Annotated in this window: 102 protein-coding genes and 7 pseudogenes (1 of these 109 cut by a window edge); 58 read left to right on the top strand and 51 right to left on the bottom strand. The window is 72.0% G+C overall.

The window, feature by feature from the left end; translation table 11 throughout:
* Both ACIP82_RS09645 and ACIP82_RS09640 read right to left on the bottom strand, forming a co-directional pair.
* Positions 1-1149 carry the 5' portion of a putative PEP-binding protein gene (locus tag ACIP82_RS09645; RefSeq protein ID WP_400652743.1) on the bottom strand. Its footprint begins 24 nt before the window's first position, so 1149 of the gene's 1173 nt are visible here — the first part of the coding sequence; it begins with the start codon at positions 1147-1149; its stop codon lies beyond the left edge, outside the window.
* A 51-nt stretch (positions 1150-1200) separates the two neighbouring features.
* Positions 1201-3084 (bottom strand): FAD/NAD(P)-binding protein, encoded by a 1884-nt coding sequence (locus ACIP82_RS09640; RefSeq protein WP_400652519.1) that lies wholly within the window; start codon positions 3082-3084, stop codon positions 1201-1203.
* Positions 3085-3456: 372 nt separating this feature from the next.
* Here ACIP82_RS09640 and ACIP82_RS09635 point away from each other — a divergent pair, with 372 nt between their 5' ends.
* Together ACIP82_RS09635 and ACIP82_RS09630 are read left to right on the top strand one after the other, a co-directional pair.
* Positions 3457-5256 carry an MFS transporter gene (locus tag ACIP82_RS09635; RefSeq protein ID WP_400652516.1) on the top strand — a complete coding sequence of 600 codons (1800 nt, stop codon included), beginning with the start codon at positions 3457-3459 and terminating at the stop codon, positions 5254-5256.
* Positions 5253-5777: a MarR family transcriptional regulator gene (locus ACIP82_RS09630; RefSeq protein ID WP_363609649.1), complete on the top strand. Its 525-nt coding sequence runs from the start codon at positions 5253-5255 to the stop codon at positions 5775-5777. Before ACIP82_RS09635 ends, ACIP82_RS09630 begins: the two co-directional genes overlap by 4 nt.
* 54 nt (positions 5778-5831) lie before the next feature.
* On the opposite strand, the gene ACIP82_RS09625 is transcribed toward ACIP82_RS09630, so the two are convergent.
* The 3 genes from ACIP82_RS09625 to ACIP82_RS09615 are packed head-to-tail and all read right to left on the bottom strand — an operon-like array spanning position 5832 to position 7578.
* Positions 5832-6224, bottom strand: a complete 393-nt coding sequence (locus ACIP82_RS09625; protein ID WP_363609651.1) for a roadblock/LC7 domain-containing protein — start codon at positions 6222-6224, stop codon at positions 5832-5834.
* Positions 6221-7222: a hypothetical protein gene (locus ACIP82_RS09620; RefSeq protein ID WP_400652512.1), complete on the bottom strand. Its 1002-nt coding sequence runs from the start codon at positions 7220-7222 to the stop codon at positions 6221-6223. Before ACIP82_RS09620 ends, ACIP82_RS09625 begins: the two co-directional genes overlap by 4 nt.
* Positions 7219-7578, bottom strand: coding sequence for a hypothetical protein (locus ACIP82_RS09615; RefSeq protein ID WP_363609655.1), 360 nt, complete (start codon positions 7576-7578; stop codon positions 7219-7221). The genes ACIP82_RS09620 and ACIP82_RS09615 overlap by 4 nt, the downstream gene beginning before the upstream one ends.
* Before the next feature lie 146 nt (positions 7579-7724).
* Between ACIP82_RS09615 and ACIP82_RS09610 the strand changes: the two genes are divergently transcribed.
* Positions 7725-8090, top strand: a complete 366-nt coding sequence (locus ACIP82_RS09610) for a hypothetical protein (RefSeq protein WP_363609657.1) — start codon at positions 7725-7727, stop codon at positions 8088-8090.
* 258 nt (positions 8091-8348) lie between these two features.
* Complete coding sequence (locus ACIP82_RS09605) at positions 8349-8552, top strand: hypothetical protein (RefSeq protein WP_400652509.1); 204 nt, start codon at positions 8349-8351, stop codon at positions 8550-8552.
* Between the two features lie 60 nt (positions 8553-8612).
* Here ACIP82_RS09605 and ACIP82_RS09600 read toward each other — a convergent pair whose 3' ends face one another.
* A complete protein-coding gene (locus tag ACIP82_RS09600) occupies positions 8613-9332 on the bottom strand; it encodes a DUF6193 family natural product biosynthesis protein (protein ID WP_400652506.1) in 720 nt (239 codons plus the stop codon).
* 122 nt (positions 9333-9454) lie between these two features.
* Between ACIP82_RS09600 and ACIP82_RS09595 the strand changes: the two genes are divergently transcribed.
* Positions 9455-9898, top strand: a complete 444-nt coding sequence (locus ACIP82_RS09595) for an NUDIX domain-containing protein (RefSeq protein ID WP_400652503.1) — start codon at positions 9455-9457, stop codon at positions 9896-9898.
* A 144-nt stretch (positions 9899-10042) separates the two neighbouring features.
* On the opposite strand, the gene ACIP82_RS09590 is transcribed toward ACIP82_RS09595, so the two are convergent.
* From ACIP82_RS09590 to ACIP82_RS09580, 3 genes are all read right to left on the bottom strand, one after another.
* Positions 10043-10579, bottom strand: coding sequence for a kinase (locus tag ACIP82_RS09590; protein ID WP_363609665.1), 537 nt, complete (start codon positions 10577-10579; stop codon positions 10043-10045).
* A gap of 188 nt (positions 10580-10767) precedes the next feature.
* A complete protein-coding gene (locus ACIP82_RS09585; RefSeq protein ID WP_363609667.1) occupies positions 10768-11022 on the bottom strand; it encodes a hypothetical protein in 255 nt (84 codons plus the stop codon).
* A 359-nt stretch (positions 11023-11381) separates the two neighbouring features.
* Positions 11382-12332, bottom strand: coding sequence for a MerR family transcriptional regulator (locus ACIP82_RS09580; protein ID WP_400652499.1), 951 nt, complete (start codon positions 12330-12332; stop codon positions 11382-11384).
* A 64-nt stretch (positions 12333-12396) separates the two neighbouring features.
* Here ACIP82_RS09580 and ACIP82_RS09575 point away from each other — a divergent pair, with 64 nt between their 5' ends.
* Complete coding sequence (locus ACIP82_RS09575; RefSeq protein WP_400652496.1) at positions 12397-13158, top strand: maleylpyruvate isomerase family mycothiol-dependent enzyme; 762 nt, start codon at positions 12397-12399, stop codon at positions 13156-13158.
* Positions 13159-13175: 17 nt separating this feature from the next.
* Here the strand turns inward: ACIP82_RS09575 and ACIP82_RS09570 are convergent, their stop codons facing one another.
* The gene (locus ACIP82_RS09570) at positions 13176-13814 is read right to left on the bottom strand and encodes a GntR family transcriptional regulator (protein WP_363609673.1); all 639 of its coding nucleotides are present in this window, start codon (positions 13812-13814) and stop codon (positions 13176-13178) included.
* A gap of 104 nt (positions 13815-13918) precedes the next feature.
* On the opposite strand from ACIP82_RS09570, the gene ACIP82_RS09565 reads away from it, so the two are divergent.
* The 13 genes from ACIP82_RS09565 (at position 13919) to bla (ending at position 28454) form a co-directional block, all read left to right on the top strand.
* Positions 13919-15874 carry a beta-galactosidase gene (locus ACIP82_RS09565; protein ID WP_363609675.1) on the top strand — a complete coding sequence of 652 codons (1956 nt, stop codon included), beginning with the start codon at positions 13919-13921 and terminating at the stop codon, positions 15872-15874.
* A gap of 9 nt (positions 15875-15883) precedes the next feature.
* On the top strand, positions 15884-17233 hold the full coding sequence (gcvPA, locus tag ACIP82_RS09560) for an aminomethyl-transferring glycine dehydrogenase subunit GcvPA (RefSeq protein WP_363609677.1): 1350 nt from the start codon (positions 15884-15886) through the stop codon (positions 17231-17233).
* On the top strand, positions 17230-18786 hold the full coding sequence (gcvPB, locus tag ACIP82_RS09555; protein WP_400652491.1) for an aminomethyl-transferring glycine dehydrogenase subunit GcvPB: 1557 nt from the start codon (positions 17230-17232) through the stop codon (positions 18784-18786). The genes gcvPA and gcvPB overlap by 4 nt, the downstream gene beginning before the upstream one ends.
* Entirely contained in the window at positions 18783-19889 is a 1107-nt protein-coding gene (locus tag ACIP82_RS09550) for an ATP-NAD kinase family protein (RefSeq protein WP_400652741.1), read from the top strand. Before gcvPB ends, ACIP82_RS09550 begins: the two co-directional genes overlap by 4 nt.
* Entirely contained in the window at positions 19886-20635 is a 750-nt protein-coding gene (locus tag ACIP82_RS09545; RefSeq protein ID WP_363609683.1) for an SDR family NAD(P)-dependent oxidoreductase, read from the top strand. Before ACIP82_RS09550 ends, ACIP82_RS09545 begins: the two co-directional genes overlap by 4 nt.
* A gap of 62 nt (positions 20636-20697) precedes the next feature.
* On the top strand, positions 20698-22014 hold the full coding sequence (locus ACIP82_RS09540; RefSeq protein ID WP_400652487.1) for an ABC transporter substrate-binding protein: 1317 nt from the start codon (positions 20698-20700) through the stop codon (positions 22012-22014).
* Positions 22011-22946, top strand: a complete 936-nt coding sequence (locus ACIP82_RS09535; protein ID WP_400652485.1) for a carbohydrate ABC transporter permease — start codon at positions 22011-22013, stop codon at positions 22944-22946. Before ACIP82_RS09540 ends, ACIP82_RS09535 begins: the two co-directional genes overlap by 4 nt.
* A 7-nt stretch (positions 22947-22953) precedes the next feature.
* Positions 22954-23778, top strand: a complete 825-nt coding sequence (locus ACIP82_RS09530) for a carbohydrate ABC transporter permease (protein WP_363609689.1) — start codon at positions 22954-22956, stop codon at positions 23776-23778.
* The gene (locus tag ACIP82_RS09525) at positions 23778-25361 is read left to right on the top strand and encodes an MGH1-like glycoside hydrolase domain-containing protein (protein ID WP_363609691.1); all 1584 of its coding nucleotides are present in this window, start codon (positions 23778-23780) and stop codon (positions 25359-25361) included. Before ACIP82_RS09530 ends, ACIP82_RS09525 begins: the two co-directional genes overlap by 1 nt.
* 452 nt (positions 25362-25813) lie before the next feature.
* Entirely contained in the window at positions 25814-26050 is a 237-nt protein-coding gene (locus ACIP82_RS09520; RefSeq protein ID WP_363609693.1) for a hypothetical protein, read from the top strand.
* Between the two features lie 19 nt (positions 26051-26069).
* Positions 26070-26852: a helix-turn-helix transcriptional regulator gene (locus tag ACIP82_RS09515; RefSeq protein ID WP_363609695.1), complete on the top strand. Its 783-nt coding sequence runs from the start codon at positions 26070-26072 to the stop codon at positions 26850-26852.
* An 80-nt stretch (positions 26853-26932) separates the two neighbouring features.
* The gene (locus ACIP82_RS09510) at positions 26933-27355 is read left to right on the top strand and encodes a sigma factor-like helix-turn-helix DNA-binding protein (protein WP_363609697.1); all 423 of its coding nucleotides are present in this window, start codon (positions 26933-26935) and stop codon (positions 27353-27355) included.
* A 178-nt stretch (positions 27356-27533) separates the two neighbouring features.
* On the top strand, positions 27534-28454 hold the full coding sequence (gene bla, locus ACIP82_RS09505; protein ID WP_400652739.1) for a class A beta-lactamase: 921 nt from the start codon (positions 27534-27536) through the stop codon (positions 28452-28454).
* Between the two features lie 102 nt (positions 28455-28556).
* Here bla and ACIP82_RS09500 read toward each other — a convergent pair whose 3' ends face one another.
* A complete protein-coding gene (locus ACIP82_RS09500; protein WP_400652478.1) occupies positions 28557-31277 on the bottom strand; it encodes a M4 family metallopeptidase in 2721 nt (906 codons plus the stop codon).
* A gap of 491 nt (positions 31278-31768) precedes the next feature.
* Here ACIP82_RS09500 and ACIP82_RS09495 point away from each other — a divergent pair, with 491 nt between their 5' ends.
* The 3 genes from ACIP82_RS09495 to ACIP82_RS09485 all read left to right on the top strand — a co-directional run bounded on the left by ACIP82_RS09495 (position 31769) and on the right by ACIP82_RS09485 (position 36414).
* A complete protein-coding gene (locus ACIP82_RS09495; protein WP_400652475.1) occupies positions 31769-32728 on the top strand; it encodes a LysR family transcriptional regulator in 960 nt (319 codons plus the stop codon).
* Positions 32729-32969: 241 nt separating this feature from the next.
* On the top strand, positions 32970-35543 hold the full coding sequence (locus ACIP82_RS09490; protein ID WP_400652472.1) for a collagenase: 2574 nt from the start codon (positions 32970-32972) through the stop codon (positions 35541-35543).
* Positions 35544-35796: 253 nt separating this feature from the next.
* The gene (locus ACIP82_RS09485; RefSeq protein WP_363609706.1) at positions 35797-36414 is read left to right on the top strand and encodes a TOPRIM nucleotidyl transferase/hydrolase domain-containing protein; all 618 of its coding nucleotides are present in this window, start codon (positions 35797-35799) and stop codon (positions 36412-36414) included.
* Positions 36415-36738: 324 nt separating this feature from the next.
* Here ACIP82_RS09485 and ACIP82_RS09480 read toward each other — a convergent pair whose 3' ends face one another.
* The 4 genes from ACIP82_RS09480 to ACIP82_RS09465 all read right to left on the bottom strand — a co-directional run bounded on the left by ACIP82_RS09480 (position 36739) and on the right by ACIP82_RS09465 (position 40515).
* Positions 36739-37875: a hypothetical protein gene (locus tag ACIP82_RS09480; protein WP_400652468.1), complete on the bottom strand. Its 1137-nt coding sequence runs from the start codon at positions 37873-37875 to the stop codon at positions 36739-36741.
* A 200-nt stretch (positions 37876-38075) separates the two neighbouring features.
* A complete protein-coding gene (locus ACIP82_RS09475; RefSeq protein ID WP_400652465.1) occupies positions 38076-39053 on the bottom strand; it encodes a DUF6529 family protein in 978 nt (325 codons plus the stop codon).
* Positions 39050-40003: a metallophosphoesterase gene (locus ACIP82_RS09470; RefSeq protein ID WP_363609712.1), complete on the bottom strand. Its 954-nt coding sequence runs from the start codon at positions 40001-40003 to the stop codon at positions 39050-39052. The genes ACIP82_RS09475 and ACIP82_RS09470 overlap by 4 nt, the downstream gene beginning before the upstream one ends.
* Positions 40000-40515, bottom strand: a complete 516-nt coding sequence (locus tag ACIP82_RS09465) for a cupredoxin family copper-binding protein (RefSeq protein WP_363609714.1) — start codon at positions 40513-40515, stop codon at positions 40000-40002. The genes ACIP82_RS09470 and ACIP82_RS09465 overlap by 4 nt, the downstream gene beginning before the upstream one ends.
* Positions 40516-41333: 818 nt before the next feature.
* On the opposite strand from ACIP82_RS09465, the gene ACIP82_RS09460 reads away from it, so the two are divergent.
* Positions 41334-41744 carry a hypothetical protein gene (locus ACIP82_RS09460; RefSeq protein ID WP_400652462.1) on the top strand — a complete coding sequence of 137 codons (411 nt, stop codon included), beginning with the start codon at positions 41334-41336 and terminating at the stop codon, positions 41742-41744.
* Between the two features lie 132 nt (positions 41745-41876).
* Here the strand turns inward: ACIP82_RS09460 and ACIP82_RS09455 are convergent, their stop codons facing one another.
* The 7 genes from ACIP82_RS09455 to ACIP82_RS09425 form a co-directional block, all read right to left on the bottom strand.
* A complete protein-coding gene (locus tag ACIP82_RS09455; RefSeq protein WP_400652460.1) occupies positions 41877-42614 on the bottom strand; it encodes a class I SAM-dependent methyltransferase in 738 nt (245 codons plus the stop codon).
* Positions 42611-43651, bottom strand: a complete 1041-nt coding sequence (locus ACIP82_RS09450) for a thiopeptide-type bacteriocin biosynthesis protein (protein WP_363609720.1) — start codon at positions 43649-43651, stop codon at positions 42611-42613. The genes ACIP82_RS09455 and ACIP82_RS09450 overlap by 4 nt, the downstream gene beginning before the upstream one ends.
* 20 nt (positions 43652-43671) lie before the next feature.
* The gene (locus tag ACIP82_RS09445) at positions 43672-44979 is read right to left on the bottom strand and encodes a lanthionine synthetase C family protein (RefSeq protein ID WP_400652457.1); all 1308 of its coding nucleotides are present in this window, start codon (positions 44977-44979) and stop codon (positions 43672-43674) included.
* Complete coding sequence (locus ACIP82_RS09440; RefSeq protein ID WP_400652454.1) at positions 44976-48017, bottom strand: lantibiotic dehydratase; 3042 nt, start codon at positions 48015-48017, stop codon at positions 44976-44978. The genes ACIP82_RS09445 and ACIP82_RS09440 overlap by 4 nt, the downstream gene beginning before the upstream one ends.
* A 279-nt stretch (positions 48018-48296) precedes the next feature.
* Positions 48297-48497, bottom strand: a complete 201-nt coding sequence (locus tag ACIP82_RS09435) for a hypothetical protein (RefSeq protein ID WP_363609726.1) — start codon at positions 48495-48497, stop codon at positions 48297-48299.
* A 213-nt stretch (positions 48498-48710) separates the two neighbouring features.
* Positions 48711-49136 (bottom strand): hypothetical protein, encoded by a 426-nt coding sequence (locus tag ACIP82_RS09430; RefSeq protein ID WP_400652451.1) that lies wholly within the window; start codon positions 49134-49136, stop codon positions 48711-48713.
* A gap of 180 nt (positions 49137-49316) precedes the next feature.
* Complete coding sequence (locus tag ACIP82_RS09425; RefSeq protein WP_363609730.1) at positions 49317-49772, bottom strand: hypothetical protein; 456 nt, start codon at positions 49770-49772, stop codon at positions 49317-49319.
* Between the two features lie 231 nt (positions 49773-50003).
* Between ACIP82_RS09425 and ACIP82_RS09420 the strand changes: the two genes are divergently transcribed.
* From ACIP82_RS09420 to ACIP82_RS09400, 5 genes are all read left to right on the top strand, one after another.
* On the top strand, positions 50004-50465 hold the full coding sequence (locus ACIP82_RS09420) for a hypothetical protein (RefSeq protein WP_363609732.1): 462 nt from the start codon (positions 50004-50006) through the stop codon (positions 50463-50465).
* A 109-nt stretch (positions 50466-50574) separates the two neighbouring features.
* Positions 50575-51873, top strand: a complete 1299-nt coding sequence (locus ACIP82_RS09415) for a magnesium transporter MgtE N-terminal domain-containing protein (protein ID WP_400652448.1) — start codon at positions 50575-50577, stop codon at positions 51871-51873.
* A 410-nt stretch (positions 51874-52283) separates the two neighbouring features.
* Positions 52284-53750 carry an NRAMP family divalent metal transporter gene (locus ACIP82_RS09410; RefSeq protein WP_400652446.1) on the top strand — a complete coding sequence of 489 codons (1467 nt, stop codon included), beginning with the start codon at positions 52284-52286 and terminating at the stop codon, positions 53748-53750.
* Positions 53751-53922: 172 nt separating this feature from the next.
* The gene (locus ACIP82_RS09405; protein WP_400652443.1) at positions 53923-56193 is read left to right on the top strand and encodes a hypothetical protein; all 2271 of its coding nucleotides are present in this window, start codon (positions 53923-53925) and stop codon (positions 56191-56193) included.
* A complete protein-coding gene (locus ACIP82_RS09400; protein ID WP_363609742.1) occupies positions 56183-57520 on the top strand; it encodes a hypothetical protein in 1338 nt (445 codons plus the stop codon). The genes ACIP82_RS09405 and ACIP82_RS09400 overlap by 11 nt, the downstream gene beginning before the upstream one ends.
* 321 nt (positions 57521-57841) lie before the next feature.
* Here the strand turns inward: ACIP82_RS09400 and ACIP82_RS09395 are convergent, their stop codons facing one another.
* Positions 57842-58849 (bottom strand): sulfite exporter TauE/SafE family protein, encoded by a 1008-nt coding sequence (locus ACIP82_RS09395; RefSeq protein WP_363609803.1) that lies wholly within the window; start codon positions 58847-58849, stop codon positions 57842-57844.
* A 255-nt stretch (positions 58850-59104) separates the two neighbouring features.
* A complete protein-coding gene (locus ACIP82_RS09390; protein ID WP_400652442.1) occupies positions 59105-60568 on the bottom strand; it encodes a S41 family peptidase in 1464 nt (487 codons plus the stop codon).
* A 230-nt stretch (positions 60569-60798) separates the two neighbouring features.
* On the opposite strand from ACIP82_RS09390, the gene ACIP82_RS09385 reads away from it, so the two are divergent.
* From ACIP82_RS09385 to ACIP82_RS09375, 3 genes are all read left to right on the top strand, one after another.
* Positions 60799-60972 (top strand): hypothetical protein, encoded by a 174-nt coding sequence (locus tag ACIP82_RS09385; RefSeq protein WP_363609746.1) that lies wholly within the window; start codon positions 60799-60801, stop codon positions 60970-60972.
* A 339-nt stretch (positions 60973-61311) separates the two neighbouring features.
* Positions 61312-61464: a hypothetical protein gene (locus ACIP82_RS09380; protein WP_400652440.1), complete on the top strand. Its 153-nt coding sequence runs from the start codon at positions 61312-61314 to the stop codon at positions 61462-61464.
* Positions 61465-61701: 237 nt separating this feature from the next.
* Positions 61702-62394 carry a hypothetical protein gene (locus tag ACIP82_RS09375; RefSeq protein ID WP_400652437.1) on the top strand — a complete coding sequence of 231 codons (693 nt, stop codon included), beginning with the start codon at positions 61702-61704 and terminating at the stop codon, positions 62392-62394.
* 291 nt (positions 62395-62685) lie between these two features.
* On the opposite strand, the gene ACIP82_RS09370 is transcribed toward ACIP82_RS09375, so the two are convergent.
* From ACIP82_RS09370 to ACIP82_RS09350, 5 genes are all read right to left on the bottom strand, one after another.
* A complete protein-coding gene (locus ACIP82_RS09370; RefSeq protein WP_400652434.1) occupies positions 62686-64380 on the bottom strand; it encodes a hypothetical protein in 1695 nt (564 codons plus the stop codon).
* Positions 64377-65126: an ABC transporter ATP-binding protein gene (locus tag ACIP82_RS09365; protein WP_400652431.1), complete on the bottom strand. Its 750-nt coding sequence runs from the start codon at positions 65124-65126 to the stop codon at positions 64377-64379. The genes ACIP82_RS09370 and ACIP82_RS09365 overlap by 4 nt, the downstream gene beginning before the upstream one ends.
* A 275-nt stretch (positions 65127-65401) precedes the next feature.
* Positions 65402-65677 (bottom strand): hypothetical protein, encoded by a 276-nt coding sequence (locus tag ACIP82_RS09360; protein ID WP_363609754.1) that lies wholly within the window; start codon positions 65675-65677, stop codon positions 65402-65404.
* A gap of 149 nt (positions 65678-65826) precedes the next feature.
* Complete coding sequence (locus ACIP82_RS09355; RefSeq protein ID WP_400652428.1) at positions 65827-66174, bottom strand: hypothetical protein; 348 nt, start codon at positions 66172-66174, stop codon at positions 65827-65829.
* A 165-nt stretch (positions 66175-66339) separates the two neighbouring features.
* Positions 66340-66693, bottom strand: a complete 354-nt coding sequence (locus ACIP82_RS09350) for a hypothetical protein (protein ID WP_400652425.1) — start codon at positions 66691-66693, stop codon at positions 66340-66342.
* An 84-nt stretch (positions 66694-66777) separates the two neighbouring features.
* Here ACIP82_RS09350 and ACIP82_RS09345 point away from each other — a divergent pair, with 84 nt between their 5' ends.
* The 5 genes from ACIP82_RS09345 (at position 66778) to ACIP82_RS09325 (ending at position 73210) form a co-directional block, all read left to right on the top strand.
* Positions 66778-66999 carry a hypothetical protein gene (locus tag ACIP82_RS09345; protein ID WP_400652423.1) on the top strand — a complete coding sequence of 74 codons (222 nt, stop codon included), beginning with the start codon at positions 66778-66780 and terminating at the stop codon, positions 66997-66999.
* A gap of 263 nt (positions 67000-67262) precedes the next feature.
* Positions 67263-70679: an ALF repeat-containing protein gene (locus ACIP82_RS09340; RefSeq protein WP_363609762.1), complete on the top strand. Its 3417-nt coding sequence runs from the start codon at positions 67263-67265 to the stop codon at positions 70677-70679.
* Between the two features lie 106 nt (positions 70680-70785).
* On the top strand, positions 70786-71181 hold the full coding sequence (locus ACIP82_RS09335) for a hypothetical protein (RefSeq protein WP_363609764.1): 396 nt from the start codon (positions 70786-70788) through the stop codon (positions 71179-71181).
* Between the two features lie 206 nt (positions 71182-71387).
* The gene (locus ACIP82_RS09330; RefSeq protein WP_363609765.1) at positions 71388-71939 is read left to right on the top strand and encodes a hypothetical protein; all 552 of its coding nucleotides are present in this window, start codon (positions 71388-71390) and stop codon (positions 71937-71939) included.
* Between the two features lie 92 nt (positions 71940-72031).
* Positions 72032-73210 carry a trypsin-like serine protease gene (locus tag ACIP82_RS09325; RefSeq protein WP_363609767.1) on the top strand — a complete coding sequence of 393 codons (1179 nt, stop codon included), beginning with the start codon at positions 72032-72034 and terminating at the stop codon, positions 73208-73210.
* Between the two features lie 685 nt (positions 73211-73895).
* Here ACIP82_RS09325 and ACIP82_RS09320 read toward each other — a convergent pair.
* Both ACIP82_RS09320 and ACIP82_RS09315 read right to left on the bottom strand, forming a co-directional pair.
* Positions 73896-74204 (bottom strand): annotated as a pseudogene (locus ACIP82_RS09320) (TniB family NTP-binding protein); the annotation flags it as partial.
* Positions 74205-74317: 113 nt separating this feature from the next.
* Positions 74318-75319, bottom strand: a complete 1002-nt coding sequence (locus tag ACIP82_RS09315) for a LacI family DNA-binding transcriptional regulator (protein WP_400652421.1) — start codon at positions 75317-75319, stop codon at positions 74318-74320.
* 197 nt (positions 75320-75516) lie between these two features.
* On the opposite strand from ACIP82_RS09315, the gene ACIP82_RS09310 reads away from it, so the two are divergent.
* The 6 genes from ACIP82_RS09310 to ACIP82_RS09285 all read left to right on the top strand — a co-directional run bounded on the left by ACIP82_RS09310 (position 75517) and on the right by ACIP82_RS09285 (position 82086).
* The gene (locus ACIP82_RS09310; protein ID WP_400652418.1) at positions 75517-77151 is read left to right on the top strand and encodes an ABC transporter substrate-binding protein; all 1635 of its coding nucleotides are present in this window, start codon (positions 75517-75519) and stop codon (positions 77149-77151) included.
* A 125-nt stretch (positions 77152-77276) separates the two neighbouring features.
* Positions 77277-78224, top strand: coding sequence for an ABC transporter permease (locus tag ACIP82_RS09305; RefSeq protein ID WP_363609773.1), 948 nt, complete (start codon positions 77277-77279; stop codon positions 78222-78224).
* Positions 78221-79138: an ABC transporter permease gene (locus ACIP82_RS09300; protein ID WP_400652415.1), complete on the top strand. Its 918-nt coding sequence runs from the start codon at positions 78221-78223 to the stop codon at positions 79136-79138. Before ACIP82_RS09305 ends, ACIP82_RS09300 begins: the two co-directional genes overlap by 4 nt.
* A complete protein-coding gene (locus tag ACIP82_RS09295; protein ID WP_363609777.1) occupies positions 79135-80139 on the top strand; it encodes an ABC transporter ATP-binding protein in 1005 nt (334 codons plus the stop codon). Before ACIP82_RS09300 ends, ACIP82_RS09295 begins: the two co-directional genes overlap by 4 nt.
* Positions 80132-80992: an ATP-binding cassette domain-containing protein gene (locus ACIP82_RS09290; RefSeq protein WP_400652412.1), complete on the top strand. Its 861-nt coding sequence runs from the start codon at positions 80132-80134 to the stop codon at positions 80990-80992. Before ACIP82_RS09295 ends, ACIP82_RS09290 begins: the two co-directional genes overlap by 8 nt.
* Positions 80986-82086, top strand: a complete 1101-nt coding sequence (locus ACIP82_RS09285; RefSeq protein WP_400652409.1) for a C45 family autoproteolytic acyltransferase/hydolase — start codon at positions 80986-80988, stop codon at positions 82084-82086. The genes ACIP82_RS09290 and ACIP82_RS09285 overlap by 7 nt, the downstream gene beginning before the upstream one ends.
* A 185-nt stretch (positions 82087-82271) precedes the next feature.
* On the opposite strand, the gene ACIP82_RS09280 is transcribed toward ACIP82_RS09285, so the two are convergent.
* The 3 genes from ACIP82_RS09280 to ACIP82_RS09270 are packed head-to-tail and all read right to left on the bottom strand — an operon-like array spanning position 82272 to position 84126.
* Positions 82272-83414, bottom strand: a complete 1143-nt coding sequence (locus ACIP82_RS09280) for a helicase associated domain-containing protein (protein ID WP_400652407.1) — start codon at positions 83412-83414, stop codon at positions 82272-82274.
* A 32-nt stretch (positions 83415-83446) separates the two neighbouring features.
* A complete protein-coding gene (locus ACIP82_RS09275) occupies positions 83447-83839 on the bottom strand; it encodes a hypothetical protein (RefSeq protein ID WP_400652405.1) in 393 nt (130 codons plus the stop codon).
* Positions 83836-84126: a hypothetical protein gene (locus ACIP82_RS09270; RefSeq protein WP_363609787.1), complete on the bottom strand. Its 291-nt coding sequence runs from the start codon at positions 84124-84126 to the stop codon at positions 83836-83838. The genes ACIP82_RS09275 and ACIP82_RS09270 overlap by 4 nt, the downstream gene beginning before the upstream one ends.
* Positions 84127-84480: 354 nt before the next feature.
* Between ACIP82_RS09270 and ACIP82_RS09265 the strand changes: the two genes are divergently transcribed.
* The 5 genes and pseudogenes from ACIP82_RS09265 (at position 84481) to ACIP82_RS09245 (ending at position 87303) form a co-directional block, all read left to right on the top strand.
* Positions 84481-84948: a hypothetical protein gene (locus ACIP82_RS09265; RefSeq protein WP_363609789.1), complete on the top strand. Its 468-nt coding sequence runs from the start codon at positions 84481-84483 to the stop codon at positions 84946-84948.
* A gap of 338 nt (positions 84949-85286) precedes the next feature.
* Positions 85287-85709, top strand: a pseudogene (locus tag ACIP82_RS09260) (DUF6299 family protein); the annotation flags it as partial.
* Positions 85710-85715: 6 nt separating this feature from the next.
* A complete protein-coding gene (locus ACIP82_RS09255; RefSeq protein ID WP_363609809.1) occupies positions 85716-85844 on the top strand; it encodes a hypothetical protein in 129 nt (42 codons plus the stop codon).
* Positions 85845-85995: 151 nt separating this feature from the next.
* Positions 85996-86400, top strand: coding sequence for a hypothetical protein (locus tag ACIP82_RS09250; RefSeq protein ID WP_400652402.1), 405 nt, complete (start codon positions 85996-85998; stop codon positions 86398-86400).
* Positions 86401-86898: 498 nt separating this feature from the next.
* On the top strand, positions 86899-87303 hold the full coding sequence (locus ACIP82_RS09245) for a hypothetical protein (protein ID WP_400652401.1): 405 nt from the start codon (positions 86899-86901) through the stop codon (positions 87301-87303).
* A gap of 296 nt (positions 87304-87599) precedes the next feature.
* On the opposite strand, the gene ACIP82_RS09240 is transcribed toward ACIP82_RS09245, so the two are convergent.
* The 4 genes from ACIP82_RS09240 to ACIP82_RS09225 form a co-directional block, all read right to left on the bottom strand.
* A complete protein-coding gene (locus ACIP82_RS09240) occupies positions 87600-88550 on the bottom strand; it encodes a replication-relaxation family protein (protein WP_400652395.1) in 951 nt (316 codons plus the stop codon).
* Positions 88551-89043: 493 nt separating this feature from the next.
* Positions 89044-89643 carry a DUF1707 domain-containing protein gene (locus ACIP82_RS09235; protein WP_363609797.1) on the bottom strand — a complete coding sequence of 200 codons (600 nt, stop codon included), beginning with the start codon at positions 89641-89643 and terminating at the stop codon, positions 89044-89046.
* A gap of 286 nt (positions 89644-89929) precedes the next feature.
* The gene (locus ACIP82_RS09230) at positions 89930-90226 is read right to left on the bottom strand and encodes a hypothetical protein (RefSeq protein ID WP_363609799.1); all 297 of its coding nucleotides are present in this window, start codon (positions 90224-90226) and stop codon (positions 89930-89932) included.
* A 787-nt stretch (positions 90227-91013) separates the two neighbouring features.
* A complete protein-coding gene (locus ACIP82_RS09225) occupies positions 91014-91268 on the bottom strand; it encodes a hypothetical protein (protein ID WP_363614859.1) in 255 nt (84 codons plus the stop codon).
* A 981-nt stretch (positions 91269-92249) separates the two neighbouring features.
* Here ACIP82_RS09225 and ACIP82_RS09220 point away from each other — a divergent pair.
* The gene (locus tag ACIP82_RS09220) at positions 92250-92624 is read left to right on the top strand and encodes a transglycosylase SLT domain-containing protein (RefSeq protein WP_363614857.1); all 375 of its coding nucleotides are present in this window, start codon (positions 92250-92252) and stop codon (positions 92622-92624) included.
* Positions 92625-92811: 187 nt separating this feature from the next.
* Positions 92812-93375, top strand: a complete 564-nt coding sequence (locus tag ACIP82_RS09215) for a hypothetical protein (protein ID WP_400652753.1) — start codon at positions 92812-92814, stop codon at positions 93373-93375.
* A 117-nt stretch (positions 93376-93492) separates the two neighbouring features.
* Here ACIP82_RS09215 and ACIP82_RS09210 read toward each other — a convergent pair.
* From ACIP82_RS09210 to ACIP82_RS09195, 4 genes and pseudogenes are all read right to left on the bottom strand, one after another.
* Positions 93493-93753, bottom strand: a pseudogene (locus ACIP82_RS09210) (transposase); the annotation flags it as partial.
* Positions 93754-93764: 11 nt separating this feature from the next.
* Positions 93765-95108, bottom strand: coding sequence for a hydroxymethylglutaryl-CoA reductase (locus ACIP82_RS09205; RefSeq protein WP_400652390.1), 1344 nt, complete (start codon positions 95106-95108; stop codon positions 93765-93767).
* A gap of 321 nt (positions 95109-95429) precedes the next feature.
* Positions 95430-95846, bottom strand: coding sequence for a hypothetical protein (locus tag ACIP82_RS09200; RefSeq protein WP_400652387.1), 417 nt, complete (start codon positions 95844-95846; stop codon positions 95430-95432).
* A 50-nt stretch (positions 95847-95896) separates the two neighbouring features.
* On the bottom strand, positions 95897-96667 hold the full coding sequence (locus ACIP82_RS09195; protein ID WP_400652384.1) for a tyrosine-type recombinase/integrase: 771 nt from the start codon (positions 96665-96667) through the stop codon (positions 95897-95899).
* A gap of 609 nt (positions 96668-97276) precedes the next feature.
* On the opposite strand from ACIP82_RS09195, the gene ACIP82_RS09190 reads away from it, so the two are divergent.
* Positions 97277-97846 (top strand): mucin-2, encoded by a 570-nt coding sequence (locus tag ACIP82_RS09190; RefSeq protein WP_400652382.1) that lies wholly within the window; start codon positions 97277-97279, stop codon positions 97844-97846.
* Between the two features lie 156 nt (positions 97847-98002).
* Here the strand turns inward: ACIP82_RS09190 and ACIP82_RS09185 are convergent, their stop codons facing one another.
* A complete protein-coding gene (locus ACIP82_RS09185) occupies positions 98003-98851 on the bottom strand; it encodes a polysaccharide deacetylase (protein WP_400652379.1) in 849 nt (282 codons plus the stop codon).
* A gap of 46 nt (positions 98852-98897) precedes the next feature.
* Entirely contained in the window at positions 98898-99764 is an 867-nt protein-coding gene (locus ACIP82_RS09180) for a nitrilase-related carbon-nitrogen hydrolase (RefSeq protein ID WP_400652376.1), read from the bottom strand.
* A gap of 112 nt (positions 99765-99876) precedes the next feature.
* Here ACIP82_RS09180 and ACIP82_RS09175 point away from each other — a divergent pair, with 112 nt between their 5' ends.
* Both ACIP82_RS09175 and ACIP82_RS09170 read left to right on the top strand, forming a co-directional pair.
* Complete coding sequence (locus ACIP82_RS09175; RefSeq protein ID WP_400652737.1) at positions 99877-101670, top strand: ABC transporter substrate-binding protein; 1794 nt, start codon at positions 99877-99879, stop codon at positions 101668-101670.
* Positions 101654-101956: pseudogene (locus ACIP82_RS09170) on the top strand (dienelactone hydrolase family protein); the annotation flags it as partial. The gene ACIP82_RS09175 and the pseudogene ACIP82_RS09170, both read left to right, overlap by 17 nt.
* Before the next feature lie 374 nt (positions 101957-102330).
* Here the strand turns inward: ACIP82_RS09170 and ACIP82_RS09165 are convergent.
* From ACIP82_RS09165 to ACIP82_RS09145, 5 genes and pseudogenes are all read right to left on the bottom strand, one after another.
* Positions 102331-102867, bottom strand: coding sequence for an AMP-binding protein (locus ACIP82_RS09165; protein ID WP_400652373.1), 537 nt, complete (start codon positions 102865-102867; stop codon positions 102331-102333).
* Positions 102813-103721 (bottom strand): condensation domain-containing protein, encoded by a 909-nt coding sequence (locus tag ACIP82_RS09160; RefSeq protein WP_400652371.1) that lies wholly within the window; start codon positions 103719-103721, stop codon positions 102813-102815. The genes ACIP82_RS09165 and ACIP82_RS09160 overlap by 55 nt, the downstream gene beginning before the upstream one ends.
* Positions 103722-103724: 3 nt before the next feature.
* Entirely contained in the window at positions 103725-104309 is a 585-nt protein-coding gene (locus ACIP82_RS09155) for a hypothetical protein (RefSeq protein ID WP_400652368.1), read from the bottom strand.
* A gap of 21 nt (positions 104310-104330) precedes the next feature.
* A pseudogene (locus ACIP82_RS09150) lies at positions 104331-104665 on the bottom strand (AMP-binding protein); the annotation flags it as partial.
* A gap of 73 nt (positions 104666-104738) precedes the next feature.
* Positions 104739-104960, bottom strand: a pseudogene (locus ACIP82_RS09145) (AMP-binding protein); the annotation flags it as partial.
* Positions 104961-105221: 261 nt separating this feature from the next.
* Here ACIP82_RS09145 and ACIP82_RS09140 point away from each other — a divergent pair.
* The 3 genes and pseudogenes from ACIP82_RS09140 to ACIP82_RS09130 all read left to right on the top strand — a co-directional run.
* Positions 105222-105464: pseudogene (locus ACIP82_RS09140) on the top strand (class I SAM-dependent methyltransferase); the annotation flags it as partial.
* A gap of 6 nt (positions 105465-105470) precedes the next feature.
* Positions 105471-106166, top strand: coding sequence for a hypothetical protein (locus ACIP82_RS09135; RefSeq protein WP_400652365.1), 696 nt, complete (start codon positions 105471-105473; stop codon positions 106164-106166).
* Between the two features lie 161 nt (positions 106167-106327).
* A complete protein-coding gene (locus ACIP82_RS09130) occupies positions 106328-106600 on the top strand; it encodes a hypothetical protein (RefSeq protein ID WP_400652362.1) in 273 nt (90 codons plus the stop codon).
* On the opposite strand, the gene ACIP82_RS09125 is transcribed toward ACIP82_RS09130, so the two are convergent.
* On the bottom strand, positions 106590-108068 hold the full coding sequence (locus ACIP82_RS09125) for a purine-cytosine permease family protein (protein ID WP_400652360.1): 1479 nt from the start codon (positions 108066-108068) through the stop codon (positions 106590-106592). The genes ACIP82_RS09130 and ACIP82_RS09125 overlap by 11 nt on opposite strands.
* A gap of 145 nt (positions 108069-108213) precedes the next feature.
* Entirely contained in the window at positions 108214-110253 is a 2040-nt protein-coding gene (locus tag ACIP82_RS09120; protein ID WP_400652358.1) for a tetratricopeptide repeat protein, read from the bottom strand.
* Positions 110254-110348: 95 nt separating this feature from the next.
* Here ACIP82_RS09120 and ACIP82_RS09115 point away from each other — a divergent pair, with 95 nt between their 5' ends.
* The 3 genes from ACIP82_RS09115 (at position 110349) to ACIP82_RS09105 (ending at position 113775) form a co-directional block, all read left to right on the top strand.
* Complete coding sequence (locus ACIP82_RS09115) at positions 110349-112037, top strand: hypothetical protein (protein WP_400652356.1); 1689 nt, start codon at positions 110349-110351, stop codon at positions 112035-112037.
* 302 nt (positions 112038-112339) lie between these two features.
* On the top strand, positions 112340-113548 hold the full coding sequence (locus ACIP82_RS09110) for a cytochrome P450 (RefSeq protein WP_400652353.1): 1209 nt from the start codon (positions 112340-112342) through the stop codon (positions 113546-113548).
* The gene (locus ACIP82_RS09105; protein WP_400652350.1) at positions 113545-113775 is read left to right on the top strand and encodes a ferredoxin; all 231 of its coding nucleotides are present in this window, start codon (positions 113545-113547) and stop codon (positions 113773-113775) included. The genes ACIP82_RS09110 and ACIP82_RS09105 overlap by 4 nt, the downstream gene beginning before the upstream one ends.
* Positions 113776-113866 lie beyond the last annotated feature (91 nt).

The raw sequence follows: 113866 nt of genomic DNA, 5'->3' as shown, positions 1-113866 counted from the left end.
CTGCCGGAGTTCGGCGGTGCACATCATGTAACCGTCCGGGGTCGGCAGGCGCTCCAGGTAGTGGGTGAGGTCCGCGCCCAGCGAGAACACCCTCACCGGGGTACCCGCGGCGCGCGCGGACTCCACCACCCTGCGCACCCCGTCCAGGACGGCCGGGTGCCGGGTCTGGTAGGACTCGGCCACCAGGTGGTTGGTCCGGTCCGCGGCCAGGTAGAACTGCACCAGGTCCTTGGTGCCGACGAACAGCTCGCTGGCGCCCGCGGCGCAGATCTCCGTGGTGGCGTGCACCGCCGCGGGCGTCTCGATGAACGCGGACACGGGCACGTCGGCCGGCAGTTCGAGGTGCGTCCTGAGCTGGGCGAACTCCTCCGCGTCATTGAGGAACGGAACCGAGAGGTGCACGCGGTCCGCGTCGTCGCCGAGCCGCTTGCGCAGGGACGCGAGCACGGTGTGCAGCGCGTCCCGGTAGGCGGTCGAACCCAGCAGCCAGCGCGCGCCGTGCAGGCCCAGCTCGGGGTTCGGCTCGACCGCGACCGGGGCCAGCTCGGTGACGCCGGCGGCGTGGTCGGAGCGGAGGTCGAGAAGCCTCAGGACCAGCCGCTGGCCGGGCAGGAGCGCCTCGACGAAGGTGCACAGCCGGTCCGCGACGGCCTGCCCGTAGACCGCGATGTCGGCGGGGCCGCCGTCCAGGGCGTCGAGCGGACGCAGGCCCGCCGCCAGGCAGAGGAACTCCTCCCGGATGAAGAAGGAGTCGACCCGCTTCGCGTTCGGCCCGCACGAGTTGATCGTGCGGATGTCCTGCAGGTCCGCGATGACCGCGCACGCGGAGCCGAGATGGTCCACCGACGGACTCCCGGCCCCCGGGCCCGGGGCCCCGACACCCGCGTCGGACCCGATGACGACCGACTGGCTCTCCAGGTGCAGCGTCACCTCGCCGACCAGGTCGGCGAGGTCCGCCTGGTCGACGCGGAGCACGGGTATTCCCCGGCCGCGGCAGATGGACTGCATGTGGCCGGTCAGCCCACCCGAACCGCAGACGATCGCACGCGCCGCCACGATCGCGTCGTACAGACCCGCTTCGAGGGAAGGGGCGACGAGGATGGATCCCTCGAGTGGACTTCTGGTGCGGTTACAAGTACCTCGCAACACACTCTGTGTACCACCGGTCAAAAGGAATCCCTGAATCCGCCGCCCGTTCAATTAATCCCCCAGATCTTCGGCGTTCGCTATCCCCAGTTGTCGACGCAGCTGCCGTGGTGTCACGGAGACGTCGGTGAGTCGTTCGACGGCGGCCCGGGTGACGAACGCCCTGGTCAGGCGGTTGTGCCGGGAAGCCTCCACCGGAAGGGTCGGAAGTGCGCCGATGGACCGGATACAGGCGTCCAGCCGGGAATCGAGCAGTTCCCGTTCACTTCGGGCACGGGTGGCCATCCTCCTCACCTCCATGACCACAGCCTCCTCGAATCCGGCCCCGGCCGCTTCCTCTGTATTGCCGACATGGCCACGGTATTGAGCCATGTTCCCGGCCGACCCGTCTTCGCGCAGTTCCAGTTGTTCGATCGCGTGTGCGGCGACCGCGATTGAATGGTTCTTGATGGCGGCGAGATTGAAGGTGAAGGCACCGGTCCGGCCGTTCCGCACGATCTCGTCGCCCTCTCTCAGCACGCCGACCGCGGAGACCGGGCCGGCCGGCTCCCCGCCGGGGCCCAGCAGCACCCCCTGCCCGTCGACCTCCAGGCCGCGCCCGGTGCGCTCATGGGGGACCGCGATCCCCCTGCGCAGGAGATTCCTCCAGAGCGGCTGGCCGACCCTGCTGTAGTCCGACTCCCGGCCGAAGTTGGACACCACCAGGTCGGCCTCGATGGCGTGTTTCTCCTCCGGGGCCACGACCGAGACGACCAGCCGCCCCGACCGCGCCGGCGTGATCCCCTCCACGTTGCCGACGACCAGCTTCACCGACCCGTCCGCCGGGTGCATCGCGCGCTCGATGACCTCCATCGTGTACTCCACCGCGCCGACCCGGAAAGCGGCTATCGCGGTACCGAACTCGTCCAGCAGGCGCCGCAGTTCATCGGAGGGAATCCGCTGGAGGGCCTTGGGCAGATGCGGCTCCCACGCCTTGGCCACCCGCTCCGCGACCACCACCGGGTCGACCCCGGGATGGTCCCGGACGACCGCCGAGCACGCCGCCTCCCACTCGGCCCGGACCCGGGCGAGGAACTCCTCACGATTGCGGTACGGCTCCAGCAGCGTTGCCGGGCAGGGCAGTTGCACCACTCCGTGCTCGTGTCCGCCGGGGTACGTCCGGAACATCGTCCCGGTCTTGGAGATCAGATGGATCCTCCCGGTGTGGCCCCGGCGCAGCAGAAGGCCCGCCGAGTCGTACGCGCTCAGCACGGACCCGACGATCGCGACGGTCGCCCCGGGCGGCAGCGCCGCGAGCTTTCGGACGCCGGCCGCTGAGTACGGGTTCCGCACGAAGGACTCGTGCGCGAACACCCCGGCGGCGAAGGGCGGTTCCCTGAGTTCGAGGCCGGTCGCGAGAACGACGTGATCGGCGAACAGCACGGTCTCTTCCGGGCCCGGCCCGGCCCCGGTACCGCCCGCGGACGGCCGGCGCACCGTCACCTCGACCCCTGCGGGCCGTACGTCCAGGTCGACCGCCTCGCCGTCCGCCTCGACGAGCACGACACCGGGACAGGCCTCCCGCCTGGCCTCGGCCAGCCGGTCGATCAGGTAGTCCTGGAAGATCCGCCGGGGCGCCGGGCCCTGCTCGACGAACTCGAGCCCGGCCCAGGGCTCCGGCCAATCCCGGCGGTCGGCCTCGGAGTTGGCCCAGCGGACGAAGTCATGGACGTCCTCCCGGAACACCGACATCCGACCCGCCTGGATGTTGAACACATGGTCCCAGGGGTTGCCGTCGCGGTGGTACGCGACGCCGGCGGACCGGTAGTCGCAACGCCGCTCCAGCAGGACGATCTCGAGCGGCCTGCGCGCGAAGCGGAGCAGCCGGATCGCCGTGGCGGTGCCGGCCAGGCCCGCCCCGACGACGAGAACTCTTGGACATATGCCTGTTCGACTCATGGTGGAGCCTCCCCGCTGAACGATGGGCACCCGGCTCTGCGGTCTCCCCCCGGGCGCAAGGACTGCTGACGGAGTGTTACCTCGACGGAAGGAAGTACTGTCCGGACTGAGCCGATCCGTCCTTTCCAGGGACCGATCACCGGCGACGCGGACGCGGATCGTCCGCGGACAAGGCTAAGGGCTCGCACACAAGATCACATGAACACGGACCGGACGGCCGCCGCGGATCCGCGCGGCAGCCCGGGACGCACCGGGCCTCCGTACCCGGTGCGCCTGTCCGCAGGGCGATGACCGGACTATCGTTAGCTGACGAGAGCTATCGACATGCTCTCCGCACGGCAGCCACAGCCGATCGCTCTCCAGGAGGCAGCGGTGGCGACCAGAGCAGCGAGCGGTGACAGAACCGGCCGTACGGGCCGCTCCCGCAGGACCGCCGGTCCCGGCCGTCCGCACGACAAGTGGGTCGCGCTCTCCAACACCACCCTCGGCACCCTGATCGCCACCGTCAACGCCTCGATCGTCCTCATCTCACTTCCCGCGATCTTCAACGGCATCGGCCTGGACCCGCTGCAACCCGGCAACGTCGGCTACCTGTTGTGGATGCTGATGGGCTACCTGCTGGTCACCGCGGTCCTCGTGGTCACCCTCGGCAGGCTGGGCGACATCCACGGCCGGGTGCGGATCTACAACGCCGGCTTCCTGATCTTCACCGTCACCTCGGTGGCCCTCTCGCTCGACCCGCTGCACGGCGGCCCCGGCGCGCTGTGGCTGATCGGCTGGCGGGTGGTCCAGGCGGTCGGCGGCTCGATGCTGATGGCCAACTCGGCGGCGATCATCACCGACGCGTTCCCGGCCGACCGGCGCGGCACGGCGCTCGGGGTGAACGTCGTCGCGGGCATCGCCGGCTCGTTCATCGGTCTGGTGCTGGGCGGGCTGCTGGCCGAGTGGAACTGGCGGTCGATCTTCTGGGTCAACGTGCCGATCGGCGTCCTCGGCACGGTCTGGGCCTACCGGTCGCTGCGCGACACCGGGGTACGGCGGCCCGCCCGGATCGACTGGTGGGGCAACCTCACCTTCGCCGTCGGCCTGACCGCCCTGCTGGCCGCGATCACGTACGGTATCCAGCCCTACGGCGGCCACACCATGGGCTGGACCAGCCCCTGGGTGCTGGGCGGGCTGACCGGCGGGGCGGCGCTGCTGGTCGCCTTCTGCCTGATCGAGTCCAGGGTCGCCGAGCCGATGTTCCCGCTGGCCCTCTTCCGCGACCCGGTCTTCGCCGGCGGGAACGCGGCCACCCTGCTGGGCTCGATCGCCCGCGGCGGCCTCCAGTTCATGCTGATCATCTGGTTGCAGGGCATCTGGCTGCCACTGCACGGCTACGACTACGCGGACACCCCGCTCTGGGCCGGGATCTACCTGGTCCCCCTGACCTTCGGCTTCCTCGCCGCCGGGCCGGTCTCGGGATATCTCTCGGACCGTGCCGGGGCCCGGCTGTTCGCCTCCGGCGGGCTGGTGGCGATGGCCGTCTCCTTCGCCGGACTGCTGGTGCTGCCGACCGACTTCGGGTATCCGTGGTTCGCGTGCCTGGTGTTCCTCAACGGCCTGGGCGGCGGCCTGTTCGCGGCCCCCAACACCTCGCTGATCATGTCGAGCGTGCCGGCCGAGGCCCGCGGCGCCGCCTCCGGCATGCGTGCCACCTTCCAGAACGCCGGCATGGTCCTGTCGATCGGCGTCTTCTTCTCACTGATGGTGGCCGGGCTGGCCGGGTCGCTGCCGCACACGCTCAGCTCCGGGCTGACCGCGCAGGGGGTACCCGCCGGCGACGCGCAGACCATCGCCTCGCTGCCGCCGGTCGGCACGCTCTTCGCCGCGTTCCTCGGGTACAACCCGATCCGGCAGCTGCTGGGCCCGCACGTGCTCGGACAGCTCCCGGAGGCCAACGCGCATACGCTGACCGGCCGGCAGTTCTTCCCGCAGCTGATCTCGGGGCCCTTCCACGACGGCCTGGTCGTGGTGTTCTGGCTGGCGATCGCGATGTCGCTGGTCGCCGCCGCGGCCTCGCTGGTGCGCGGGCGTACCCGGCCCGGCGGCCCGCGGCCGGGCGGGGGAGAGGCCGGTGGACGCCCCGGCGCGGGCCGGCGCGGGCCGGCCGGAGGGGCCGGCCGGTCATGACCGGGGCCGGGGCCGGCGCCGCGAGCGGGGCCGGCGGCGGTGGCCTCTCCGCGGAGGCCGTCGTCCGGCTCCGCCTGGTCATCGCCCGGCTCCACCGGCAGATGGCCCAGGCCTCCAGCGGCAAGGACCTCACCTCCGCCCAGCTCTCCGCGCTGGCCCGGGTCGAGCAGCACGGCCCGCTGCGGCTCGGCGAACTCGCCGCACGGGAACGGGTCGCCGTCCCGTCCATGGTCCGCACGATCGCCCCCCTGACCGCCGACGGGCTGATCGCCAGGACCCCCGACCCGCTGGACGGCCGGTCACAGCTGCTCGAACTCACCCCGGCCGGCCTGGCGGCGATCACCCGGATCCGCCAGGAGCGCTCCGCGCTGCTGGCCCACCGCAGCGGGCGGCTCACTCCGCAGCAGTGCCGGGAACTGGAGGCCGCCGTCCCACTGCTGGAACTGCTGCTCGACGAGCCCGAGGCCGGCCGTCCCGCCGCCGGGCGCCCCACCCCGGACCAGGGCGGCACCGGCACCTGACGACCCGCCCTCACCCCCGCCGGCCGCGTCCCCGGGCCTCACGGGCCGGTACGGCTAGAGCGCGGCGGGGGCCATCCCGAGCAGCCCGCCCAGCCGACGGACCGAGGCGGGCGACTCGCGGTGCAGGCCGGCGATGTCCAGGCCCTCGTCACCCAGGATCATCAGCAGCGCCTGCTCCCCGATCGACAGCACCACGACGTAGCCGCCGTTGCAGCGGGTGACCACGTCGCGCAGGCCGCCCAGGCCGAACTCGGCCGCGGTGCGCCGGCCGAGGCCGAGCATGGCGGCCGACAGGGCGGCGGCCGACTCGGGGTGCACGGCGGCCGTGTCGGCGGCCACCAGCAGGCCGTCGGCGGTCGAGATGACACTCTCGGAGATGCCCATGACCCGGTCACGGAGGGACTTCAGCTCGTCGACGAGTGCTGCGGGCGATGTCTGGCTGCTCATGGTGCGCTCTTCTCGGTGTTCTCGGTCGTCTCGGTCCGCTCGGCGCGGTGTCCGTTCGGTGGCTCGTCGGAAACGGCCGCCGGGCCCCCGGGCCGGGCGGGGCCGCCCAGGCTGCCCTGACCCCCCGGGCCGCTCTGGCCCCCCGGGCCGCGCACGCCGGGGGTCCGGCGCGGCAGCGGCCCGGTCCCGGCCGGCGGCGGGCCGCTGGGCGGGGTGCGCGGGGCGACGCCCGGCACTCCGGCGGCCGGGCGCGCCGGCTCCCGGTGGAGCAGGTGCCGGGCGTCCATCCGGGCCAGGTCGAGCAGCACCGCGAACAGCCCGCGCCCAAGGGCGAATCCGATGTCGCGCGCGGTGCGCCGGCCGGTGGCGGCGATCAGGATCTCCCGGTAGCGGTCCGGGATCCGCAGGGCCCTGGACTCGGCCTGCGCGGCGGGGCGGATCCGGGTACGGGCCAGCTCGCCGGGCGGGCCCCAGAGGCGGGTCAGCAGGGCCACGCGCTGGGCGGTCTCCTCGAACAGCCGCTGCGGCTCGATCCCGGGGCGCAGCGCGATCCCGGCGGGCGCGGCCGCCTCGGCCACCTGCCAGCTGCCGGGCGGACTCAGCACCAGGGCGAAGGCGCCGTCGAAGACGGCGGCCGCGCAGACGGTTTCGAGCTCGGTGGCGCCGATCGACCCCTGGGCCACCAGAGCCGCACCGAGGCCGCCGCCCCACGGCCCCGGGGCGTCGCCCGCGCGGGCGGCCGCGGCGGCCGTCTCGGCGGCCGCCCAGTCCGCCTCGCCGACGCGCCGCGACTTCAGCAGCAGGGTCTCGGCGGTGGGGGCTCCGGGGGTCTCGATCGCGGTGACCAGCCCCTGTTCCAGGTGGATCGTGCCGCCCGGCGCACTGGAGACGGTGACCGAGCCGGTGAATCCCGCCCGGCGCAGCGCCAGCAGCAGCGCCGGCACGTTGCGCGCGGCGGGCGGCACGGGCCGGGCGGAGTCATGGGAACGGATGGTCATGCCAGCAGGTCCCCGGCCCGGTCGGCCGTCTGACGCAGCGCCAGCGCCAGGTTGGTCCGCTCCCGGTCCAGCACGGTGGCCAGCAGCAGCGGGTCGCCCTGCCGGGGCACCACCCGGACGACCTGGTGATGGCGGGTGCTGGTGACCACCAGACTCTCCAACTCGCCCTCCGCCCCGGCCTCGTGCAGCCGGTCGCCGATCAGGTTCGTCAGCTCGGCGAGCTCCGCTCCGGTCCCGAGCAGCCGGTGCTCCCCGGCGGACCGGTAGCCGAGGCCCGTGACGGCGTCGACGAGGGCGGCACCGACGACTCCGGGGGAGCCGAGCACATCGGAGAGGGAAGCTTCGAGTGCGCGCACCGGTACCCCTTCACTTTTCTGAACTGCCTGCGCAGCGTACTTTATTCCACCCTTTCCGCGCGGTGACCACAGCTGACGACTTCTTGCTACTTTGTCCCCTGCACACGGGGGTTCCGCCCGGAAGTCACGCAAAGGACGAACAGCTCATGAACATTGACAACGCACTCAAGGACGCGATGGGCATCGAGGGCGCCATCGGGGTGGCCCTGGTCGACTACGAGAGCGGTATGTCACTCGGGTTTCTCGGCGGGAGCCAGCAGCTCGACCTGGAGATCGCGGCGGCCGGCAACACCGAGGTCGTCCGCGCGAAGATACGCGCCCTGGCCGCGCTGTCGGTCGACGATGTCATCGAGGACATCCTGATCACGCTCGGCACCCAGTACCACCTGATCCGCCCGCTGGCCCGCAGCCGCGGCTCGCTCTTCCTCTACCTGGCCCTGGACCGCTCGCGCGCCAACCTGGCGCTCGCCCGGCACGGCCTCAAGCGCATCGAGACCGGGCTGGACGTCTAGGCCACCGCCGGGGGGCCGCCCGCCCGGGGAAATCCCGGCGGGCCGTGCGCCGCGAGACAATGGCCGGACGGCGCGAAAGCAATGCGTGATGAACCGGCTACCGCGACCCGGCCGTGGAAATAGGGCCGGGATCCCATCCGGTGCGCACCCAATCACGGAAACGCGTGACTTTCCGATGACTGGGCGTCATATTCTTTTCACTGTTCCGGCGCTCCGGCCCAAAGCCGGAACCCCGGAACACCGGGCCCGGAACGCCGAATGGAACGCACAAGTCGGCCCCGGTACCCGCCACGGCCTGTCGCGCCCGGCCCCGGCCTGCGCTTCACCGTCCCCGGCAGCGGCGTCTTCGAGCTCACCGGCCACGCCTACCTCCCGGACGGCCCGCCGGCCGAGCGCGACGGCAACAGCTACACCCGTCTGTCGGGCCACTGGTACGCGTGGACGGACAACGGGCACTTCTGACGCCCGGCACGCGCCGGCCAACCGGGCCCGGCCGAGCGCCCCGCCGCCCGGCCGGCAGGGTCAGCGCGCCGGGCCGGCGTCCTCCGGCAGAGCGGCCACCACGAGGGCGACGGCCTCCTCGGGGGTCTCGGTGCGGGCGACGACCTCCCCCTTCTCGTTCCGTACGACGTACAGCCCGTCGTGGTGCGGGTCGACCGAGTACCCGACCGACGCGTACGGGAAGTTGACGCGGGTGGAGAACCAGAGCATGTAGTGGCTGTTGACCGGCATCAGCCGACGAAGGGCCGGCTGGGCGTGAGCCGCTTCCGTCAGCGCACGGCTGTGGGGACGGCGGTCCCACGGGGGCAGGTGGTACCGGTCGAGCTTGTGCCACCAGGCCAGCTCGACCGGGTCGAGCGGCTCGCGCTCGTGGGCGACGGCCCAGTCCCCGAACCGGATGAACGGGGCCACCGCCCGGGTCTGTTCGAGGTCCGCACCGCTCATCCAGGCCACCGTGGCCCTGACCACGGCGGCCAGGTCCGCGGTCCGCCCGGTGGCGAGCCAGGCGCCCTGCTTCCGGAAGCGCACATCGTGGCGGCGCCTCCTGTTGGGGGTGTTTATGCACACCCAGCGGCCGTCGGCGTCCTTGAACTCGGCGCTGCGCTCCCACTCCTTCTCCGGCGCGGGCAGGTCGAGGCCGAGCTCCGCGGCTGTGCGGCGCAGGCGGTCCGCGAGGCCACCGCCGACGGCCGGTCCGGGCGGCAAGGGGTCCGGGACAACGCCCGACGAGGAGGAGGTCATGGCTCGATTCTGCCGGGAAACCGGCCGTCTGTACGGTGATCCGCCGGCAGGCCCCGTTCTCCACGAAGCGGGCGGCGATGCCGTCGACCGGTGCCACCGCAGCGCCTGGGAGAATGATCCACATGACACAACACGATGGGGCGGTCGCGCCCGGGAACCATGACGAAGCCGCGCCGTTGATCGTCGTGGCTGCCGCGGTCGTCGAGCAGGGGAAGCTGCTCGTTGTCAGCAAGAAGGCGGCACCCGAGGTGTTCTATCTGCCGGGCGGGAAGCCGGATCCGGGTGAAGCGCCGGCCGAAGCACTGGTCCGGGAACTCGACGAGGAACTCGGAGTCCGTCCTCTGGAACCGCGGTTCCTGGCCGACGTCGAGGCCCTGGCCGCGCTGGAGAACGTGCCCATGCGGATGACGGTCTTCACCGCCGGGATCAGCCGGACCCCCCGGCCCGCGGCCGAACTGGCGGACATGCGGTGGATCACCGGAACCGAGCCGGACGTCCGACTCGCTCCGGCGGTCAGGGACCAGGTGCTGCCGCTCCTGAAGCGCAACGGCCTACTCGCCGCGTAGGGAAGGACAGTCACGCGGCTCGCTGTGCACGGACACCGCGGTCCGTGCGATCGGGACCGCCCGGGAGAGCCAGGGCTTCGCACCGGGCGCCCCCGAAGACCTCGCGGCGCCCCGGCACCGGCGAGGCGGGTCGCCAGCGGCGGCTCAGGGGCGGGGTGTCCAGCCGGCCGGGGTGAGGGCGGTGTCGGCGAGGATCCGCTCGACCGTGGCGTTCAGGGTGCTGTGCCGGCCGATGACGTGTTCGCGGGCGCCCGGGACGAGGTCGTGGGGCCGGTACCAGCCGGCCATGTCCTCGGGGGAGAACTCGGCGGCCTGCGGGCGGGTGGAATGCCGTCGCACGGTCTCGTCGAAGTCCACGTCGAGGTAGTACAGGAAGGTACGGCCGCGGTGGTCGGCGGCGAGCCGGGCGAGCATCGGGCCGTAGCGCTCGGCGGCGAGGATGCCTTCGACGACGACGTGGAAACCGTGGTCGAGGGCGTGCCGGGCGACCAGGTCGATCAGGGTGATGTTCGCGCCGCCGGCGACGTCGTGCTCGCGCAGGACGGTTCGGCGCAGCACGTCCTGGGCGACGACGGCGATGCCCCGTCCGTAGGCGGCGCGCAGCCGTGCGGCGATGGTGGACTTGCCCGCGCCGCTCGGCCCGCGCACCACCACCAGCACCGTGTCCGGACTGCCCGTCATGCCGGTACCGTACCCGCCGGCCGGGAGCCTCCGCCCGCGCCCTGGAAGGCGTCCAGGACGGCCTGTGCGGTCCGGTGACCGAACGCGCCGGGCCGGACCGGGCGGGTTCGTGCCGTGGTGCGGACGTGGTGCGGGCCCTGCCGTGAACCGGCCGGCAGGGCCCGCACCACATGTCCGCGCGTCAGCGGTCAGTCAACCCGGTTCCCCCGGTAGCCGACCGGCCCCTCGCCCGGGAACTGGGCGGTGCCCTGGAACGAGGCGCCGTTGTCGAAGAAGGTGACGTTGCCGTTTCCCGCGTCGCCGGACCAGGTGACACTGGTGCCGGTCGCGGGAGCACCGTCCTCGGGAACGACATTCGAGCGGTTGGCGATGGAGAGGCTGAGCGGCTGGTCCGGCTGCCAGCCTCCGCCACCCGTGTGGATCTCGGTCTCGTACGTGGGCATGCCTTCTCCTCTTGTCGACAACTGACTTGCTCAGTACGGGTACTGATACACCGTCGGCTCCCAGGGTGGTGTGCCCGCGCGCGCGTGGGGGAGGCAACCGGCATGAAATCACCCGTTCGGATGCTGTTTCGGGGCACCACCGGAGCCCTCGCCCTTTGCCCCGACGGGCGAAGGGCTTGTTCGCCCGTGTCCGCCGACCCGGCGAATCGCCGGCGAAGAAGGACGGCACCGGTTCCGTGAAACCGGTCGTCGCCGTACCGAACGGATCCCGGGAACGCGAAGCGGGCACGCTCTGAGCCGGCGCGCTCCGGCCAGGACACCGGCCAGGACACCGGGCAGCCCGCCGACCGCGCCGGGCGTCAGCCACCGGGAGCGGCACCACCGGGAACAGCCCCACCGGGACTCACGGAGCGTTCGAGGGCGTCGGTCAGCCACAGGTGGGACGCGCCGGGCGTCGCCGGGTCGCCGCCGGCCTCGGCCACGAGCCGCCAGTAGCGGCGCATCCGCGGATCGCGGTCGGCGGCCACGTGGGCCAGCAGCCGGCCCCGGAACCGCGGGGTGTCGCCGCCGCCGCGCACCGCGACGTGTGCCGCGACGAACCGGTCGAGCTCGGGGCCCGCGCGGGGCGGCTCACCCGCCCGCACCAGGGGCCGGGACAGCGCGCACGCCTCGCCGATCCCGTGCAGCAACTCGGCCTCGTCGGCGACCAGTTCGGCATTGGCCCGCGCCATGGCCAGCAGGCGGCGGGTCAGCTCCCGGTCACCTGCCAGCGCGAACAGCTCGGCGAACGCGACCACCTGCGACGGCGTCGGATCGGCGGGCGGCTCGGGCACGGCCATCGCCACGAACGCGGCGAGCATCGCCCCGGACACCGGGGCGACCAGCGCGCGCCGCCAGAAACCGGCCAGCGCGTCGCGGGCGGCACCCCCGTCCCGCACCGCCGCCAGCAGCTCCAGCCGCGCGGCCCGCTCGGCCGGTCCCGCCTCCTCGACCGCCCGCAGCGAGGCCCGCCGCCAGGCCAGGTCCGCGAGCCGCACATCGAGCGCGGCCCGCTCGGCCGCGACGACCTCGGCCACGGAACGTTCGCCGGTCAGCACCTGCCGGACGGAGGACAGCCCGAGCCCGAGCCCGCGCAACCGCCTGACCAGGCCGAGCCGCTCCACGGCCGCCCGGTCGAACCTGCGGTGCCCGCCCGTGCTGCGCACCGCGTCGACGATGCCCTCGTCACAGTAGAAGCGGATGGTCCGCACCGGCACGCCGGTCAGCCGGGCCAGCTCGCCGATCCCGAACGTCTCATCGAGCAAAGGCACTTGAACCTCCACCGGACTGGAGCTTCTACCGTACCTGCGTCACCTTGTGAGAGGAGCTTTCGTGATGACGTCGACGCTGGACACCGCACGGCTCGTGGAGGGCCTGCGGGAGCAGACCGGGGGGTTCGTCCGCGCGGTCGCCGGAAGGGACCCGGACACCCGGGTGCCCACCTGCCCGCAATGGCCGCTGCGCACCCTCGTCGGGCACGTCGGCCAGGAACACCGGTGGGCGGCCGAACTCGTGCGCGGGGGAGAGCAGTTGCCCGTCCCCGACCCGTGGCAGGCCGATCCCGGCGCCCCGGACGGGTGGGCCCGGTGGCTGCGCGAGGGCGCGGAGGAGCTGATCCGCGCGATCCGGGAGACCGGCGCGGACACCGGGACGCGCACGTTCACCGGGCCGCGGCCGGCCGCCTTCTGGCTGCGCAGGATGCTGAGCGACACCTGCGTCCACCACTACGACGCGGCGCTGGCGACGGACACCGCGTTCACGATCGCCGACGACCTCGCGGCCGACGTGATCGGCGAGAACCTGGACCTGCTGTCCACACCGGCCTTCGCGGCGGTCAGGCCGGCGGTCGCCGGGCTGCGCGGCCGGGGCGAGCGGATCGGGTTCCGGCCGGGGGCCGCGGAGGGCTGGGTGGTCACCAGGACGCCCGGGGCGCCGCGGTGGGAGCGCGGACCGGTCGAGGCCGACGTGGTGGTGTCGGGGGCGGTGGCGGACCTCATGCTGGTGTTCTCCCGCCGCGTCCCGCCGCTGGACGGCCGGGTGACGGTGACGGGCGACCGCGCGCTGCTGGACCACTGGCTGGCCCACGCGGCGTTCTAGCCTGACAAGCCCTGGCATCACGGGATGTGGGCGAGCATGCGCTCCATGCCGCCCACCCAGTTGGCCCTGAGTGCCCGGACGGCGCCGGGGAGGTCGTCCTCGAGGAGCCGGCGGGCGATCTCGCAGTGCTCCTCGGATTCGCGGGCCACCGGCTCGTCCTCGGCGACGACGAGGTTCTCGTAGCGCCGCATCCCGGCCTTGACGCCGGCGAGCAGGTCCAGCAGGCGCTGGTTGGGGCAGCCGCTGAGCAGCAGGCCGTGCCATTCGTCGTCGCGCCGGTCGACCGTGGCGTGGTCGGCCACCGGGTCGGGGAACTCCTGGGCCATTCCCAGCAGTTCCGGGGCGATCTTCCGCAGGTGCGCCGGGTCGGACGACTCCAGCGCGAGGGACTCCAGCGCGGCGACGATCGCGACCAGTTCGCGGAACTCCTTGCGGCTGACGGGCGCGAAGCGGAAGCCGCGGCCCTGGCTGCTCTCCAGCACCCCTTCGCCCGCCAGCGTGATCAGCGCCTCGCGCAGCGGGGTGCGGCTGACGCCCAGTTCGGCCGCCAGGACGGCCTCGTTGACGTCGGTGCCCGGGGCGAACTCGCCGCGGGTGAGCCGCTCCATCAGCTCGTCGCGGATCTGCTCGCGCAGCGGTCGGCGCTTGATCGCCATCGGGTCCCCAATCTCCGGTTCCGGCCTGGCCCTTGACCGGGTGCAGAGTACTGCACTATGCATTCTGAATACAAAATGCGGGCGGGGTGGACGGGAGACGGACCATGGGCCTGACACGGGTGCCGGGGCTGCTGTTCGGGGGCGACTACAACCCCGAGCAGTGGCCCGAGGAGGTGTGGGAACAGGACATGCGGCTGATGGCCGAGGCGGGTGTGAACATCGCGACCGTCGCGGTCTTCTCCTGGTCCCGGCTCGAATCCGCGCCCGGCGTCCACGACTTCGGCTGGCTGGACCGGGTCCTGGACCTGCTCCACGCGCACGGGATCGCCGCGGACCTCGCGACGGCGACGGCGACACCGCCGCCCTGGCTCGTACGGCGCCACCCGGAGGTGCGGCCCGTCGACGCGGGCGGGACCGTCCTGGAGTTCGGCTCGCGCCAGGGCTACTGCCCCTCCTCCCCGGTGTTCCGGGACGGCACCGTCCGGCTGGCGCGCGCCATGGCCGAGCGCTACCGGGACCACCCCGCGCTGGCCATGTGGCACATCGGCAACGAGTACGCCGACCATACGGTCGAGTGCTTCTGCGAGGAGTCGGCCCGGCACTTCCGCCGCTGGCTCCAGGCCCGCTACGGGACCCTGGAAGGCCTCAACTCCGCCTGGGGAACGTCCTGCTGGGGTCAGCACTACACCGGCTGGACGCAGGTCAACCCGCCCCGGAAGGCCCCCGGCCCGGTCAACCCCGCCCAGCTCCTGGACTGGCGCCGGTTCTCCAGCGACGCGCTGCTCGCCTGCTTCGGGGCCGAGCGCGAAGTGCTCAAGGAGGTCACCCCGGACATCCCGGTGACCACGAACTTCATGAGCATCCTGCACCACCTCGACTACTGGAAATGGGCCGCCGCCGAGGACCTCGTCAGCGACGACGCCTACCCCGACCCCGCCGACCCCAGGGCCCACGTGAAGGCCGCGCTCAGCTACGACCTGATGCGGTCCCTGAAGCGGCAGCCGTGGCTGCTCCTGGAATCGGCGCCGGGCGCGGTGAGCTGGCGCCGGGTGAACGTCCCGAAGGAGCCGGGCGTCATGCGCCTGCACAGCCTGCAGGCGCTGGCCCACGGCTCGGACGGCGTGATGTTCTTCCAGTGGCGCCAGGCCAGGTACGGCCCGGAGAAGTTCCACTCGGCGATGCTTCCGCACGCGGGGACGGACTCGCGCCAGTGGCGGGAGACGCTCGCGCTGGGCGCGGACGTGCGACGGCTGGCCGAGGTCGCCGGGGCCACGACAGCGGCCGACGTCGCCCTCGTACTGGACTGGGAGAGCTGGTGGGGGCTGGAGGCGCCCGAGTCCCTGCCGTCCGACCGGCTCAGGCTGCACGCACTCCTGCTCTCCTGGTACGCCCCGCTCCACGCCCGCGGCATCGCCGTCGACCTGGCGCCGCCCGGCCGCGACCTCTCCTCCTACAAGGTCGTCATCGTCGCGAACCTCTACCTGTGCACGGCGGAGCACGCCGCCAACCTCGCCTCCTTCCCGGGCCGGCTCGTCGTCGGCCCGTTCAGCGGGGTCGTGGACGCCGCCGACCAGGTCCACGAGGGCGGGGCGCCCGGGCCGCTGCGGGAACTGCTCGGCGTGCGCGCCGAGGAGTTCTGGCCGATCCCCGACGGCCGGACCCAGGACGTCGTCATGCGGGACGGCACCCGGCTGACGGCCCGGACCTGGAGCGAGTGGCTGGACGTCGACGACGCGCAGGTCGTGGCCCGCTACCGCGGCGGCCCGCTGGACGGGCGCGCGGCCGTCACCCGGCGCGGCACCGCCACCTACCTCGGCTGCCTGCCCGACGACCTGACGCCGGTCCTGGACGAGGTCCTCGCCGCCGCCGGCGTCACCGGGACGGACCTGCCGGAGGGCGTCGAGGCCTGCCGCCGCGGCGACTTCCTGTTCCTGCTCAACCACGGGGCCCAACCGGCCACCGTCCCCCTGCCCGCCCCCGGGACCGACCTGCTGACCGGCCGTCTCCTGACCGGCCGCGTGGTCATCGCGCCACGCGACGCCGTGGTCCTGAAGCACTGAGGAGCACCCGTGACCCATCCCTACATCCCCAACGCGGGGGCCGAGACCCGGGCGGCGATGCTCGCCGAGATCGGTGCCCCGGACGTCGCCGAGTTCTACGGCGACATCCCCGCCGACCTGCGGCCGGCCCGTCCCCTCGACCTGCCCGCCCCCTTCACCGACGAGCAGGGCCTGGTGCGGCACATGCGCGGCCTGCTGGCCCGCAACACCGACACGACGCAGGTGCTGAGCTTCCTCGGGCACGGCTGCTACCCGCACCACGTTCCGGCGGTCTGCGACGAGGTGAACGGGCGCGGCGAGTTCCTGACCGCCTACGCGGGCGAGCCCTACGAGGACCACGGCCGGTTCCAGGCCCTCTTCGAGTACGTCTCGATGATGGGCGAGCTGCTGGAGATGGACGTCGTCAACGTGCCCACCTACGACGGCTTCCAGGCGGCGGGGACGGCCCTGCGGATGGCCGCGCGCCGCACCGGCCGCCACCGGGTGCTCGTCAGCGGCGCGGTCGCCCCCGACAAGCTCGCCAAGATCCGCGACTACCTCGCCCCGGACATCGAGACGGTGCTCGCCCCGGTGGCCGCCTCGGGGGAGACGGGCGAGGTCCGCCCGGACGACACCTTCGCCGCCCTCTACCTGGAGACGCCCAACGTCTACGGCGTCATCGAGACCCGCGGACGCGAGCTGGCCGACCTGGCGCACGGCGCCGGCGCGCTCCTGGTGGTGGGGACGGACCCGATCTCGCTCGGCGTGCTCGCGCCGCCGGCGTCCTTCGGGGCCGACCTCGTGTGCGGGGACATCCAGTCGCTCGGCATGCACCAGCAGTACGGCGGCGGCCAGGCGGGCTTCATCGCCAGCCACGACGAGGAGCGCCTCGTCGCGGAGTTCCCCTCCCGCCTGTTCGGCATCGCCCCGACCGCGGTCGCGGGCGAGTACGGCTTCGGCGACGTCTTCTACGACCGGACCTCCTTCGCGCTGCGCGAGGAGGGCAAGGAGTGGGTCGGCACCGCGGCCGCCCTGTGGGGCATCACCGCGGGCGTCTACCTCGCGCTCATGGGCCCGCGGGGGATGCGCGAGATCGGCGAGACGATCCTCGCCCGGACCAGGTACGCCATGCGGGCCCTCGCCTCCGCCGGCGCCCGGGTCCGCCACCAGGACGCCTTCCACTTCCGCGAGTTCGCCATCGAGGTGCCGGACGCCGACGGGCTGCTCGCGGCCCTGCGGCGCGCGGACATCTTCGGCGGGGTGCGGCTGGGCCCCCGGGAGGTCCTGGTCTGCGTCACCGAGCGGCACTCGATCGCCGACATCGACACCCTCGCGGCGGCCGTCAAGGACGCCCTCTCAGCCCTCGGAGGCACCAAGTGAGCTCGCAGGGAGAACCGTTCGCGACGCTGCCGGTCGCACCCAAGCCCGTCCTGCGCCGCTTCCACCAGGCCCGCTGGGACGAAGAGATCATCTTCGAGCTCTCCCGGCCCGGGCGGCGCGGCGTGGGCGTCCCGGCCCCGGACGCGCCGCCGGTCGAGCTGCCCGAGGGCGTCGGCCGCCGCACCCCGCCCGCGCTGCCCGAACTGTCGCAGAACCAGGTGGTGCGGCACTACCTGAGGCTGTCGCAGGAGACCCTCGGCGCCGACCTGAACATCGACGTCGGCCAGGGCACCTGCACGATGAAGTACAGCCCGAAGGTCAACGACACCTTCGTGCGCGACCCGAAGATCGCCGAGCTGCACCCGCTGCAGCCCGAGGACTCCGTGCAGGGCGTGCTGGAGATCTACTGGCGGCTGGAGCAGATCCTCAACGAGCTCTCCGGCATGGCGCGGGTCTCACTGCAGCCCGGCGCGGGCTCGGCGGCGATCTACGCCAACATCGCCATGATCCGCGCCTACCACGCCTCCCGGGGCGAGGGCGGCCGGCGCGACCAGGTCATCACCACGATGTTCTCGCACCCCTCGAACGCGGCGTGCGCGAAGACCGCCGGGTACGAGGTCATCACCCTGATGCCGGACGCCGACGGCTGCCCCGACATCGAGGCGCTGCGCGCGGCCGTCGGCCCGCGCACCGCCGCACTGATGATCACCAATCCGGAGGACACCGGGATCTTCAACCCGAGGATCCGCGAGTTCGTCGAACTGGTCCACGAAGCGGGCGCGCTGGCCTGCTACGACCAGGCCAACGCCAACGGCATCCTCGGTGTCACCCGCGCCCGTGACGCCGGGTTCGACCTGTGCCACTTCAACCTGCACAAGACCTTCTCGACGCCGCACGCCTGCGGCGGCCCGGCGGCGGGCGCGTGCGGCGTCTCCGAGGCGCTGGTCCCGTTCCTGCCCGGCCCGGTCGTCGACCGCGACGGCGACTCGTACACGCTGAACTCCCCGGCCCGTTCGGTCGGGAAGATCCGCCCGTTCCTCGGGGTCACGCCCAACGTCGTCCGCGCCTACGCCTGGGTGATGGCGCTCGGCGCGGAGGGCCTGAAGGAGGTCGCGGAGACGGCGGTCCTCAACAACAACTACCTGATGCACAAGATCCTGCGGATCCCCGGCGCGTCCGTCCCGTGGGCGGACCGGCGGCGGGTGGAACAGGTCCGCTACTCCTGGCAGGAGCTCTCCGAGGAGACCGGCGTCCACTCGGAGGAGATCGGGGTGCGCGCCGCCGACTTCGGGGTGCACTACTGGACCAGCCACCACCCCTACGTGGTCGCCGAGCCCTTCACCCTCGAACCGACGGAGTCCTACTCCCGCGAGGACCTGGACGAGTACGCCGCGATCCTCGCCCAGGTGGCCTCCGAAGCCCGCGAGAACCCGGAGTTCGTCAGGAACGCGCCCTACAACCAGAGCGTCCACCGGATCGACCCGGCGTCCCTGGACGACCCGGCGCAGTGGTCGCCGACCTGGCGGGCCTACTGCCGGAAGCACCGCCGGTGATCGTCGGCCTGGTCGTGAACCCCGTGGCGGGCCTCGGCGGTCCCGTCGCCCTCAAGGGCAGCGACGGCCCGGACATCCAGGCCAGGGCGCTCGCCCTGGGCGCGGTTCCCCGCGCGGCCACCCGCGCGGCCGCCGCGCTGACGGCGCTCCACCGCCGCCGCCCGGACATCCGGGTGCGCACCGTCGCGGGCGCCATGGGCGAGGACAGCGCCGTCGCCGCCGGCGTCCCGTACGAGATCGCCCACCGCCCCCGGCCCGGGGCGGCTGCCGGCGGGCCGGCGGACACCCGGGCGGCGGTGGCGGCGCTCGCCGGGGCGGACCTGCTGCTGTTCGCGGGAGGGGACGGGACGGCGCGGGACGTGCTGGACGCCCGGCCGCGGGGGCCGGTGCTCGGCGTGCCGGCCGGGGTGAAGGTCTACTCCGGGTGCTTCGCGGTCAGCCCGTCCGCGGCCGCCACCACGGCCGCCGCCTTCGACGGGACGACGCTCGCCGCGGAGGTCGTCGACCTGGACGAGGACGCGTACCGGTCGGGGCGGGTCGGGGTGCGGCTGTACGGGACCCTGCGGGTGCCCGCGGCCAGGGCGCGGCTCAGCGGGCGCAAGAGCGGGTCGTCGGCGGCGCCGCCGGGGTCGGCGGAGTCGATCGCGCGCCAGGTGGTGGCGTCCATGGCACCCGGTGCGGCCTATGCGCTGGGGCCCGGCGCGACGACGCTCGCGGTGGGGCGCGAGCTCGGCCTGGAGCTGACGCCGCTGGGCGTGGACGTGGTCCGGGACGGCGTCCTGCTCGCCTCGGACGTCACCGAGCAGACCCTTCACACCCTTGCCATGTCACAGGTCACACATGGCGTGTTGTCCGTCATCGGAGGGCAGGGCTTCGTGATCGGCCGCGGCAACCAGCAGTTCAGCCCGCGCGTGCTCGACCGGCTCGCCGGGATCGTGCTGCTCGCCACCCAGCAGAAACTCGCCGCGCTCGGCGGCCGTCCGCTGCTCGTGGACAGCGGGGACGCCGCGGCCGACGCCGCGTTCGGCGGGCACGCCCGGGTCGTCACCGGGTACCGCGAGTCAGTGATGTACCGCATCCAGTCAGCGAGTGAGGACCTATGAACACGTTGCGGAACAAGGTCGCCATCGTCACCGGCGGCGCCTCGGGCATCGGCCGGGCCACCGCGCGGCTGTTCGCCGCCGAGGGCGCGGCCGTGGTCGTCGCCGACGTGGCGGACGCCTCCGGCGTCGTCCGCGAGATCGAGGCCGGCGGCGGCCGGGCCGTGCCGGTGCGGGCCGACGTCTCGTCCGAGGCGGACTGCGAGCAGGTCGTGAACACCGCCGTCGAGAGGTTCGGCGGCCTGCACGTCCTGTTCAACAACGCCGGGATCATCCGCCGCCAGACCGCGCTGGAGATCTCCGCCGCCGACTGGGACCGGGTGATGGCCGTCAACGTGAGGTCGGTCTACCTGATGTGCCGCTTCGCGGTCCCGGCGATGACGGAGGGCGGCTCCATCGTCAACACCGGTTCCGGGTGGGGCCTGAAGGGCGGCGGCAACGCGCTGTCCTACTGCGCCTCCAAGGCCGCGGTCGTCAACATGACGCGCGCCCTGGCCATCGACCACGCGGCCGCGGGCATCCGGGTCAACTCGGTCAACCCCGGCGACACCATGACGCCGATGCTCCGCGACGAGGCGCGCCAGCTGCGGGCACAGTGGTCCGCCTTCGAGAAGGACGCCGCCGACCGGCCGATGGGCCGCGCGGGCTCGCCGGAGGAGATCGCGAACGCCGTGCTGTTCCTCGCCGGCGACGCGAGCAGCTACATCACCGGCTCCGCCCTCGTCGTCGACGGCGGCGGCCTCGCCTGACCCCGCCCCACCAGCTCCTCCCCACCCCGCTCCTCCCACGAGAGCCCCCCAGGAGGCACCCGATGCCCGCTTTCCAGAGAAGAACAGCCCTGGCCGCCGCCGCCGCGGCCGTCGCCCTGTCGGTGTCCGTGTCCGCGTGCAGCGGGACCGGCGGCGCGGGCCCCGCCGGCGACTCCAGGGACGGCAAGGTCACCCTGCGCTGGTCGACCTGGGGCTCGGCCGAGGACATGGCGGTCTTCAAGGCCTTCACCGACGAGTTCACCAAGCGGCACCCGAACATCACACTGAAGCTCGAACCGGTCGCCTCCTACGAGGACTACCACCCCAAACTGCTCACCCAGCTCACCTCCAGGACCGCCCCCGACGTCTTCTACGCCGGCGACGACTACATCGGCAAACTCGTCGCCGACGGCGTGCTCGCCCCGCTCGACGAGCAGCTCGCCGGGCCCCTGAGCAAGACCAGGCCCTCGGACTTCTTCGAAGGCCTCTACGGCGGCGCGAAGAAGGACGGCGTCACCTTCGGCGTCCCCAACGACACCAACCCCGAGGTCCTCTGGTTCGACAAGAAGGCCCTGGCCGCCGCCGGGATCACCGAGGACCCCGCCGCGCTGAACGAGTCCGGCCGCTGGACCATGGCCACCTACCTGGAGATGAACGCCAGACTCAAGGCCGCGGGCAAGTACGGCTCCATATTCTGGAACTGGTACGGCGCCAACTACAGCCTCGTCAACGGCTTCGGGGGCAAGGTCTGGGAGAACGGCAGGTTCGTCGCGCCGTCCGACCCGAAGGCCCGCCAGGCGTTCAGGACCCTCGCCGACGGCTTCCAGGACAAGACCTTCGCCTCCGCCGACCTGCTGCCCGAGGGCAACAGCGCGGCCACCCAGTTCGTCAAGCACAAGGCCGGCTTCTACGCCGGAGGCCGCTGGGTCATCGAGGGCATCGACAAGGGCGGCGACCGCCAGAACTACGACGTCGTGCCGTTCCCCTCGGAGTCCGGACAGCCGATCCAGGGCGCGGTCGCGGCGTCCTACCTGACCATCAACAAGGACACCAGGCACATGAAGGAGGCCTTCACCTTCCTGAGCGAGTTCGTCAGCAAGGAGGGCCAGCAGCTGCGGCTCAAGGGCGGCAGCGCCGTACCGTCGGTCAAGGGCGCCGAGAGCCTGGTGACGGAGGGCAACTACCCCGCGCACGCCCAGACCTTCCTCGACGTGCGCGACAAGGGCTTCGCCAACTACCCCGACGAGGTCGCCGTCCCCGGCCTGACCAAGGCGATCAACGACCACCTCCTGAAGATCTGGGAGGGCAAGGTCGGGTTCGACGAGGGGATGACCCAGCTCCAGAGCCTGGTCGACGGCATGAAGGGCCCAAAGGGTTGAGCGCCGCCACCCGGACCACGGCCCCCCGCCCCGCCCGCCCCGCCCGCGAGCCGCTCTGGCGGCGGCGGGACCGCCGGTGGGCCGTGCTCTTCCTCGCCCCCCAGCTGCTCGCCCTGCTGGTGTTCCTCGTCGGCCCCCTCGGCTACGCGGTCGTCCTGTCCTTCATGGAATGGGACGGCATCGGCGACGCGACCTGGGTCGGGCTGGACAACTTCCGGACCCAGCTGACCGACCCGTACTTCGGCCGCGCGGTGTGGAACACCGTCAAGATCGGCCTGATCACCGTCCCGGGCGGGCTCGTCCTGGCCCTGCTGCTGGCACTGGCCCTGCACGGCGTGCGCGGCCGCACCGCCTACCGGGTGATCTACTTCCTGCCGGTCGTGACCAGCTCGGTCGCCGTGTCGGTGATCTGGCAGATGATCCTCGGCGGCGGCACCGACGGCATCCTGAACGGCACGGTGCGGGACCTGTTCGGGATCACCCCGCCGGACTGGCTGGCCGACCCGACCTGGGTCGTCCCCGCCATCGCGGTCGTGACGATCTGGTCGTCGCTCGGGCTCAACGTCGTCATCTTCCTGGCCGGGCTGGCCACGATCCCGCCGAGCCTGACCGAGGCCGCGCGGATCGACGGCGCGGGACCCTGGCAGATGCTGCGCTCGGTCACCCTGCCGATGCTCTCACCCACCGTCTTCTTCACCGTGGTGGTGTCGGTGATCAGCTCGTTCCAGGCGTTCGACCTGGTCTACGTCCTCGTCAACCCCGACCACAACGAAGGCGCCCAGACCATCGTCTACAAGGTCTACCAACAGGGCTTCCGCGAGTTCCACTTCGGCCTGTCGAGCGCCGCCGCGCTGCTCCTGCTGCTGCTGACGCTCGTCGTCACCGCGGTCCAGTTCAAGGCGCAGAAGCGCTTCGTCCACTACGAGTCGTGAGGCCGGCATGACCAACCGGAGACAGACCCTGCTGCACGCCGGCCTCGCCCTCGGCGGCCTGGTCATGCTGTTCCCGTTCATCTGGATGCTGCTGACCTCCTTCAAGGGCGCCACCCAGATGATCAACGAGCCGCTGGCCTGGCTGCCCGGGCCGTGGCGCCCGCGGAACTACCCGGACGTCCTCGACGAGGTACCGCTCGGGCGGGCCTACTGGAACAGCATGTACATCGCGGCCGTCACCGTCGCGGCCACCCTGCTCACCAGCGCCATGGCGGCCTACGCCTTCGCCCGGATACCGTTCCGCGGCTCCGGGCCGCTGTTCGGCCTCTTCCTGGCCACCCAGATGGTCCCGGCCCAGGTCACGATCGTGCCGCTCTACCTCATGCTGGCCAGGCTCCACCTCATCGACTCGCACCTGGCGCTGATCCTGCCCGCCGTCGCCAACCCCTTCGCGGTGTTCCTGCTGCGCCAGTTCATCCGGGCCGTCCCGGTCGAGCTGGAGGACGCGGCACGGATCGACGGGGCGGGCCGCTGGACCATCTTCTGGCGGATCATCCTGCCCAACATCCGGCCGGGCCTGTGGACGCTCGGCATCATCGTCTTCCTCGCCAGCTGGAACAGCTACTTCTTCCCGCTGGTGTTCCTCAACACCCCGGACCTGTTCACCATCCCCCTGCTGCTCGACGCCTTCCACTCCCAACGGGGCGGCGTCGACTACGGGCTGACCGCCGCCCTGTCGGCGATGACCGTGGTACCGATGCTCATCGCCTTCCTCGTCGGGCAGCGCAAGATCCTCAACAGCATGGCCTCGTCGGGCCTGGGAGGACGCTGATGCTCACACTGGACCTCGTGGAGCGGCCGTTCACCGAACGCGGCTCACGGCTGCTGGTCACGGCCGGCCCGGACGGGCTCCGGGTCGCCCGGGCCGCCTACGAGACCCCGCTCGCCGAGACCACGGAACTGACCGCCCTGGTCGTACGCGACCCCGGCGGACGCCCGCTGCCCGTCGTCTCGGCGACGCCCTCCGAGGTGGCGTTCGCCGGCGGGGTGTCGCTGCTGTTCGCCGACCCCTCGACCCTGGTGATCGCCGGACGGCACGCCCGGGCCTCCTGGCGGCTGCCCGACGCAACGGAGCACACCCTCGCGCTCACCGGCTGCCACGTCCTGGCCGGCCCGCCGGGCCACTGGCCGGAACCGGCCGTGCGCGCCGCCGCCGAAGCCCGCTGGAACGACTGGTTCGCCCGCATGCCACCCGTACGGGCGGACCTGGCGGAGCGCGCCCGGATGGCCTGGTGGACCCTGGCCGTCAACCTGCTGCCGATCGCCGGCCGCGAAGGACTCGTCCCCTCCAAGTACGGCTACGTGGGCGTCTGGAACTGGGACGCCCTCTTCCACGCCGTGGCACTGCGCCACGCCTCACCGGCGCTCGCCCGTGACCAGATCCTCCTGCTCCTGGACCACCAGCTGCCCGACGGCCGGCTGCCCGACGTCGTCCACGACCACGGCGTGCTCGCCGAGACGACGGACCTGCCCCGCGCGGACCACGTCCGCCTGAGCGAACACGTCGGCCGGGCGAACGGCACCGCACCCAGCCCGGGACCGGTGCCGGTCACCAAACCGCCGCTGGCCGCGTGGGCCGTGTGGAAGGTCCACCAGGCCGACCCGGACCTCCCGTTCCTCGCCTCGGTCTACCCCCGGCTCGTCCGCGCGCACGCCTGGTGGTTCGCCGCCTCCGACCCGGACGGCGACGGCCTGCCCGCCTACCTGCACCCCTACTCCTCCGGCCTCGACGACAGCCCCGTCTGGGACTACGGCCCCCGGGCCGAGCCCCCCGACCTCAGCTCCTACCTGATCCACCAGGCCGACCGCCTGGCCGACATCGCCGACGCCCTGGACCTGCCGGGGGACGCCGCCCGCTGGCGCTCGCGCGCCGCCGCCCACACCCGCCTGCTGGTCGCCAACCGCTGGGACGGCACCCGCTTTCGCACCGTGGCGGACGGCGAGAACGTGCCCGTACGGACCGCACTGGACCTGATGCCGCTGTTCACCGGACGCCTACCCCCCGAGATCGCCGCCCGCCTGGAGAGGACCCTGCGCTCCACCGCGTACTGGGGCGAACACCCCGTCCCGACCGTCGCGTTCGACGATCCCGCCTTCGACCCCGAGGCGATGTGGCGCGGCCCCGTCTGGCTCAACATCAACTACCTGCTCATCGAGGGCCTGCGCCGCTCCGGCTTCGCCGCCACCGCCGACGAACTCCAGCACCGCACCCTGGCCATGGTCCGCGACGCCGGCGGCCTCTACGAGTACTGGAACCCCCTGACCGGCGCCCGCGCCACCCGGGCGACCTCCGGCTTCGGCTGGTCCTCCGCCTTGTTCATCGACCTCGCCCGCCGGCCCCCGGGGACGCCGTAGCGGTGGGTGAGGCCGGGAAACGCAGAGAGACCGCTCGGGCCGTTGCGGCCGGGCGGTCTCTGCTGTCCGGGCGGGCCCATGCGCCAACACGGCCCGCTCCGGGTGTTCCCGAAATTGTTGGAGTAATCAGCGCCCCCGGGTTCCCGACCCGTAGGTCTGGATGACGCTGCTGCAATCGTCACACCCAGCGGTGAGGGCGACAAGGGGATGCTGCGCGAACGCGCATCAATTTCCAGTTTCACCTTTCTGACCTGCCGGTATGCGGTAAGGGCAGGTCGAAAACGCGGGCTCGGGCCTGGACGGTGGCGCATCAATCCGCGTGGTGTTCACCGAATCGATTGGGAATCGCCTGTATGCCTGACAGAGTGTTACCCGAACGGATGCTTCGCGTGACGCCAACCACCGAAGTGCCGTCCTGTTGGAGTGATCAGTGCTATAGGAGGGTCTCGTCGATGACGAGGAAGCGCAAGAAAGCCGCCCCCGTCCCCGCCCACTGCGCCGCCGGAGGCATCACGCCGCCGCGCCCGCGCCCGTCCTGGCTGCCCGGACGGGCGGAGGCGATCGTGATCGTCATCGTGATCGCCGTCGCCGCCGTCCTGGTCGCGGCGGGCATGTCGGCCGGAGCGGCACTGGAACTGGCCGGCGGCGGCTGGCTCGTGGGGCTGAGGCTGCGGCGGGAGCGGATCTAGCGGAGGGTGCCCGCCCGCGATGGGACGCCGAGAGAACCCGATCACGGCGACCGAACCGGCACTGGGCAGACTGGCCGCGTGGCTGCGCGAGCAGCGCGACGAGGCCAAGCTGACCTACCGCCAGCTCGCCGATCGGACGAACTACCACTCGACCACCCTGCAGAGGGCCACCAACGGCCGGTCCCTGCCGAGCTGGGAGGTCGTCGAGGCCATCGCCCGCGAATGCGGGGCGGACCTCAAGACGGCCCGCAAGAAATGGACCCACGCCAACTACTGGGCCCACGTACCCCGTTCCTCCGGAACCCGGCGCCGGCGCGTACCCAAGCGGCTCAACCCGGAACACGCCGACTCCTTCGCCGACCTGCGCCGGGCCATGCACGAGATGCGCCGCAAGGCCGACTGGCCCTCTCTGGAAGAACTGGACCGCCGGGCCCGGAAACTGGGAGGCCGCCTGCCCTCCAGCACCCTGGCCCTGGTCCTCAAGGGCGAAGCCCCCCTCCACAAGACCGTCTTCACCACCTACATGGAGGTCTGCGGCGTCAAGGAGAACCGCCGCGTCCTGTGGGCGGCGGCCTGGGAACGGACGAACAACGCCCGCACCCCGGTGCCGATGACCGCCAGGACCTACCAGCGCGAGTTCGCCCGCGCGATCAAAACCTCCACCGGCGGCATCCCGACAGAGACCCTGTTCAAGCTGTGGGTGACGCTCAAGAACAGCCTCGCCGCCGACAAGGCCGACGACGCGCACCACCCGGCCCCGGCGGGCCGCGACGGCACCGGAGAAACCCCGGCGCTCGTGTGACCAGGCTCCGCGGGCAGGGCCCCACCACGGCCCCGCCCGCGGACCACCCATCCGCCCACCCGGCTACCTCGGGAACACCCATGCCCGCATCACCCCGAACCCGGACCACCGCCCACCCCGGACCCCACCTCGGCCTGTGGGCGCTCCACGACCTCCACCTCCACAACTACCTGCGCTACGCCGCCCTCCTCCTCACCCCCGCCGACGCCGGCCGCGCCGTGCACGACGCCTTCGACGAACTCGCCGGACGCTGGCCCGACGTCCTCGCCGCCGCCAGCCCGGCCGCCTGCGCCTGGCAGGCCGTACGCCGCCACGTCCGCACCCTGGCCGGCCCCCGCCCGCTCCACCCCGTCGCCCACCTCACCGACCCCCAGCAGGACGTCCTGCTGCTCCACCTGGTCCTCGGCCTGCCGCAGAGCGAGGTCGCGGCCGTGACCGGCACCGAGCCGGCGGCCGTCCACGTGCAGATCCGTTCCCTGGCCGGAGCCCGGCGCCCCGCCTGAGCCGTCCCGCCCCCGGCCGGGCCCGGCCCGGTCGTGCGGCCCGTGGGCCCGGACCGGCTGCACCGGCGGTGGCGCACGAGCGGCAGAAACGGGGGAAAGCGGGCGAACCGGTCGGGCCGTCGAGGTGTCCTGATCTCCGGAGGATGGTCGCCGGACAGAGGAGGACACGATCGTGGGGATCTTCGCAGGACGCCCGGGCCGCCGTGCGGTGCTGGCCTTCGGCGCCGGGACGGCACTGGCCGGCGCCGTGTCCACGGGTGGGCCGGCCCACCCGGCGGGCGGCGCGTCACCGGGTGGGGACACGGTCACCCGGGCGCTGGCCGGCCTTGAGCGGGAGCACGGCGCCCGGCTGGGGGTGTTCGCGCGGAACACGGTCACGGGCAGGAGCGTGGTGTACCGCGCCGACGAGCTCTTCCCGATCTGCTCGGTGCACAAGACGATCACCGCCGCCGCCGTCCTGAGGGACCTCGACCGGGACGGCGGGTTCCTCGCCAGGCGGATCCGCTACACCGGCAAGGACGTCACGGACGCGGGCTACGCCCCGGTCACGGGCACGCCCGGACACCTCGCGAACGGCATGACCGTCGCCGAGCTGTGCGCCGCCGCCATCGGCTACAGCGACAACGCCGCCGACAACCTCCTGCTCCGTGAGCTCGGCGGCCCCACGGCGATCACCCGCTTCTGCCGGTCCATCGGCGACGACGTGACACGGCTCGACCGGTGGGAGCCCGATCTGAACTCCGCCGAACCGGGGCGTGTGACGGACACCACCAGCCCGGCCGCCATCGGGCGGAGCCACCTGAGGCTGGTGCTCGGGGACGCGCTCGCCCCGCAGGACCGGCGGCGGCTGACCGGGTGGCTGCTCGCCAACACCACCGGCGCCGCCCGCCTCCGCGCCGGACTCCCCGGGGACTGGACCCTCGCGGACAAGACCGGCACCGGCGGCTACGGCACCACCAACGACGTCGGCATCGCCTGGACCCCGGACGGGACGCCCGTCGTCCTGGCCGTCCTGTCCACCCGGCGGGACGCCGGCGCGCCGGCCGACGAACCGCTGGTCGCCAGGACCGCCGCTCTGCTGGCGGCGGCCCTCGTCTGATGCCTCACGGTGCGGCCCCGCCACGGACGAGGAGACCATCGCCCCGGTACCCGCCGGCACCGGGGCGAACGCCGCAGCGGCGGCCTGATCAGCAGGACCCGGTCAGCAGCGCCCGGCCGGGCGGTCGCGGACCACCAGGTCGGTGCGGCCGGTGGTGGCGTCCAGCCAGAGCACCCGGGTGCCCCGGTCGGCGGCCGCCTCGTACTGGCCGCCCCGGTTGCAGGAGACCCGTACGGGAGTGCCACCGGTGAGCGGCAGCTGCCAGAGCTTGGGCAGCGCGGCGTTGGTCCAGCCGCCGGCGGGCTTGCCGCCCTCGTCCCGGGAGATGACGGCCTGGAAGGTGACGGCCTGGTCGGAGGCGGTGATGGCGGCGGTCACCTGGGCGTACGGGGAGTCGGCGGGGAGCACGTCGACCACGCCCGAGCCGTCCAGGGCGCCGGAGCGGATCGCGCTGCGCGCGGCCGGGCCGGCCGGGGTCTCCACCCAGAGCAGCCGTCCGCCCGCGAGCACGGTGGAGCTGACGGTGCCGGCCGACTCGTAGCGCGCGGTCACCCGGCCGGTGGTGAGCGAGCGGACGGTGGCCGCGGACATCTCCCGCTCCCCGGCGGTCCACTGCTCGCTCCAGCCGAGCACGCCGTCCCTGAGCGTGAGGCCGGACGGGCGGTGGCCGTCGGGCAGCGGGAGTTCCACCGGCGGGGCGCCGTCGCGGGAGAGACGCACCGTGGTCCGGCCGCTCTCCCAGTCCTCCACCAGGAAGGCGATGTCACCGCCGGAGATCCGGACCTCGGCGAGCTGCTCGGTCCGGGAGGCGAACAGGCTGCGGACCGGGCCGCCGGCCAGCGAGCGGGTCAGCACCTCCATGCCGAACCTGCCCTCGGCGTCGGGGCCGACGGCCAGCCAGGCGGCGGACTGTCCGTCGGTGGCGGCCCAGCTGTGCCGGCGGCCGTCCTCCGGGCTGAGCCGGGTGGGCGTGCCGGGGGCGGTGGTGGAGCCGGTGTACAGGGCGGGGTCGCCGGTGCCGGTCGAGTTGCCCATCACCCAGCGGCCGCCTGCGACGGCCGGGGCGGCCATCGAGGTGGGGATGGCGCGCACCAGCGGGCGGCTGTCCGTCCCGAGCCTGGACTCCCAGCCGGCGCGGATCCCGTGGGCGTCGAACGCGGCTGCCACCGAACGGAGTTGGGTCGGGCTGAGGTTCATCGAGCGGCCGGCGGCGAGCACCGCGTTGCGGCCGTCGACGAAGTCGTCCAGCGGGGTGAGGTAGTCGGCGAGCGCGCGGTAGACCAGCCGGTCGGCGGTGAGCGGGTCGAGGGTGCGCCGGATGTCCCACAGCGCCCCGGAGAAGATGGTGGAGTTGAGGTGCACGCCGCCGCTGTCGAGGCTGAGGTCGGTGCCGAGGTAGTCGTCCACGGTGGTGCGGCGGTCGTCCAGCCGGCGCCCCGCGCAGTCCTCCGGGGTGCCGGTGCGGCACACCGCCTCGCCGAACAGCGCGGCCTTCGGGTCGGTCATCGACACGCCGCGGGCGGTCACCTCGACGGCGTTGCCGAAGTAGTCGGCCAGCGCCTCGTTCATCGCCCCGGTCTGGCCGGCGTTGACCAGGCCGGCGGTGTGGTCGATGACGCCGTGGGTCATCTCGTGTCCGGCTATGTCCAGCGCGACCGCGAACGAGTGGTACTGCGGGCCGCCACCGCCGTAGGACATCATGGTCCCGTCCCAGGTGGCGTTCATGATGGGTGCGCCGTCGTTGGTCACGCCGACCAGCGAGACGATCGGGGAGCCCTTGCCGTCCAGCCCCTCCCGGCCCAGCCGGTCGCGGTAGAAGTCGTACACGATGCCCGCGTTGAGGTGGGCGTCGGTGGCGCCGTCGGCACCGGTGGCGGCCGGGAAGTCGGAGGTCGGGGAGGCGGCCGGGCGGAGGTCGGCGGGCAGGCCGTCGATGAAGTCCAGCAGGTCCCGTCCGGCCGCGTCGTAGGTGGTGATGGAGGCGGGCCTGGTCAGGTCGACGAGCTGGTGGCTCCCGTCCGGCAGCCGGGCGGTGTTCACCTTCACGGTGCGGCCGTAGGCGTCCGGGGCGGTGCCGGTGGCGGGTTCGAGCGCCGGTGCGGCGGCCGCCGCTGTCGCCGGTCGGGCACCGGCCTGGTACGGGGCGCGGGCGTCGTGGGCGAGGGCGATCCCGCCGACGGTGGCGTCCACGTAGACCTCGCGGGTGGTCGGCTGCCCGCCGGCCCGGTCGGTGCCGCGCACGGTGAAGTGCCGGGTCAGCCGGCCGGTGCCGCCGGGCAGCACCACCAGGCCGTGGTCCTCGGCGGTGGCGCCGGCCCGGGCGCGCGGGTCGGTGAGCGAGCCGAGCGCGAGGCCGCGCAGCACCGGGTCCGGGACGGCGGGGGTGGTCGGCGCGGTCAGTCCGGTGAAGTACTTGCCGCCGGCCGACTCCACCCGCTGGCCGGCGCCCTCACCGGTGAGGCGGACCAGGTACTGCCCGCCGAGCACCGGTATGCCGCCGTGGTACTGCTGGAACCTGACGGTGTGCCGCCCCTCGGCCGTACGCCCGGTGCCGACCTCGGTGAGCTGCCCCGGGTCGATCCGGTACCGCTCCGGGTGGGCGGCCAGGTGGGCCCGGGCCGCCTCGCCCGGACTGCCGGGCGCCGCCTCGGCCAGCCCGGTGACCAGCTGCGGGGCGGCGGTGTCCCGGCCGGCCACCAGAGCGGGCACCGGGTCGGGGTCGGCGGCCGGTCCGGCCAGGGCGGGCGGTGCGGCCAGGGTCAGGCCCAGCACGGCGGTGACGGCGAGGCCGAGCGCCTTGGGGGTACGGGACGGGTGCGGCACTGGGTGTCCTCCACGGAAACCGGGATCGATGACGGAACGTCATCCCGATGCTTGATCGCGGAAGTCCGGAAAATCCAGGCGTTTATCGGTAAATGCAGAGAATCCCGGAGATACGTGTACGTTCACGCAACGACGGCCTGCCCGAACAGGCAGAACCGCCCCTCCACGAGAACCCGCGCTACCTCGGGGCCGAGCACGGCCGGACCCCGCCGGAGGGACACCGGCGCGCGCACCGCACGAGGACGCCGGCCACCGCGCGAAGGGCCGGCCCCGACCCGGCATCCGTCGGACGGTCAGGCGGACGCAATGCCCTGGTAAAGGTGGTGCCGGTATCGCCGTCCGGCCCCGGAAGGGCCTTGACGAGGCAATCCGCGGGGGGTGAAGGTAGGCCGCTGACATGTCATGTGTGCTGTTGCACTGTCCTCGGCGGCAGCCACCCGACGCCGACGGCCGGGAAGGCCCGGCCGTCGCGTGAAGGGGAGGGGAGGGGCATGGAGCTGGAGCTGCGGCACCTTCGGGTGCTGTGCGCCATCGCCGACAGCGGGAGCGTCAGCCGCGCCGCCGCCCTGCTCGGCGCCTCGCAGCCGGCGACCAGCACACAGCTGCGCCGCATCGAACGCCACCTGGGCGCGCCGCTCTTCGAGCGCACGGCCGCAGGCGTGGCGCCGACCTGCTTCGGCGTCGAGGTGGTGACCGCCGCGCGCGACCTCCTCGCCCGGGCCGACTGCCTGGGCCGCCGCCCGGAGGCTCCCGGCGGGCCGGCCCGCCGGGAACTGCGCCTGGCCGCGACCATCTCGCCGATCCTGCCCGGACTGGTCACCAGGGCCCGGCACCAGCGGCCCGACCAGCGGTTCACGGTGACCTCCGTCCACCAGTCCTCGGACATCGTCGACCTGCTGGAGCAGGGCGACGCGGACGCCGCCGTGGCCATGGACTACCCGGGCCGGGAGCTGCGCCACTCGCCGTCCGTCGCGCACCGCGGCATCGTCACCGAGCCCTCCTTCGTCGCCCTCCCGGCCGGCCACCGGCTCCGGCACCGTACCGAGATCGCCCTGGTGGACCTGGCCGACGAGGACTGGTTCCTCACCCCCGACGACGGAGCCGGCTGGCACGGCGTCTTCTACGACGCCTGTGCCGCGGCGGGGTTCACCCCGGCCGCGGTCCACGAGTTCCCCGGCGGCCGGCTGGAGCTCCAGGAGATGATCGCCGCCGGGCTCGGGATCTCCGTCGTCCAGGCGACCACCCGGCCGCTCGCCGACGTGGTGGTCAAACCGCTCGCCGGTACGCCGGTCTGGGTCCGGCATCTGCTGGCCTGGCGGCCCGGCGGGGTGAGTGGGGAGGTGGTGGAGACCCTGTTCGGCGCGGCGGCCGCGGCGTACCGGGACCTGATCGCCGCCTCGCCGGCCTTCCGGGCCTGGGCCGCGCGGACGTACCGGCCGACCCGGCCGTAACGGGGCGGGCGCTGTTCGCGCCGGCGGCCGCCGGACGCGCCGGGCCGGTGGTTCGGCACGGCCGTTCCGAGGCCGTGTTATGACCGGCCCACCTTATGTCATATGACCTGTGACATTGTTCTGACCCCCTGTCGAATGGCAGGATCATGCCGCATCCCCCCATGCCTCGGCAGTCGTCCAGAGACCTCCCCCACAGGAGAAGGGCCCAGCAGTGCGCCTTCGGATACCCCTCCCCACACTCATGGCCGGCGTCGTCGCCGGCTGTGCCGCCACCGCCACCCTGTTGCCGGTCCCGGCGCTCGCCGCCTCCGGACCGGCCTCCCACCCGTCGGCCAGTGCCCGGCCGGCGGCCGACGCGGGCTCCGCCGCCCCGGGGCCGCTGGGGGCCTTCCGCGCGGCCGACCCCTCCGAGGACCTCGCCCCCGCCGCCAAGCCGCTGCCGCCGGCGCTGCTCGGCCAGGTCGTGATGGGCCAGCCCGCCGGCACCACCGTGCAGACCGCACCGCGACCGGCCGACCGGAAGACGCCCCCGGCCAGGCCGGGCTCCGCCGGCCGCTCCGCCACCGGTCCGGCCGCCGCCGGCGCGCAGAGCTGCACCCCGGCCGACTTCGGCGGCCGCAGCGGGGCCGACCTGGTCTCCTTCGTCGAGGGCTCGACCCCGGACTGCGTCAGCACGCTGTTCAACGTCACCGGCACCGACGCGGGCGGCATCTTCAAGGAAGCGAAGATGCTCACCGTCGCCAACGCCTTCCAGAACCTGGCGGCCGGCTACACCGGCGACAACTCGACCGGCATCCTGCAGCTCGTGCTCTTCATGCGGGCCGGCTGGTACGTCCAGTCCTACAACGCGGACGCGGTCGGCCCGTACGACGCCGCCCTCACCAGTGCCTCCAGGGCCGGACTCGACGCCTTCTTCGCGAGCCGGCACTGGACCGATGTCACCGACAACAACGGCACCGTCCTCAACGAGGTGCTGGTTCTCACCGACAGCGCCAACCTGCAGGGCAGTTACCTGGGCGTCTACAAGCAGGTGCTGAACAGCTACGACAACTCCTACAACGCGTTCCCGAAGATGCTCAAGTCGGTCAACGCCGTACTGTCCGCGCCGCTGTGGCGGGGCAACTGGAACCCCGACTTCGTCAAAGCGGTCAGCGCGGACCCGGCCATCGGCACCGCGCTGGGCACGTTCGCGCTCAACCACAAGGACCTGCTCGGCACCGCGAACTCCTACCTCGACGTCAACGCGGGCAACGACCTCGGCCGGATGGCCGGTGACGGCCCCGCGGTCGAGGCCGCGCTCAAGGACCAGGTCAAGGCGGTGCTCGACGCCGTCCGGATCACCGGGGTGACCGGCCCGCTGTACGTCCACACCGCGTACCAGGCCAACACGTTCGACCCCGGCCAGTGCTCGTACTACGGCATCTGCGACCTGCCGGCGAAGCTGACCGCGGCGGTGCTGCCGAACCAGCTGGTCTGCGACAACCGCACCATCCAGACCGAGGCGCTGTCGCCCGCCGACCTGGCCGCCGTCTGCGCGAGCCTGCGCGGCGAGGACACCTTCTTCCACGCCATGGTGAAGGACAACGGCCCCATCCCCGGCCAGTACGACAAGACCCTCACCCTCGCGGTCTTCGCCAACCAGGCCGACTACCTGACCTACTCCTGGGCGATCTTCAGGAACTCCACCGACAACGGCGGCCAGACCGTCATGGACCCGACCGACCCCAACGACCAGGCCGTGTGCGTGATGTACCAGAAGTCGTGGAACGACGGCTTCACCGCCAACGTGTGGAACCTCAACCACGAGTACACGCACTACCTGGACAACATCTACGACATGAAGGGCGACTTCTCCACCGAGGTCTCCGTTCCGGACATCTGGTGGATCGAGGGCGTCGCCGAGTACGAGTCCTACGCCTACCGCGGCACCACCGACACCCAGGCGATGTCGGAGGCGGCCAAGCACACCTACACGCTCAGCACCATCTTCCAGAACACGTACCGCAACTCGGACTCGGTGCGCACCTACCCGTGGGGCTACCTCGCCGTCCGGTACATGTTCGAGAAGCACCCGGCCGACATCACCGCCATGCTCGGGCACTTCCGCACCGGTGACTACCAGGGCGGCTACGCGGTCTACAACAACGTCGGCACCGGCTACGACGCCGACTTCGACGCCTGGCTCGACAGCTGCGCCGGCGGCGCCTGCTACGCGGCCGGCCCGACCGCGCTGTTCGACCAGGCCGTCAACGGCGCCACCGTCACACTGACCGGCAAATCCGTCCAGACCGGCCCCGGCCGGATCACCGCCTGGCACTGGACCTTCGGCGACGGCGGCTCGTCCGACCAGCAGAACCCGACCCACACCTACGCGAGCGCCGGCACCTACACCGTTGCCCTGACCGTCACCGACGACACCGGCAGGACCGCCAGCACCCCGGCCCCGGTCACCGTCACCACCGGCAGCGGCGGCGGCACCACCCTGCCGACCTGCGCCGACCCGCGTACCGACGCGCTCGGCCGGAACTGCTCCCGCTCCGGCCTCTCCGCCACCGCCGGCCACCTCGACTACCTGTACGTCTACCTGCCGGCCGGCACCAGCACCCTGAAGATCGACACCTCCGGGGGCACCGGCACCGCGTACCTGTACTACAACGCGGACACCTGGGCCTCGCCGAGCGCCTTCACCACCTCGTCCACCAACCCGGGCACCACGCAGAGCATCACCGTCACCAACCCGACGGCCGGCTACCGCTACATCAGCCTCTACGCGAACACCGACTTCAGCGGGGTCACGGTCAGTACCCAGTTCTGACCGGACGCCCCTCCCCGTGCGGGCCACGCCCGCGGCAGACCTGCCGCGGGCGTGGCCGTTCGGCGTCGCCGTCCGCCGACCGGGGGAGCGCGGGGCGTGCGGATCCCCGCGGCCCCACTGCCTCCGACAGGCCCGACTGGCGAGGCTTCCCGAAAAAACGGCCGGAGCCGCTCTCCCCCCTCACGCGAAGCCCCGGAGCGCGGCCGACGAAAAATCCGTGCCGCGCCTGCCCGAACAGGAGCAAAATCGCCCCATGGCGGACATGCGAGCGTTCCGGGATGCGGTCACCAGCTGGGCGGCGGGCAGCCCCGGCGGGCCGGCGAGTGAGCTGGCCGCACGACTGCGCGTGCGGACCGCGGTGCTGCTGGAAGGGCCGAGCGACCTCGCGGCCGTTGAGACGCTGGCCGCGCGCTACGGCCGGGACCTGCCCGCCGAAGGGGTGTGCGTCATACCCATGGGCGGAGCGATGAGCGTCGGCCGCTACGCCGGCCTCCTCGGGCCGCCGGGGCTGGGTCTGCGCCTCGCCGGACTGTGTGACGAGGGCGAGCAGCGCTTCTACGACCGCGGTCTTGAGAAGGCCCGCGCGCCGCGCCAGGGGTTCTTCGTGTGTGCGGCGGACCTGGAGGACGAACTCATCCGCGCGCTGGGCGTGGCACGGGTTGAGGAGATCGTCCAGGCCGAGGGCGACCTCCAGGCCTGGCAGACCTTCGTGCGCCAGCCCGCCCACCAGGGCCGGCCCCCGCAGCGACAGATGCGGCGCTTCCTCGGCACGAAGAAGGGCCGCAAGATCCGCTACGGCCGCCTCCTGGCCGAGGCCCTCGACCCCGACCGGGTGCCCGCTCCCCTCCACAATCTGCTCGCGAACCTGTGACCGAAGCGCCGCCCGGGGTCAGCGGCGGCTACCGCCGGGACTGCCGGTGGAGCGCGGCGTGGCAGCCGGGGACGAATGTGACGACGGCTCCGGAGATGAGGCCCGGCACCACGACGCACCGATCGAGATCGCACAAGGGCGGCAGGTCGATCGAGCGGGTTTGGCCGACACCCCGCGAGGGCGTGGCCGTCTTCAAGTGTCCCGACCTGCGCTGCCTGGCCCTCACCGGGGGCCGGTGGACCGCCTGCTGGACGAGGACGAGGTGTCGCCCAGCCCGGCCCTGAAGGATCGCTGATGAGTTCATTCCTGCCGGGCCCCGCTCGTTCAGCGGGCGGGAACCGCGGCCCGCTCCGCCGCTTTCAGGCGCGTCTCCAGACGGGCGGTGCGGGCCAGTTCGGGGCACTGGGCGCGGGCCTGCTCGTAGCGGCCGAGGGCGGTGAGCGCGGCGGCCAGGGTGCAGCAGGCGTCGGCGCGCCAGAAGGGCGAACCGGCGGTGCTGCTCCAGCGCTTGGCCAGCCGGGCGGCCTGCTCGGGGCGGCCGTCGAGCAGTTCGGCGTCGGCGGCGGTCTGCGCGTACCGGTGCATGATGCGCGGGTCGGGCTCGGAGCCGTCGCCACCGAGGCCGATGAGCGCCAGGGCGACTCGGTGCCGGACCTCCTCCGGGGGCAGTTCGCCGGCCTCCCCGGCGGCCACGGCGGCCGCGGCCAGCAGCTGGTAGCCGATCGGGTGGCAGGGTGCCTGGTGGGCGTGCAGCAGTTCCCGGGCACCGGCGGAGGCCTGCTCGTAGCGGCCTTCTGCGAGCAGGACGCCCACCTCGGTGGCGCTCGGCAGGGGCGATTCGGGTACCAGGTCGAGCAGTCGGCGGGCCGCGCCGATCCGGCCCCGGACCAGTTGCCGTTCGGCCCGCAGCAGGTCGGGGTGGCGCAGCTGCGGTTCGAGCAGGTCGCGCCGCAGCGTGATGCCGAGCGCGGCCCACAGCGGGGCCAACGGACCGGCCTGGTAGCGCAGGTTGCTGATGACGGTGGTCACCAGCAGGGCGATCCCCAGCCCCCGGGCGAAGCCCTCCGGGCGCGCCGTGAGCAGTGCCCCGAGACCGAGCTGGACGGCGAGCAGCACGGCCGAGTGCAGCCACAGCCGCAGGCGCAGCCGCGGGGCGGACACGAGGTTGAGGGAGATCGTCAGCTCGGCGGCGGGTACCAGGCCGATCTCGACGGGAACGCCTGCCACGGCGGTGGAGGCCAGCAGGCGGCCGCGGCCGTAGCGGACGACCATCAGTCGCGCGCCGGCCGCCCGGGCGAACAGCAGGCACCACACGTCGGGGAGCAGCAGGCCGAGCCCGACGCCGAGCGGGAGCCCGGCCAGGGCGCCGGGATCACCCGCCCGAAGCGCGAGGAGGACGAAGGGGGTGAGCAGTACGGCGAGCAGCCGCCTGGCCAGCTGACGGGAGATGGGAAACGTCACGGGCGAAGCATTTCGGCAGGTCACCGTGAGGGAAAGTGCCTGTGACGCACTTGTGACCTCGATCCGTGGGTTCGGCGGCTGCCGCCGGCTCGGCCTCCTCGGGCGGGGTGCCGGCGGTGGCGAATCCGGCGCGGGGCGAACTGGGCCCCGCCGCCCGGGAACCCGCTGCCGGCCGTCGGGAGGGACGCCTCACGTTCTGCTCACAGGCCGGGTGCCTGGAAGTCGTTCAGGTACCAGAAGGGGGCGGCGTACCAGATCAGGGCGATCGCGGTGACGAGGGTACCGCCGGCCAGGGGGAGTGCCCAGCCGGGCCAGCGGCGGTGCCGGACCACGATGACCTTGGCGACGAAGGCCCCGTAGAGGAAGCAGCCGGTGAGCGAATGCAGCGCCACGCGGGGGTCGGTCAGTTGGACGCCGTAGGCGGTGATGCAGTGCCGGGCGATGGGCAGGGAGAGGAGGAAGGCGGTCAGGCCGACGAGGCGGTGCGTGGTGCGGACCTTGTGCGGTGCGGTTCGCAGTGCGGGCAGGCGGCCGTAGATCCACAGGGCGAGAAGGAGCTGAATCAGCGCCAGGCCCAGGAGCGCGGATCCCAGTTGGGCTTTCAGCAGTCTCGCGTCGTCGCCGCGGTTCCCGAAGAGGCTGGTCTCGTAGTCGGGGGTGTGTACCCGGCCGTACCAGTAGAGGCCGACCATCACCGCCACGGGCAGGAGAAGCCACAGGATGTCGTGGAGCCGTCGGTGGCCGGCGGGGCGAGCGGGGCCCTCCGCGTGCCCGGCCGCCCCCGCTGTCGATTTTGCCGCCGCGACCCCGGATGCCTGCCAGGCCACGACGATCAGCAGGGTGAGCGTCTCGGCGATGAGGCTGAGCAGGGCCTGCGGGGCGGGTCGCAGGCCCTGCTCGGAGAACCCGAACAATCCGATGGTGCGGGATGCGGTGAACCCGGCGAGCGAGCCGATGGCGATCGCGGCGGCGGCGATTCGAAGGAGCAGGGGTGCCGCCAGCAGCAGGAGTGCGGCCACCGCGAAGGCGGTGCTGGCCTGCAGCAGGAACAACGAGCCGATGATGTGGACGAAGCGGTATCCGTCGATGTAGAGCTGGGCGTGGATGTATCCGCTTGCCGCGAGTGTGGCGGCGAGCAGCAGGCGCAGTGCGAGGGCTGGCAGGCTCCGGGTGTTCATACGAGTTTCTCGTCCTTGACGGCCAGCGCGTGGTTGCCCTGCCAGTAGTTGACGGTGCGGATGCCGAGCGCGTCCTTGAGGCGTCCGGCGGGCAGCACCTGTGGGAGCGGTGCGGGGCCCTGGCCGGGTTTGGGGAACGGGTAGCAGGTGGGGCGGGCCGAGTGGAAGGTGATGTTTCCCTCGGTCTTGCTGAACAGCTGGTGGACGTGCCCGTTGAGGCACGTGACCGAGGAGAAGCGGCGCAGCATCGACAGCACCTGCACCGCGTCGTCGGTGCCCCAGCCCCACGTCGGATACATCGCGAACAACGGGATGTGACTGAAGACGACGATGGGGGTGTCCGACGACAGGCCGGCGATGTCCTTGCGCACGAAGTCGATCTGGTCGTTGCCCAAGTGGCCGAGCTGTTCCAGGTGCAGGGTGTTGACCAGCGCGATGAAGTGCACACCGTGGGTGTCGAAGCTGTACCAGCCGTCGCCGAGGGTGTTCTTGCCGAAGGTCTGTCGGTAGGCGAGTGGTCCGTTGTCTCCGATCGAGTCGTGTTCGCCCGGCACGGTGAAGACCCGGTCCGTGTCCAGCTGCGACAGCATCTGCTTGACCTGGTCGAACTGGGCGGGGGTGGAAAGGTGCGTCAGGTCGCCGCTGTGCATGACGAAGTCGGGCCGGAACCCGAGGGAGTTGACCTGGTTGATCGCTGCGGCGAACGTCCCGGTGACGTCCGTGTTGGCCGGGCCCTGGAAGCCGATGTGGCTGTCGGAGACCTGCACGAAACGCAGGTCTGCGCTGCTTGCCGGGGCCACGCTCGCCGAACCGGGGATATGACTGATCACCTCTCCTGCGGTGACTGTCAGGACCACGACCCCACCGAACCAGGCGGAGTGCCGGATGAGCTGCCGGCGGGTCATGCCGTGCTCGCCGTCACCGCCGGAGTCGGGTGTCTGCCCGGTCATGGCGTCACCTCCACGGTGGCGGTCATGAACGGGTGGATGGTGCAGTAGTAGGCGTAGGTGCCGGGTGCGGTGAACGTGTAGCTGTAGGTGTCGTTGGTGGCCAGGGCCGCCGACTGCAGCGGCCCGCCCGACCCCTGCTTACTGGTGACGGTGTGAGCGTCGGAGTCGGTGTTGGTCCAGGTCACCGTCGTGCCCGCCTTGACCGTCAGCGTGGCCGGGGAGAACGCAAAGTTCTTGATCGTCACCGCGTTGGCGGCCGCTGGAACGGACGGCTGGCTGCTGGTGGGTGAGACCGAGGGCGTGACTGCCGGTGCGCTGACCGTGCCGCCCGTTCCGGAGGCACCGGGAAATCCCGGCAGGGTCTGGCCGGGCCCGGGACTCAGCGTGCCGGCGGGTCCGGGCTGTGACGATCCGCCGCACGCGCTGAGCAGTCCCAGTGCTCCGGCGACGACGACGGCGGCCAGGCACGCCGTACGCGAGCGCCGGACCGGCGGAGAGGAGTTCGCATTCATGACCATCGTTCCTTCTGCGCGTCCCCAGCGGCACGGGCGGGTGTGGTCCAAGACCGGTCCGGAAACGGTCTCCTCAAGCGGATGGACGACCCCGTTACACCCGCCGGGGGATTGGGGATACTGGAAAGGGTGCAACCCGGTGGGTTAATTTATGTGAGCGGACAGCGCATTCCGTGCAGCGAAACGAATTCCCTGGCGGGGTCTCGTTGTTTCACCCCGACGGCGGGCAGCGGAACGCCTCGAAGGTAAGTCCCCAAACCCCGGTGAACCTGCAGGCGGGCCGGCCAGAGGACGTTCGGCGAGTCCAGCGGCCGATCGAACCCGGGATTCCCTGGGCCGACGGATTCCGGCCTCGGATCTGAGCCAGGCCGCCGTCGACGCTCAGGTCCATGCCGGCACAGAAGCCGCTCTCGTCGCATGCGAGAAAGAGGACGGCCGCGGCGACTTCCGGGGGGCGGTCCATGCGAAGACTGGGTTCAGGGCCCCGAAAATCCCCGCGCAGGGTGCCGGCGCCGCCTTCACTGCTCCCCGCGCTGCCGCTCACGCGCCCACAGCGCCCGCGGCACCACCCGCAACGAACCCAGCTGACTTCTGAAACAGAACGCCGCGCCCTCCACGCCGGCGGAAACAGGCACCCCGCACCGAAGCGCGCTGGGTGCTGGGGACCTCGAAGCATCGCAGGCTGTTACAAGGAAGTGACGGTCCGCTCGCAACCTGTGCGTGGAGCGGAGCGTCCCTACGGATGACAGAGCCCGGATCGCACCGACCGACCGTGCCTTCGGGTAAACAACCACCTCCCCTTCGAAAGAGGTGTACCTGTGATCGTCTCCAAGCGGAACTCCCTGCGCCTGGCCGCCGTGACCACCCTCAGCGTGCTCTCCCTCGGGCTGGCGGGCACCGCCATGGCAGCCACCCCGGTCGCCCACCCCGCGTCCGCCACGCAGCGAGCCGCCGCGCACGCCGGCATCACCGCCAGGCCGTCGGTCTCGTCCGTCCAGGCATGGCAACTGTTCCGTGTCACCGGCACGACCACCGGCCTCACGGCGGGAAGCAAGGTGACCCTGCAGCAGAAGCAGCACGGCACGTGGGTCACTCTGCCGGCCTCCGCGCCCACGGCCCGCAACGGCTCCTACTCGCTCGGCGTGAAGCTCGGACTCAAGGGCCTGAACGAGCTGCGCATCGTCAGCGGTGACACCGTCTCTCCTGTGTTCACCGTGACCGTGCGCTGACCTTTGGCCCACAGCCCCCGCCGTCCCACCCCGCCCCGCCGCGCCCGCTCCCTCGCCGCGCGGCCTGATCTCCTCCACGGCTCCACCAGTTGAGACCGGGACCCTTGCGGGCGAGGGCGCCGAGCCCGCGGTTCACCGCAGGACGAGGTGCGCCAGATAGTGGAAGTCGCCGTGGTGGATCTCATGAACGCGCCACGGGGAGCCGGTGACGAGTTCCTCCAGCTCGGCGGGGGAGAGGAAGGCGTAATCGAACCATTCCGTCGCCAGGCCGGCGTGGTGGACCCTGATCCGCCACTGCCCGGGCAGCCGGCCGCGCGCGGCATTGTGTTCGCGGTAGCGGTTCTCCGCGGGCGTGGTCAGGCGGGCCGGGTCGAAGGTGGTGCCCAGCAGCGAGGCCCCCGCCGCGGCCACCCTGGCGAGTTCCGCGAGAACCCGGGGGGCCTGCTCCCTGCTCTCCAGGAACCCCAGCCCGTTGCCCGTCATCACGATGGTGTCGAACCGGCCGTCGACGGGGCCGAGGTCGGCCGCCGTGCCGCGCACCGCGGGAAGCCCGCGGTCGAGGCAGAGCCGGACCGCGCCCGGTGACGGGTCGACGCCCAGGGCCTCGTGGCCGCGGGCCCGGAGTTCGGCCAGCGTGCGCCCCGCTCCGCACCCGATGTCGAGGACCGGGCCGCGGACGCGGCGCAGCAGTTCCCGGTCGACGTCCGGCCAGGCGTCGGCGGTGCTGAAGTACATCGAGGCGGGGGAGCGGTAGAGCCGGCCGTCGTCCCGCTCCAGGACTTCCTGGACGCCGCCGTGCTCCCAGCAGTCGCGGACCAGCGCGCCGAACGCGTCGCCGGTCGTGGGCGTTTCGTGTGGCCGGGTGGTCACGGCTGGCTCTCCTCTGACGGGCCCTGGGCAAGCGCCTCGGTGATGCCCACCTGCCAGTTCTTCGGCATGCGGGCGCGGTTCCAGTGGAAGACGGTCAGGAGGGCGGCGGCCTCCCGCGGGCCGACCCGTGCGCCGGGACTGCCGAAGTACTCCTCGTGCCAGGTGTCGCACGCCCGCGCGACGGACTCCTGGAACGCGTCGAACGCCGGCTCGATCACCGGGGCGCGCAGTGCGGCCAGCTGCTGCGGCGAGTGCCAGAGCAGGTTCAGCCGGGCCGACAGGGCGGGCCAGTCGGCCGGCGGCTCCGCCTCGAATCTGCGGCCGAGCTGTCGGCGCAGCCGGTCCCAGACGTCCCGGTCCTCGAAGTCGGCGACGCCCAGCCGCTCCAGCAGGACCCGGGTCGCCGCCAGGGACAGGGCCCAGCCGGGGGCGGGCGGCGTCGGCAGCGACAGGTGGCTCAGCCACAGAAGGGAGTCGGCCGTGAAGACCCGGTGCACGCCGCGCATCGACCGCGGCCCGCCGAACAGGTGCTGCTCCGGCTCGTAGACGGCGGGCCGGACCTCGGTGAGCAGGCCGGCCGCCCGCCAGTCCTCCCACGCCCGGGCGAGTCTGTCCTGGGTCTGCGCGCGGTACGCCGCGCAGGTGTCGAAACGGACGCGCAGTCCGGGTGTCTTGTGGACGAAGAAGAAGTCGTCGATCCACCGGGCCGCGAGCAGTTCGCGCACGGTGTGCAGCAGGCCCTCGTACAGCGCGGGCGTCGCGCCGTCCGGCCCGGGGACGAGCCGGTATTCGAGCCAGGTCCGCGGTTCGGCCGCGGCGCGCAGCGCTGTCAGCCCGGCGCCGAGGAAGCACTCGGCGACGGGCCGCAGCTCGGGGTCCGCGGCGGTGTCGGCGTGGTCCAGCTGGGCCGCCACCGCGCGCAGGAACTGCGGGACCGTCAGCCGGGCTTCGCCGATCCGGATGGTCTCGCCGTCGTGCGGGGCGTCGTGGTCGCCGGGCGCGGGGGCCGGTCGTCCGGCGCCGGGGTGGGTGCGCATGTGGTTCCCCATGTGGTCGGTCAGTTCAGCAGCAGGGCGATGTCCCAGGGCAGTGACTCCTCCGGGCGGGCGTAGTGGTTGAGGGCGAGGGCCAGGCCGGCCGTTCCTTCGAGGAAGCCCGCCGGGTGGCTGCCGTCGGCCAGGCCGTCGTAGCCGAGCTGCAGGCGCGGGGGGCCGTCGGCCTCGAACTCCTCGATGATCCGTCCGGCGATGGTGTCGCGCAGCCCGCGCACCGGTGCCGCGTGCGGGCCGTCGGTGAAGTACCCGAGCAGGTGCAGCACTCCGGACCAGCCGTGGCACAGCGACCAGTGTTCCGTCCCGAACGACTCCAGCGGCAGGCGGGTGAGGGGCGCGATCGAGGCGTGGGCCTGCTCCAGCCAGTCCGCGCGGCCCATGGCCTGGCCGGCGATCTGCAGTGCCCGCGAGATGCCGGGCGCGCCGTAGCACCAGGCGGTCCGGCCCCGGGCGCGGCCCGGCTCGGCGTTGCCGAAGGCGGACAGGGAGACCGTCGGCGGCCAGAACGGCCCGTACTCGTCGGTGTCCTGGAACCGGTCGAGGAGCGCCACCAGCGACTCGACGGCCTCGCGCTGGCCGTCGACGACGGCGCCGTGCCGGTGGGCGATGGCGAGCAGGGCGAGCGGGCCGGCGATGCCGTGGGCGAGGCCGAGGTTGAGGTGGCCGTGGTCGACCAGTGCCGGGTCGGTGGCCGGATGCCAGTTGGGCGGGGTGACGGACCAGTAGCGCGGCACCCGCTGCCCGTGGTGGTCGGCCGGGCCGGTCATGCCGACCAGGGAGGTGAGCAGCTGTTCCATGTCGGCGGATCCGCCGAGGCCGCGCAGCAGCAGGTAGCGGCCCAGACCGGCCAGGCCGTCGAGGACGTCGTAGCGGGCCATCGGGCCGAGCGGCACGGTGTCCACCAGCCGGGACAGCGCGGAGGCGGCCGCACCGGCCCTGGCGTCGAGCGCGGCCAGGGCCCGGCCGTAGCCGCCGCCGGCCTGGCTGGCCAGATGGAGGGCGAAGCCGAGGCCCGCGACCTCGTAGAGCAGACCGTGGTGCGGTGCCGGCTGGGTTTCCAGACTGGCCGCCGCCAGCGACGCGTACCGGTGCGCGGTCAGCCGCTCCGCCGGATCGCGCAGGCTCCGTTCGCTGAACAGCAGGGCGATGCCCGCGTGGCCGCTGGCCAGCGACGAGACCTTCCACCGCTCGTCCGGCCCGGTTCCGTGATCGGCCTGGGGCAGCGACGCCGGGTCCCGCAGCTGGCCGGCCAGCTCCTCGGCCAGGGCCAGGGCCTGCTCGCGGTACGTGGGCGGTGCCGTGGTGGTGGTCACGTGCGGTTCCTTTCCGGGACGTGTGCGGGCCGCCGGTCCTGGCCCTGGGCCTGGTGGGCCAGCCGGCCGCGGTGGGCCCGGGCGGCCTGCCCCAGCAGGGCCAGGCCGGCGAGTTCCCCGGCCGGGTCGATGCCGTACAGCCGGTTGTGATGCATGTGGAGCAGGCTCGCCACGGCCGCGTCCTGCCATCCCCGGCCGCCTTCCCGGCCGATTCCCGGCAGCACCAGCTCGCCGAACCGGCCTGCCGCGGCGGCGATCCGGGCAAGAGCCGGACGGTACGGATCGGGAAGGATCCCCGCCAGCAGTTCCCTGGCCCGACCGGGTATCAGGAGCCGTTCGGCGGCCCGGACTTCGTCGCGCGGCCGTGCGGCACCCGGGCTCCTGGGCGCCACGCGGCCCACCCACGCGCACCAGTCCCACGGGCCCAGGGAGTCCAGCAGGTGGACGTACCCGGCGAGCAGTACCTCGGCCTTGTCGGCCCCCGCGCCGCGGCCGCCGAGGGCGGTGAGCAGGCCGACCGCCGCCAGGCTGTCCGCGCAGAACCACTCCTCCGCCCGTGCGACGCCTTCGACGCCGCCGTACCGGGAGGTCTCCTGCCCGTAGCCGGAGACGCGGAAGTCCCTGATCAGCCAGGACGCCTTCAACTCGCCGCACCCGCTCAGCAGTTGCGGCCAGACGGTGGCGGCGATCCGCTCGGCCGGGCCGTGCACCCGGAACCGGACGTGGTCGCCCGACTGCCGGTAGCGCATGAAGAACCAGCGGTCGACCGCTGCGCCGAACCGGTCCAGCAGTGCGGGTATGTGACGGGTGATCAGTGCCTCGTGCGCCTCCGGCAGGGCGTGGAGCTCGACGAACGCCCACTCGCCACCCGGCTGGTGCACGGGCCGCACGGCGCTGTTGGCGACCCGCTGCGGGTCCAGCGCGGGTACGGGGCCGGGGGCGGGCGCCGCGGCGCGCAGGGGCACGAGGATCTCGTTGCCGTGCCCGCCGAGCCAGCCGAACGCGTCGGCCTGCGCGTGCGGGCTCTCGGTGATCGTCACCCCCTCGCGCAGCACCTCGCGGCGCAGCATCTCCCGCTGGAACCCGCTGCTCAGGTCGAGTTCGCACACCTGGTCGCGGTGGCCGACGCTCACCCGGTCGTCGACCCGCAGCTCGCGCCGCCATGTCTCCACCGCCCGCGGCCAGTCCCGGCCGTGCTCGGCGTGCTCGCGCAGCCCGGGGCCGGGCTGCCAGCTCAGCGGCGAGACGACGACCCGCCCGAGCCGTACCCGGGGCAGCACCGGAAGGTGCTCGAACGGCCCCCAGTTCCAGGCCTGCCAGATCTTCTCCTCCCCGCAGTACGCCAGTTCACCGAGGAAGCGGACCAGGTTGGGCGCGGCGGTCCCGAGCGACAGCACGTGCGGGATCACCGGGCGCACCTCCTGCCCGGTCCTCTCCCAGTACAGGCGCAGCCGGTCCCCGTCCGCGGCGACGACCAGGTCGCGCCAGTCGATGCGGCCGGGGCCGGCCGGATCGTCGAAGGTCCCGACCGGGATGGAATGGGGGAGCATCCGCGGCACCTGCATGACGTTCAAAGCGCGGGGCAGCACCGGGACGAAGTCCACCTGGGCGGCCAGCGCCTGCCCGTCGCCGGCCAGCAGCCGGCCGAGGTCCTCGGACGCGCCGGCGAGGTCGGCGAACCGCCCGGCCATCGCACCGGCGGTGAGGGTGCCCGTGGTCGGCGTGGTCACCAGCGTGAAGTCCCCGGCCGCCAGGTCCGCCCGGCTGCGCGCCACCAGCTGGAAGCAGAGTTCGAGGGAGGCCGGCGGCGGCGTTTCGGTGTCGACGCCGAGCCTGCGGATGTCGTCGTCGGTGAGTACGACCTCCCGCCGCTCGGCGGACAGCCCCCGCTGGAGCACGTCCGCCAGCGCCCGCACGCGGGCGCTCTCCGCCGGCGACTGCTTGGGGCGCTGCCCGGCGGGGAAGTCGGTACTGGTCCGCGGATGCAGGTAGGTGGCGGGGTAGCCGAGGCCGCGGTGAGGATCCACCAGTTCCTCCAGGCGGACCGCGCCGTGCTGCCCGTAGGTGTCCAGGAAGGCCTGCCGGTAGCCCCGCATGTGGGCGAAGGCCCCGCTCGGCGCCGACAGCGACCACATGACCGCGCCGTACCGTTCCGCCTCCCGCAGCACCGCCCCGGGCAGTCGCGCGTCCGTGTCCATCCGCAGGTCGACCTGCGCAGAGACCGTCTTCGACGGGTGCGCGCGGGCGGACACCCGGACCAGCCGGCGGTACGCGTCCGTCCCCTCGCCCGGGGCGGTGGCGCGGTAGTCGGCCAGGGCGGAGCGCACCGCGCTCAACTGCGCCCTCTCCTCGGAGGATTCGGGCAGGGCCTGCTCCAGCGAGGCCAGGCCGGGGTCGTCGAGCGAGGTCGCGGCGAACTCGGTGAGGAGCACCTCGTGGTGCGCCAGCACTCCCAGGAACGTGTCGAGGTGCGTGCGGCCCAGGCGCGGGAAGGCGGTTTCGGCCGCGGCCAGCAGGTCCGGGTAGGGCACCGGGCGGGCCGCGGCCGAGCGGACCCAGGACAGCAACGGCGTGCAGCGCATGGACAGTTCCTGCGTCGCCTGCTGTGTCCCGGTGATGTCCGCGGCGTCGTCCCCGCGGGCCCGCAGGTGCGGAAGCACCAGCCGGTCTCCCCGGACGAAGCACAGGTTGTTGACCACCACCCGCAGCGAGTGCCGCACGTGCGGCGCCCTGAGCCACTTCGCGGCCAGCCCGTCGAACCAGCCCGCGTCGGGGCGGGCGGACTTGACGGCCGATCCGTTTGCCGGCCGGGCCGGGACGGTCGACACCCCGGCGAACAGGCCGAACGGGGTCGGGCGGCCGGTGATGCGCCGCGCGTAGCGGGTCAGTGAGACGGCGGTGCGGACCAGCCGCTTGCGGCTGAGCCGGGCCCCGTCGGCGATCCGGTCGAGCTCGGCGGTCAGATCGGGGCTCGACACCGCGATCGCCTCCCGCAGTTCGGCGCGGGTCGACAGCTCGCCGATGTAATCCGTGAGCATCTCCTCGGTCGGTGAATCGCCCGTACCGAGCCTGGCGAGCATGCCGTCAAAAGTGTCAGCCGGAAGTGCCGCGGACCTGATGAATATCGGTTCGGCGACCGAGAAATGGCTTTGGCTGGGCATGCCGGAAGAATCTCGCTTCCATGAAGAAGGCCGACCGCCGCCGGCATCCGCGAAGAGGAGCTCCGGTGGCGAAACGGAATCCGGGGCAGTGGACCTCGAACGGCGTCACCGCCCCTTCCCGCGGTGGAGCCGCGGGAAGGGGCATGGCCGTTCCGGCTAGCAGCACATCGGGTTGCAGTGGTTGGTGAAGCCACAGGAGGTGCCCGTGGCGCCGCCGGTGTCACAGGTGATGAAGGTGAACATCTCGGGCCGCAGCGGGGCGTCGGCACCACCGGTGATCGCCGTCTGGATGTCCAGGTCGAGGTCCATGAGGTCGAGGTCCTGCACGGTTTCCTCGGCAATGAGGGTAGTAGGCACATGAACTCCTTTGTCTCGAACGAATCCAGGAAATTCACCCGGTCCCGGGGCGCGGCCGGCCGGGCGCCTTTCGGCGCCGCGACACCGGTGACTTCGGGGAGACGGAAGCGCCATTGTCAGCCCCCGTGTCGCACGACAAGCCAGCCCCCCCAGGTGAATTATCCCGCCTGAATGGTTCGTCTCCCGGTGCAATTGATCCTTGATCAAGGCGTGTCAAATGTCAACCCTTTGCCATGGCTTGCCGTTCGAGGCGAGGCCGGCGCCGTCGCGGCGCATCTGGGGCAGCACCATCTCCGCCTCGCGGGCGAGCACGACCGTGTGCCGCTGGAGCGTGCGGTCGGCCGCGTGCGACAGGCCGGACGTCGCGGCACCGGCCGCCCGTGCCGCACGAACACCGCCACCAAACCGCCGGACGGCAACGAATGACCGCAGGTCGTCGCGGATCTCGTCCGCGTCCCGCTGGGCGCCGGCGTGCTCGGCCAGTTGCCGGCTGCTCTTGCGGCCCACCGGTGCCGGCAGGCCTCGCATGCGGTCGCGCATGCGGCGGCGGGGTTCGACTCGGCGGAAGCGGTGCCCGATGTCCAGGAGGAGATCGTCCGGTTCGCGGTTCCACATCCCGGCGGCGCTCTCGGTGATCACATCGGGAGGCTTCCCCGAAGCCGTCATGACCGAAGGCGCTGTCACGCGACCGAGGGGCGGCCCACGGGAAGCCGCCCCTCGATGCCCCGCACCCCGGCTGCACTCCAGCCCGCCCGCATCGCCCCGGGTCACGAGGCAAAGTCCTGCTGGAGTACCAGGGGTACCGGTGCCGTCATGCCGTCACATGGTGCGCGGGGGACGCGGGACGCCCTGCCAGCGGTAGAGCATGGACTCCCACACGTAGGTGTACGTGAAGGTGACCTCGAACGTGGTGCTCCGTTCGAGGTACGGCCCGCCGTCCTCCGGGGTGAGCCGGGTGAACGCTCCGTAGACGCTGGCGCGCGGGTACACGCAGACGGTCCAGATGTACGAGCCGGACGACAGCTGGACGTCCAGGGCGGGCGCGTTGCCGCCCGGGGTGTTGAGGCTCCAGGCGTAGGTTCCGGCGTCCAGGTACAGCCGTCGTGAGGTGCACTGCTGGGGAGGCGTCACGGGAGCCGGCAGCGGTACCAACTGGCCGTACCCCTGCAGGAACTCGTGCTCGGTGGCGGCGCCGGCCGGTGTGACCGCCGGGCCCGTCACCAGGGTGAGCACAAGGGCCGGAAGAGCGAGGATCCAGGTGAGTCTGCGCAGCATTCGTGCCTCCGGTCGGACGGGCGTTCCTGCGGGCGGAGCCTGTGGTCTATGCCAATTCTGCTGGCCGGCCGCGCCCCTTCCCATCCCAGAACCCTGGGATCCCGTCGGCGGGCCCAGCTCCGGGCTCCGCCTTGCGGGCCCGCCCGCCGCCGGTCCGGGTCGCCGGTAACAGCGCCTTCAGCACCACGGTCGGCGGCCGCGTCACAATGAAGGAGAGGGAAGGTGGTCCGTATGCGGGCGATACCCCACCTGCGGACCGGCGAGGGCATGGCGGCGTTCACCGCCGCCGTCGTGGCCGTGGCGGCCATCGCCGCCATCGGCGTGTCGCCTGCCGGGGCCCGGCCCGTCGTCGCTGCGGCGCTCGGCGGAGCCGCGGTCGCCGTTCTCGGCGTTCTGGCGGCGTCGGCCCTCGTGCGCCGGGCTCGTTCCCGCCACCACACCCGGCAGCTCGACCGCGACCCGGCGGAGGCCTGGTTCGCGGCGCCGTCCATGGAGGACTTCCCCGAACAGGAGCTTCGCCGGCTCCTGCCGGAGACCGACGCGCCGTCCATGAACCGTCTCTGCACCGCGTGGGTGTTCGCCACCCACGGTCACGACGCCGTATGGCTCGAACGGCACTTCGACCTCACCGACGGCCTGGCCCGGAAGCTCGTCGAGCGAGCCCACCGACGCGGTCGGTTGCCGTGCCCCTGACTCCCGCACGACCCGCCTTGGCCCCGGCAGGCTGGGCCATTGGGGCCGGGTGCCGGCCCCACCCGGTGCGTCCCACGGGCCATCGCCGACGCCTGGTTAGCGTCGTGGCGTGGACCCCGTCGTGTCTCTCTCCCAACTGCTGCGCCGCCCGCTGGTGGGGCGTGGCGGCGCGGCCGTGGGCCGCCTGTCCGATGTGATCGTCCGCCTGCGCGGGCGCGATCACCCCCTGGTCGCCGGGCTGGTCGTGCGGGTCGGCCGGCGCGAGGTTTTCCTGCCCGTCGAGCAGGTCGCGGCCTTCGGCGGCGAGCAGATCCGGCTCACCAGCGAGGTTGTGGACCTTCGTCCGTTCGAACGGCGTGAAGGGGAGGTTCTGCTGCGCGCCGACGTCCTCGGGCACCGGGTGATCGACGTCGCCGAGGCCGAACTCGTCCGGGCACATGACCTGGAGTTGCGCCGGCGGCCGGACGGCTGGGTCGTCGACCGCCTGGACACCCACCCGCGCCGCGCCCGCCCGTTCGGGTTCCTCGCCGGTGGGAGCCGGCCGCGGTGGCGGGACTGGATGTCCTTTGAACCACTTATCGGCCACGCTCAGTCGGCACGCGTGCGCGGCCCGTTCGGGCGTTTGGCCCGGCTCAAGCCGGCCGACCTGGCGGACCTGCTGGAGGACGCCAACCGCACCGAATCCCACGAGATCCTGCAGACCGTCCACGCCGATCCCGAGCTGGAGGCGGACGTCTTCGAGGAGTTGGAGCCCGACTCGCAGACGCGCCTGCTCGCGGAGAAGAGCGACCGCGAGATCGCCGAGGTGCTGGGCCGGATGCGCGCCGACGACGCCGCCGACGCGATCAACGACCTTCCGCAGAGACGCCGACAGCCGGTACTCGACGCCCTGCCGGCCGGCCAGCGCGCGAAGGTCCTGACCCTGATGGGCTTCAACCCGTCCAGCGCCGGCGGTCTGATGGCCCTCGACATCCTCAGTGCGCGCCCGGACGCCACTGTCACCGAGGTGCTCGGCCTTGTCCGGGCGGCCCGCAACCTGCAGCCCGAGGCCCTGACCAGCGTCCACGTCGTCCGGGACGGAAACCGGCTGATCGGCACCGCGCCCCTGGTCGCCCTGGTGCAAGCCGACCCGGACACCCGCCTGGAAGAGGTCATGACCACCGAACCGGTCAGGGTGCTCCCGGACACCGACGTCGAGGATGTCGCCCTGCTGATGACCGACTACAACCTCCTCACGGTGCCGGTCGTCGACCACCGGGACCAGATCCTCGGCGTCATCACCGTCGACGACATCCTGGAAACCGTCATCCCCGAGGACTGGCGCCGGCGCGAGCCCGCCCCGCACCCCGCCCGCCGAAGCGACGACGCGCCGAGCGAGGCCATGAACACCACGGACCTCGACGGATGACGGCACCCCAGAACCCCCAGAACCCCCCGGACCACAACGACCGTGCCGACCGCCCCGCACACGCCCCCGCGAAGAGCCCCGCGAAGGGCCCCGCCCAACCCCCGCCGAAGCACGAGGACGCGCACCCCACCGCGCCGAGAGAACCCACCCCTCCCGCGCCCCGACCGGCCAGACGGCCACCGGCACCGGCAGCACCCGATTCCGCACCCGCACCCGGGAAGCCCGCACCCGCGAGGCCGGTACCCAGAAAGCCGGATGCACCACGGCCCAGCGCGGTCCTGGACGAAGCCCACCTCGGCGACATCGAAGGCGCGTTCGGCCGGATCCCCCGAGACCACACCGAAGAACGCCCGAGCCTCAAGACCCGCACACTCACCCTGCTGGCCGTTCTCGGGCCCGGCATCATCGTCATGGTCGGCGACAACGACGCCGGCGGTGTCGCCACCTACGCCCAGGCCGGCCAGAACTACGGCTACTCCCTGCTCTGGGTCCTGCTGCTGCTCGTCCCGGTCCTGGTCGTCAACCAGGAGATGGTGGTACGCCTCGGCGCCGTCACCGGCGTCGGCCACGCCCGCCTGATCAACGAACGCTTCGGCAGGTTCTGGGGCTGGTTCAGCGTCGGCGACCTGTTCGTCCTCAACTTCCTCACCATCGTCACCGAGTTCATCGGCATCTCGCTGGCCGCCGAGTACCTCGGTGCCTCCACATACTGGGTGGTGCCGCTCTCCGCCCTCCTGCTGATCGCCGTCACCGCGAGCGGTTCCTTCCGCCGCTGGGAACGCGCCATGTTCGCCCTCATCGCCGTCAGCCTGCTGCTCGTCCCGCTCACCCTGCTTTCCGGGCCGAAGTGGGGCCAGGCCGCCCACCACTTCGTCGTCCCCGGAATCCAGGGCGGCATCACGGGTGACGCGGTCCTGCTGGTCATCGCGATCGTCGGCACCACCGTGGCCCCCTGGCAGCTCTTCTTCCAGCAGTCCAACGTCATCGACAAGCGCATCACCCCGCGCTTCATCGGCTACGAACGCGCGGACACCGTCATCGGATCGGTCGTGGTAGTCGTCGGAGCGGCCGCCCTCGTCATGATCGCCGACTACGCCGCCCGCGGCACAAGCTTCGCAGGCAACTTCACCGACGCCGCCGGCGTCGCCCACGCCCTCGAACAGCACAGCCGCGCACTCGGCGTCATGTTCGCCGTCGTCCTCATGGACGCCAGCATCATCGGCGCCGCCGCCGTCACCCTCGCCACCAGCTACGCCTTCGGCGACGTCTTCAACCTGAGGCACTCGCTCCACCGCGGCTTCGGCGAGGCGAAGACGTTCTACGCCTCCTACAGCCTGATGGTGCTGCTCGCCGCCGCCGTCGTCCTCATCCCCGGCGCCCCGCTGGGAGTCATCACCGAAGCCGTCCAGGCCCTCGCCGGACTCCTCCTGCCCTCCGCCAGCGTCTTCCTCCTCCTGCTCTGCAACGACCCCGAAGTCCTCGGTCCCTGGGTCAACCCCCGCTGGCTCAACCTCCTCGCCGCCCTCATCATCGCCGTCCTGCTCCTGCTCTCCGCCACCCTGATGACCGCCACGCTCTTCCCCCACATCGACGTCAAGACCCTGACCACCTGGCTCGCCGCAGCCCTGGTCGTCGCGCTCATCGCGGCGGCCGCCGGCCTGCGGATCGCCCGTCGGCGCTCCGGCGCCCCGGCCCGGGCTCCGGCACCCGCGATGCCGGCGGCCGAGAAGCTTGCCTGGCGGATGCCCCCACTGGCCCTGCTCAAGCCCGTCCAATGGTCACCGGCACTACGGCTCGGCATGCTCGCCCTGCGCGGCTACCTCGTCCTCGCCGCGATCCTGCTGCTGGTCAAAGCCATCCGCCTCGGCGGAGCGTGACCCGAGGGGAGAAGGCGATGCCGGCCCACCGCCGGCTGGTGCGCCGCCTGCCGTCGGGCCGGCGCCGACCAACGGGCCCCGGAAGCCGCCGAGCGCGAGCAGGCCGCCACCGAGGCGAAGCTCGGGACCAGGCGCGGGTAAAGTAACCGGCCGAACCACCGGAAGGGCACCGATGCGGACGCTGTCAGGGATACAGAGACGGACCGGGACGTTCGGGGCCCTGGCGGGTACGGCGCTCGCGGCCCTCGTGCTGCTCGGCAGCGCCGGAACGGCCGTTGCGGCCGGCCCGAGCACCGCGCCGAACGCCACGGCAACGTCCACGGCGTCCGCCACCGCCGCGCCGGCCGGTCAACTCGCCCATGGCGCGACCCAGTCCGAGCGCCTGGCCGAGGAACTGCGCAAGAACCCGGTCTACGTCTCGGCCGACCGTCCCCGCGAACTGCCGCGCTCGCTCGCCCCGGACATCGCCGCCCTCGCCGAGCGCACCGGCGTGCCCACCTACGTGCTGGCGCTGCCCGCGGGCGACGCCGCGCTGCTCGCCCTGGTGCGCGACCGGCTCGGCGAGAACGGCCTGTACGTGCTGATCGGCGACCACGGCAGCATCACCGCCTCCGCGTTCGGCGTCGACGTCCCGGTCGAGGAGGCCCGCCGCATCGCCCTGTACGGCACCCCGTACGGGGCCGGCCCGCTCGCCGCGTTCGAGTCCTTCGCCGACGCGATCGCCTCCGGCCGCGACCGGGCCGCCGCCAAGGCCGACGAGATGTACGACCGCTACCACAAGGACGGCAAGCCCGACCTCTACATCAGCTCCACCGACCGGCAGAACCAGAACCTGCTGCTCGGCCTGGCCGTGGTGGTGACCCCCGGCCTGGTGCTGGCCCTCGGCATCCGGCTCTCCCGCCGCCGCTCCGACCGGCCGCGGCCGGCCGGGAAGAAGAAGGCCGCCGGCTCGAAGGCCCCGGCCGTCGTCCTGACCAAGACCCCGGCCGTCACCCCGGCCGTCACCCTGGACAAAGGCGCGGGCAAGGCCGCGGCGAAGCCGAAGGCCCCGGCCCGCACCACCTGGCCCGCCGCCCGCCGACGCGGCGTGCTGCCGGTGACGGTGGTGGCGGCGGTGGCCGCCGCGGTCGCGGTGGTGCTGGCCGCGCCCACCGTCTTCCCGCAGACCGTAGACAGCCCGTACCTCAACGTCACCCAGGGCGACCTGGACGCCCGGGTGGAGGAGGTCGCCACCGGGCTCGCCGCCGGACCGATCTACCAGGACCCGTCCACCGCGGACGTGCTGACCGCCGCCGACCTGCCCGCGATCCGGCAGCGGATCGCCGAACTCGCGCCCAAGGGCCCGGTGCACGTGCTGGTCACGCCGACCGACAGCGACGACGAGAGCGGCGGCAGCAGCAGCATCCTGCTCGCCCGGGTCCACCAGCGCACCGGCCAGAACGGCGTCTACGTGCTGATCGACCCGGTGTCCGGCCGGATCGACCTGGACACCTTCGGCACCGACCAGGACGCCGCGCGCCGCTTCCTGCGCCTGCCGTCCACCGTCCTCTACCCGGAGTACCGCAACAACGGCGACCTGCAGGTGGTGCCGCGCCTCAACCAGACCCTGGACGCCGTCGCCGCCGCCCAGCCGGGGAGGGACGACGGACCCACGACCCGCGACGCCGAACTGCCCCCGCTGCGCGACAACCGGCTGCCCGGCCTGTTCAGCAGCGACTTCGGGCCCGGGATCGTGCTCGGCACGATGCTGCTGGGCGCGCTGCTGCTGGTCGCCTGGCTGGTGATCGCCATCGCGCGGGCCGTGCTGCACTCCCGCCGCACCCCCGCGGCCGACCCCTCGCCGCAGCAGCACGCCGGACCCCGGCACGCCACCGCGCTGCCGTCCGTCCGGCAACTGCGCGCCTGGGCCGCCGCCGACGTCCGCGAACTCACCGGGCGGCTGGCCGCCGCCGACCAGGCCGCGCCCGGCCGCACCCGCGCCTGGGACTGCCTGGACGCCGCCGAACTGCTGGCCGACACCGGCGACGAGCACCCGGACGAGGCCACCGAGGCGGGCAACCTGGCCACCGTCGCGGTACTCGCCCAGGCCGGACTCGCCGCCCTCCGGGGACACCTCCACCCCACCCTCTGCCGGCTCAACCCGCTGCACGGCGAGGCCACCGGCGGCAAGGTCCCGGGGTGGCTCGCCGACCTCGGCATCGGCCCCAGGTCCGCGCAGCTGTGCCCCGCCTGCCGGGACGCCTTCCGCAGCAGCGGCGCCAACCACAGCACCGCCGACCCGGCCGCCCGCGAACGGGAGGCCACCGAACGGCTGCTGCGCCTGCCCGGGGCGGACGGCCGCACCCGGACCGCCTGGGACGAGACCGGGCAGGTCCTGCCGGCCGCCCGTGAAGGGCTCGAAGCACTCATCCTCAGGGCCAGGGAGTCCGCCAGTGTCCAGTGACCGACTGACCAGTGACCGCCCGACCGGCGCCTCCCGCGGCCTCGCCGCCGGACTGCTCGCCGCCCTGCTGCTGGCCTGCACGGCGCTGCTCGGCACCGGCACCCCCGCCCGGGCGGAGACTGCGGGGACCGGGCCGACCGCCACGACGATCGCCGAGGCGCTGGCCACCAGCCCCGTCTACGTCGACCCGTCCTACGCGGCCGCCGTCAACCCCGCCCAGCAACAGGCCCTGGTCGACCAGATCGCCGCGACCGGCATGCCGATCAAGGTGGTGCTGGTGCCGCTGAAGAAGGGCGACGCCTTCGACGGCAGCTCCCGCACCCTCGCCGCAGTGATCAAGGAGCGGCTCGGCCAGCAGCAGCTGATCCTGATCAGCACCGACGAGTACGGGAAGTGGCTCAACGGCACCGAGTGGCCCACCGACGCCCATCAGACCCGCGACGCCGCCTCCGCCGTCGGCTTCCTCAGGGAACTCAACGACGCCGGACTGGCAGCCCGGGTCGCCAAGGCCGTGGAACTGATCAAGGCCGGCAACGGCACCGAGGTCTACAAGGCCGAGACCGCCAGGATCGACAAGGAGCACTCGGCCCGGCCCGAGGTCAAGGAGAACGCCTCCGGCTCCTCCTCCGGCCGCGGCCCCGGGACCCTGCTCGTGGTCGCCGCGGTGCTGGTCCTCGCCGCCGTCGGCGCCGCCTTCCTGGTGCGCCGCCGCCGCTCGCCCCGGCACACCGCCTTCACCTTCCCCGACGCCGTCTTCGCCGCCGAGCAGGCCGCCGACGAGGCCGGGCTGCGCCGCCAGGCCACCGCCGAGATGCTCGCCCTCGGCGAGGCCGTGGAGCACGGCGGCGGCGCCGCCACCCCGGGTCTGAGCCGAGCCCTGGACGCCTACGACGCGGCCGGCCGGGTACTGGACGCCGCCCGGGGCCTCCCCGACCTGGTCGGAGTGCTGGCCCTGACCGCCGAGGGACGCTCCGCCCTGGCACCGGCTCCCGGACTCCCGCTGTGCTTCTTCGACCCCCGGCACGGCACCGCCGTCCGCCGCACCACCTGGCGCCCGCTCGGCCGCCGGGAGCGGGCCGACGTCGCGGTCTGCGAGGACTGCGGCCAGGCCCTGCGCGCCCGCCGCTCGCCGCAGGTGCTGGCGGTCCGGGACCAGGGCCGCACCGTCCCCTACTTCGAGGTGCCCGCCGAACGCAGCCTGTGGGCCGCCACCGGCTACGGCTCCCTGCTGTCCGGCCCCGACGACACCCTCGCCGCCCGGGTCGGCGCCGGCGAGTTCAGCCGCGCACGGCAGCAGTCCGAGGACCACGGCGCGGCCAAGGACTGAGCCCGACATACCCCCTGACGGGGCGCCGGTTCCCTGGCGGAACCGGCGCTCCGCCGTTCCGCCGCCCGTCCGGGTCGCACAGTTCCCGCACGGCCGACGCGCCGGGAGCCAGGAGCCGGGAGCCGGGTGGTGTCAGCGCTGCCGCGGGCCGGGCAGTGAATTCGGTCGGCCGTCATGGCGGCCACTCCTCATGTGCGTGGTTGGTCGCGAGGGGTGGCCCGGTGCGGCAGCTCAGGCTGTCGTCCAGGCGGCTCCCGGCGGCCGGGCCTTCGAGGTCTCCGTCTTCCGTCAGGACGGCGAAGCCTTCGGCTGTCGGGCTGGTCAAACCCGGGCGGGAGACCCCTCATGGCGGAGTTCCGGGGAGAGGATCGCGTAGCGCTCGTTGCGGACGAGGGCCACGCACAGGACGGTGAACATCGTGAGGGTGGCGACACTGGCCGCGACCATGAACGGTGTGAACGGCACGAGCAGCACGGTGCTGATGAGTTCGGCTCCGATCAGGACGAAGAGTACGGCCCTGATCGTGAAAGGCGCGAGCTTGGTGCATATCCATGCCCCCAGCGGAGCGCCGACGGCGACCACCGGCGCCGCCGCCGTCCAGTACCCGACGACGGGGCCTGTGAAGTCATCGAGCAGGATCACGTGGGTGAGGAACGCCGCGACGGAAACGATCGTCATCATGACCACGGTCGTCGGGGTGGCGACCTTCTCGGACACCCTGAAGAGCAGGACCAGCAGGAGGAACATGACGCAGTTCTCCCCGACTCCCGCCACGCCGCTGACAATCCCGCCCGCGAAGCCCGCCGCCAGGACAAGGCCCTTCTCACGTTGGCTCCAGGCGGGGATCTTCGCGTTGCGGCGGTATCCGCGCTGACCGAGCTGGACGACCAGGGCAAGAGCGAGGGCCACCAGCAGCATGGTGAACAGCGCCCGTACGACGGGGAGTGGTACGTGCGGAGCGAGCAGCGTCGCGCTCAGCGCGACACCGACCACCCCGGAAGCAGAACCGTAGAGCACCACTTTCCGCTCGATCGGAATCCGGTTCAACAGGATCGACAGCGAAGCGGCCGACATACCGATCGACTGGATGGCGAAGGTGAATATCCTGGCCCGGTCCGGGGGAACGACCAGGACCTTGGTCAGGACGGGGAAGGCGATGGCACCCCCGCCCTCACTCGTCCCGCCGCCCACGAGGGAGCCGAAGACCATCGTCAACGCCACTCGCCAGTTCTCCGCGAGCACGGTGAAGTACTCCGTGCCCCAGACCAGGGCCCAGACCAGCCAGACCACACCGGCAAGGGCGGCGTTGACCACCAGCACACGAGGCACCTTCAAGCGGCCAGTCACGGAGGCATCCCTCTCACGAGAATCACGATCACGACATCCCGCCGCACCGTAGCGTGAAAGACGGGCCTGCCGGACGGTGCGGGCTTCAAGTCAGCACGATGGAAGAACTTCTCCTTCCGGTGTGGTCGATGGTTGCGTTGAGCGCGCCGCCGCCCGCTCCGCTGGCGGATGCGGCCGGCCCCCACCTCTACCCGGCCACCGGCCAGGCCCTGAGGGCGGTGGATCCGATGTGACGGGTCATTGGTGGCCGGCTCCGGCGGTGAGCAGCCGCCGGGCCTCGGTCAGGGCGGAGTCCTTCAGCCCGGCCAGCTCCTCCTTCGTGAAGACCGGGGTCCGGACGTCCGGCGGGATGCCCGGTCCGTCGAAGGTGGTGCCGGCCGGGGTGAGGAACTCCTCGTTCGGCAGGAGCAGCACGAGGTCCGAGGAGAGCCGTCGGGCCAGGGCGTCCGAGAAGACTCCCTGGGTGTTCTCGCCGATCCGGGTGATGTGCGGGCTGCGGCCCATCATCGCCTGGGTGAAGGTCTCGCCCGCACTCACCGTGGAGCCCGAGGTGAGCAGGGCCACGGGCCCGGTGAAGCGGGTCGCCCCGGGGGCGGGGCGGACGGTGACCGACTGGGGCCGGGTGAAGGCGGCCGGGTCGGCCGGGTCGTTGCGAGCCACCTTCCGGTAGGCCAGGTACGGCCGGTCGGTGAACCGGGAGGCGAGCCGGACGGCCAGCGCGTCCGAGCCGCCGGCGTTCACCCGGGCGTCGATCACCACCCCGCGCAGGGGCGTGGCGCGGGGCCGGTCGAGCAGGGCGCCGACGGCCTTGTCGAGTTCGGCCTCCTGGTCCTGCTGGCCGCCCTGGTCGACGTAGTCGCCGAACGCGCTCACCCGCAGGTAGCCGAGGCCGTCCGGGAGTTCGCCGACACCGAGGAGGCCGTTCCCGAACGGCTGCTCGGGGACGGCCAGCTGGGCGCTGATCGGCGGCAGGACGGTGGTCAGCAGCTGCGCGGTCGGCGCCACGGTGCCGTCCCGCATCTCCCTGAAGAAGGTGGTGTACCCGCCGCCGGGATTCGCACGGAGCAGGGCGACGTGCGAGTCCTGGAGCGGTTTGACCATGGCGATGATCGTGTCCACCAGGTTCTCCGCGGTGACCGTCGGCCGGTACGCCGCCCGCTCGGCGTGCCAGTCGACGCCCTTGACGGCGAAGAAGGGGTAGTTCTCCTCGAAGCTGTCCCAGAACCTGTCGAACACCGCGACGGGATCGTCCGGGACCGGCAGCGCGCACCGCGCCGGCAGCCCGCCGGGCAGCCGTTCCAGCGTACGGGTGCCGGTGCCCGGGTCCTTGGCGTACACGGCCCGGTGGCGTCCGTGCGGGGTGACGGTCAGCTGGGCGAAGGGCTCCCCGGGGGTGCCGTAGCGGACGGCGCCGCCGGGCAGGGGCGCGCCGAACTGTTCGGCGGAGGTCACGCCGGGGGTGCAACTGTTCCTGGTGACGTCGTAGGTGGTGAGGGCGGTCCCGTGGATCTCGACGATCGTGCCGTACCCGTCCGCCCGCCAGACGCCCTCCAGCCGGTTGGCGCCCGGCCGCTTCGCGCCGTCCCCCTCCGGTGCGGCGCCGACCGCCCCGGCCGCGCCGACCGTTCCCGCCGTGAGCACGAGCGCGACCGCCGTGATGCCCGCCGCCCGGGCCATCGACTTCCTGTGTCCGATACCCATGCCGTGCCTGTGCCCTCCAGGTCCGGGACTTCCCCCGCGGAACCCCTCCGCCGCCCACGGGTCGACGGTACGGACCGGTCCGGCCGCCACGCGTCAGCCTGTGGAGCGGTCCGGACCCCGACCAGGGAGGTACACCGGTGCGCTCCCGGCTCCGCCCTGCGGCGTACCCGCCCCCGGAACGGCGTCAGGGTCACCGGATCGGTGTCCAACTCCCTTGCGCTCAGGCCGCCATGGCCGATCAGCTCCAGCGGCTGCTGCGCTCTGGCGCGGTGTCGGACAAGGCGATTCGGGCGCTCGGCGACCTCGCCCTGCACGGCCTGGTCGCCTCGGACGGTGAGGCCACGCTGGTCATGCCCTGGGGCGAGCCCCGGGACGGCGACCCCGAGGCCGTGCCGGCGGCGTGAGGCGGTTGCTTCCACAGGGGGCTGAACCGGCGCCTGGACGGGGGGCTGCGCGGTTGCCCCGAGGGGTGCACCGAGAGTTGCGGCCCCCCTTCATGGGATCGCCCGTTCTAGCAGGTCAGACTGTGCGGGAAAGCCTCTCACGCGCGCCGGCACCTCTTTCCGCGCGACAGCCGTGGGCAGAGGATCCGCTCCGCCGGCCGACGGCGCCGGGCTCGGCGGAGCGCCGACCGGTTCGCGTGTCCCAGGGAAGTCCAGTGCTGTCACACATCCTTGACGGAACGTCAGCTGCACGGGGCGGTGGCGCAAGAACACGCAACCGACCCGACATGGGAAATCGTCATGACGCTACGGTTTGTCGGGATCGACCCCGACACCCAGGGCGGCGGTTCGCCGACGGTCTGGGTGGGCGACGAGAAGAAGAGGCTGAAGACCGGACTGGGGCTGGTCTCGTGTGCGGGGATGGGTGCTGGTTCCGGTGGTGTCGCCGGTTAGGGATCCGCAGCGTTGACCTGGGTGTTTGTGCGGTCGGTTGAGAAGCGCCGGGTGGCATGAGAAGTGGTGAGGTTTTCCGCAGTCGCAGTGAGAGGGCACGCAGGCGGTTACGGCGCTCGGACATGCCGACACCCTGCCCGCTCGCCCGCTCTTCATGGCCGTCCTACGCCCGCGACATCCTGCTAGCATCCGGCGCCATCGCACCCAGGGGAGAGGTGCCACATGACGGGGAGGGGCATGGACCCCGCACTCATCACCGGAATCGCGTCGGTGCTGTCGGCCGGCGTCGCATCCGCCGGAACGTACTTCATCATGCGGGGGAATCGGCGACACGACAAAGCCGAGCAGGACGCGAAGATCCGCGACAGGCGGGAACCGGTCTACAAGGAAGCCGAGACGCTCGCCACCGCGTTTGAGAGCATCGCCGTGCTTCTCGTCGAAGTCACACCGCGGGAGCGGGGTGCCGTGCGGAGAGAACTCGGCGACAACCGGCTGCGCATGCTCCGCTACCACCGCACGCTCGCCCTGACCGGGCCAGTGGGGATCACCTACATGTGGCAACTCATCGAGGGTCGCGCCAACAACCTGGTGCACGCACTGGACCAGCTCGGATACAGCGACCCGGACCACGAGCCGACGGATGAGGAGGAGAAGCGGGCAGCCGAGGAGCTGGCCGTCTTCGCCAAGCACATCGCCCCGCCGTTCGGCATCATGGGCGCGCTGCTGGACGATCCGCGGCTGATGGGCAGGCTCGACATCCAGCACCGAGTCGACGAAGAGGGCGAGAGCCTCAGCGTGATCGTTCCCCGGGCCGAGCGCCGTCTGTGGTGGCTGGGCCGGCGCTCTGCCGACAGGTATGAGGCTCTGGGGCGGCCGGCGTCGGAGAGGTCCGAGCAGTCATGCCCCGCAAATGGATCGCCTTCCCCGTGACCTCGCGACGAACTCCCGCAGCGGACTCGACGAGCTGCTGCGGGAGTCGGCGTCGTCGCCTCGCTGGCGTCCCGCAGGTGGTGGCCACGGCTGGGCTGACGCGGTCCGCGCCGCCCGGCTGCCGCGGCGAACCGGCCCTGGGCCCCGGTCCGGCGCCGAAGTGCGCATCCCGCAGGGCCGGGCCCTGGAGACTCTGAAGCGCCAGGCATCGTCCCCGCCACGCACGGTGCGGGCCGGTCCTGGGTGGCGGTGCGCCGGAGCATCCGAACCGACGACCCGCGGAGTACGGGTCTAGGGAGTGCTCTTCCCGGGGCGGGCCTTGCTCATCTTCGCTGCCCTGGCCCGCGCCCAGCGCAGCAGCAGGACCGCAACCACCAGGGCCATCAGGGCGGCCTTGCCGACCGGCACGGTCGCCCCGCCGCGCAGCGCCGAGGAGAACATCGGCGTCAGCGCCGCCACGCCCACGGCAGGCCCGGCCGCGTACCAGGCGGCGAACAGCAGCGGGCCTGTCCCGCCGCCCGCGCCCTGGGCCGGGGAGAACATCAGGTCCTTGCGCAGTATCCCGCGGCAGGCGTTCACCAGCCCCGCCGCGACCAGTGCCGGCGCGGCGGCCGGTGCGAGCCAGGCCGCCGGGCCCGTGCCCGCTGCCAGCAGCGCCCCGGTGCAGGCCAGCCCCAGCAGGACCCCGGCCAGCGTCGGAACGATCGCATGACGCAGCATCAGAGCGGCGAACGGGTACGGCGACCAGGAGGCCCGCCGGACATCGTCCGTCTCGATCCGGGCCGGCTCCAGCAACTGCGCGACGGCCAGGTAGCCGAACACCAGCGCGACGGCGGTGGCCAGCCAGGACAGCCCGCCCGTGGCGCCGTGCGCGAGGACGGCGCAGAGCAGTGCGGGCACCGTCAGCACCACCGCGCGACCCAGCCGGGCGGGGGAGCGGAGCAGGGCGAGGGTGTCTCGCCACGGCACCACCAGCCAGGCCCGCCGGGGCGCCGGCAGCCGGAGCCGGCGTTGCCGGGCGCTGCCGCTGGCGCCGTTCACCGCCAGCCGCGCGCTGCGCAGCTCGACCGTCCGGAGCGCGGCCAGCACCCCGGCGGCCGTCCTGGCCCGCTCCCGCAGCCGGGCCAGTGGCACCGTCGCGGCGGCCCGGTCGGCGAGCACCAGGGCAGCACCGGTCGACACCAGCAGGAGTGCGGCGGCCACCCAGCTGCCCGCCACGGCGGCCGGGGTCGGCGCCAGTGCGGCGATCGCGGCCCAGCCCCACGGCCCCGACCACATTTCGACCAGCTCCAGCCAGTGCACCGGGTGACCGGCGACGGCCAGCGCGCTCTGCCCCGCCAGCGCGATGATCAACAGTGTCAGATACGGAGTGAGCCGGCGCACCCAGCGGGCGGCGCGGTCGCTGCGCTCCACCACCAGCGCGGCGCAGGTGGCCAGAAGCGGCACGCAGAGCCCCCCGGGCAGGCACCAGCCGAGCGCGGCCGGCAGGCCGACCCGAACGGTCAGCCCGAGCGCGACCATGCCGCCGGCCGCCGCCACCAGACCGGGGAACGCGGCCACGGCACAGGACAGCCAGAACCACGGCCGGAGCACCGGGCGGGGCCGGACGGGGTGGACCAGCAGCCAGTCGGCCGCCGCCCGGGGCGGCACCACCGGGCCGCGCCACAGGCCGTCCCGGACCAGCAGGAGGAAGGTGACCAGCCCGATCGCGGTGATACCGGCGGGTATCGCGGCGAGCAGATCGCCGCCGTGGCCGGTGTAGTCGGCGCCCATGGATGCCTGCAGGAACAGGCCGAGGCTGGGCACGCCGCCCCAGATGATCAGGATGAGTACCACGCAGTAGACGGCGAAGCCGACCGACTTGGCGCGGTTGCGCCGGTGGGGGGCACGCAGAGCGCGTAGCAGGGCGAGTGTCTCGTCGGTCCAGTCGTCGTCGTCCGTCCAGGCCTCGACGGCGGGCTCGGCTTCCGGGTGAGCGGTGGTCACCGGGCACCCGCCGGGTCCGCGGCGGTGCGGGCCGCGAAATCCGCCGCCAGTACCTTGCGGGTCGCGCCCTGCTTCAGGATCCTGCCGTCCTCCAGTACCACCACCCGGTCGGCCACGTCCAGGGCGAGGTCGGTATGGTGGGTTACCAGCAACACCGCGACGCCGTCGGCCAGTTCGGCCTTGAGCAGATCGGCGAGGTGTCGGCGGGCGTCCGGGTCGAGCCGCTGCTCGGGCTCGTCCAGCAGCAGCAGATCGCGCGGGCGGACCAGCGCGCAGGCCAGCAGCAGGGACTGCATCTGTCCGGAGGAGAGGGCCGAGGGCAGCGCGTCGGCCCGTTCGGTGAGCATCCGGTCGGCCAGCACCTGGGAGACCCAGCCGGGCGCATCGGCGACCCCGTGCGCGACCGCGACCAGAAGCAGGTGCTCACGGACGGTCAGGTCGGGGTAGCAGGCGACGGTGTCGCCGACCACCGCCACCCGGGCCCGGACCCGGGGGTCGTTCTCGTCCATCGGGATGCCGTCGAAGAACACGGTGCCCTTGCTGGGTACGTCGCGTCCGGCCGCGACCCTGAGCAGGGTCGACTTGCCCGATCCGTTGTGTCCGAGCAGCGCCACGCACTCCCCGGCGGCCAGCGACAGGCTCACGGGGTGCAGCACCTCCCGCTCGCCGTACGAGCGGCTGACGCCGGTCAGCCGCAGCAGGGGCTTGCGGGCTGCGGCACGTGGTTCGGCGGCGTTCTTGGCCATGGGGGAGGGCGCCTCTCAACGGGGTGTCCGGCCACAGTACCGATCCGTCGGCGGCCACCCGGGCGAGGGTGGCGCCGGCCTGGATTCGGGAAGAACGTCGCGCGCCCGGCCTGGGAGGGGGCAGCGGAGCGTGGGGGCCGTCGGCGGTCCGCCGGGGTGCGGACAGGGCTGCCCACCACGCGATGCTCGGCACCGCCCACCTGCACAGCCTGTCCATCACTGGCTGAAGATCATGACGAGGCGGCCTTCAGGTGCCCGGAAGATCCGAGTACCACTCAGGGCCTGTCAAACGTCCACGAGTTGCCGTACCCGCCCAGCCAAAGGGTGTGCTTCCCGTCCTTCGCGACCCGGCTCGACAGCGCGAGGTGACACCTCTTGGGCTGCGCGAACCCGATCACCACCAGGTGCCCGGCATCCGTTTCGTAGGTGGCTTCCCAGGTACCGTCCGCCACTTCCCACAGGTCGTCCGTCGCCGGGGATTCCACGGAATCACGACAGGCGGAGGCCGGTATCACCGACAGGCCGAGCCGGCCGCCCTCCAGCAGGGCCAACCTGGCTCCGGCTGTCCCCTCGGCCGTCCATTGTCCGACCGGACTCGGCGGCGGGGCGGTGGTCACGCAGGACCGGAGCACGAAGAGGGCGGAGAACGCCAAAACGAACGCCAACACGACGGCCGGAACGGCCAACTGTGTGGATCTTGTCATGCCGGGACGGTAGCAGCGCAGGCCACCGGCGCCCGGGCTGCGCTTGCAGGAGGAGCCCCGCCGGAGGCGTCCGCAGGCCAGGGGCGCGGGAGCTGCGGCAGGTGGATCAAGGAGATCTCGTCGATGAAGCTGCCGGCGATCTGCGGAGGCTTGTCGACCGAGACATGGCGGAGGCCGGAGAGGGAGATCACGACGTCCGGTTTCCACGGTCCCTTCCTGAAGGTGATCTCCAGGAAGTCCTCCCCGGTGAAGACGTCGCCGACCACCAGCCGCTGTCCGCCACCCCCGCCCACGCCATCACCCTGCCGCGCCTGGCCCTCGCGCAGCACCTCGCGCCGTAACACCTCACGCCGTAGCAGCGGCGCCCGCCGCCGGGCCGACACGGACCTGCGGGCCCGGGAGGAGGCCGAGCAGGAGCGGAACGCCGAAGCTGAGGCCGCGGCCGCCGAGGCGAAGTGCGGCAGTTCCTGGTGGCGTCACTCCTGGGCCACGGGTTGCCGGACGCGCCGTCAGCGGTTCCGGCAGGTGGGGCAGGTGGCGTGGTGGCTCCGGTGCAGGGCGCGCAGGCGGGCGGTGCGCCGGGCCAGGCGCACGACCGAGCGCCGGGTGAAGGCGCAGGTCACCATGCCCGTCAGGACGACGTCCTCCCCGTCGTACAGGACAAGGGTGGCCGTGCCGGTGGGGATCGGGCTCCCGCCGCCTGCCGTTCCCTTCGTGACCATGCGTACCTGACACCAGGGCACGGGTTTGCTGCGCTCCAGGCCGCGATGCAGGACGCCCTGCGCGTCCGCCCGGACGCCCAGGCGCACGCTGCGGCAGACGCCGGCCGCGCTCACCAGGGTGATCACGATGTACAGCACCACGCCGAACGGATCCCGGACGAAAACCGCGAGCCCGCCCACCCCGATGAGGAGGAAGACCCCGATCAGCGTGGTCAGGACAGGCTGGTGGCGGAGGCGCGGCGGTTCGTCTGCGCCGCGTTGGGCGTGACGGAGGAACAGGCGGCGTTGGACGCACCGGAGGTGGACGTCCACACCGACGGATGGCTGCTGCGGTTCGCCGAGGGAGGTCTGCCGCTCTGCGAGCCGTACGGGGTCGGGGTGGTGTTCGAGGGGCTGCGGCCGGTGCGGGTGGAGGATCTGAGCGAGGCGGAGGAGATCGAGGACTGATCGGTCCGGGCCTGCGGGGCCCCGGCCTGACAGCGCATCTGAGGGGCGTACCCAGATGATCCCACGTCAATCCCCGGCGTCCGCTTTGCGATGAACAATACGTATTCGAACCAGCGTAGCGATCAAGCCAGTGTGTGCACATTCGGACAATCAAAAAAGAGGGTCGGAATTTCGTCCGTGCACAACTAGGCTCCTCGCGGTGCCGGGACAACTGTCCCGCCACGAAGGGGCCCTGACGGGCCCGGGGGAAAACGTGAGGGGTTATGTCCTACGCGACAAATCGGACAGGATCGCCGCAGGGGCGGCGGATCCGCAAGAAGCTCTCTGCTCTGATCGCACTCACTCTGGCCGCCACCGTGGCCGGCACGACCGTCGCCCACGCCCTGCCGTCCGAGGCCGGGCCGGCACCGCTGCCCGCGGACACCCGTGGCAAGGTCGTCGAGGCCTGGGAGCTGGGCGGCCTCTCGACCAAGGACGCCGCCGCGAAGGCGCTGCTCGGCACCGACGCGGACCTCACCAAGTTCCTCGGTGAGACCCTCGCCCGGGTCTCCGCCGAGGACGAGCGCTTCGCCGTCCTGAAGATGCTCAGCGACACCGGTGTCGGCGTCCGCGACGCCGCCATCAAGGCGCTGAACGGCACCGACGCCGACGTCCACGCGTTCGTCACGTCGGGCTGGCAGAACCCGATGAACGACGACCGCCGGGCGGCCGTCTTCTACGTGCTGAACAACAGCGAGGCGGGTGTCCAGTCGGCCGCCGCCAAGGCGCTGAACGACGGCACCCAGAAGGCGCTGGAAGACTTCCTGACCACGGGCCAGGCCAAGGCGCAGGAGGAGGACGACCGGTTCGCCGTCTTCGCCGCGCTCGGCCAGAACCCCGGGCCCGAGTTCACCAAGCAGGCCCAGCGGGCGCTCGCCGGGACGGCCCAGGATGTCCGCGCGTTCCTGGAGAACGGCCAGTACCTGGCCCGGACCCGGGACCAGGAGACGCTCTCGATCACCCAGCTCGCCCAGGCGGCCAAGGAGGCCGGCCAGCGTGCCAAGACCGAGACCGAGAACGCCAAGCAGGCCGGCGCCCGTGCCGAGGACGCCGCGGCCACGGCCAAGAAGGCGGCGCTGAGCGCCGCGGACGAGGCCTCCAAGGCCAAGGACGACGTCAACAAGGCGGGCGAGGCGGCCAACAAGGCCGCGCAGGCCGCCGAAGGCGCGGCCGCCGCCGCGGAGACGGCGATCTCCGCCTCGAACGCCGCCGTCGCCGCCGCGCGCACGGCCGCCTCGGCCGCTCAGTCGGCCGCCTCGGCCGCGGCCGCGGCCGAGCAGGCCGCCTCCAGGGCCTACCGCGCCGCCGCCTCGGCCGCGGGCAACCGGAACGAGGCCGACTCCGCCCGCGACGCCGCCCGGGGCGCCCGCGACGCCGCCAAGGGCGCCCGGGACGCCGCCAGCGCCGCCTCCGCGGCGGCCACCGCGAGCGCCGACGCGGGGCGCTCCGGTGCCGCCGCCGCCCGGGCCGCGAACGACGCCGCCAGCGCCGCCGAGGCGAGCGCCCAGGCCGGCAACTCGGCCGGCGCCGCCACCGCTCAGGCGGCCCGGGCCCGGGAGGCGGCCGGCAAGGCGCGTTCCGCGGCGAACCTGGCCACCGCGGCCTCGGGCCGCGCCGAGAGCCTCGCCACCGCGGCCGCCGCGCACGCCGCCGAGGCGAACAAGAAGGCCAACAGCGCCGCCGACCACGCCGACAAGGCGGCGGCAGCCGCCGAGCAGGCCGCCGCGGCGGCCGGCCAGTCGCAGGACTGGGCCAACGTGGCGACCGCCCACGCCAACGCCGCGATCGAGGCCGCGACCGCCGCGAACAGCGCGGTCACCGAGGCCCAGAGCACCGAGCAGCTGGCCCGTGAGGCCGAGGACGCCAAGCTGGAGGCCGACAAGCAGCAGGGGCTCAAGGAGGCCGCCGCCCTCGCCAAGGCGGAGGCAGCGGACCAGGCCAAGCTGACCAGCGACCAGACCTCGGCCGCCGCGCTCGACGCGGCCACCAAGGACCTGGTGCAGAAGGCCGCCGCCTCCGGCACCGACACGAAGACCGCGGCGGGCTTCGGCCGCAAGGCCGCCGTCAACCTGCTGGACACCGCGGGTTACTGGACCCGCGACGCCGCCCGCGCGGCGCTCGCCGACAACGACGACGGCGTGGTCGCCTGGGCGAAGAAGGAGTACCAGGACAGCCTCCGGCTGGACGACCGCGACAAGGTCGCCTACATGTCCACCATCGGCACCTCCACGCTCGCGGGGGCCGCCCAGCGGACACTGGAGAGCACGGACCCGACCGCCGTCCCGAAGTTCCTCTCCGGTGGCGCGCTGGACGTCCAGGCCGACGACCTCCGGTACACCATCTTCACCATGCTCAACGGAGCCGGGACCGCGGTCCAGCGGGACGGCGCCGCCGCACTGAGCAACGGCAGCGCCAAGGCGATGTCCGACTTCGTCCACACCGGCTACCAGCGCGCCGTGGCCGAGGACGACCGGGTGGCGATCTTCACCCTCCTGGGCAGCCAGGCCGGTCCCAACCTCAAGGCGGCGGCCGAGATCGCGCTCGCCGGGCCGGCCTGGATGCAGCACGACTTCGTGACCACCGTCCAGTACAAGGCGGCCGTGCTCGACTCGGACACCGACACCCACGTGTCCTCGGTCCTCGCGCTGATCGCCAACGCGGCGAAGGACGCGGTCACCGCCACCGAGAACGCCCAGCTGGCGTACCAGGTCGCGGCCAACGCCCGCAGTGCCTCCGCGGAGGCCAACGAGTGGGCGGACAAGGCCCAGGCATCGGCCCAGCAGGCCAAGGGCTACGCGGACGACGCGAAGGCCAAGGCCACGGCGGCGGACGCCTCGGCGAACGCCGCGGCCGCCTCCGCCCAGCAGGCCAAGTCCGCCGCCGCGACCGCGCAGAAGGCGAACCGCGCGGCCAACTACTCGCTCAACCAGGCGGTCGCCTCCGCCGACAAGGCCACCGCCTCGGCGGCCGGCGCCCGTGCCTCGGCCGCCAGCGCGGCGGCCTCGGCGACGGCTGCCGGCAAGAGCGCCTCCGAGGCCTCCGCGGCCGCCCGGGAGGCACGCACCATCGCGGCGGACAAGCGGGCCCAGGAGCAGGCGGCGGCCGCCGCCGCGGCGGCTCAGGCGGCCCGGGCCGCCGAGGCCGCGAACGTCAACCCGTCCAACAACCCGGCCAACGACAAGGTCAACGACACGGCGTCCGCCACCCCGCCCGGGGGCTCCGGCGGAAACGGTGGGAACGGTGGAACGGGCGGCGGCGACGGCAAGGAGGGCGTCCGCAACTTCGCCACGGAGATGGGGCACTACAGCACCGTCTGGGCGATGGCCGCGGTCGCTTCGCTCGTCCTTCCGCCGCCCCTCGGGGAGATCGGGTTCACCGTCTTCGGGGCCTTCTCCCTCGGCGCCGGTCTGCTCAGCGCCGGCGGGTTCCTCCTCTCCGACGGCTGGAACAGCAAGGCGTTCCTCGACGCGGCGACCAGCGCCGCCGTCGGCTGGGTCGGAGGCCCCTTCGGCAAGGCCTTCGGCAAGGTCGCCGCACCGGCCGTGAAGACCAGCATCAAGGGCGCCAAGGCAGTCGGCAAGAAGATCATCGAGGGTGGGGCCAACGCGGCCTCCGGCATCATCGGCCTCTTCACCTGGTGATCTCCTGAACCGTCCGGCGGTCTAGGCTGCCGGAGAGCGGTGAGTCAATCCGAACGGGACCGTGGGGCCGCGTCCGACGCGGCCCCACGGTCGACAAGGGGTGGACATGTACGAACTCGACCTCAGCACGACCTCCTGGTGGCTGATCGCGGTCCTGTGCGCGGCCGTCAACCTCGCGCTGCTGGTGCCTTCGATGCCGACGCGCGCGACCCGGATCCGCGTTTCGTTCATGCCGGTGGTCATCGCGACGTTCGCCTTCGTCGCCTCGGTCGCCAAGCCCGACTACTCGACCCAACTGTTGCTCTCGATGTACTCGATCGCCTGCCTGCTGGTTCCCGGGAGCCTGCTCGGGTTCCGCAGGAAGATGGCGCGGATGGTCCTGGAACGCCCCGAGGACGGCAGCCTGCCGCCGGAGCACTACGGCCTCGCCCAGGAAGCCATGATCCGTTTCACCGTCGCGGCGGTCGCGATGGGCGGCCTCATGTACCTGTTCAAGCCGTAACCGCCCGGCAAGGGGCCGTTCGGAATATCACCCCGCCCATAGAGTTCGTATACGTATCTGCGGTTCGACAATTCTCCTCTCGGCCGGCTGAACGATCTTCCGGAACATCATCCGTTCGTGATAGCAATGCTTCCGGTAACGGCCGCCGAGCCATTCACGCAGATGCCGTGAACCACCGAAACCGAAACTTTCCAGGGGGGATTCCCATGCGCTCCATTCCCAAGCTGCTCGTCGCCGGTGCGGTCGCCGGCTCCGTCGCGCTCACCGGTGTCGCGGTCGCCAACGCGGCGACCGGCGTTCCGGCCGGCTCCGCGGTCGTCACCGCCGACGACACCCCGCCGCCGGCCGTCGAGGACTTCGTCTACCCGGACGCCGACAAGATCTTCACGGACCGCGGCATCAGGCTCATCACCGGGGACGGCCACATGGTCCTCGTCGACTGCCCCAGCCCCGGCACCACCAAGCCGGGGGTTCTGCTGATCGACACCCGCGGCATGACCGACCGGGACACGATCGGCCACGGCAAGTTCTGCTTCCAGATCACCGGGAACAGCGCCTCCATCAAGCTGGAGCTGCCGAACGTCTACGGCATCACAACCCCCGACTACGCGGTGACGGCCCACATGGTCACCGGCACCGGTGACCAGACCGAGGAGAAGACCTTCGCGCTGCAGCGGAACAAGCCGAACCCGGTCGGCGAGGCCACCGACCCGCAGCGCCGCCCGTACACGCTGCTGGACCTCACCGCCGTCAAGTGACGCTCCCGGGCCCCGCCGCGCGACCGCGGCGGGCCCGCGCCGTCCTGCCCCGACATCAGTTCCGGCCCTGCCCTGACACCGGGAGACACCTCGTGCTTCGCACCCGTTCACGCACCGCGTGGATGACCGGCCTGCTCGCCTCGGCCGCCGTCGTCGGCGGAATGCTCACCGGCGGAACGGCCAACGCCGTCGTCGGCGACACCGTGCCCACCAACTTCCACACGTACACCACCAAGCTCGACATCGGCAACGGCCAGCGCAGCTGCACCGGTTCGCTCGTCGACCCGTACTGGGTGCTGACGGCGAGCAGCTGTTTCGCCGACAACCCGGCCCAGCCGCTGGCGCTCGCCGCCGGTGCGCCCAAGCTGAGGACCGTCGCCACCGTCGGCCGCACCGACCTGACGACCACCAACACCGGCCACGTCACCGAGGTCACCGAGCTGGTCCCCCGGGCCGACCGCGACCTGGTGCTGGCCCGCCTCGCCAAGCCCGCCCAGGGCATCCCCACCGTCCCGCTCGGCGCCGCGCCGGTCGCCGGGGAGACCCTGACGGTCAACGGCTACGGCCGCACCAAGGACGAGTGGTCGCCGCTCGCCCTGCACAACGGCCAGTTCACCGTGCAGTCCTCGACCGCCACCACCCTCGCCGTCACCGGGAAGACCGCGGGCCGCGACAGCATCTGCAAGGGGGACGCCGGCGGCCCGGCGGTGCGGATGGTCAACGGCCGGGCGGAGATCGTCGCCGTCAACAGCACCTCCTGGCAGGGTGGCTGCTTCGGCACCACCGAGACCAGGACCGGCGCGGTGGAGACCCGGGTCGACGACCTCGCCGGCTGGCTGCTGGACACCCGGCTGCACACCGCCTCGCTGGTCAACAACCTGAGCGGCCTGTGCGCGTACGTGCCGTGGCAGACCCCCGAGTGGGGCGCGCCGGTGATCCAGATCGGCTGCGACAAGCAGTTCATCGACCAGGTCTGGGACTTCCAGAAGACCCCGGCCGGCACCTACCAGATCCGCAACACCTACTCCGGCAAGTGCCTGCTGGCCCCCCACCAGACCCCGGACAACGGCGGCCCGATCGTGCAGGCCGACTGCGACCCGCAGTACCCGGACCAGGTCTGGAAGCTGGAGAAGGTCGACGGCGGCTACCAGATCCGCAACACCTTCTCCGACCGGTGCGCGATCGCCTGGTCGGGCGACAACGCGCCCGGGTCGAAGCTGACCCAGTACGACTGCATCCCGCAGTTCGCGGACCAGGTCTGGTCGATCTGACGGACGGACGGGTCGGCGGCGTCGACGGCGGGTGACGCCGGCGGCGGATGACGAGTGACAGCGAAGGGTGTGCGGCCGCCACGGCGGCCACACACCCTTCCGTCGTTGCGCGGGAGGGGCTCTGTCTTGCACCGCGCGGGGGTTGTCGGTGGACCTGCTGTCGCGGCCGGGCGGCTGGCGGGAGACGTGCCGGCAGATGGCGGACTCCAGTCCGCAGGGCCGCAAGGCGTTGGCGGCGGCGCTGGACGAGCTGAGGGTGTGGGGGTACTGCCGAGTGGAGGACCTGGTGAAAGTACCCTCCCCGGCTGACCGTCACCAACACCTCGACGACCACTTCATCGAGCGTGTCCTGGTCGACAGCTCGAGGGAGGGCGGAGGAGTGGACGTCTTCCTCCGCTACGGACCGGGTCGTCCCGACGCGGTGATCTCGCTCACCGGCATCCTGCACTTCGCCGGGCCCTTCCTGGAGATGGATGGCGCCTTCACCGACGAGATCTCCCTGAACCTCATCGCTTCGGCACGTCCCGACTGGCCGGATGACCATCGCGCCGCCACCCCCGCTGCTTGCGCTTCCCGCCCCCACGCCGCTCCCTTCCCTTCCCTCGGCACTGCCTCTGCTGCCGCCACTCCCGTCGCTTTCACCGCCGGAGTTCCGGCTGCTCCTGGTGCTGCTTGTGCGTGCGGTGGCGGGCAGGGAGTCGCAGTCGATCAGACCGGCGCGTCCGGCGAGCTGGGCGCCCGCGGCGCCGGTGAACAGCGCGGTGGCGGTGACATCGATACCCGCGTACACGAATGTCGCCGAGATCCGCTCGGTGAGGTCTTTGAGGAAGCCGGCGGCCTCGGCGCCGGTGCTGGTGCGCGGGTTGAGGCGGTGGATCTCGTCGATCGTCACCAGCCGTACGCCGACCGTGTTGTAGGTGTGGCACACGGAGGCGGCGATCTGGGCCTGGGTCGTGCGGGCGGAGACGGGGACGCCGAGGTAGCGGGCGAACTCGAGCGGGGAGATCTGACGGGCGATGAACGTGCGCCGTGAGGTGGCGCTGGTTCGAGCGAAGAGCTGCCGGATCACCCGGGCGGCGCACGGTCGGCCGGGGTCCGGGGCGGTCCTCAGCCCAGGCGGGCGGTGGATTGGCGCTCGTGCAGCGTCGCGGGCACGATCCTCGGTGCCGCCGATCCCGACTCACCGGCCAGGCGTTCGAGCAGGAGCTCCATGGCGAGTCTGCCGGTGGCCTCGGGGGAGAGGTCGAGGGCGGTGATGCCAGGAGTGGCGAACCGGGTCTGCTCGCTGTCCGATCCCGCGGCGATGAGAAGACGACCGGGAATGTCCCAGCCGAGGGCGATCGCGGTGTGTGCGATGCTGGCGGCGTGGCGGCCGGTGCTGGCGAAGACGGCGTCCGGGGGGTTCGGGCGGGACAGCAGCAGCCCGCCGACCTCAGCGCCGGCCGTCTCCCCGTGCTTCTCGGGGACCCGCTCCAGGATCGGCTCCTGGCCGTGCTCGTGGGCCCATGACAGGTACGCCTCGACCGTGTCGTGGTTCCAGGCGTTGTCATCCGTGCCCGCGACGACGGCGACCCGGCGGGCGCCGCGTTCGAAGAGCAGGTCGAGCACGCGCCGGGTCTCGGCACGGCTGTCCGTGTCGGTCCACCAGATGTGTTCGGGCCGGGCGGGGTCACGGCCGGTGGAGACCACGGGCAGCCCCCGGTCGAGCAGCTCGGCCAGGACCGGGTCGCCGACGAACGGGTCGACGACGATACCGCCGTCCAGGTTCATGGCGGCGGGTACGGATCTGCGCGTGAGGTCGGGGACGAGCATGAGTCCGAAGCCGTGGTCGAGCGCTGCGGTCGCGGCGGCTCCGGCCAGCCGGACGAAGTAGTCCACGCCCTGCAGCGTGTAACCGATGGCGTCCAGCGGGCGGATGGCCAGCGCGATCACCCCCGTACGGCCGCCGCGCAGGCTCTGGGCGATGGGGTTGGCCTGGTAGCGCAGCTCGGCGGCGGTGCGCAGGATGCGCTCACGCGTCGCCGCCGCCACCGCGCCCTTTCCGTTGAGCACGTGCGAGACGGTGGTCGCCGACACACCGGCCGCCCGCGCTACGTCGCGGATCGTCACTCTCCCCGACGGAGCCATCACGCCTTGTCCAGCCTTTCCGGATGTTGGCAAAAAGATATCACCAAAACGATTGACCAAAACGTTTTGGTAGGTGACTCTACCAGTCTGAGTTGTCCACTCCCGCTGGATGCGAACCCTCACGTGCGCCCGTCGTGGCGCCGCCGCATGCCCCGGGGACAGGCCAGGAAGGACTGGAAGTGCGCAAGAGAGCGTTTGTCGCCGTCGCAATCGCGAGCGTGATCTCGCTGGCCGGGTGCGGAAAACCGGCGCAGTCATCGAGCGCTGACCAGAGCGCTGGCGCGGGGAAGCGCGTCGACACCCCCGCCTCCAAGGCCGACGTGGACCGGGTGACCTGGAACATGCCCTACGGCGAGCCCACCTCGCTGGACCCGCTCAAGTCCTACAACTACCCGGAGAACGAGGTCCTCTCGAACCTCTGCGAAAGCCTGATGCGGATCAACCCCGACTTCTCGATCACCCCGGGACTGGCCGAGTCGGCGGAGCACCCCACGCCCACCACCTGGGTGTACAACCTCCGCAAGGGCGTGACGTTCTGGGACGGCCAGGAGATGACGGCCGACGACGTCGTCTTCAGCCTGAAGCGCCACCTGGACCCCGCGGAGGGCTCCTTCTGGGCCGGGGACATGCTCACCGGCAACATCGCGAGCATCGAGAAGACCGGCGACCTGCAGGTCACCGTCACCCTCAAGACGCCGGACGTCGTCATCAACGACTACATGGCGACACCGCTGGGCGCCGTCACCCAGGCCGCGTTCACCCAGCAGGCCGGCGCCAAGTTCGGCACCCCGGACAAGGGCGTCATGTGCACGGGCCCCTTCGAGCTCAAGTCGTGGGAGAAGGGCTCCCGAATCAAGCTGGCGCGCAACGACGCGTACTGGAACCAGGCGCTCAAGGCGAAGGCCAAGGAGTTCGACTTCCGCTTCATCACGGACCCGGCCACCCTCACCAACGCGCTGAAGACCGGCGAGATCGACGGCTCGTACGACGTGCCGACCGACGCCGTCGACCAGCTGTCCAACGCCACCAACGGCACCCTCTACCTGGGCAAGTCCATGCAGATGGTGGCCATCATCGGCACCGGCGAGGGCCCCTTCGCCGATCCCCGGCTGCGTACCGCCCTGCTAATGGCCACCGACCGGGAGGCCATCGGGAGGACCGTCTTCGCCGGCACCGCCGCGCCCCTGCGCTCCGTGGTGCCTCCGGGCAGCTACTCCTACGCGTCCGCGGTCTACGAGGCGGCCTATGACAAGCTGCTGCCCACCACGGTCGACATCGAGGGCGCCAGGAAGCTGGTCGAGGAGGCCGGCAAGCCCAGCGGGCCGATCACCATCGCCTACCCCAGCGAGCGGACCGTCTACGAGGACCTCCTCGCCGAGGTGCAGAGCGCCGGCAAGAAGATCGGCCTGGACATCCAGCCCAAGGGCGTGCCGAGCGCGCGGTACGGCGCCTTCTTCTCCGACGCGCAGGCCCGCAAGGGCTACTCGGGCTTCATGACCACGAACTACTCCGACGTGCCCGAGCCGCTGGCCTTCCTGCGCAACCACATCGACCCCGGTTCCCCCGAGAACTACGACAAGTTCTCCGACCCCGAGATCACCGCGCTGCTGGGCCAGGCCTCCGCGGAGAGCGACGACACCAAGCGAGCCGAACTCACCGCCCAGATCGAGACGAGGTACATGGCCAAGACCCCGTGGCTGCCCATGGTCGCCCCCTCGACCCGGCTGTTCATGAACAACAAGGTCACCGGAGCACCCGCCTCCTTCGTCTACCTGTACTACCCGTGGGCCGCATCCGTGGGCTCGGCCAAGTGAGCCGGTAGCACGCGGCACCCACCAACCCCACCCGCCCACGGCCCACGCCCTCACCACGCTCCGCCGGGGGCGCGGCGGCCCACGCCCGGCCGCGCCCCCGCGAACTCCCCCCACAGGAACAGCCCATGCTCGGATTCCTCGTCCGACGCCTGCTCGGGCTGGCCGCGACCCTGATCGTCGCCAGCTTCCTCATCTTCGGTGCGCTCTACCTCGCACCGGGCAGGCCGGAGACCTTCCTCACCCAGGGGCGCTCGATCAGCCCCGAGACACTCGCCTCGATCCGCACGCAGTACCACCTCGACGACCCGCTGCCGGTGCGCTACTGGGACTGGATCACCGGAGTGGCCCGCGGCGACCTCGGCGAGTCCCTGGTGTTCCGCCAGGACGTGGCGAGCCTGCTCGCCCCGCGTGTCGGCTCCACCCTGCTGCTCACGCTGTACGCCGCCGTGCTCATCGTCGTGTTCGGCGTGCTGGTCGGCATGGTCTCCGGGCTCCGCGGCGGCCGGCTCGACACGGTGGCACTGATCGTCACCAGCACGGGCTTCGCCGTTCCCACGTTCTTCGCCGCGCTGCTGCTCATGGACCTGTTCTCCGTGCGACTCGGCTGGTTCCCCGTGTTCGGTTCCGGTGAGGGCTTGACGGACCGGCTCTGGCACCTCACCCTGCCCGCGATCGCGCTCGCCATCCCCTCGGGCGCGGTGGTCGCCCGCATCACCCGGACCGCGATCACGGAGGAGAAGGACTCCGAGCACGTCACCACCGCGATCGGCCGCGGACTCCCGCGCTTGCTGGTGGTCCGGCGGCACGTGCTGCGCAACGCACTCCTGCCGGTGACCACGATCGTGGGCGTCAACATCGCGGCCCTGATCGCCGGCGCGACCGTGGTCGAGAAGGCCTTCGCCCTCGATGGTCTCGGCTCCGCGCTGGTCGACGCGGTCAACCAGAAGGACTTCGCCGTCGTCCAGGCCATCGCGCTCGCGCTGGTGGTCGCGTTCGGCCTGGTCAACCTGGCCGTGGACGTGCTCTACGCATGGCTGGACCCGCGGTTCAAGCTGGGAGGGAAGCGCTCATGAGCGACAGCGTCAACGCCTCGGGCACGGCCACCGCGGCCACCGCGGGAAAGGCCGCCCGACCCGCGAGCCCCACCAAGGGCCGGAACCCGATCGGACGCCTTGTCGGGCGCGTCGGGATCGCCGGCACCATAGCCGCCGCCATCATCGCCCTGCTGGCCCTCGTCGCGATCCTCGCCCCCTGGATCGCCCCCTACGACCCGCTGCAGGTCGACCTCGCCGCCACCTACCAGTCCTCCAGCGCGGAGCACCTGCTCGGCACCGACAACTCCGGCCGTGACCTGCTCTCCCGGTTGATCTGGGGCGCCCGGACCAGCCTTCTGGGCCCGTTCATCGTCGTCACGGTCACCGCAACACTCGGCACCGCACTGGCGCTGGCCGCAGCCTGGTTCGGCGGCCGCGTCGACGACCTGATCTCCCGCCTGCTCGACCTGCTGTTCGCCTTCCCCAGCCTGCTGCTGGCCATCATCGTCATCGCGCTCTACGACCGCGGGCTGCTCCAGGCGTCCCTGGCGCTCGCGGTGGGCTTCACCCCGTACACCGCACGGGTACTGCGCAGCGTGTCCCTGCGCGAACGCATGCTGCCCTACATCGCCTCCGGAGAGATCCAGGGCTTCTCGGGCTTCGTCATCTGCCTGCGGCAGATCCTGCCCAACATCACCCCCCAGATCCTCACCGGTGCCACCATCAACTTCGGATCCGCCATGATCGAACTCGCCGCGATCTCCTTCCTCGGCCTCGGCGTCCAGCCGCCCGCGGCCGACTGGGGCCTGATGGTCTCCAGCGGCCAGGCCTCCCTGGTCAAGGGCTTCCCCCAGCAGTCCCTGTACGCGGGCCTGATGATCGTCATCACCGTCGCGGCGTTCAGCGTGCTGGGCGAACGCCTCGGCGGACGCAAGGCAGGAGGCCGCGCATGAGCCCCCTGCTGCGCCTGGACGCCCTTCACGTGACACTGAACGTCGACGGCGAGCGACGCCCCGTGCTGCACGACGTCTCGCTCGACGTCGGCGCGGGCGAGGCCGTCGGCCTGGTCGGCGAGTCCGGTTCCGGCAAGTCGATGACGGTGCGCTCGATCCTGCGCGTGCTCCCCCACGGGGCCGAGACCTCGGGACGCATCGACTTCGACGGCACCGACATCCTGTCCATGCCGGCCAAGGACCTGCGGCGGCTGCGCTCCCACGAGGTCGCGGTGATCCACCAGGACCCGCGTGCCGCCATCAACCCCGTGTCGACCGTGGGCGACTTCCTGGTGGAAGCGCTGGTCGCCAACCATCAGGAAAGCCCGCGGCAGGCACGCGCCCGCGTCCAGGACATCCTGTCCGACGTCGGCATCCCCGACGCCTCGCGCCGGATGCGCCAGTACCCGCACGAACTGTCCGGCGGGCTGCTCCAACGCGTCGTGATCGCGGCCGCGATCGCCGTCCGCCCCCGGATGATCCTCGCGGACGAGCCCACCACCGCGCTGGACGTCACCACCCAGTCCGAGGTGATGGGCATCCTGGACGAGATGCGCCGGGAACACGGCCTCGCCATGCTGTTCATCACCCACGACCTGGAGCTGGCCGGTGCGGTGTGCGACCGCATCGCGGTCATGTACGCGGGCTCGATCGTCGAGGAGAGCAGGCCGCAGGCGCTCGAAGACCACCCCCGACACCCCTACAGCCGGCTCCTGCTGGACTCCCGGCCGCGCATCGACCAGGCCGCAGACCGCCTGGAAGTGATCCCGGGACGGCCGATCTCGGCCTTCGAGGTCGGTCCCGGCTGCGCCCTGGCCCCACGCTGTCCCTACGCCGAGCCGCAGTGCACGGCCACCGTCCCGGCCCTGCGGCCGGCCGGCGAGGGGCGGGTCAGGTGCCTGCGCAGCGAAGAGATCGAGCCCGTTCTGCGACGTTCCGGCACGGAGGTGCGCGATGTCTGACCACACTCCCGTCGTGGAAGCGACCGAGCTGCGCAAGGTGTTCCGCGTCCGCCGCCCCGACGGCCGGGGCTCCGCCGACTTCACCGCCGTGGACGGCGTCGGCTTCCAGGTCCGGGCCGGGGGAGCGCTCGCGATCGTGGGGGAGTCCGGCTCCGGCAAGTCCACGGTCGCCCGGATGCTGGTCGGCCTGGAGACCCCGACATCCGGCAGCATCACCGTCCTCGGCCGCTCCCGCACCGCGAAACGCGCCGGGACGGCCGAACGGCGCCGGCGCGGGCGCGAGATCCAGATGGTCTTCCAGGACCCGTACGGATCCCTCAACCGGCGCAGGTCGGTCCGCGACGCCCTGGGCGAGGTGATCGACCTGCACTTCAAGCCCTCCCGCGGCGAGCGCGAGGAGCGGATCGCCCGGCTGCTGGAGGACGTCGGCCTCGACGAACGGCAGTCCCGCGCACTGCCCTCCGCGTTGTCGGGCGGACAGCGGCAGCGGGTCGCCATCGCCCGTGCCCTGGCCGCCGAACCGAAGGTCCTGGTGCTGGACGAAGCGGTCGCCGCGCTGGACGTGTCGATCCAGGCGCAGATCCTCAACCTGCTGGCCGACATCCGCGAACGCACCGGCCTCACCTACCTGTTCATCAGCCACGATCTGTCCGTCGTACGGCAGATCAGCGAGGAGGCGATCGTCATGCGCAAGGGCCGGATCGTGGAATCCGGCCCCACCGCCCGCATCCTCGACGACCCGCAGCATCCGTACACCCGGATGCTTCGCCGATCCGTGCCCGGCCCCGGCTGGAAGCCGCGGCGAATGAGCCAGGACGAGCGCCGGGCGCTCGCCATGGAGGAGACATGGTGACCACCCCTACGGTTTTCCGGTCGGCCAAGGCCGCCCCCGGCGATCGCGGGCAGCAGCTGGGCAAGGCCTTCCCGGAACGCATCGGGCAGGCCAGCGCCTTCTACGACCAGCTCTTCGCCGCCGCGGGCGCCACGCCCGAGGACGTCACCGACTGGAGCCTTCGGGCCTTCGAGCACATCAGCACCTGGGCCCCGGAACTGGCCGAGGAGATCGACGGCATGGCACTCGGCGCGGGCCTGCCCCTGTGGCGGATCGCCGCGCTCAACGCCCGAACGGAGATCCTCGGCCGTTTCGGCCGGACGCAGCACCCGGAGTGCTCCACGGTCGTGTACGCGCCGGCCGACGGACGCCCGCCGGTCACCGCGCAGACCTGGGACTGGCACGACGGCATGCGCGACGGCTGGTTCGTCTGGACCATCGAGCACCCGGACGGCCGGGTCGTGCACGCGGTGACGGAGTTCGGCATCGTCGGCAAGATCGGTGTCAACACGGCGGGCCTGGGCCTGCACTTCAACATCCTCGGCCACACCTCCGACAAGTCGCTCGTGCCGACCGGCTCGTGGATACCGGTACACGTCCTGGCGCGACGCATACTCGACACCTGCACCAGCGTGTCCGAGGCCGTCGAACTGGCCACCGCCACACCGGTGGCGGCCTCCAGCTCACTGACGCTCGTCGACCACGCGCAAAGGCGGAGCACCGCCGCGGCGATCGAACTCAGTCCGGCCGGCTCGGTACTGCTACGCCCACGCGAAGACGGCTTCCTGCTGCGGACCAACCACTTCGTCGACCGGGCACTGGCCGGTGGCGAGGCCATGGGAGTCGAGGACCCGAGCACGTACCGGCGGATGGACGTCCTGCGGGAGCACACGGCGACCCTCACCGGACCGGACAGGGAGGACCTCGTCAAGGCCCTCACCTGCCACGCGGACGAGGGTGCGGAGCTGTGCTGCCACGCCCAGCCGGACTCGGCGCTCGGCAAGCGCTGGGAGACGCTCGCCACCGTGTCCCTCGACATCGCCGGGGGAGGACTCGTCGCCCACGCGGGCGGACCCTGCACCTTCCACCTCGCGTCCCGGGCCGAGGTGGCCTGACGCGACACCGGGGGCGGGCCCTGCCGGGTCCCGCCCCCACCGGCGGTCATCTGCTCTCGGTGGCTTCCCTGCCGTCGGGTCAGCCCCGGGATCATCCCGGAGAACACGGACCGCAGCCCCCTTCGGCCTGCCGAAGGGGGCTTCCTGTTCGATGACGACGTAGTGAATGCGGAGTTGATCTCAGTTCACCTGACGATCACGCAACCGCACGAGATCGGCATGTACGCCGGGGTGTTCGCAGACTGTGTCGTCCCAGGAAGTTTGAAGATCTCAACATCCTGATAGGTCTCTGACCTGGTGTTCCGCAAAAACTGGAACAGACCGCTTCCAGGGCTCTGAACTGGGGTTCTTTGCTTGACAGCGGCGATGTATGGCGTTCGGCCTGCTCTTCTTCGGAAACTGGGACGAGCATCAGAAGCCCCGGGACGATCTATAGGGGAGCGGGGGAGGTCGCACCCCGCAGGGTGCGGCCCCCACGTGCTGCTGACCGGCATCACCGCTGCTCGGCCCGGTCCTTCCTGACGCTGCGCAAGCTGACCACCGGCCGGGTGACGAAGTACGCGGCGACCAGCACGGCCTGGCGCGGCCGGCCCCCGACGGCCCACCGCCCGCCGAACCGCACCTGCCGCTCGGCCCAGCCACCCAGCCCACTCCACACCGTGTTCGGCGAGCTGCGCGAGCTGGCCCGGGGTCAGCTTCACCCGGCGAGCCTTCTGGTTGTTGAGCCAGGTGCCCAGGACGAAGTGCGACACCACCGCCTGCTCCTCACCGCCGGGGCCGGCCTCCACGGTCTCCAGCGGCTCCTTGTGCGGGCGCTTGACGGCTGTGTGCCCTTCCCGCTCGACGAACTGCGCCAGCGCCGCCAGGCCCTGGGCGAACCGGTCGACGCGGGAGACCGCCGGCTTCGCCTCCGTGGCGGCCTTGGCGGCCACCAGCTCCTGGTCCTCCTCGATGCCGACCGCTGACAGCAGGTCCCGCTGGTCCTCCTCCGGGCCGGGCCAGCCGGCCCGCTGCGCCTGCACCCAGCGGCCGAGCTGCTCACCCTCGTACACCGGGTCCGTGGCAGGGGCCGGCGGGTCGTCCGGCGGGTCAGTGGACAGCGGCGGCACTCCTTCATCCGTAGTGGCGGACACGATACGAAGGCGCTGGTGACGCGGAATCGGGAGCCCTCGTACGGCGGGCGCCGTGTTGTGGGCAGCGCTGGTAACCAAGGCGCGGGCGACTTCCGCCCTGGACAGGACGGTCAGCGGATCGGCGCTCGCTGGCTCCGCCTCGGCCCATTCCCACAGGGCCCGGATGCCGGTGGCGCGGTCGGACAGGTACTGCACCCGGTGGTCCTTGAGCGCCCAGTCGTCGCCACCTACGGCTCCAGGCGGGGGTCGTCGATGTCGACGGTGGCGATCCCGGGCGGATACAGCTCCGGACGGGCCGTCAGGATCAGGTGCTGCAGCGGACGCACCGGGGTGGGCAGGCTCGTGGCGATGGCATGGGCCAGATCCGGGCCGCCGTAGCCGTCGCGGACCATGGTCGCCACCACCACTGCGGTACTCGCATCCAGCGGCTCGAACTCGAGCGCGGGCAGCGCCATGACCGCGTGCGCGGCACCCTCGCCCTTCACCTCGGCCTCGACCACGCACAGCACCGGAACCAGCAGATGCTGGAACGGACTCTGCAGAGCGGAGTCCACGATCCGATGCAGGCGCGGATGACCGGCGGCCAGCGCGGACAGGGCGCTGGAATCCAGAATGATCACGCGCTGCGCCTCGGGGCGACCTTGGCGCGCGCATCCGCCGCGGCGATGTCGTAGACCCGCTGCAGCAGGTTCGGGCCCTCGTCCAGCTCCGTGTCGGTGAGCGTCATCCCGAAGTGCTCCCGCAGCAGCCGACGGCCCTCGGCAACGCGCTCCGCGATCTGCTCCGCGGTGGGCTGCGCCTCCACCAGCAGGGCCACCTGGGCGCCAATCGTGGTGCCGCGGGCCGCCGCGAGAGCGGCCAGCCGGTCACGCGTATCAGGGGAAACCTTGATCGTCGCATCAGCCATACCGCGATCGTACACCGCTGGTACACCGCTGGTGTACCGACCTGCCCGGACTCGGAAAAGCCCAGGCCCGCGCCGACGGCAAGCTGACCGGCCGCACGATGGGACACCTCACCCCACCACCGCGCCTGCCCGGCCCCGCCGCTTCATGCGGTCGACAGGGACCGGGACCACGAGCACGAAGGGCAGGCCGTACGGGACCTCCCGCAACGCGCCCCGCGGCGGCACCGAGCCCGACGCGGCGGGCGGGGCCGGCACTCCCTGACAGACGCCCCGGACAACCCCGACAACCGCGCCGCCTGCAACCAACGCCAGAAGGCCCGGGAGAAGAAGGCCCGCCAGGTCCACCGCGAGCTGATGGAGACCCTGGCCTGCGCCGACTGCGGGAACGTGCCGACCCAGGAGAGCACCGAGGAGTACGGCCCCAAGGGACCACAGAAGTGGACCCGCCGCCCGGGTGGCCGCTGCTGGTCCTGCCACGAGAAGGACCAGGAACACACGGAACGGCTGGAACGGGAGGCCGAAGAGCAGCTGGAGGCGGCCCGCGCGGCCAACGCGCGGCTGCGCCCGTGCTGGACGTGCCGGGGTTCGATCGGCGGGAAGGAGGGGCCGTGGCTGGAGCTGACCGAGAAGGCCGGCCCTGACCGGCTGGAGTGCCCGCAGTGCGTCAGCGACCGGGAGACGAAGGGGCTGGGGCCGCTGGTGCTGCCCGCCCCGACCCGGCGGGAGCTGATGGCCGCCCGTATCTCGGCCCCCGCCGACCGGTGGTGGGAGGCCCGGGTGCGGCACGCCAAGCTCTACCCGCCCAAGGGCCGCACCGCCTGAACCCCGGAGCCCGGGGCCTGTCGCGTGGGGCGCTGTCGGGTGCTGCGACCTGCACGGACGGGCCCCTTCTCCTGTAGCCGATCCGGGCGCGACAGCCCCCCGTGACAACCTCCGGACGCGACGCGCGGTGCAACACGCAACCCGCGTCGCACCGCGCACTGCTCGGCCCGGACCGCGTCCGGCGCCGGCCTCCACCAGGCCGTCGAACCAGGCGGGGGCCTGCTCGCGGGAGCGGGGGCCATCACTGCCTGCGCCTGCGGCTGGCCTTGCTCCGGGGAGAGTCTGTCCGATCGGGCAGCCTCGCCCGGTAGGCGGGGCAGTTTCTGACGGACCCACAGATGTGCCGGCAAAGGCGTTGGTACGTTCTCGATGAAAGGTCTAGACAAGTCAATCACCGTTCAGCGAGGGGAATTTCGTTGCGTCGCTCTGCTTCTGCCGCTCTGTCCACAGCTGTGTCCATCACGTTGCTCTCGGGAATCTGGGCCGCTTCGCCGGCCCAGGCAGCCACCTCGGGGACGACGCCCACCGCCTACACCGGGACGGTGTTCCTCAACTCCACCGGGACCGTCGACAGCAACGGGTTCGTGACCCTCTCGGGTACGTACCGCTGCTCCGCGCCCGTCCCCGCCCCCGCCCCCTCCCCCTTCGGTCCTCGCGTGGTCCGCCTCCACAGTTCGGCGTGGGGGCCTGGTCGCGCCGAGCCGGCCGTCTGCGACGGTGCCGAACACACGTGGGTGCACCGTGACAGGCCCCTCAGGGTGCCCCTGGTGACAGTCGAACAGATCCAGTCCGTTGCGGAACTGGAGCTGTGGGAATCGACGGGCTGGCCGGTCATCACAATCACCCCCCTCTCGATCGATCGGAAGATCGTCGATCTGCAGGCTGCTGCGGGCTGACGCAGGGCCCGTCGGCATGCGGGACGGACTTGGGCCTGTCGTGATGTCACCAGTGGCGGCCTGGTGACGGAACGTCGGTCGGCCGAGGGCGGCGACCGACTCGTGGGGCGGCGGCTCGTCCGGGGACGACTGGCGCGAGTACGACGATTCCGTGCCCGTCCTCGCCACCACCCTGGACCTCCTGGCCGAGCCCGGCCCGCTCGGCCCCGTCTGGTGGCGCTACGGCCGCCAAGGCCGGCACTCCCTGACCGACGCCCTCGACAACCCCGACGGAGACCGGCTGCTCGAAGCCGAGCAGACCGCCCATGCCCAGGCCCGGGGGAAGGAGTGGCGGCAGGCGGAGCGCGAGCGGCGCCGTCCGGCCTGCACCCGCTGCCGGGCGAAGTTCTCCGACGAGCGGTGGGCTGAGCACGAGCGGGCCGATACCTGGGGCGACGACGGCTTGTGCGCCGACTGCCGCCGGGCCGACGCCGACCAGCGGGCCCGGGAGGCCGTCGAGCACCACCAGGCCGCCGCCGAGGCCGCGGTCGCCGACGCCTGGTGGCGTCGGTCCTGACCCGGCCCCGCCTCGGGTGCAAGCCGCTGACCTGCACCGGTGAGTTTCGCCTCGGGGCGGTGAGTTCCGCCCCGAGGTGCCGGTGAGATTCGCGCGCCCGGGCGGCCGGACCCTGGTGAGTTTCGCCCCCGTCGCCCGGTGAGTTTCGGATGTCGGCGCAGGTCAGCGGCTGGTTGGAGCGGAATCGGGGATGGGCCGTCCGGGTGGTTGCGGGGTTCGGCACCGCGGCGCGGTGGGCAGAGCCTCCGGCATGACGACACCCATGACCAGGCGCCGCCGTCGCCGCCGTCCGGCCTCGCCCACCGTGCCCGCTCCCGCCGTCCCGGTCCGCGTCGTGAGGCCGCCGGCCCCGGCCCGGCCGCGCGGCGGCGGGTGCTGCCGGACCTGGTCCAGCGAACACCTCGCCCAAGGCGGCCTGGTCGTCCGCACGACCTGGCACGAACCCGCCTGCCCGACGTGGGCCCGGCGCTGAGCGCCGACGGCGGGGAGGGTCGCCGGATGCACGACCAGCCTGCCGAACCCGACTCCACGGACCCCGTCGCTGCGGCCGGCGACCGCCGGGCGTTGTGGGACCGGACGGTCGCGGCTCTCGCGGCCGCGGGCATCGACGTCGTCCAGGCCGGGGACGGCCGCCCCGGCGCGGTGCTGGAGCTCGGCCCGCGCGGCCTCGCGGTCGCGGTCCGCTGGCAGTTCACCGACCAGCACCCGCTGCCCAGCGGTGTCCTCGCCGTCAACGTCTGCCGCACCCCGGGCGGCGACCCGCCCAGCGCCCGCTTCGTGCAGAACCTCGTCCTCGAATCGCATCTCGCCGGTGCCGGGCTGGGCACCGCGTACGCCGACGAGCACCTGGTCGTCCTGGACCCCGACGTGGTCCTCCCGGGAGCGTCCGGCCGCCGGCCTTGATGGCGCCACGGAGCCGCGCTCCGCACCTTGATGGTCCGCCAAGGTATCCGTCCGATACCTTGGCAGCCATGTCACGGCGAGATAACGCGCCAGGTCAAAGCATTGGTGAGAGCGGAATCGGTCACCTTGATGCCCGCCCCGCGCCCTCCGGTTCGTTCTGCGCAGGTAGAACGAAGCGATCAACCCTGTGATGACATCGCGCACCTTGATGGCCCGGCGGCCGGCCCGGTCAGGGCACCTTGATGCCCGCCCCAGCAGTCCGGGGCGGGCCATCAAGGAATGAGTGGCGGTGCCGGTCAGGGCCTGGTGCCGGTCAGCTCCCACCAGGGGGCGGGCCCGTCGTCCAGGTCGGCGATCGACCACCAGAGGTCGGCACCCGCGCCATCGGCTTCCAGATCCTCCAGCTCGGCGACGCCGGCCGCCACGGTGCGCAGCATCCTGGCGACGTACGGGGTGCGGGTGGCGATCTCCAGGTCGTTCGCCCGGTTGGCGAAGCCGGCCTGGCCGGTGCCGGTGAGGACGAACAGCAGCCGCGGGAAGACGACGTAGTGCTGCTGCCGGGCCGGGAGCACGCCCTGGGCGTGGGAGGTGCGCCGCAGGTGCGCCGGGATGGGGTGGTGGTCGTGGAAGCGGGCGTAGCCGATCAGCTTCGACGCCGGTTTCTCGCTGGCCATGGTGCCACGGTCGACCTCGACGAACGCCCGGTGCGGCGTGCGCCCGTCGGCGGCGGTGCGGCCGTAGTGGAGCAGGCCGTCGGGGATGACTGCCCCGGCCGGGCCTTCGCCGTAGCGGTGGTAGACCTCCGGCAGGAAGTCCAGCGGCGCGCACTCGTCTTCCGCCGCCCGGGCGCCGGCCACGAAGGCGACGTGGGTGCGGACGACGGCCAGGATGCGACCGAGCCGCAGCCGCGCCGCGCTCTTGTCGCCGGGCGGCGGCGGCGAGGCGACGCCCTCCAGCTCGGGGAACGTTGCGGCGATCCGGGCGGCGTGCCCGGTCGGGAACCAGGCCCGCGGCCTCCCGGCCTGCGGCAGCACGACGTCCTCGACCAGGCCCTCGTCCTTGAGCCGGCGAAGACGCCGGCGCATCTGCTCCGGCCCGGCCTCGGGGGTGTGCAGGACGCGCAGCTGCTCGGCGGTGGCCATCCGGAACTGGGACAGCGCGGCGACCACGGCGTGGTCGATCTCGGGCGGCATCGCCATCACGGGCTCCTCGAAGTCGGCGCCCGCCGCCCTGGTGGCAGCGGGCATCGGGATGGAAGCCCGCGCCTCTCACCGGATTTCTCACCACCGGCGGCCCTTGCGGTCACGATCCGACAACGGGTGTTCTAACCGGTCCGGCAACCGGTGGTGAGAACGGGTGCGCCAACCGGTGGCCGCCTCTTCCGGCCGCCGGGCTCGGAATCTGGGCAACTGTGCAGGTCAGGGGCAGTGGTGAGTGGCTGTCGAGGTGGAACTCACCACCTCGACAACCCTCTTCTCCTTTCTTCCCTTTGTCTTTGTTTTTGGTTTTTGGTCTGTGGTTGCGGTTGTCGGTTCGGGTTCGGTACCTGCGGTGGGCTGTTCTTCTTCCCGGCGTCCGGCTGGTGCCGGCCGCGTGGGTGGGGCGGGCTCGGCGGCTCGTCCCCGGGCACGGGCGTGCGCGGGCGGCCTGGGCCCTTCCTGGCCCGCCGCGTTCGGTGCTGCGTGTTCGTGTTCGCGTGCGGCCCGTGGTTGGTGCGCTCGGGTCGTCCGGCCCGTTGACTCACTGCGGCGGATTGCGCCTCAACTTGCGGCGCTCCCAACGATTCGGATGGCGGACAACCACGCCCGCCGGGCCACCGGTGCCGCTGAGACGAATAAGCGGTGTACCCGAGAGCCGGTCGGAGGTGGTCAGGTCTTTCAGCCCACCGAGGCCGGGATCCACCCCACCGGTCTCCGCAGCCCAGCCATCAGGGATGACGACGGTAACGCCGGCCATCTGGCCATGGACTTCCACCTCGACGGCCGACAGTCGGCAGTCGGTCCGGGTGAAGTCAAGCTTGGCGCCGCCCAGGCCGCCATACGCGATTATGCGTGCGGGCACCTGCCAGCGCCCGATACGGGAAACACCGTTAAGGCCCCCCTTGAGCACCAGCGGACGTCCCGGATCCACAGGAACCACGGGCGGCAGGTCGCCAGTGAGCGACGCCAGGTCGGCGTGAGTCTTGGCGATCAGCGCCTGTTCCAGCCTCGCATCCAGCTCGTGGAGGTCGAGGCGCCCCTCGGCTGCTGCCTCCTGTAGACGCTCAACCACCGCATCGCGCTCGGCATGAGAGGCCCGCACATCACCTGGGCGGACCGGTTCCGGTAGATCAGCAGTCATATGGCTGATGATACGAAGAGGCCGGTGCGGGGCCTGGGCTGTCGGGTATGTGGCCTCAGTGGAACTGAAACGCGGTGAGGTCGCTGGTGGCTTCTGACCTGCTTTGTTTCACGAGTTGAGAGAGCGTATAGGCGTACCGCAAGAGGGCGCTGGTCTGGGCATTTAAGGGACGGTGTGTCAGGGGGCACCTCGTGTGTGGCGTCCGACCTGGAGTGTTTCAAGAGCTGCAACCGCGTTCCGAAGCCAATGAGAACGCTGTAGGGAGCTCTGGTTGTTGGGTTACCGGTCAGCCTGCCGGCCGGGGGAGACGGGCGTCGCAGCGGCGCTGCAGGCAGCCCTCGCCCAGTACCCGGCCCGCCCTGACGACGACCAGGCCGTCGACGAGGACGAGTCGGACGGCCGGGAGCACGGCCTGCTCGGGGACGTCCGTACCCGGGTCCGTCGGCGGGCGGCCGGGCTCACCCTGGACACCATCGACCGGGCCGCGGTCGTCCTCCAGGAGTGGCAGCGCATCCGCGGCGAGGGCGGTGGGCTCGATCCAGCCGAGCTTGCGCATCCAGCCGAAGTCGACTCTACCGATCACTGCAGAGTTCGCATCGCTTCTGACGTGTGAGAACACGTCGCGTAGACGGCGAAGTGCGCTAGTCGCGTGCCGCATGGAAGACACCTCCCAGCTGCGTCAGGCCGTCCTTACCTGGCTCGAGCAGGCATGCAACCTGCCCTCCGCACCCCAGCCCATCACAGATGTGGCGCTTGCGGTGCTGCCGGAATGGGAGGCCCTGAGCAATGCGGTGGTCAGGGCGGCACCGATATCGGATCACCGTGACCTCTACGGCAAGGGCGACGGCGGCAGGCGTCTGTCCGTGATGACCCGTCACCATCCCACGGTGACGGAACCCGGAGGTCACCACAAGCCGCCCCGCTGTGTGGGGTGGTGGCCCGGTCCCGCCTCGTCCCGTTCGGCCTGCCCGCTCCCGCCTGGCCCCCGTCTGCCCGGCTCGGCTGCGCCTGCCCGTCCCGGCCTGTCCGTGCTGCGCCGGGCCCGGGCCGGTGGTTGCGTTACCGGCTGCTGGTGACGCAACCCTGCTCCGGCTGTCTGGAGGCCCGGCCGGGCTGCCGCTGTGGGTGTTCCCGGGGGTGTTCGCCTGGCCGTCCGGAGCCCTCCGGGGGCCGTCTCGGGGCGGTCCGGGTAATCCCGCGAAGTGACGGACCGCCCAAAAGGCCGCCGTATTCCGCTCACGAATGCGGCCGGTATTTCCTTCGGGTAAGGCCCGGTCTGGCGGGTGCCGGGATTTCTGGTGACAGCCTGCCGGGATTCTCGGTCGCGGTTTCGGCGGGTGGCAGCCGCCCCGGCCCCGGCGGGTGGGCTGTCAAGCCAGGGCGCCCGGCGTGGTCCTCTCAGCGTCGCCGACCCGTTGGAGCAGTTGGGACGTGAGCAGGTCCTGATACGGCTTGAACTGGAACTGCAGCGGTGGAGCCATGTCGCCGAAGGACTCGCCGAACGCGTGCGGTGACCGTGCCAGTCCCAGCAGCACCCGGTCCGCCGTGTCGTCGCCGGCCGGGTGCGGGCCTGAGCCGGCGGCTTCGGGCGCGCTGATGGCGGTGGGGGCGCTCCCGGGCTGCAAGCGCTCCTCGGCTCGGGCGCCGGCAACCATGGCCCGGTCGGCGACCCCGATGGCTCCGACGCCGACTGCCTGCTCACCGTGAACTGGGACAGCACGGTCGACTGGTCGTACGTCCGGGACCGCGAATCCGACCCCGGCGTCTACCCGCCGATGAAACTGGACGTCCCCGCCGCCTCCGACCCGGTCGGCCTGGCCTGCGCCCTCGAGTACGGATGGCGAGACCGCCGGCCGGATGCCCCACCCGGCCCACTGGGAGGGCGCCGAGCGCCTCGACGAAGCCGTTCGGGCCTGGCGGAACGAGCACTGGACACCAGCGGGGCGGACGCCAGCCGCCGGTGCCCGCCCCGCCCCGCCGCGACGTGAGGTCCTCGATGCGGGCGGTGCCGGCCGGGACGAGCGTCTCGGTGGCCGGCCGGGTCCTGCGGCGGCTTCGCGCCCTGCCCAGCTGCCGCCGTGCCGGTCAGGGGGGCGGCAGCTGTGGCGACGTCCGGTGGTGCCGTTCCCGCGTCGGCCGGGTGTGGTGGCGGTCTCAATGGCGGGCGATCGGTGGTGACTCGGCGTGGTGGGTGGTGGGCCGGTCGGTGATGGTGCCGGGGCCGGGGCGGTGAGTGCGCTCACACGCGGATGCGATGAACGACGACGGCTAGCAGTCCGTTTTGCACCACTTCGCAAGGGGGCTGGGGGGTGTTTGTGCAGGCCGGGAGGGGTGGCGCGCTCCGGACAGGCCCTTCCTTCGAATCGGATCCGGCCTCTTCGCTACGACCGCGGGTCGTAGCGAAGGGGCCTTGGCGAGCGCCGATCCAGTCTGGCAACTTGGCATTCGTCGCCAGCCACACCGGCTCCTGTCCCGCCGGTGAACGGCTTACCGCCGAGTCACGCCCTGCGACCGTTCGGCCCCTGTCCGGCCATGGTCGAGGCGGGGCGTGACACCGGCCCAACCCGATTGAGGTCTTGCTCTTCATGCCCGCTTTCAAGCTCCGTATGCGTACCTCTGCCGTGATTCTTGCCGGTGCCGCCGGTGTGACCGCCCTGGGTGCCGCCGTGGTCCCCACCGTCGCCTCGGCCGCGGACGCCTCCCCGCAGGCCATCGCCGCTCAGATCGTGTCGGCGGACCAGTTGGCCTCGTTCAGCCAGATCATCTCCCACGAGTCGGGCTGGAACGTCACGGCGACCAACCCGAGCTCGGGCTCGTACGGTCTGGGCCAGGCGCTGCCGGCCTCCAAGATGGCCTCGGCTGGTGCGGACTGGAAGACCAACCCGTCCACCCAGATCAAGTGGGCGCTGGACTACATGAACACCCGCTACGGCAGCCCGAACGCCGCCTGGAGCTTCTGGCAGACCCACCACTGGTACTAAGCCGACCATTCGGCTTCCCCTCACCCCGGGGGCCGGACAGGGGCAACCGGAGTGACCCACGAGGGCCTGTGCCCGCGCATCTGCGCGGGCACAGGCCCTCGTGCCGTTTCCCGGCCGTCCGAAACACCCCGATCGGCAGCAGCGTACCCACGCCGGTGCCCGGCAGCGCACCGCCGGGCGTCGCCGGGTGCCGCGGGCGTCGTTCTGCCGGGAGAAGGCGGCCGCCAGCCTTGACGGCCGCCGTCGTCCGGGCCCTGCCGCCGCCCAGGACGACCTGCGGATCGCCGACCGGCACGCCGACACCGGTGACGAGAGCGCCGTCGTCCGGGCCGCGGTCGTCTTCCAGGAGCGGCAGCGCATCCGCGGCGAGGCCGCCACCACCATGCTCAAGTCCTACGGCCCGGACCACGACCTCGGACTCCAGCGCGCCCAGTGCGCAGAGCACCACCGCCAGGACGTTGCCGACCGCGCTCGCGAGGCCGCCCGCCAGGCCCGGCAGGGCGCCGATGTTGCGCACCGCCGCTTCGCCGGGCCCGCCGCCGACCCGCTCTACACCGCTCTCGCCCGCGTGGGCCTCCACATCCTCACCGACCGCGACCACCGGGCCATCCGGGACCTCACCCGCCACCTCGACCCCGTCACGCTGCGCCAGGTGGCCGACTGGCTGGAGCGCACCCGCGCCGCGGCCCTCGCCCTGCGCGGTGACCAGGTCCCGCCCGCCCGGCCTGTGGTACGCCGCAGCCGCTTCTGACCTCTGCGCCTGGCTGATCAGTAGCCAGGCGCACTGCGCGCAGGCCCCGGACAGAAGTCCGGGGCCTGCGCTGTTGCGAGCTGGGCCGATTGCCGGACCTGGTGCAAGCAGGTGGCGACCGGCCAGAGCCCGCCGCAGCCGGGCGAAGTCGCCGGGACCCTGATTGATCCCTCCGTACAGCGCACCGTGCCCGTGCCGGTGCTCGGGCGCCAGCGCCAGCCTGACCAGGGTCTTGGCCGGGCCGTCCGTGCACAGCAGCGCGTCGGCGAGTTCGAACAATGCGTCGCCTCGGACGATCAGACAGCTGTAGAACTCACCCCGAAAGGAGGAACACCCGTATGGGTGCTCAAATGCGATACAACGTTTATTTCGGACCATAAGCGACAAGCTCAGCCACGTGAAGCGGTGCCGCCGTCGGTCTGCGCGGGGGCAGGCTGGTTCGGGCATGAGAGCGAGGCTTCGGACGCCATCACACGGGCTGTTGCGGTCGGCCCCCCTGACTGGGGCCTGGGGATAGGCCGGCTCCGCCCGAGGCGTTCGTGGGCGCCGGCGAAGTGTCCGGCGACGGCTGCCGAGACGGTCGAGAGGTCCAGGGCCAGGGCGAAGCCAGCGACGATCTCGGCGAGCCGGTGCGCGCTGCCCCGGCCGGTGCAGCCCATCGTCTCCAGGAGTTCGCGCTGGGCGGGCAGGTGGGTGCCGCCCCCGACCGTACCGAGAGCCAGGCCGGGGAGGGTCATGCTCGCGTGGACGCCGTCCGGTGTCCGTTCGAGGATGAACTGCCCCGCCCCGGATTCGTGCACGCAGGCGATGTCCTGGCCGGTCGCGGTGAAGATCGCGGCCACGATGTTGGCGGTGTTCGCGTGGGAGCCGAGGACCCCGCTGTGGACGGCCCCGGCCGCGATGTGCTGGTAGCCGGAGACCAACTCGTCGGGGGTGGTCCGCAGGACCCGTTCGACCACGCCGACCGGCAGCCGGCAGTCGGCGGAGACCCTGATGCCCCGTCCCTCGGCCAGGGCCTGGGCGGACGCCTTCTTGTCGCCCGCCGTGTTCCCCTCGACGATGAACCTCTCAAGCCCACAGCCCCCGGCCAGGTGCGGCTGTTGCTCGATCCACTGGCACGCGCGCCAGGTGCAGGCGGTCGTCATGTTCTGCCCCGCCGCGTCACCGGTGGTGTACCGGAACCGCAGGTGGACGGCCCTGCCCAGGACCACGGGTTCGACCGAGACGAGTTCGGCGTGGTCGGAGACCTGGCGGACGACCGCACGCAGGTCGCCGAGGTGCCGGGGAACCGCCGCGGCGAAACGCGCGGCGCCCTCCAGCCGGGAGAACACGAAGACCGGTGCGCGCGTCATCGCCTGGGCCGCGACGCGGGTGGTGACCCCGCCTGCCAGGGTGGCGGCCAGGGCGCCCCGGGTCGCCGACGAGACGAGGGCGCCTTCGGTGGTCGCCATCGGGGTGTAGACCTCGCCCTGGACGTTCTGCCCAAAGAACAGCAGGGGGCCGGCCATGCCGACGGGGATCTCAACGGCGCCGATGAATCCCTCGATGTTGCCGGTCAGCCTGCCGGCGTCGAGTCGTGTGTGCTGCAAGGAGCTCAGCGTCAGGCCGGTGACGGAGCGGAGCCAGTCGAGTCGTTGGAGGCGCGCGGATTCCGTGTAGACGCCCCGGGCGGGGACGTACCGTCGAGTGGAGCGGCCTTGGAGAGGCCGGCCCGTACTTTCTCCGGAACTCATGACGCAACCTTCCCTGGGCGGTTGGCCAGGTGACCGGCGGGTGCTGACACGGCCGTCTTCCGTGTCTCCCCACATGCTGGCGGCAGCCCGAGTATCCCGTTCCACGGCTCAGGCGCACGGAGCGATTGCGCATAACTCACCCCTTCGAGTGTGGCCGTGGCCCCTGTCGGGCCGTCAGCCGATTTGGCCCCGCCAGGACCGGCCCCCGTTGCACGGTGGATCGAAAACAGGTACTGACCTTGGCATTTAACCTCTGGCATCGGCCGTTGAGCTGAAGGACTGGGCGGGCACCCGTTGGCGGTCGGCACTTCCGAGCTCGTGTCAGCCGTCCTGCGCTTCCTGCTCGGCGGCTTCGGCCCTTGAGAGTCGCCACCGCATGGTCTGCGCCTGACTGCGGACCGTCTCTTGGAGTTCCGCTGACAAGCCGGGGCGTTCCGCGGCGGCTTCGGCAGCTTCGGTCCAGGCGCGCGGGACTTCGACGGGGCGCTGGTGCCCGCAGTCGACCTCGTTGCCCGAGTGGTCGTAGACGGTGGGCTGGTAGCCGATGTTCGCCCACACGCTGGCTCCTTGGTCGTGGAAGACGACCTCGAATGGCGCTTCGTCGGGATCCGTGTCCTTCGGGGTGTCCGTGACGATCGTGAACTTCTCGTTGGGCTTCATCCAGTAGTCCTCGCCCCACGGTTCGACCCATATCCCAAGAGTCTTCTCGGTGTCGTTGCTCAGTCTGATCTTCGGCATGGCCGCAGCGTAGGCCACCCTGCTCGGGCTGTGGCGCGGGCCGACGTGGCCTATCCGGTTCGCCGGGGTTTGGTGCCCTTCTTGTGGTGGCGGGGTCTGGTGTACGCCTCGCCGCCGGCGAGGACCCGCCCCACGTCGTGACGGGTCGCCGAGTCCTCGGCGGGCAGTCGTAGGCACCGGCCGAGTTCGAGCTGGGTCTTGAAGAAGTTGGTCTTAAGCCAGTCGATCGAGGTGTCCGGCAGTGCTCCGGTTCTGAGCTCCTCGGCGGCCGGCCCGGCGATCGTCGCTCCGGGTCCGAGGACGGCGCGGTGGTCACGGAGCACTTCCTGGGCGCTGACCTGTGCGTAGACGAGGGCCATGCTCACGGAGGTGTGTCCGAGTACCTTCATGATGGTGTGCAGCTTCGCCCCGCGTTCAGCAAGCTGGGTTCCGACCGTGTGCCGGAACCGGTGAGCCGAGACGGTGCCGCGACCAGTACCGCCGCGACCGCCCGGGCGGACCAGCCCGACTGCTTTGCAGGCACCCTGGATCGGGGTCTCGAACAGGTAGTAGGTCGACAGCAGCTTGCCGTGGCTCATGAACAGGTAGCGGATCTCCTCGCCGGTGCGCTCGTCGGTGAAGGGCCGCTCAGGTGCGTTCTCCCGCAGGTCGATGACGGTCTGCAGGGCAGCGGCTGCGTCCTCGTGCAGCGGGACGACCCGCTCGCGATAGGTCTTGCGGCCGGACAGCCGAAGCCGCGGGGTGCCGTCGGGGTAGCGGTCCAGGCAGTCGATCGGCAGGCGCTGGATCTCGGTGCGGCGGGCCCCGGACCAGCGGGCCACCAGCAAGGGCGGCGCGCTGGAACGGGCAGGTCAGCGCCTCGATGGCCGGCATCAGCTTGTCGAGTTCGTGGTCGGAGATGAAGCGGGGCACCTTCTGGGGGTACTTGGGGGCATCGCCCGCACCGATCAGGGTGTGGCCGGGAACGTCGGCGTACTGCCAGACGGCGGTGTCCCGGAAGAACTGGGAGAGCCCGGAGATCCGCTGGATCCGCGACATCACGCCCAGCGGCTTGCCGGTCCGCTCCGCAGGAGCCTGGGCGATGTGGCCTATCCAGTCGAGGCAGTGTTCCCGGGTGACGTCGGCGAAGGCGGTGATCTCGGGATGGTTCTCGCCGAGCCATACGCCGAACACCCGCACCGCGAGCTCCAGCTTGTCCACCGTCGACGGAGCATCGGTCAGCTCGCGTGCCGCCAGCCACTTCTGGGCGACCGCCAGCATGCACAGCGGCAGCTCCATCGGCGGCTTCCATGACGGCATCAGCTTGCGCGGCTGGGCGGCCACCTGGCCGCGACGGAACAGCACGACCTGCAGCTGGTGCAGATGCGTCATCCACTGCTTGGAGGCATTGTCGCGGTAGCTCTGCGCGGAGGGGTACCGTCCCGGCGGGGATGCCCCGCACGATGCCGCGGGGGCGGCTGCTGATCACGTACGGGACATCCCAGCTGGGCGGCGACCGGAACCATCAATGCGACGCCACCGCCGTGTGGACGTCGTCCGCAGGTACGCGGGCCTACGCCCTCCTCGATGGCGTCGGCGACACCCCGGCCGTCCGCACCTGGACCCCGGCCGCCGCCCGCCGCCTGGCCCGCGCCGCGGTCCTGCACGCGGACGCGGAAGCCGGCCTGCGCGCCGAGTACGACCACTACGCCGCAGAGCCCGCCCGGACCGCCGACCACGACCTTCCCACCGCCGCGGCCGTCGTCGTGGTGCACATCCCCGGCGGCCTGCTGTCGGTCGCCTGGTCCGGAGACGCACGCGCCTACCTCCTCCTGGACGGACACCTGCGCCTGCTCACCGAAGACCACAACGCACGCCGGGCCTACGGCACCGACCGGAACCTGATCACCGCCTGCCTCGGAGGAGACCAGAACGACCGCCAGACCGAAGAGGTCTGGGGCCACCCCGCCGTCGAAGTCGTCCGCGGACCGGCCTGGCCGGGCCGGCTGCTGCTCGCCTGATGACGGGCGTGTGGATGGAGCCCTGCCCGGCCTGCGATGCCCGCCGTCCCGCAGCCTCCGCTTTCATCCGCTGGCACCGAGACCCCGACCGTGATCCGGAGGGGCTGCCGCAGTTGTTCGGGGAGCGGTATGCACAACCCGGGGTGCGTGGTGGGGTCAGCCTCTGCCGGTGCCGGGCCGTGCGGTCCAGTCGCCGACCGCCTGGTTCACGGTGGAGAACCGCGCACCGTGTTCCTTGGCCCGGCGGATGATCCGTTCCAGGATGCGGATGCGCCCGGCGCGGCCGATGGACTGGGGGTGGAAGGTCTGGGTGAAGACCCCGTGCGGAACCTCCTCCACCATGAAGTCGAGATCCGCCAGCCAGCGGTTGGCCAGCCCCTCGACGTCGGTGGAGGCGGGCATCAACATCGGCGGGGCGAGGGCGAACTCCATGAAGGGGAAGTCGTCGAGGGTCCACGAGACGGGCACCTCGACCAGGTCCAGCTCGCGCCCGAACTCGACGGCCCGGTCACGGTGGATGATGTCGCCGGTACGGCAGCGGTACAGCTCGAAGTCGTGCCCCATCATGCTGCTGTCGTACGTGAACCCGAAGTCCGACAGCAGCCGTGTGGAGTTCGGGGAGAGATCGAACGCGGGCGACCGGTAGCCGGCCGGGCGGACTCCGAGAACCCGGTCGAGAGCGTCGAGTCCACGCTCCAGCACTTCGGACTCGGCGGCTTCGTCCAGGCTGGTCGGCCCCTCATGGGCGTAGCCGTGGTGGCCGATCTCATGGCCGGCGTCGCGAATGCGCTTGCACACGTCCGGGTAGGTGTCGACGTCCAGGCCGGGGATGTACCAGGTGGACGTGACTCCTTCACGCTCCAGCAGATCGAGGATGCGCGGGGTCGCGACGTTCGCCGCGAACTCGCCGCGCGACACATACGTCGGGGTGGACAGGCCCATAGTGCCCAGCCAGACGGAGATGGCGTCGAAGTCGAAGGTCAGGCATACGGTCGGTTTGGACATGGGTCCTCGTCTCCTTGATCGGGATGGTCGGTGGCCGAACGCGGACTCAGTGGGAGGGCCAGGCCCGGTAGCGCTCCGCGCGCCGGCGGCGGTCCGCGAAGGTCGTCGCGGCGCCCGTCTTCCGGTTCTCGGCGAGCCGCTGGAGATCGACATCGGCGACGGCGACCGCGTCGACGTTGGCGGCGGTCTCGGCCAGAACCCCGTTGTCGGGCCAGCCCGCGTCGCACGGGCCCAGGACCGCGCTGCGCGCCCAGGCCCCGGGCCAGGGCCCGCGTGCGGGACCGGCGACACCGGAGTGCACGGTGTAGATCTGGTTCTCGACGGCGCGGGCGGCGGCGCAGTGACGGACGCGCCAGAACCCGGCCTCGGTGATGGTGAGCGAGGGGACGAGGACGATCTGCACACCCTGCTCGGTGAGCGACGCGGAGCACTCCGGGATCTCGGCCTCGTAACAGATATTCACGCCGACGACGCCGAAGGGAAGTTCCACGACCGCCATACCGTCTCCCTCGCCGATACCGAGGGAATTTTCGAGTGGGAAGAGGTGGGTTTTGGCGTGCTCGTGCAGCAGCGCTCCGTCCGGCCCGAAAAGAGGAGCGACGTTGAGCAGGCCGCCATCCCCGGTACGGACCAGATGTGAACCGGCGAGGATGTACTGTCCGCGCTTCGCGGCCTCGCGGGCCATGAGTTCCCGGTACCGGTCGGTGAACCGTACGGTCTCGACCACAGGCTCCAGATCCACAGCGTCGCGCCAGCCGGGAACGGCCGTCATGAGTTCGAAGGTGACCAGTTCGGGCAGCACGACGAGGTCGGCGCCGACCGCTTGGTCGAGCAGATCCCGAAGATGTGCGGCGAACTCCTCGAAATCCGCGACTTCACGGAACGCTGAAGTGCAGCTGGCGATTCTGGGCATCAGGGTCTCCCTCGAGTCCGGTCGATGCCCGCATGCTGTCAGCGAAATCGTCAGAATTCGTCGGTCAAATGACCGACAAGCGGACAACACAGCCCCCGGTTACGATGCCCTGATGAGCACGTATCCGCCCCGTTTTTCCACGGTGATCGCCATGGTGTCCCGCGCGGGTGAGATCCGGGAGCGCCATCGCGGCGAAATCACCGTGCACGCCGGCCTTTCCCGCTATCTGCGCACGGCGGCTCGCATCGGGCTGCCCGCCCCTGTGTGTTTCGCCTGGGACACCGGCCCCGACCCGGTCGTACTCCCCAAGGAGCCCGACACGGGCCATCCCCAGATCCTGCGCGTCCATATCGCACCCGCCGGGCGTCCGTCCGGGGGCTGTCACGTCGAGGTCCGGCTGTTCGCGCCGGAGGAACGTTCCGGACTCACCGGGCGTGAGCTCCAGGTGCTGACCCTGGTCGCCTGCGGACTGACGAACCCCGACATCGCCACCCGCCTGACAGTTTCCCGGCGCACGGCCGCCACCCACGTTGAGCGGCTTCTGCACAAGCTGGGAGTCACCAGCCGCGCCGCGGCGACAGCGATCGCGCTGGACCGTGACCTGTTCACCCTCCCGGTACGGGGCGAGCTGGCGGGCCTCCCGTCGCTCGGCCCGCTGAGGCTGGAGGCGGCGGTACGCGACAACCCCGGGAGCCCGTCCACCCCCGACGCTCCACGACGGCGCGTCACCCGCCCGCGACCCCTGTTGATCGGCGCCGTCTATCCCTCCGCCGGGGACTGGCTCGGTGACGGCCTCAAGATGGAACAGGGCACCAGACTCGCCGTGGACGAGATCAACGAACGCGGCGGTGTAGCCGGCCGCAGGATCGAGCACATCCCGCTCCGGGTCAACATCCAGGACGGCCGGGCGATACAGCACGCGATCGAACGACTCGTCGGCGAGGACGTCGACGCGATCACCACGGGATACACGCTCCAGCGTTCCCGCGATTCACTCAGCGCGCAGTTCCTCCCCGCGGCCTCCGCGGGCTCTCCCCTACTGCACCATTCGACGTCGGCGAGCGCCGCCGATCTCATCGCCGAAGAGACCGACACGTTCAGCAACGTCTTCCAGGTGTGCGGCCGGGAGAGTGTCTACGGAACCGGCTTCGTCCGTATGCTCACCACGCTGCGCGACTCAGGAGCGTGGCGCCCCGCCTCGAACAGACTTCAGGTCTTCGACGCCGACGACACCGATATGACCACGTTCACCCCGTCCGCGATGGAAGCGGCCGAACGAGCCGGATGGCGGCCGGCCGTCGAACACATCAATTCCTTCGCGCCTGACTGGACCACCGTCATCAGCCAGATCCGCGACCTGGACCCCGCCGCCGTCATGATCGCCCACTTCGCCACGGCCCAGATGGCGGCCTTCGTACGCGAATTCCGGCGCGATCCGTCCGACGCCCTGCTGTACGCCCTGTACTCGCCCTCGGTTCCCCAATTCCTCGACCAGGCCGACGGCCGCGCCGAGGGAATGCTCTGGGCGACCGTCAGCGGACTGTACGGCGACAACTTCGGCCATCAATTCGAGCGACGGTTCCTCCGGCGCTTCGGGAGCACACCCGGATTGTCCAGCGCGGGAATCCGCTACGACATGATCCACCTACTGGCCGCCGCATGGTCACAATGCGACTCGCCCCACGACACCGAAGAGGTCAACCGCGTCCTGCGCCGCATCGTCCATCGCGGGGTCAACGGCTCCTACCATTTCGGCTCTCCCGACCAGACCAACCTGGTCTACCCGGACCAGACGACCGACCCGTCCATCGCGCAAGCCCACCTCGTCTACCAGGTCCAGGACGGCCACCATCACATCATCGCCCCCACGCCGTACTCCACCGCGCCCTTCCGGCCGGTGGCCTGAGACCGCGACCGCCTCCGGACCGCGCCGGAGCTGCCCGGTGTGGGCCGGGGTCGGGTCGGAAGACCCGATCATGCCGCCCGCGCAACGGGACGCGTTCACCGCCGAGATGCAGGCCGCGGGCGTCGACTGGCGCCTCGTGGTCTACGGCGGAGCCTTGCACGCCTTCCACTACCCGCCGGTCGACCACACCGTGCTCCCCGGCGTCGGCCACCACCCACGGCACGCGCAGCGGGCCTGGCGCGACGTCGTCGACCTGCTCGCCGAGTGCCTGCCCGTGACGGAGTGATCTGGTCAGCAACCGCGATTCCGGGCCGCGAACCAGGCCGGTCGACTCGGGGGCTTCTTCGTGCAGCAGGTCGGTGCCGTCGATACGGCTGCCCAGCAGGCGGACCCAGCCCAACAGGAAGCCGTTGATGCTCTGGTGGGTCCGGTGCTTGGCGCCGCAGGCACGCTCGCGGTCGAAGGCCAGGAAGCGGAGGTAAGTGGCGAAGTCCGCTCGGGATTCCACCTGCTGCCAGGAGTCGATGTTTCGGGATGCGGGCACATCGAGAGACTACGAGGCCGCTGGCCTGCGTTGGGACGGACCGGATCAACTGAGACGACACCCGGCATCCAGGCTTCCGGGACCAGATAGCCTGAGATTTTCGGCGTCCGGGCGTCTCAAGTGATCTGGTCGCCGCAGGTCACAGCCCTACTCGCAGAGCAGACCATTTGAGACGGGACACCCCCTGTCGCGAGGGGTGCTGTCGTGCGCTGTGACCTGGGCGGACGCCTGCTTTCCCCGTGTGTGGTCGGGGCGCTGAACACCTCGTCCATGGCGGCGCAGAAACCGCTCATATTGCGGTGCTCGACCATGACGCCCTTGGGGCGGCCGGTGGAACCGGACGTGTAGATCACGTACGCGAGGTCGGCGGGGCCGGCCGCCGGGTGCGGCGGGCCGGACGGGTGGCCGGTGAGGTCGAGTCGGTCCACCTCAAGGACCTCGGTGCATTCCGGGACATCCGGCGGCCGGGCCGAGGTGGACCGGACGAGCACGAACGCGGCCGAGGCGTCGCCGAGGATGTACGCGGTGCGCTCTGTAGGGGCGCCTGGGTCGAGCGGCAGATACGCGCCGCCCGCCTTGAGCACCGCCAGCAGGGAGATCACCAGCTCCGGAGAGCGGAGGAGGTACAGCCCGACCAGGGTCCCCGGTCCCACCCCTCGTCGGCGCAGCGCGCGGGGGAGAGCAGCGGCAGCCGGTCCACCGGGGTGTCCGGGGCGGCGACCGCCACCCGCAGCACGGTCCGCCACTCGTCGAGGAGGCGTTCCGCGGTGTCCCGGGCGTAGAGGTCGGTGGCGTACTCCAGTCCCGCGCGTAGGCCGTCCGGGCAGTCCTCGGTCAGGGCGCCCGTCGACAGTCCGGGCAGCGCGAACCCCTCGGTGGGGGTGTTCTGGAGGATGAACATGTGCTGGAAGAGGGGGCTGTGACTGAGCGACCTCTCCGGTTGCAGCACTTCCACCAGCTGTTCGAACGGCATCTCCTCGTGGGCGAATCCGTCCATGGTCACGGTCCGCACCCGGTCGGTCAGCTCCCGGAAACTGGGGGAGCCCGCGGTGCTCACCCGCAGCACCAGGGTGTTGGCGAAGAAGCCGATCAACGGCTCCATCTCCAGGGCGGGCCGTCCGGCGACGGGCGTCCCGATCGTCAGGTCCTCGGTGCCGGAGCGGCGCGACAGCACAACGATCCAGGCGGCCAGCAGCACCATGAACAGCGTCGCCCCGGACTCACGGGCGAGTGCGTGGACATCGCCCAGGAGCTCCCGGTCGAGATGGCAGTGCTCGACCGCCCCGCGGTAGGACTGGGTCGGCGGCCGGGGCCGGTCGGTGGGCAGTTCCAGCCGGGCCGGCGCGCCCGCGAGCCGGTCGCGCCAGTAATCGACGGTGTCCTGGAGCTTCCCGGAGGCGAGCCGGGCGTGCTGCCAGTCCGCGTACTGGACGGGGAGTTCGGGGAGCGTGCCGGGGGTCGCGCCGGTGCGTGCGCCGTAGAGGGTGAACAGTTCCCGGAAGATCACCCTCTACGGCGCACGCACCGGCTCGACCTGGAGCACCTCCCCGAAGGCCTTGGCGACCGACTTCTCGGTGTCGGTCGTCGGCTCGGTGTAGCAGGCACCCTCGGGCCTTTGATACGGGCCGGGTTCGGGAAGCCGCTTGCGTTCGACCTTGCCGGCGTTGGAGAGCGGCAGCGCGTCGAGTGGGACGAAGACCTGGGGGGTCATGTGCTCGGGCAAGGTGCGCCGGCAGTGCCGGCGCAGGGTCCCGGCGTCCACCGTGGCCCCCGGCTGCGGGACCACCCAGGCGATCAGCTGCTGTTCGGCGCCGTCGGTGCCGTGCAGGTCCACGACGGCCTCGCGAACGGAGGGGTGGGCCATCACCCGGTTCTCGATCTCGCCGAGTTCGACCCGGAAGCCGCGCACCTTGACCTGCCGGTCGATGCGGCCCAGGTACTCGATCTCCCCGTCGGCCCGGAAGCGAGCAAGGTCCCCGGTGCGGTACACGCGCTCGCCCGGCGCCCCGTGGAACGGGTCATGCACGAAGCTCGCCTCGGTCAGCTTCGGCTGGTTCAGATAGCCCCTGGCGAGGCAGGGGCCGGCGACGTGCACTTCGCCGGGCACCCCTGCGGGGACCGGGGTACCCAGGGCGTCCAGCAGATAGATCCGGACGTTGTCGATGGGCGTCCCACCGGCGGCAGCGCGGGCCAGCCGGTGACCGGGCCGGTGAGTGTGAGAGCCGTGACGACATGCGCCTCGGTCGGTCCGTAGTGGTTGTGCAGAACCGCCGGGACATGGGTGAACAGCGCGGTCAGCTGCGGGGTCACCCGTAGCTGTTCTCCGGCCACGAAGACATCCCGCAGTGTCATGGGCCACTGCTCGCGGGCCGTGGCCACCTCCGCCAGCTGCTGGAACACCACATAGGGCAGGAACAGTCGGGTGATCCGCTTCTCGATGACGTGCCGCAGCAGCGCGTCCGCGTCCCGGCGGACATCCTCCGGTACGAGTACGAGCGTGCCCCCCCACCGCCCAGGTGGCGAAGCTCTCCTGAAGGCAGATGTCGAAGGTGAGCGGTGCGAACTGCAGGGTGCGGTCGTCCGCCTCGAAGGGGGTGCGCCGGGTCTGCCAGGCGATCATGTTGGACAGGCCCTCATGGCGCATGGCCACGCCCTTCGGGCGCCCGGTCGAGCCCGAGGTGTAGATGACGTAGGCGAGGTCGTCCGGCGCCGGTTCGGTCTCCGGCGGGGCGTCGCTCTCACGCACCGTTGCCAAGTAGAGGAATTGGCCGTCACCGACCGGGAGACAGGTGATGTCCCCGACGTAGCGGGTGTTCGGCTGATCGGCGGTGAAGTCGCGTCCCAGCAGGTCCGGAACCGGCACCGCCGAGGGCTTGGGGAGGCGTTGTCAGGTTGAGTGAGTCTTCGGCGGTGTGATCCGGTTCGGGGCGTGTCTGGCCGCGGTGGTGGTGTCTGGTTCAGGCCGTGGTGGGCAGGGCGGTGGTTCCGGTGATCTGGTCCCAGACGGCTGGCCGGACATCAGGTCGTCGGCAGCGACCTGAGCCCAGTCGCCGCCGCGCGCGCTGCCGTCGAGGCGGCGGCCCGAGGCGGCAGGCCTCCAGCGGCTGCGGCCGACATGCGCCGACTGCCGTTCGGTGACAAGGTCTTCGACGTCCTGCTCTGCTCGGACAACTCACTCCCGCACTTGCTCTCCGGGCAAGATCTCCGGGCGGCACTCCTCGGCATGAGACGGGTGCTCCGAGACGACGGACTGTTGATGATCACTATCCGGGCCTATGACGAGGCGCGCCAGACCAAACCCACGGCGACACCTCCCCGTGAAGCACTGGCTGCGGCCGCCATCGGCCGCTTGCCGTTGATCGAAGCGCGCATGCTCGCCTGGCTGGCCTGCCAGGCCGCCGCCGCGCAGCAGGCGACCGTACGGCAGCTTGCCGGACTTCCGGGCCCGGCGGGTCGGCCGATCGGTGTGAAGGAGGCCGTTCAGATCACGTGCGACCTCATGGACACGGGCCTTGTCGTCGTGCCTGGCCTGACCGGTGCGGGGCTCGACCAGCCGCTGCCCGTCTTCACCGCCAGCTACCGGCGCCCGGAGACGAAGGTGGTCGAGAAGCGGGTGGAGATCGTCTCGACCCGGCATGGCACGCTGCGGATCGTCGGCACCATCGGCCTGCTCAGGATTCCGGCCGAGCTCCCGGACGATCTCCGCGGGCGGCTTCTCGCGCTCGGCGCTGAGTTCCGGCGGATCGTCACCACCGGTCCGGGCGACCTGCCGGAGGTGATCGAGCGGCACCAGCGCAAGGCCGACGCCCTGCGCGAGTGGGAGCGGCACCCGCTCGGCAACGAGCGCGTGCGCACCGAGGCCGACCGCGCCCAGTGCGCCGCCGACGCCGCCCGCCAGCAGTACGCCAACCAGCAGGCCAAGCAGCGCACGAAGAAGGCGAGGACCGGCTGACGAAGCGGCCTGGTTTCCGCCGGGCCGCGCCGACACCGGTGGCGCGATCCCGGTCACGGACAAACCGGGAGGACAAGGCCCCTGATCGGGGTATTCCGGGCGGGACAAGGTGCCTGGTCAAGGAGTGGGACAAGGGGGCCGGTCAGACGGCGGACAAGGGGGTGGTGTGCAGTGTCGGCGACACCCGGGCGCTCGCCCGGGTGCCGGGGCCGGCCACCGCTGCTGAGGCCTCGCTGCGCCGGCGGGGCGCCCGGACCCACGACCTGTGGCTGTGGCCGACCGTCTACCCGCAGACCGGCCGTGAGGGGCTGCTGCCGGTCGCGCTGGTCCTGGAGGCCGGCCGCAAGCGCCCCCGGCGACCGGGCAGCAAGCCGTTCACCGCCGAGGGCGGTCCGGGGGCGTGCGGAGGTTCGCGTCGTGCGGTCAGGCGGTGACCCGTTCGGTCCGCTCCGCCTGGAGGCCGGCGGGCCGCTCGGCGGTGGCGGAGGTGTTCTCCCGGGGTGCGGGGAGCACGGCCATGATCACGCCGGAGATCACGACGGTCGCCGCCCAGGCGAGCCCGTACCTGCCGACGGGGGTGTCGGAGAGCGGGCCGGCGAACCAGTCGCACTTGGTGAAGGCGAGCCCGATCAGCAGCGCGAGCACCCAGGACGTCATCGCCTGCCAGCAGAAGCCGCCCGCGTACCAGTACCGGCTGTTCCTGCTGGTGTCCATCAGCGCGGCGGCGTCGTAGCGCACCGCACGCGACCGGCGCCGGAACATGTCCACCGCGTAGACGCCGATCCAGGCCGAGAAGGAGACGGCGAGCAGGATCAGGAAGGTGATGAAGGAGCCCAGGAAGCTCTTGGCGACCAGCATCAGCAGCAGGCCGCCGACCAGCGAGATCACGGCGTTGATGCTGACGGCCAGGGCGCGCGGCAGCCTGACGCCCATGGTCTGCGCGGTGAAGCCGGCCGAGTACATGGAGAGGCTGTTGATCAGCAGCATGCCCACGATCGCGGTCAGTAGGTAGGGCACGGCCAGCCAGGTCGGCAGCAGGTCACCGAGGAAGGAGACCGGGTCCGCGGCCTGCGCCAGGCCAGGCGAGGCCACCGCCATCACGGCACCCATCAGCACCATCGGGACCATCACCAGGCCGGCACCGGAAACCGTCACGCCGACGATCTTCCTGCCGGAGGCGGCGTGCGGCAGGTAGCGGGCGAAGTCCGGGCCGGTGGGGACCCAGCTGATGCCACCGGCGGCGATGGTCCCGATGCCGGCGATCATCATCGCGGTGGTACCCGCGGGCTTGGCGAAGACCTCGCTCCAGTTCATGGTCGCGACCAGGTAGCCCAGCACCAGCACGCTGAAGATGCCGAAGAGGTACGTCGACCAGGTGTTGCAGACGTTCAGTGCCTTCCGGCCCATGCCGGAGACCAGGAAGGTGCAGGCGACGAAGGTGAAGAGCGTGATCACGATCAGCGCGGTGTTGCTCTTGACGCCGAAGAGCAGGTCGAGGACCGTCAGTACGGCGTAGGCACCGGTGACGGCGTTGATCGTCTCCCAGCCGAACCGGGCGATCCAGAGGATCGCGCCGGGGAAGAGGTTCCCGCGCACCCCGAAGGTGGCCCGCGAGAGGGTCGCGCCCGGTGCCCCGCCCCACTTCCCGGAGACCGACAGCACGCCGACCATGCCGAACGAGACGAGCGCGGCACACGCCGCGACGATCAGGACCTGCCAGAAGTTCAACCGGTTGAACACCACCAGGGCGGCGCCCATGGTGAGCAGCAGGACGCTGATGTTCGCCGCGATCCAGGTCGGGAAGAGCTCGCGGACTCTGCCCCCGCGCTCGTGGTCGGGGACGGGTTCGATACCGCGTGTCTCTATCGCGCCGCGGGTGTCGGCGTCGGACGGGTTGTCCATGAGGGTGGCTCCGTGCGTGTGAAGCGGAGATTAATCGGACAAATGGAATATTCATGGAACTCTTCGCGCGTAGCGCGGGAGTTGAGTCATCCTACTTTGTCCACTTCGCTTCCAGCGGGGGGCGGTGGGTTCGCTGACCTCGAAGTCAGGACGCGGCCAGGGACTCCAACCCGTCGAGGCTGTAGCTGGTCACCTTCACGAGGCCTGCCCGGCGGGCGAGGGCGAGGGCCCGGGTCCAGTAGTCCCTCGCGGCGTCGGTCCGTCCGGAGCGGGCGTGCACGGTGGCGGTCACCTGCAGCGCCACCGCGGCGGCGCTGTGGTCTCCGAGTGCTTCGGCGATGGACAGCGCCTCGGCCAGGGTCGCCAGGGCGTCCTGCCGCCGGCCGAGGGCGGCCAGGGATTCGCCCAGGCTGGTCAGTGTCGTGGGTACCAGGGAGGGCAGCTCGCGCCGGAACACCTCGGTGTACCGGCGGAGGATCCGCTCGGCCTCCTCGGCGTTCCCCGTCGCCAGGTGCAGCTTGGCCAGGGTGCACAGGGCCACCGGGTTGTCCCCGCCGTCGACGCTCCGGAAGAGGGCGATGGACTCGTGGGCGGCCGTGATGCCCTCGGTGAGCCGACCCTCCTTGAGGAAGGTCAGCGCCCTGACGAGCAGGACCATGGCCAGGCCCTCCTTGACGTCCTCCTCGGCATAGACCTCCTCCGCGGTGTTCAGGTGCGCCAGGCACCCGGCGTGGTCCCAGTTGTGGCCGGAGATCGTCGCGAGGACGACGTACAGGCGGGCCTCGGCCCGCCGTGCCCCGTGTGCCCGCGCGAGGTCCAGCGCATTTGTCACGAGGGGGCCCCAGTGGCCCTCCCACCAGTAGCTGGTCCCGTAGCCGGTGAGCAGGCCGACGATCTGCCAGGCCGGTTCGGGGCGGCCGGAGGCGCCCGCCCGGCGGACGGCTGTCCGGATCGCCGGCATCTCCTGGCGCAGCCAGGCCAGGGCGTCCGTGGGAGAGGCGAGTCGGGGCAGCGGCGCGGGGGAGGGGGCGAGCCCGTCCACCGGTTCGGTGTCGCCCCAGTAGGGGGTGCTGAGCGTGCCGGCGTGGTGGACCGCGCGGGCGTACCAGGCCAGCAGGCGGTCATGCGCGGCCGCTTGGTTCTGCGAAGGTTCCTGGGTGCGCGCCAGTTCCGCCGCGTAGCCGGCGACCAGATCGTGGAGGACGTAGGTGTGCGGGGCGGGTGACTGGATCATCTGGGCGTCGACCAGGGTGTCCAGCAGGTCGAGGGTGCGGTCGATCGGCTCGTCCAGCAGGGCCGAGGCCGCTTCGAGGGACAGCGGGAAGCCCGGCCACACTCCCAGCAGGCGGAAGGCCCGGGCGGAGCCCGCCTCCCCGGCACCGTCGTTCTCCAGGAGCGTCTGGTAGCTCATGGCGAACGCGGCCCGCACCGACGTGTCGTCCGCGGTCAGCAGTTCCAGCGTTTGCGGTGCGTCCTCCAACCGGTCGGCGAGCACGCTCAGCGGCCAGCCCGGGCGGTTGGCGATCCGGCCGCCGGCGAGGCGGATGGCCAGGGGCAGACCGCCGCACACGGCCAGGATGCGTCGGACGGCCTCGGGCTCGGCCGCGACCCGGTGCTCGCCGCACACCAGGGCGAGCAGGTCACGGCCTTCCGTGCCGAGCGGCCGCAACGGGATGCGGACGGCGTCGAGTTGCCCGGACGGGGCCCGGCGGGTGGTCACGATCACGGCGGACGGCCCCGCCCCGGGAATCAGCGGGGCGATGCGGGTGAGGTCGTGCGCGTTGTCCAGCAGCACGAGGACGCGGCGCCGGGCCAGGTGGTCGCGGTACAGGGCGGCCCGGTCGTCGAGGTGGTCGGGCAGGCAGCTCCCGCTGACGCCCAGGTCGGTGAGGAACCGTGCCAGGACGTCGTTCAGTTCGCGCTCGGGGCCGGTGCCGTAGCCGTTGAGGTTGACGTACAGCTGTCCGTCCGGGTAGGCCTCCCGCAGGAGGTGGGCCGCGTGCACGGCCAGGGTGGTCTTCCCCAGGCCGCCCATGCCGTAGACCACCACCACCGGAACGGTTCCGACGAGGTCCGCCGGGGTGCCCTCCGGCGGCGCGCGGAGCGCGGCGGTCACCTGGCCGAGCTCGCGTTCGCGTCCGATGAGGACGGAGGCGGTACGGGGCAGTTGGTGCGGGGCGCGCACGGCCGTTCCGCACATCCGTCCGGTCGGGGGTGAACGGACCGCGGTGGCTCGCTCCTCCTCGCTCCGGTGACGTGCGAACTCCCTGGAGACCACACATGCGCACCACCAGCCCAGCCCTCCGCGCGGCGTCCCTCCTGCTCACCGCCGGTCTCGCCGGGCTCGCCCTGGGATCCGCCCCGGCGAACGCCGACCCGGGCCCGGGAGTCGAGTACGCCTCACCGGGGCAGGGCGAGGCCCGCGCCCTGTCGACGGCCCTGGCGGCCGGACCCCGGATCAGCCGCTCCGAGGTCCTGTCCCGGGCCAAGTCCTGGGTGTCACTCGGCCTGGACTACAGCTGGTCCGCCTACCACGACGGGTACCGTCAGGACTGCTCCGGCTACGCCTCGATGGCCTGGAAGCTGGGCACCCCCGGCCTGGACACCACCAGTTTCATCCCGAGCGGAGTCGCGTCGAGGATCGGCAAGGAGGACCTCCGGCCGGGCGACGCGCTGCTGAACGACGCCGCGGGCAAGGACGGCCACATCGTCCTGTTCGACCGCTGGGCCAACGCCGCGCACACGTCCTACCTGGGCTACGAGTTCAGCGGGAGCGGTGTCCACCACCGCACCATCCCGTACCCGTACTTCCCCGAATACATCAAGGGCAACGGTTACGCCCCGGTCCGCAACAACAGCATCGTCGACGACACCACCCCGCCGCCGGACCCGCAGGTGCCCGCGTCGTCACTGGTGTCGGGGAAGGTGGCGACCGTCTACAACCCGGACACGAAGACCGCCGAGGCGTTCGCCATCGACACCGACGGCCACATGCGCCACTCCTACAGCACCGATCGCGCCGCCTGGTCGGCCTGGCTCGCCATCGACGACTCGTTCGTCTTCACGGGCAGTCCGGCGGCGGTCTACAACCCGGTCAGCAAGGTGGCCGAGGTGTTCGCCACCGGCGCCGCCGAGGGGATCATCTCGCACTCCTACCTGTTCAACGGCGGCGCGCAGTGGAGCAGCTTCCGGACCATCGGCGACGGGTTCAGGTTCGGCGGCAGCCCGGCGGCCGTGTACAACGCGACGACCAACGCCATCGAGCTCTTCGGCATCGGCAAGAACGGCGTGCTGAACCACACCTACAACCTCAACGCCGGCGCCTACGACGGCTGGGAATCCCTCGACAGCAACAAGAAGTTCGCCGTCGGAACGCCGGCCGCCCTCTACAACCCCGACACGAAGACCGCCGAGGTGTTCGCCACCGGCACCGACGGCACCGTCGTCCACAACTGGTCCACCGCAGGCGGCCACTTCCAGGGCTGGGACAGCACCAACTTCACCGGCTTCACATTCGCCTCCAACCCGGCCGTGGCCTACAACCCGGTGAACAAGGTGACCGAGGTGTACGCCGTCGGCGGCGACGGGGTCATGTCCCACAACTACCTGTTCAACGGCTCCGCCTGGCACGGCTGGGAGACCCTCGACGAAGGCTTCCGGTTCGGCGGCAGCCCGGCGGCCGTGTACAACGCGACGACCAACGCCATGGAGGTCTTCGGCATCGGCAAGGACGGCGTGCTGAACCACACCTACAACCTCAACGCCGGCGCCTACCAGGGCTGGGAGTCCCTCAACACCAAGTGGGCGTTCACCGGCACCCCGTCGGCCCTCTACGAGCCCGACGCCCGCTCCGCCGAGGTCTTCGCCATCGGCAGCGCCGACGGAAAGGTCTCCCACTCCTACACCGCCGACGGCAAGCCCATGAGCCCCTGGTACACCATCGACGGCGTCCGGGCCAAGACCGGCTGACCTCGGGCGACCACCGGTCGACCCCACCGCCCGGGCCGCGATCCCCCGGGCCGCGGTCCGGGCACGGCGTCCGGCCGGCCGGCTGCAGAGGGCGGCGGCGCGGCGGGTTGTCACCGCAGGCCGACGGCGCCCGGTGGCTGACTGTGCGTGCCGGCGGTGTTACGCTCCAGAGAGAAGAGAGAGCTGACTCTCACTTGTTGGCCAGGGATGCCGTTCGTCCGTCCCGGGCCTGGACGTGCAGGAGAGGGCGGTTCCGCCAAGCGTTCACTGCTCTTGTGGCCTTTGGCCGGCGAGGAGAGACCATGACCGCACCCGCACCGCAGTTACCCTTCGAGCGCCCCAACGCCCTGGAATTGGCGCCGCTGCTCGCGCGTCTGCGCGAGGAAGGCCCGATCACGCGGGTGACCACACCCGCCGGTGACCCGGCTTGGCTGGTGACCCGTTACGAGGAGGCCCGGGTGGTCCTGGGCGACACCCGGTTCTCCCGGCTGCGCCCCGATTCCGAGGACGCGCCGAGGATCTCGGAGTCGGCGCTGCACACGCGCCCCGCCCCCACACCCGAGGAAGAGGACCGCGAGTACACGCGGATGCGGCGGATGCTGACGCCCGCGTTCAGCGCGCCGCGGATGCGCCGGCTGGGCGGGAGGATCGGGGAGCTCGCCGCATCCTGCCTGGAGGCGATGGACGAGGAGCGTTCGCGGGATCCGGAACGTGCCGTCAACCTGCATGACCACCTGTCGTTCCCGTTGCCGGTGATGGTGATCTGCGAGCTGCTGGGTGTGCCGGTCGCGGACCGGGACCTGCTGCGCGGCTGGTCGGAGCGGATCGGCGCGCTGTACGACGGGGCCGACGGGGCCGCGGCCATGGCCGAGTTCGAGGCGTACGTGGCCGCCATCGCCGAGGAGAAGCGCAAGAAGCCGGGGCAGGACGTGATCAGCGACATCCTGGCCGTGCAGGCGGAGGACCCCTCGTTCACCGAGGGGGAGATGACCCGGCTGGCGGTGGGGCTGCTGTTCGCGGGCCACGAAACGACGTCGGCCCGGATCGACCTGGGGGTCCTGTTCCTGCTGAGCGACACCGGCCGGCGGGACCGCTTCGTCGCCGACCCGGAGGTGCTGGCCCGCGCCACCGTGGAGGAGGTCCTGCGGATGTCCGCGCCCGGTGGGCTGGGCCTGACCCGCTACGCCCGCGAGGACGTCACCGTCGCGGGGACCGCGATCGCGCGGGGCGAGGCGGTGCTGGTGGCGATCAACGCCGCGAACCGGGACGGGCGGGCGTTCGAGGGGCCTGACACCTTCGACCCGTCGCGTTCCCCCAACGCGCACCTGGCCTTCGGGCACGGCGGTCACTACTGCATCGGCAACGTGCTGGCACGCACCGAGATGCAGGTCGCGCTGACCGCGCTGTTCCGGCGCTTCCCCGGCCTGCGGCTGGCGGTGGACGCGCGCAGCCTGCGCGACCACTCCGAACGGCTCGCGGGCGGCCTCGGCGAGGTCCCGGTCCTGTGGTGAACGGGGAGCAACCGCGCGAGTGGTCTGTCGCGCGGGTGGAGGCGGACACCTCGCGGTGCGTGTCGTCGGGGCAGTGCGCGGTGACCGCGCCGCTGGTGTTCGACCAGGACGAGGCCGGGCAGGTCGTCGTGCTCGCCGCCGAGCCCGGCGGACGGGCGGCGGAACAGGCCCGCCAGGCGGCCGCCATGTGCCCGGCCTCGGCGATCCGGCTGCATCCGGCGCCCTAGGGCGCGTATTCGGTCGTGATCAATCTGTGTGATTCACCTTCGCGGCGGGTCCTGATCCGGTAGACCGTGGTGTGTGACGCGAGCGCAACTG

The sequence above is a fragment of the Kitasatospora sp. NPDC088548 genome, assembly GCF_044753005.1.
Taxonomy (GTDB): Bacteria; Actinomycetota; Actinomycetes; order Streptomycetales; family Streptomycetaceae; genus Kitasatospora.
The sequence above is the reverse complement of the archived record's forward strand: the minus strand, read 5'-3'. Positions and strand labels throughout refer to the sequence as shown.

Excerpts from the sequence above, each read along its gene's own strand:
- ACIP82_RS09640 (WP_400652519.1), bottom strand. The coding sequence starts at position 3,084 with ATGAGTCGAACAGGCATATGTCCAAGAGTTCTCGTCGTCGGGGCGGGC.
- ACIP82_RS09630 (WP_363609649.1), top strand. The coding sequence starts at position 5,253 with ATGACCGGGGCCGGGGCCGGCGCCGCGAGCGGGGCCGGCGGCGGTGGC.
- ACIP82_RS09625 (WP_363609651.1), bottom strand. The coding sequence starts at position 6,224 with ATGAGCAGCCAGACATCGCCCGCAGCACTCGTCGACGAGCTGAAGTCC.
- ACIP82_RS09620 (WP_400652512.1), bottom strand. The coding sequence starts at position 7,222 with ATGACCATCCGTTCCCATGACTCCGCCCGGCCCGTGCCGCCCGCCGCG.
- ACIP82_RS09610 (WP_363609657.1), top strand. The coding sequence starts at position 7,725 with ATGAACATTGACAACGCACTCAAGGACGCGATGGGCATCGAGGGCGCC.
- ACIP82_RS09605 (WP_400652509.1), top strand. The coding sequence starts at position 8,349 with ATGGAACGCACAAGTCGGCCCCGGTACCCGCCACGGCCTGTCGCGCCC.
- ACIP82_RS09600 (WP_400652506.1), bottom strand. The coding sequence starts at position 9,332 with ATGACCTCCTCCTCGTCGGGCGTTGTCCCGGACCCCTTGCCGCCCGGA.
- ACIP82_RS09595 (WP_400652503.1), top strand. The coding sequence starts at position 9,455 with ATGACACAACACGATGGGGCGGTCGCGCCCGGGAACCATGACGAAGCC.
- ACIP82_RS09590 (WP_363609665.1), bottom strand. The coding sequence starts at position 10,579 with ATGACGGGCAGTCCGGACACGGTGCTGGTGGTGGTGCGCGGGCCGAGC.
- ACIP82_RS09585 (WP_363609667.1), bottom strand. The coding sequence starts at position 11,022 with ATGCCCACGTACGAGACCGAGATCCACACGGGTGGCGGAGGCTGGCAG.
- ACIP82_RS09575 (WP_400652496.1), top strand. The coding sequence starts at position 12,397 with ATGACGTCGACGCTGGACACCGCACGGCTCGTGGAGGGCCTGCGGGAG.
- ACIP82_RS09570 (WP_363609673.1), bottom strand. The coding sequence starts at position 13,814 with ATGGCGATCAAGCGCCGACCGCTGCGCGAGCAGATCCGCGACGAGCTG.
- ACIP82_RS09565 (WP_363609675.1), top strand. The coding sequence starts at position 13,919 with ATGGGCCTGACACGGGTGCCGGGGCTGCTGTTCGGGGGCGACTACAAC.
- ACIP82_RS09545 (WP_363609683.1), top strand. The coding sequence starts at position 19,886 with ATGAACACGTTGCGGAACAAGGTCGCCATCGTCACCGGCGGCGCCTCG.
- ACIP82_RS09540 (WP_400652487.1), top strand. The coding sequence starts at position 20,698 with ATGCCCGCTTTCCAGAGAAGAACAGCCCTGGCCGCCGCCGCCGCGGCC.
- ACIP82_RS09530 (WP_363609689.1), top strand. The coding sequence starts at position 22,954 with ATGACCAACCGGAGACAGACCCTGCTGCACGCCGGCCTCGCCCTCGGC.
- ACIP82_RS09525 (WP_363609691.1), top strand. The coding sequence starts at position 23,778 with ATGCTCACACTGGACCTCGTGGAGCGGCCGTTCACCGAACGCGGCTCA.
- ACIP82_RS09520 (WP_363609693.1), top strand. The coding sequence starts at position 25,814 with ATGACGAGGAAGCGCAAGAAAGCCGCCCCCGTCCCCGCCCACTGCGCC.
- ACIP82_RS09515 (WP_363609695.1), top strand. The coding sequence starts at position 26,070 with ATGGGACGCCGAGAGAACCCGATCACGGCGACCGAACCGGCACTGGGC.
- ACIP82_RS09510 (WP_363609697.1), top strand. The coding sequence starts at position 26,933 with ATGCCCGCATCACCCCGAACCCGGACCACCGCCCACCCCGGACCCCAC.
- ACIP82_RS09495 (WP_400652475.1), top strand. The coding sequence starts at position 31,769 with ATGGAGCTGGAGCTGCGGCACCTTCGGGTGCTGTGCGCCATCGCCGAC.
- ACIP82_RS09490 (WP_400652472.1), top strand. The coding sequence starts at position 32,970 with ATGGCCGGCGTCGTCGCCGGCTGTGCCGCCACCGCCACCCTGTTGCCG.
- ACIP82_RS09485 (WP_363609706.1), top strand. The coding sequence starts at position 35,797 with ATGGCGGACATGCGAGCGTTCCGGGATGCGGTCACCAGCTGGGCGGCG.
- ACIP82_RS09475 (WP_400652465.1), bottom strand. The coding sequence starts at position 39,053 with ATGAACACCCGGAGCCTGCCAGCCCTCGCACTGCGCCTGCTGCTCGCC.
- ACIP82_RS09470 (WP_363609712.1), bottom strand. The coding sequence starts at position 40,003 with ATGACCGGGCAGACACCCGACTCCGGCGGTGACGGCGAGCACGGCATG.
- ACIP82_RS09465 (WP_363609714.1), bottom strand. The coding sequence starts at position 40,515 with ATGAATGCGAACTCCTCTCCGCCGGTCCGGCGCTCGCGTACGGCGTGC.
- ACIP82_RS09450 (WP_363609720.1), bottom strand. The coding sequence starts at position 43,651 with ATGCGCACCCACCCCGGCGCCGGACGACCGGCCCCCGCGCCCGGCGAC.
- ACIP82_RS09440 (WP_400652454.1), bottom strand. The coding sequence starts at position 48,017 with ATGCTCACGGATTACATCGGCGAGCTGTCGACCCGCGCCGAACTGCGG.
- ACIP82_RS09425 (WP_363609730.1), bottom strand. The coding sequence starts at position 49,772 with ATGCTGCGCAGACTCACCTGGATCCTCGCTCTTCCGGCCCTTGTGCTC.
- ACIP82_RS09420 (WP_363609732.1), top strand. The coding sequence starts at position 50,004 with ATGCGGGCGATACCCCACCTGCGGACCGGCGAGGGCATGGCGGCGTTC.
- ACIP82_RS09410 (WP_400652446.1), top strand. The coding sequence starts at position 52,284 with ATGGTCGGCGACAACGACGCCGGCGGTGTCGCCACCTACGCCCAGGCC.
- ACIP82_RS09405 (WP_400652443.1), top strand. The coding sequence starts at position 53,923 with ATGCGGACGCTGTCAGGGATACAGAGACGGACCGGGACGTTCGGGGCC.
- ACIP82_RS09390 (WP_400652442.1), bottom strand. The coding sequence starts at position 60,568 with ATGGGTATCGGACACAGGAAGTCGATGGCCCGGGCGGCGGGCATCACG.
- ACIP82_RS09385 (WP_363609746.1), top strand. The coding sequence starts at position 60,799 with ATGGCCGATCAGCTCCAGCGGCTGCTGCGCTCTGGCGCGGTGTCGGAC.
- ACIP82_RS09380 (WP_400652440.1), top strand. The coding sequence starts at position 61,312 with ATGACGCTACGGTTTGTCGGGATCGACCCCGACACCCAGGGCGGCGGT.
- ACIP82_RS09375 (WP_400652437.1), top strand. The coding sequence starts at position 61,702 with ATGGACCCCGCACTCATCACCGGAATCGCGTCGGTGCTGTCGGCCGGC.
- ACIP82_RS09365 (WP_400652431.1), bottom strand. The coding sequence starts at position 65,126 with ATGGCCAAGAACGCCGCCGAACCACGTGCCGCAGCCCGCAAGCCCCTG.
- ACIP82_RS09340 (WP_363609762.1), top strand. The coding sequence starts at position 67,263 with ATGTCCTACGCGACAAATCGGACAGGATCGCCGCAGGGGCGGCGGATC.
- ACIP82_RS09335 (WP_363609764.1), top strand. The coding sequence starts at position 70,786 with ATGTACGAACTCGACCTCAGCACGACCTCCTGGTGGCTGATCGCGGTC.
- ACIP82_RS09330 (WP_363609765.1), top strand. The coding sequence starts at position 71,388 with ATGCGCTCCATTCCCAAGCTGCTCGTCGCCGGTGCGGTCGCCGGCTCC.
- ACIP82_RS09305 (WP_363609773.1), top strand. The coding sequence starts at position 77,277 with ATGCTCGGATTCCTCGTCCGACGCCTGCTCGGGCTGGCCGCGACCCTG.
- ACIP82_RS09300 (WP_400652415.1), top strand. The coding sequence starts at position 78,221 with ATGAGCGACAGCGTCAACGCCTCGGGCACGGCCACCGCGGCCACCGCG.
- ACIP82_RS09295 (WP_363609777.1), top strand. The coding sequence starts at position 79,135 with ATGAGCCCCCTGCTGCGCCTGGACGCCCTTCACGTGACACTGAACGTC.
- ACIP82_RS09290 (WP_400652412.1), top strand. The coding sequence starts at position 80,132 with ATGTCTGACCACACTCCCGTCGTGGAAGCGACCGAGCTGCGCAAGGTG.
- ACIP82_RS09285 (WP_400652409.1), top strand. The coding sequence starts at position 80,986 with ATGGTGACCACCCCTACGGTTTTCCGGTCGGCCAAGGCCGCCCCCGGC.
- ACIP82_RS09270 (WP_363609787.1), bottom strand. The coding sequence starts at position 84,126 with ATGGCTGATGCGACGATCAAGGTTTCCCCTGATACGCGTGACCGGCTG.
- ACIP82_RS09265 (WP_363609789.1), top strand. The coding sequence starts at position 84,481 with ATGGAGACCCTGGCCTGCGCCGACTGCGGGAACGTGCCGACCCAGGAG.
- ACIP82_RS09245 (WP_400652401.1), top strand. The coding sequence starts at position 86,899 with ATGCACGACCAGCCTGCCGAACCCGACTCCACGGACCCCGTCGCTGCG.
- ACIP82_RS09240 (WP_400652395.1), bottom strand. The coding sequence starts at position 88,550 with ATGCCCGCTGCCACCAGGGCGGCGGGCGCCGACTTCGAGGAGCCCGTG.
- ACIP82_RS09235 (WP_363609797.1), bottom strand. The coding sequence starts at position 89,643 with ATGACTGCTGATCTACCGGAACCGGTCCGCCCAGGTGATGTGCGGGCC.
- ACIP82_RS09220 (WP_363614857.1), top strand. The coding sequence starts at position 92,250 with ATGCGTACCTCTGCCGTGATTCTTGCCGGTGCCGCCGGTGTGACCGCC.
- ACIP82_RS09205 (WP_400652390.1), bottom strand. The coding sequence starts at position 95,108 with ATGAGTTCCGGAGAAAGTACGGGCCGGCCTCTCCAAGGCCGCTCCACT.
- ACIP82_RS09200 (WP_400652387.1), bottom strand. The coding sequence starts at position 95,846 with ATGCCGAAGATCAGACTGAGCAACGACACCGAGAAGACTCTTGGGATA.
- ACIP82_RS09190 (WP_400652382.1), top strand. The coding sequence starts at position 97,277 with ATGCCCCGCACGATGCCGCGGGGGCGGCTGCTGATCACGTACGGGACA.
- ACIP82_RS09185 (WP_400652379.1), bottom strand. The coding sequence starts at position 98,851 with ATGTCCAAACCGACCGTATGCCTGACCTTCGACTTCGACGCCATCTCC.
- ACIP82_RS09180 (WP_400652376.1), bottom strand. The coding sequence starts at position 99,764 with ATGCCCAGAATCGCCAGCTGCACTTCAGCGTTCCGTGAAGTCGCGGAT.
- ACIP82_RS09175 (WP_400652737.1), top strand. The coding sequence starts at position 99,877 with ATGAGCACGTATCCGCCCCGTTTTTCCACGGTGATCGCCATGGTGTCC.
- ACIP82_RS09135 (WP_400652365.1), top strand. The coding sequence starts at position 105,471 with ATGATCACTATCCGGGCCTATGACGAGGCGCGCCAGACCAAACCCACG.
- ACIP82_RS09125 (WP_400652360.1), bottom strand. The coding sequence starts at position 108,068 with ATGGACAACCCGTCCGACGCCGACACCCGCGGCGCGATAGAGACACGC.
- ACIP82_RS09115 (WP_400652356.1), top strand. The coding sequence starts at position 110,349 with ATGCGCACCACCAGCCCAGCCCTCCGCGCGGCGTCCCTCCTGCTCACC.
- ACIP82_RS09110 (WP_400652353.1), top strand. The coding sequence starts at position 112,340 with ATGACCGCACCCGCACCGCAGTTACCCTTCGAGCGCCCCAACGCCCTG.